The organism is uncultured Phocaeicola sp., from assembly GCF_948499155.1.
GTDB classification, from domain to species: domain Bacteria; phylum Bacteroidota; class Bacteroidia; order Bacteroidales; family Bacteroidaceae; genus Phocaeicola; species Phocaeicola faecalis.
On sequence record NZ_CAOOSE010000006.1, the window covers coordinates 57,672 to 173,014 of the forward strand.

Annotated in this window: 92 protein-coding genes and 2 tRNA genes (2 of these 94 cut by a window edge); 41 read left to right on the forward strand and 53 right to left on the reverse strand. The window is 43.5% G+C overall.

What is annotated here, in order from left to right; all coding sequences use genetic code 11:
* Positions 1 to 166, forward strand: partial view of a cardiolipin synthase gene (gene cls, locus QYT14_RS06550; protein WP_237040318.1) — the 3' end only. 1,271 nt of this gene lie to the left of the window's left edge; the window shows 166 of its 1,437 coding nt (coding positions 1,272-1,437); the start codon falls outside the window, past its left edge; it ends in the stop codon at positions 164 to 166.
* Here the strand turns inward: cls and QYT14_RS06555 are convergent.
* Genes QYT14_RS06555 through QYT14_RS06565 form a run of 3 tightly spaced genes read right to left on the reverse strand, consistent with a single transcriptional unit; the run spans position 138 to position 2,193 of the window.
* A complete protein-coding gene (locus QYT14_RS06555) occupies positions 138 to 695 on the reverse strand; it encodes an RsmD family RNA methyltransferase (protein WP_288324547.1) in 558 nt (185 codons plus the stop codon). The genes cls and QYT14_RS06555 overlap by 29 nt on opposite strands.
* A complete protein-coding gene (locus QYT14_RS06560) occupies positions 686 to 1,504 on the reverse strand; it encodes a DUF3822 family protein (protein WP_288324548.1) in 819 nt (272 codons plus the stop codon). Before QYT14_RS06560 ends, QYT14_RS06555 begins: the two co-directional genes overlap by 10 nt.
* Before the next feature lie 2 nt (positions 1,505 to 1,506).
* Positions 1,507 to 2,193, reverse strand: coding sequence for a hypothetical protein (locus tag QYT14_RS06565; RefSeq protein ID WP_237040315.1), 687 nt, complete (start codon positions 2,191 to 2,193; stop codon positions 1,507 to 1,509).
* Between the two features lie 97 nt (positions 2,194 to 2,290).
* Here QYT14_RS06565 and QYT14_RS06570 point away from each other — a divergent pair, with 97 nt between their 5' ends.
* Positions 2,291 to 3,709, forward strand: coding sequence for an AAA family ATPase (locus QYT14_RS06570; protein WP_288324549.1), 1,419 nt, complete (start codon positions 2,291 to 2,293; stop codon positions 3,707 to 3,709).
* Between the two features lie 212 nt (positions 3,710 to 3,921).
* Here QYT14_RS06570 and QYT14_RS06575 read toward each other — a convergent pair whose 3' ends face one another.
* Together QYT14_RS06575 and alaS are read right to left on the reverse strand one after the other, a co-directional pair.
* Complete coding sequence (locus QYT14_RS06575; protein ID WP_288324550.1) at positions 3,922 to 5,907, reverse strand: RagB/SusD family nutrient uptake outer membrane protein; 1,986 nt, start codon at positions 5,905 to 5,907, stop codon at positions 3,922 to 3,924.
* A gap of 174 nt (positions 5,908 to 6,081) precedes the next feature.
* On the reverse strand, positions 6,082 to 8,700 hold the full coding sequence (gene alaS, locus QYT14_RS06580) for an alanine--tRNA ligase (protein WP_288324551.1): 2,619 nt from the start codon (positions 8,698 to 8,700) through the stop codon (positions 6,082 to 6,084).
* 133 nt (positions 8,701 to 8,833) lie between these two features.
* Here alaS and QYT14_RS06585 point away from each other — a divergent pair, with 133 nt between their 5' ends.
* Together QYT14_RS06585 and QYT14_RS06590 are read left to right on the forward strand one after the other, a co-directional pair.
* Positions 8,834 to 9,802, forward strand: a complete 969-nt coding sequence (locus QYT14_RS06585) for a M23 family metallopeptidase (RefSeq protein ID WP_117462461.1) — start codon at positions 8,834 to 8,836, stop codon at positions 9,800 to 9,802.
* A 43-nt stretch (positions 9,803 to 9,845) separates the two neighbouring features.
* Positions 9,846 to 10,193 (forward strand): MerR family transcriptional regulator, encoded by a 348-nt coding sequence (locus QYT14_RS06590; RefSeq protein WP_237040309.1) that lies wholly within the window; start codon positions 9,846 to 9,848, stop codon positions 10,191 to 10,193.
* Between the two features lie 95 nt (positions 10,194 to 10,288).
* Here QYT14_RS06590 and QYT14_RS06595 read toward each other — a convergent pair whose 3' ends face one another.
* The 5 genes from QYT14_RS06595 to QYT14_RS06615 form a co-directional block, all read right to left on the reverse strand.
* On the reverse strand, positions 10,289 to 12,556 hold the full coding sequence (locus QYT14_RS06595) for a RelA/SpoT family protein (RefSeq protein WP_288324552.1): 2,268 nt from the start codon (positions 12,554 to 12,556) through the stop codon (positions 10,289 to 10,291).
* A gap of 101 nt (positions 12,557 to 12,657) precedes the next feature.
* Positions 12,658 to 13,917, reverse strand: a complete 1,260-nt coding sequence (locus tag QYT14_RS06600) for a lytic transglycosylase domain-containing protein (protein WP_237040307.1) — start codon at positions 13,915 to 13,917, stop codon at positions 12,658 to 12,660.
* Between the two features lie 5 nt (positions 13,918 to 13,922).
* Positions 13,923 to 14,720: a DUF5683 domain-containing protein gene (locus QYT14_RS06605; protein WP_237040306.1), complete on the reverse strand. Its 798-nt coding sequence runs from the start codon at positions 14,718 to 14,720 to the stop codon at positions 13,923 to 13,925.
* A gap of 15 nt (positions 14,721 to 14,735) precedes the next feature.
* Positions 14,736 to 15,632 carry a ParB/RepB/Spo0J family partition protein gene (locus QYT14_RS06610; protein WP_288324553.1) on the reverse strand — a complete coding sequence of 299 codons (897 nt, stop codon included), beginning with the start codon at positions 15,630 to 15,632 and terminating at the stop codon, positions 14,736 to 14,738.
* A 3-nt stretch (positions 15,633 to 15,635) separates the two neighbouring features.
* Positions 15,636 to 16,403, reverse strand: coding sequence for an AAA family ATPase (locus QYT14_RS06615; RefSeq protein ID WP_288324554.1), 768 nt, complete (start codon positions 16,401 to 16,403; stop codon positions 15,636 to 15,638).
* A 262-nt stretch (positions 16,404 to 16,665) separates the two neighbouring features.
* Here QYT14_RS06615 and surE point away from each other — a divergent pair, with 262 nt between their 5' ends.
* The 3 genes from surE to QYT14_RS06630 are packed head-to-tail and all read left to right on the forward strand — an operon-like array spanning position 16,666 to position 19,367.
* A complete protein-coding gene (gene surE, locus QYT14_RS06620) occupies positions 16,666 to 17,439 on the forward strand; it encodes a 5'/3'-nucleotidase SurE (protein ID WP_288324555.1) in 774 nt (257 codons plus the stop codon).
* On the forward strand, positions 17,436 to 18,575 hold the full coding sequence (gene lpxB / locus QYT14_RS06625; RefSeq protein WP_288324556.1) for a lipid-A-disaccharide synthase: 1,140 nt from the start codon (positions 17,436 to 17,438) through the stop codon (positions 18,573 to 18,575). The genes surE and lpxB overlap by 4 nt, the downstream gene beginning before the upstream one ends.
* A gap of 57 nt (positions 18,576 to 18,632) precedes the next feature.
* The gene (locus QYT14_RS06630; protein ID WP_288324557.1) at positions 18,633 to 19,367 is read left to right on the forward strand and encodes a NigD-like protein; all 735 of its coding nucleotides are present in this window, start codon (positions 18,633 to 18,635) and stop codon (positions 19,365 to 19,367) included.
* Here QYT14_RS06630 and QYT14_RS06635 read toward each other — a convergent pair.
* The 3 genes from QYT14_RS06635 to rsfS form a co-directional block, all read right to left on the reverse strand.
* A complete protein-coding gene (locus tag QYT14_RS06635) occupies positions 19,359 to 20,198 on the reverse strand; it encodes a phosphatidate cytidylyltransferase (protein WP_288324558.1) in 840 nt (279 codons plus the stop codon). The two genes, QYT14_RS06630 and QYT14_RS06635, sit on opposite strands and share 9 nt — an antisense overlap.
* A gap of 88 nt (positions 20,199 to 20,286) precedes the next feature.
* The gene (gene ftsH, locus QYT14_RS06640) at positions 20,287 to 22,278 is read right to left on the reverse strand and encodes an ATP-dependent zinc metalloprotease FtsH (protein ID WP_288324559.1); all 1,992 of its coding nucleotides are present in this window, start codon (positions 22,276 to 22,278) and stop codon (positions 20,287 to 20,289) included.
* A 17-nt stretch (positions 22,279 to 22,295) separates the two neighbouring features.
* Positions 22,296 to 22,655: a ribosome silencing factor gene (gene rsfS / locus QYT14_RS06645; RefSeq protein WP_237040298.1), complete on the reverse strand. Its 360-nt coding sequence runs from the start codon at positions 22,653 to 22,655 to the stop codon at positions 22,296 to 22,298.
* A 360-nt stretch (positions 22,656 to 23,015) separates the two neighbouring features.
* On the opposite strand from rsfS, the gene QYT14_RS06650 reads away from it, so the two are divergent.
* A tRNA-Gln gene (locus QYT14_RS06650) sits at positions 23,016 to 23,086 on the forward strand.
* Positions 23,087 to 23,808: 722 nt separating this feature from the next.
* Here QYT14_RS06650 and QYT14_RS06655 read toward each other — a convergent pair.
* From QYT14_RS06655 to rsmA, 3 genes are all read right to left on the reverse strand, one after another.
* A complete protein-coding gene (locus QYT14_RS06655) occupies positions 23,809 to 25,614 on the reverse strand; it encodes a DUF349 domain-containing protein (protein WP_288324560.1) in 1,806 nt (601 codons plus the stop codon).
* Between the two features lie 209 nt (positions 25,615 to 25,823).
* Positions 25,824 to 27,164: a magnesium transporter gene (gene mgtE / locus QYT14_RS06660; RefSeq protein ID WP_237040296.1), complete on the reverse strand. Its 1,341-nt coding sequence runs from the start codon at positions 27,162 to 27,164 to the stop codon at positions 25,824 to 25,826.
* Between the two features lie 34 nt (positions 27,165 to 27,198).
* Positions 27,199 to 28,044: a 16S rRNA (adenine(1518)-N(6)/adenine(1519)-N(6))-dimethyltransferase RsmA gene (gene rsmA, locus QYT14_RS06665; protein ID WP_288324561.1), complete on the reverse strand. Its 846-nt coding sequence runs from the start codon at positions 28,042 to 28,044 to the stop codon at positions 27,199 to 27,201.
* Between the two features lie 99 nt (positions 28,045 to 28,143).
* Here rsmA and QYT14_RS06670 point away from each other — a divergent pair, with 99 nt between their 5' ends.
* The 3 genes from QYT14_RS06670 (at position 28,144) to QYT14_RS06680 (ending at position 36,494) form a co-directional block, all read left to right on the forward strand.
* Entirely contained in the window at positions 28,144 to 29,148 is a 1,005-nt protein-coding gene (locus QYT14_RS06670) for a lysylphosphatidylglycerol synthase transmembrane domain-containing protein (protein WP_237040294.1), read from the forward strand.
* A complete protein-coding gene (locus tag QYT14_RS06675; protein ID WP_288324562.1) occupies positions 29,145 to 30,605 on the forward strand; it encodes an aminoacyl-histidine dipeptidase in 1,461 nt (486 codons plus the stop codon). The genes QYT14_RS06670 and QYT14_RS06675 overlap by 4 nt, the downstream gene beginning before the upstream one ends.
* Positions 30,606 to 30,836: 231 nt before the next feature.
* Complete coding sequence (locus QYT14_RS06680; protein ID WP_288324563.1) at positions 30,837 to 36,494, forward strand: alpha-2-macroglobulin family protein; 5,658 nt, start codon at positions 30,837 to 30,839, stop codon at positions 36,492 to 36,494.
* A 47-nt stretch (positions 36,495 to 36,541) separates the two neighbouring features.
* Here the strand turns inward: QYT14_RS06680 and QYT14_RS06685 are convergent, their stop codons facing one another.
* The gene (locus QYT14_RS06685; protein ID WP_288324564.1) at positions 36,542 to 36,991 is read right to left on the reverse strand and encodes a hypothetical protein; all 450 of its coding nucleotides are present in this window, start codon (positions 36,989 to 36,991) and stop codon (positions 36,542 to 36,544) included.
* Between the two features lie 107 nt (positions 36,992 to 37,098).
* Between QYT14_RS06685 and QYT14_RS06690 the strand changes: the two genes are divergently transcribed.
* Complete coding sequence (locus QYT14_RS06690) at positions 37,099 to 38,175, forward strand: DUF1573 domain-containing protein (RefSeq protein WP_288324565.1); 1,077 nt, start codon at positions 37,099 to 37,101, stop codon at positions 38,173 to 38,175.
* Positions 38,176 to 38,177: 2 nt separating this feature from the next.
* Entirely contained in the window at positions 38,178 to 39,275 is a 1,098-nt protein-coding gene (gene meaB, locus QYT14_RS06695; protein WP_288324566.1) for a methylmalonyl Co-A mutase-associated GTPase MeaB, read from the forward strand.
* A gap of 238 nt (positions 39,276 to 39,513) precedes the next feature.
* Here meaB and QYT14_RS06700 read toward each other — a convergent pair whose 3' ends face one another.
* From QYT14_RS06700 to cmk, 5 genes are all read right to left on the reverse strand, one after another.
* On the reverse strand, positions 39,514 to 39,723 hold the full coding sequence (locus QYT14_RS06700; RefSeq protein WP_237039623.1) for a hypothetical protein: 210 nt from the start codon (positions 39,721 to 39,723) through the stop codon (positions 39,514 to 39,516).
* Between the two features lie 389 nt (positions 39,724 to 40,112).
* The gene (locus QYT14_RS06705; RefSeq protein WP_288324567.1) at positions 40,113 to 40,526 is read right to left on the reverse strand and encodes a hypothetical protein; all 414 of its coding nucleotides are present in this window, start codon (positions 40,524 to 40,526) and stop codon (positions 40,113 to 40,115) included.
* A 1,032-nt stretch (positions 40,527 to 41,558) separates the two neighbouring features.
* Complete coding sequence (gene pfkA / locus QYT14_RS06710) at positions 41,559 to 42,539, reverse strand: 6-phosphofructokinase (RefSeq protein ID WP_005845845.1); 981 nt, start codon at positions 42,537 to 42,539, stop codon at positions 41,559 to 41,561.
* A gap of 81 nt (positions 42,540 to 42,620) precedes the next feature.
* Entirely contained in the window at positions 42,621 to 43,487 is an 867-nt protein-coding gene (locus QYT14_RS06715; protein WP_288324568.1) for a 4-hydroxy-3-methylbut-2-enyl diphosphate reductase, read from the reverse strand.
* The gene (gene cmk, locus QYT14_RS06720; protein ID WP_237039982.1) at positions 43,480 to 44,169 is read right to left on the reverse strand and encodes a (d)CMP kinase; all 690 of its coding nucleotides are present in this window, start codon (positions 44,167 to 44,169) and stop codon (positions 43,480 to 43,482) included. Before cmk ends, QYT14_RS06715 begins: the two co-directional genes overlap by 8 nt.
* A 189-nt stretch (positions 44,170 to 44,358) precedes the next feature.
* On the opposite strand from cmk, the gene QYT14_RS06725 reads away from it, so the two are divergent.
* From QYT14_RS06725 to QYT14_RS06760, 8 genes are all read left to right on the forward strand, one after another.
* Complete coding sequence (locus QYT14_RS06725; RefSeq protein ID WP_288324569.1) at positions 44,359 to 45,042, forward strand: energy transducer TonB; 684 nt, start codon at positions 44,359 to 44,361, stop codon at positions 45,040 to 45,042.
* Between the two features lie 76 nt (positions 45,043 to 45,118).
* Entirely contained in the window at positions 45,119 to 46,096 is a 978-nt protein-coding gene (locus QYT14_RS06730; protein ID WP_288324570.1) for a polyprenyl synthetase family protein, read from the forward strand.
* A complete protein-coding gene (locus QYT14_RS06735) occupies positions 46,096 to 46,869 on the forward strand; it encodes a TatD family hydrolase (protein ID WP_288324571.1) in 774 nt (257 codons plus the stop codon). Before QYT14_RS06730 ends, QYT14_RS06735 begins: the two co-directional genes overlap by 1 nt.
* 169 nt (positions 46,870 to 47,038) lie before the next feature.
* Positions 47,039 to 47,126, forward strand: a tRNA-Ser gene (locus tag QYT14_RS06740).
* A gap of 87 nt (positions 47,127 to 47,213) precedes the next feature.
* Entirely contained in the window at positions 47,214 to 47,978 is a 765-nt protein-coding gene (locus QYT14_RS06745) for a MotA/TolQ/ExbB proton channel family protein (protein ID WP_288324572.1), read from the forward strand.
* An 8-nt stretch (positions 47,979 to 47,986) separates the two neighbouring features.
* On the forward strand, positions 47,987 to 48,445 hold the full coding sequence (locus tag QYT14_RS06750) for a hypothetical protein (protein ID WP_288324573.1): 459 nt from the start codon (positions 47,987 to 47,989) through the stop codon (positions 48,443 to 48,445).
* A gap of 40 nt (positions 48,446 to 48,485) precedes the next feature.
* The gene (locus QYT14_RS06755) at positions 48,486 to 49,073 is read left to right on the forward strand and encodes a biopolymer transporter ExbD (protein WP_237039988.1); all 588 of its coding nucleotides are present in this window, start codon (positions 48,486 to 48,488) and stop codon (positions 49,071 to 49,073) included.
* Positions 49,073 to 49,537: a biopolymer transporter ExbD gene (locus QYT14_RS06760; protein WP_237039989.1), complete on the forward strand. Its 465-nt coding sequence runs from the start codon at positions 49,073 to 49,075 to the stop codon at positions 49,535 to 49,537. The genes QYT14_RS06755 and QYT14_RS06760 overlap by 1 nt, the downstream gene beginning before the upstream one ends.
* Positions 49,538 to 49,621: 84 nt before the next feature.
* Here QYT14_RS06760 and QYT14_RS06765 read toward each other — a convergent pair whose 3' ends face one another.
* Positions 49,622 to 50,158, reverse strand: coding sequence for a GNAT family N-acetyltransferase (locus QYT14_RS06765; protein WP_288324574.1), 537 nt, complete (start codon positions 50,156 to 50,158; stop codon positions 49,622 to 49,624).
* A gap of 32 nt (positions 50,159 to 50,190) precedes the next feature.
* Positions 50,191 to 51,477 carry an IgA Peptidase M64 gene (locus QYT14_RS06770; protein ID WP_288324576.1) on the reverse strand — a complete coding sequence of 429 codons (1,287 nt, stop codon included), beginning with the start codon at positions 51,475 to 51,477 and terminating at the stop codon, positions 50,191 to 50,193.
* A gap of 128 nt (positions 51,478 to 51,605) precedes the next feature.
* Between QYT14_RS06770 and QYT14_RS06775 the strand changes: the two genes are divergently transcribed.
* Positions 51,606 to 52,082, forward strand: a complete 477-nt coding sequence (locus tag QYT14_RS06775; RefSeq protein WP_237039992.1) for an Lrp/AsnC ligand binding domain-containing protein — start codon at positions 51,606 to 51,608, stop codon at positions 52,080 to 52,082.
* Between the two features lie 7 nt (positions 52,083 to 52,089).
* On the opposite strand, the gene QYT14_RS06780 is transcribed toward QYT14_RS06775, so the two are convergent.
* The 5 genes from QYT14_RS06780 to QYT14_RS06800 are packed head-to-tail and all read right to left on the reverse strand — an operon-like array spanning position 52,090 to position 54,929.
* A complete protein-coding gene (locus QYT14_RS06780; RefSeq protein WP_237039993.1) occupies positions 52,090 to 52,584 on the reverse strand; it encodes a dihydrofolate reductase in 495 nt (164 codons plus the stop codon).
* A 19-nt stretch (positions 52,585 to 52,603) separates the two neighbouring features.
* Positions 52,604 to 53,398: a thymidylate synthase gene (locus QYT14_RS06785; protein WP_237039994.1), complete on the reverse strand. Its 795-nt coding sequence runs from the start codon at positions 53,396 to 53,398 to the stop codon at positions 52,604 to 52,606.
* 39 nt (positions 53,399 to 53,437) lie between these two features.
* A complete protein-coding gene (locus tag QYT14_RS06790) occupies positions 53,438 to 53,764 on the reverse strand; it encodes a DUF5056 domain-containing protein (protein WP_237039995.1) in 327 nt (108 codons plus the stop codon).
* A complete protein-coding gene (locus QYT14_RS06795; protein WP_288324577.1) occupies positions 53,751 to 54,296 on the reverse strand; it encodes an RNA polymerase sigma factor in 546 nt (181 codons plus the stop codon). The genes QYT14_RS06790 and QYT14_RS06795 overlap by 14 nt, the downstream gene beginning before the upstream one ends.
* 3 nt (positions 54,297 to 54,299) lie before the next feature.
* Positions 54,300 to 54,929 (reverse strand): DUF6249 domain-containing protein, encoded by a 630-nt coding sequence (locus tag QYT14_RS06800; RefSeq protein WP_288324578.1) that lies wholly within the window; start codon positions 54,927 to 54,929, stop codon positions 54,300 to 54,302.
* 254 nt (positions 54,930 to 55,183) lie between these two features.
* Here QYT14_RS06800 and QYT14_RS06805 point away from each other — a divergent pair, with 254 nt between their 5' ends.
* Genes QYT14_RS06805 through QYT14_RS06815 form a run of 3 tightly spaced genes read left to right on the forward strand, consistent with a single transcriptional unit; the run spans position 55,184 to position 60,425 of the window.
* Positions 55,184 to 57,952, forward strand: a complete 2,769-nt coding sequence (locus QYT14_RS06805; protein WP_288324579.1) for a TonB-dependent receptor — start codon at positions 55,184 to 55,186, stop codon at positions 57,950 to 57,952.
* Positions 57,953 to 57,967: 15 nt separating this feature from the next.
* Complete coding sequence (locus QYT14_RS06810; RefSeq protein WP_288324613.1) at positions 57,968 to 58,939, forward strand: metallophosphoesterase; 972 nt, start codon at positions 57,968 to 57,970, stop codon at positions 58,937 to 58,939.
* A gap of 55 nt (positions 58,940 to 58,994) precedes the next feature.
* Entirely contained in the window at positions 58,995 to 60,425 is a 1,431-nt protein-coding gene (locus QYT14_RS06815; protein ID WP_288324580.1) for an rRNA cytosine-C5-methyltransferase, read from the forward strand.
* A gap of 16 nt (positions 60,426 to 60,441) precedes the next feature.
* On the opposite strand, the gene QYT14_RS06820 is transcribed toward QYT14_RS06815, so the two are convergent.
* The 4 genes from QYT14_RS06820 to mutA form a co-directional block, all read right to left on the reverse strand.
* The gene (locus tag QYT14_RS06820) at positions 60,442 to 62,580 is read right to left on the reverse strand and encodes a DNA topoisomerase 3 (protein WP_288324581.1); all 2,139 of its coding nucleotides are present in this window, start codon (positions 62,578 to 62,580) and stop codon (positions 60,442 to 60,444) included.
* Positions 62,581 to 62,732: 152 nt separating this feature from the next.
* Complete coding sequence (locus QYT14_RS06825; protein WP_288324582.1) at positions 62,733 to 64,667, reverse strand: LruC domain-containing protein; 1,935 nt, start codon at positions 64,665 to 64,667, stop codon at positions 62,733 to 62,735.
* A 197-nt stretch (positions 64,668 to 64,864) separates the two neighbouring features.
* Complete coding sequence (gene scpA, locus QYT14_RS06830) at positions 64,865 to 67,009, reverse strand: methylmalonyl-CoA mutase (RefSeq protein WP_288324583.1); 2,145 nt, start codon at positions 67,007 to 67,009, stop codon at positions 64,865 to 64,867.
* 8 nt (positions 67,010 to 67,017) lie between these two features.
* Positions 67,018 to 68,877: a methylmalonyl-CoA mutase small subunit gene (gene mutA / locus QYT14_RS06835; RefSeq protein ID WP_288324584.1), complete on the reverse strand. Its 1,860-nt coding sequence runs from the start codon at positions 68,875 to 68,877 to the stop codon at positions 67,018 to 67,020.
* A 279-nt stretch (positions 68,878 to 69,156) separates the two neighbouring features.
* Between mutA and QYT14_RS06840 the strand changes: the two genes are divergently transcribed.
* The 5 genes from QYT14_RS06840 (at position 69,157) to QYT14_RS06860 (ending at position 77,120) form a co-directional block, all read left to right on the forward strand.
* A complete protein-coding gene (locus QYT14_RS06840; protein WP_237040004.1) occupies positions 69,157 to 70,827 on the forward strand; it encodes a putative transporter in 1,671 nt (556 codons plus the stop codon).
* A gap of 135 nt (positions 70,828 to 70,962) precedes the next feature.
* Entirely contained in the window at positions 70,963 to 72,600 is a 1,638-nt protein-coding gene (locus QYT14_RS06845) for an ABC-F family ATP-binding cassette domain-containing protein (protein ID WP_237040005.1), read from the forward strand.
* Between the two features lie 439 nt (positions 72,601 to 73,039).
* Positions 73,040 to 73,540, forward strand: a complete 501-nt coding sequence (locus tag QYT14_RS06850; protein WP_288324585.1) for an energy transducer TonB — start codon at positions 73,040 to 73,042, stop codon at positions 73,538 to 73,540.
* A 251-nt stretch (positions 73,541 to 73,791) separates the two neighbouring features.
* Positions 73,792 to 75,303: a right-handed parallel beta-helix repeat-containing protein gene (locus QYT14_RS06855; RefSeq protein ID WP_288324586.1), complete on the forward strand. Its 1,512-nt coding sequence runs from the start codon at positions 73,792 to 73,794 to the stop codon at positions 75,301 to 75,303.
* 635 nt (positions 75,304 to 75,938) lie between these two features.
* On the forward strand, positions 75,939 to 77,120 hold the full coding sequence (locus QYT14_RS06860; RefSeq protein ID WP_289307180.1) for a hypothetical protein: 1,182 nt from the start codon (positions 75,939 to 75,941) through the stop codon (positions 77,118 to 77,120).
* A gap of 71 nt (positions 77,121 to 77,191) precedes the next feature.
* Here QYT14_RS06860 and rfbB read toward each other — a convergent pair whose 3' ends face one another.
* The gene (rfbB, locus tag QYT14_RS06865; RefSeq protein WP_288324588.1) at positions 77,192 to 78,331 is read right to left on the reverse strand and encodes a dTDP-glucose 4,6-dehydratase; all 1,140 of its coding nucleotides are present in this window, start codon (positions 78,329 to 78,331) and stop codon (positions 77,192 to 77,194) included.
* A gap of 61 nt (positions 78,332 to 78,392) precedes the next feature.
* Positions 78,393 to 78,884: a metallophosphoesterase family protein gene (locus QYT14_RS06870; protein ID WP_177797995.1), complete on the reverse strand. Its 492-nt coding sequence runs from the start codon at positions 78,882 to 78,884 to the stop codon at positions 78,393 to 78,395.
* Positions 78,885 to 78,941: 57 nt separating this feature from the next.
* Here QYT14_RS06870 and QYT14_RS06875 point away from each other — a divergent pair, with 57 nt between their 5' ends.
* The gene (locus QYT14_RS06875; RefSeq protein ID WP_177797996.1) at positions 78,942 to 81,011 is read left to right on the forward strand and encodes an RNA degradosome polyphosphate kinase; all 2,070 of its coding nucleotides are present in this window, start codon (positions 78,942 to 78,944) and stop codon (positions 81,009 to 81,011) included.
* Between the two features lie 120 nt (positions 81,012 to 81,131).
* Here the strand turns inward: QYT14_RS06875 and QYT14_RS06880 are convergent, their stop codons facing one another.
* Positions 81,132 to 81,767 (reverse strand): cytidylate kinase-like family protein, encoded by a 636-nt coding sequence (locus QYT14_RS06880; RefSeq protein ID WP_288324589.1) that lies wholly within the window; start codon positions 81,765 to 81,767, stop codon positions 81,132 to 81,134.
* A 43-nt stretch (positions 81,768 to 81,810) separates the two neighbouring features.
* Positions 81,811 to 83,178: an MATE family efflux transporter gene (locus QYT14_RS06885; protein WP_237040020.1), complete on the reverse strand. Its 1,368-nt coding sequence runs from the start codon at positions 83,176 to 83,178 to the stop codon at positions 81,811 to 81,813.
* A 119-nt stretch (positions 83,179 to 83,297) separates the two neighbouring features.
* Here QYT14_RS06885 and QYT14_RS06890 point away from each other — a divergent pair, with 119 nt between their 5' ends.
* The 6 genes from QYT14_RS06890 to QYT14_RS06915 all read left to right on the forward strand — a co-directional run bounded on the left by QYT14_RS06890 (position 83,298) and on the right by QYT14_RS06915 (position 89,325).
* Positions 83,298 to 84,674 (forward strand): S8 family serine peptidase, encoded by a 1,377-nt coding sequence (locus QYT14_RS06890; protein WP_288324590.1) that lies wholly within the window; start codon positions 83,298 to 83,300, stop codon positions 84,672 to 84,674.
* Between the two features lie 73 nt (positions 84,675 to 84,747).
* Positions 84,748 to 85,992, forward strand: a complete 1,245-nt coding sequence (gene xseA, locus QYT14_RS06895) for an exodeoxyribonuclease VII large subunit (protein WP_237040061.1) — start codon at positions 84,748 to 84,750, stop codon at positions 85,990 to 85,992.
* Between the two features lie 11 nt (positions 85,993 to 86,003).
* Positions 86,004 to 86,204 (forward strand): exodeoxyribonuclease VII small subunit, encoded by a 201-nt coding sequence (gene xseB / locus QYT14_RS06900; protein ID WP_237040022.1) that lies wholly within the window; start codon positions 86,004 to 86,006, stop codon positions 86,202 to 86,204.
* 89 nt (positions 86,205 to 86,293) lie between these two features.
* The gene (locus QYT14_RS06905) at positions 86,294 to 87,313 is read left to right on the forward strand and encodes a branched-chain amino acid aminotransferase (RefSeq protein WP_288324591.1); all 1,020 of its coding nucleotides are present in this window, start codon (positions 86,294 to 86,296) and stop codon (positions 87,311 to 87,313) included.
* A 137-nt stretch (positions 87,314 to 87,450) separates the two neighbouring features.
* The gene (gene trmB, locus QYT14_RS06910) at positions 87,451 to 88,209 is read left to right on the forward strand and encodes a tRNA (guanosine(46)-N7)-methyltransferase TrmB (RefSeq protein ID WP_288324592.1); all 759 of its coding nucleotides are present in this window, start codon (positions 87,451 to 87,453) and stop codon (positions 88,207 to 88,209) included.
* A 15-nt stretch (positions 88,210 to 88,224) separates the two neighbouring features.
* Positions 88,225 to 89,325: an Mrp/NBP35 family ATP-binding protein gene (locus QYT14_RS06915; protein ID WP_237040025.1), complete on the forward strand. Its 1,101-nt coding sequence runs from the start codon at positions 88,225 to 88,227 to the stop codon at positions 89,323 to 89,325.
* Positions 89,326 to 89,634: 309 nt separating this feature from the next.
* Here QYT14_RS06915 and QYT14_RS06920 read toward each other — a convergent pair whose 3' ends face one another.
* The 9 genes from QYT14_RS06920 to QYT14_RS06960 form a co-directional block, all read right to left on the reverse strand.
* Positions 89,635 to 91,269, reverse strand: a complete 1,635-nt coding sequence (locus QYT14_RS06920) for a 6-bladed beta-propeller (protein WP_288324593.1) — start codon at positions 91,267 to 91,269, stop codon at positions 89,635 to 89,637.
* Between the two features lie 71 nt (positions 91,270 to 91,340).
* Positions 91,341 to 93,056, reverse strand: a complete 1,716-nt coding sequence (locus QYT14_RS06925; protein ID WP_288324594.1) for a M56 family metallopeptidase — start codon at positions 93,054 to 93,056, stop codon at positions 91,341 to 91,343.
* 20 nt (positions 93,057 to 93,076) lie between these two features.
* Positions 93,077 to 93,442: a BlaI/MecI/CopY family transcriptional regulator gene (locus QYT14_RS06930; RefSeq protein WP_237040028.1), complete on the reverse strand. Its 366-nt coding sequence runs from the start codon at positions 93,440 to 93,442 to the stop codon at positions 93,077 to 93,079.
* 181 nt (positions 93,443 to 93,623) lie between these two features.
* On the reverse strand, positions 93,624 to 95,456 hold the full coding sequence (locus QYT14_RS06935; RefSeq protein WP_288324595.1) for an ABC transporter ATP-binding protein: 1,833 nt from the start codon (positions 95,454 to 95,456) through the stop codon (positions 93,624 to 93,626).
* Between the two features lie 320 nt (positions 95,457 to 95,776).
* Entirely contained in the window at positions 95,777 to 97,027 is a 1,251-nt protein-coding gene (locus QYT14_RS06940; RefSeq protein ID WP_288324596.1) for an ABC transporter permease, read from the reverse strand.
* A 12-nt stretch (positions 97,028 to 97,039) separates the two neighbouring features.
* Positions 97,040 to 98,209 (reverse strand): ABC transporter permease, encoded by a 1,170-nt coding sequence (locus QYT14_RS06945; RefSeq protein ID WP_288324597.1) that lies wholly within the window; start codon positions 98,207 to 98,209, stop codon positions 97,040 to 97,042.
* Positions 98,210 to 99,196, reverse strand: a complete 987-nt coding sequence (locus tag QYT14_RS06950; RefSeq protein ID WP_288324598.1) for an efflux RND transporter periplasmic adaptor subunit — start codon at positions 99,194 to 99,196, stop codon at positions 98,210 to 98,212.
* Positions 99,197 to 99,205: 9 nt separating this feature from the next.
* Entirely contained in the window at positions 99,206 to 100,672 is a 1,467-nt protein-coding gene (locus QYT14_RS06955; RefSeq protein WP_288324599.1) for a TolC family protein, read from the reverse strand.
* 157 nt (positions 100,673 to 100,829) lie between these two features.
* Complete coding sequence (locus QYT14_RS06960) at positions 100,830 to 101,702, reverse strand: hypothetical protein (RefSeq protein WP_237040035.1); 873 nt, start codon at positions 101,700 to 101,702, stop codon at positions 100,830 to 100,832.
* 156 nt (positions 101,703 to 101,858) lie between these two features.
* Here QYT14_RS06960 and mdh point away from each other — a divergent pair, with 156 nt between their 5' ends.
* A complete protein-coding gene (mdh, locus tag QYT14_RS06965) occupies positions 101,859 to 102,800 on the forward strand; it encodes a malate dehydrogenase (protein ID WP_237040036.1) in 942 nt (313 codons plus the stop codon).
* Between the two features lie 402 nt (positions 102,801 to 103,202).
* On the opposite strand, the gene QYT14_RS06970 is transcribed toward mdh, so the two are convergent.
* The 5 genes from QYT14_RS06970 to gdhA form a co-directional block, all read right to left on the reverse strand.
* Entirely contained in the window at positions 103,203 to 104,912 is a 1,710-nt protein-coding gene (locus QYT14_RS06970) for a fimbrillin family protein (protein WP_288324600.1), read from the reverse strand.
* Between the two features lie 28 nt (positions 104,913 to 104,940).
* A complete protein-coding gene (locus QYT14_RS06975; RefSeq protein WP_005935734.1) occupies positions 104,941 to 105,456 on the reverse strand; it encodes a ParB/RepB/Spo0J family partition protein in 516 nt (171 codons plus the stop codon).
* Complete coding sequence (locus QYT14_RS06980) at positions 105,453 to 106,754, reverse strand: DUF3440 domain-containing protein (RefSeq protein WP_288324601.1); 1,302 nt, start codon at positions 106,752 to 106,754, stop codon at positions 105,453 to 105,455. The genes QYT14_RS06975 and QYT14_RS06980 overlap by 4 nt, the downstream gene beginning before the upstream one ends.
* The gene (locus tag QYT14_RS06985; protein WP_237040039.1) at positions 106,735 to 107,145 is read right to left on the reverse strand and encodes a hypothetical protein; all 411 of its coding nucleotides are present in this window, start codon (positions 107,143 to 107,145) and stop codon (positions 106,735 to 106,737) included. The genes QYT14_RS06980 and QYT14_RS06985 overlap by 20 nt, the downstream gene beginning before the upstream one ends.
* Positions 107,146 to 107,308: 163 nt before the next feature.
* On the reverse strand, positions 107,309 to 108,646 hold the full coding sequence (gene gdhA / locus QYT14_RS06990; RefSeq protein WP_237040040.1) for an NADP-specific glutamate dehydrogenase: 1,338 nt from the start codon (positions 108,644 to 108,646) through the stop codon (positions 107,309 to 107,311).
* A gap of 233 nt (positions 108,647 to 108,879) precedes the next feature.
* On the opposite strand from gdhA, the gene QYT14_RS06995 reads away from it, so the two are divergent.
* The 3 genes from QYT14_RS06995 to QYT14_RS07005 all read left to right on the forward strand — a co-directional run bounded on the left by QYT14_RS06995 (position 108,880) and on the right by QYT14_RS07005 (position 113,650).
* A complete protein-coding gene (locus tag QYT14_RS06995; protein WP_288324602.1) occupies positions 108,880 to 111,837 on the forward strand; it encodes a PEP/pyruvate-binding domain-containing protein in 2,958 nt (985 codons plus the stop codon).
* Between the two features lie 109 nt (positions 111,838 to 111,946).
* Positions 111,947 to 113,116, forward strand: coding sequence for a DUF4925 domain-containing protein (locus QYT14_RS07000; protein WP_288324603.1), 1,170 nt, complete (start codon positions 111,947 to 111,949; stop codon positions 113,114 to 113,116).
* Positions 113,117 to 113,176: 60 nt separating this feature from the next.
* Positions 113,177 to 113,650 carry a calycin-like domain-containing protein gene (locus QYT14_RS07005; RefSeq protein WP_288324604.1) on the forward strand — a complete coding sequence of 158 codons (474 nt, stop codon included), beginning with the start codon at positions 113,177 to 113,179 and terminating at the stop codon, positions 113,648 to 113,650.
* Between the two features lie 525 nt (positions 113,651 to 114,175).
* On the opposite strand, the gene QYT14_RS07010 is transcribed toward QYT14_RS07005, so the two are convergent.
* Entirely contained in the window at positions 114,176 to 114,952 is a 777-nt protein-coding gene (locus tag QYT14_RS07010; protein WP_237040044.1) for a porin family protein, read from the reverse strand.
* Between the two features lie 17 nt (positions 114,953 to 114,969).
* On the reverse strand, positions 114,970 to 115,343 hold the 3' portion of the coding sequence (locus QYT14_RS07015; RefSeq protein WP_237040045.1) for a PCMD domain-containing protein. 754 nt of this gene lie beyond the right edge of the window; only the last 374 of its 1,128 coding nucleotides appear in the window; its start codon lies beyond the right edge, outside the window; it ends in the stop codon at positions 114,970 to 114,972.

Consider the following 115,343-nt stretch of genomic DNA (forward strand, 5'->3'; position numbering starts at 1 on the left):
GGTCAATGCTTTTATGTATGACCGTACTTCTGCATTCACCTTGAAAGAGATTTTCTTGAAAGACCAAAAGGACGCTTTCCTATTGCAGAGAAAACAATGGATGAAGCGTCCGTGGTATCAAAAGGTACAAGAATCTACTATTCGGCTTCTGGCACCGTTGCTCTAAAGAAGGAGAAATTGACACTGCCATATATGCGGCGTTCGATGAAATGAGGATTATCCTCAAAGTTTTGATCTTTTCCGTGTTCCAGTACCAGCAATCCGTCTTCCTTCAGCAGTCCGTTTTCGAAAATACGGCCGGGAATGCTTTGCAGATCTTTTAATGCATAGGGTGGATCAGCAAAAATGAAATCGAATTGTTCGCTGCATTTCTCAATGAATTTAAAGACATCGGCACGGACAGGAAAACACTTGTCGGTTTTTACTTCACGCATTACTTGAGATATGAAGGACAAGTGTTGAGGGTCTTTTTCTACCGAGATTACTTTGTCGCAACCGCGAGAGACTAACTCGATGCTGATACTTCCTGTTCCGGCAAAAAGATCGAGTGCGGTTACTCCGTCTTCAAAGTCGAAATAGTTATTACTTAGCACGTTAAACAGATTCTCTTTTGCAAAGTCTGTTGTCGGGCGTGCTTTGAAACTGTTGGGTACGTCAAATCGGCGCCGTTTGTATATTCCACTAATTACTCGCATAAGATTAGAGTTTGCATATCAAAAGGTATATCTTCAATTTTGCTTATCTCAGAACGGTTGAACTCAGCTTTCGGATTGATAACAAATACTTGGCGCAGATACTTGCGCAGGTCGGTCAGCAATTCTTCCTTATCTTTAAATTTTCCGGTCACTTGTAATTCATCTTTTTCTTGGTTGTAGCCCAGCTGTTGCCATATATATAATAGGTAATACACACGGTCGGCCGTTTGTTTGCAGGGGAATGAGTTTATTAATAATAATTTTCCCTTGTCATAGCAGTATACTTCTATCAGATGTTCGCGGACGTGGGCATAGAGCTTTTTACTGTTGCCTAGTCTGCTTTTTTGCGCAAAGTATTCTGTCAGCGGACTGACCGTCGAGAAGAAACGGGCGGTGGGAAAGTGTTCTGTCAATAATTGGTGGGCATGCTTGTCCATGGCAAACAGAATCACCACATTACTTTTGCCTAGCACATTGCCTAGCACAATCTCATTATTGGCCTTTGGAAAATTATGATAAAATAATGCATCCATCTGTTCGTCCTCGAATAAATCAAAAGGAACCGGAGTGGATCGGGGAGAGTCTACCAAAATGTTTATCCGTTTATAAGGATACTTTAATGCTTCTGTGCTTGCCAGCATTTCTTTGATATTGGCAGTCATGGAACAGAAGGTATTGACCGGATAGGAGTCGAAGCTGAAGTCGCTATCTCCTAACGGATTGTAGATAGAAAAAGAAAATCCATCCGCACTGAGGCGGATGGATAATGTATATTGTTCCGATTTAGTAAAATCGATACGTTCAGTCATTCTTATTCCCAGTTACCTGCGTTGTTGTTAGGCTGTTCGATATCACCAACTCTCAAACCACAGTATTTGCCAAGTTTGCTTTGAAGGTCTTTCAAGTTAGCCAATTCCTGTGCGTTCAAACCGCTCAGATATGTTTCGTATGGAGTCTGTGCCTGGAATAAGTGCAAAGGAGCACCTGATTTGGTTGTATCGTTACGGATAGCCATTTCAAACTGTGCACCGTTTCCGAAGGGTACATATCTCATAGAGTCTGGGTTGAAACCTGCACCATAAATAGTATCGGTTACAGCTACCCACATTGTATCACGTTTGAAGTTCATCAAACCTTCTTTTTCTACTTCTTTCCAGTTACCTGTCTTCTTGGCCTTATTGATAATAGCCATAGCCTTCTTTTCAGTCATACCGGCTTCCAACTGAGCATCAGATAAAACTCCTTCTTTCTTTACGAACGGAAGTTTTGCGGTTTTAACAAAATCAATCAAAGTATCAAAGCTGGCAGTATATGCACCTGAATGTAGGTTACGGTATTCCAACTGCGCTTTACGGATGTCAATCAAGCGAGCTTTTACTTCCTTCTCTCTAGCCTTTTTAGTGTTGTCAAAGTTAATCGGTCCCACGATGCTACCATAGCATACATATACCAAACCGATAACGCAGGCAGCCAATACAATATTAATAACTGTTTTCATGATAAATATGTGTTTTTTTTAGTTTATATTCGCATCGCAAAAATAAAATAAATAAATCTAATAACGCACAGTTCAGGGAACTTTTTATTACGCAATTATGATTAATAATTCTTTAGTGCAGCAAATTAAGGGAAATTTTCTATATAAACCAACTTTAGAGCAAGAAAAAGCTGTTAAATCTTTAGCAGATTTTCTTTTTTCCCGCCAACAGGATTCGGTTTTCCTCTTAAAGGGGTATGCCGGAACCGGAAAGACGTCTCTCATCGGGGCGTTGGTCAAAACTTTGGACCAGTTGCAACAGAAGTGTGTTTTGCTGGCTCCCACCGGTAGAGCTGCAAAAGTATTTTCACATTATGCCGGGCATTCCGCTTTCACGATTCATAAGAAGATTTACCGTCAGCGCAGCTACTCCAATGACATGGATAACTTTTCTTTGGATGACAATCTGCATCAGCAGACTTTGTTTATTGTCGATGAGGCATCCATGATAGCTAATGACGGTTTGTCGGGGGCGGCTTTCGGAACGGGACGTCTTTTGGATGACCTTATTCAGTATGTGTATGCCGGAACCGGTTGTAGGTTGATGTTGATTGGTGATACGGCGCAGCTTCCTCCGGTGGGTGAAGAACAGAGTCCGGCTCTTTCTCCCGATATCTTGAAGGGGTATGGGCTGGAAGTGTACGAGACACAACTCACCGAGGTGGTTCGCCAGACGCATGATTCGGGTATCCTGTGGAACGCTACGGAATTGCGCCGTTATATTTCGGAAGAAGAATTCTTCGCGCTTCCTCCCATTCATGTCGAAGGATTCCCGGATATTCGTATTGTTCCGGGGAATGAACTGATAGAGGCAATCAATGACAGCTATGATTATGCGGGAATGGATGAAACCATTGTGGTTTGCCGTTCCAACAAGCGGGCTAATGTTTATAACAGGGGGATTCGCAACACTATTCTTTATCGTGAGGATGAATTGAACAGTGGTGATTTACTGATGGTGGCAAAGAATAATTATTTCTGGACGGAGCAGTGCAAAGAGATAGACTTTATTGCGAATGGCGATATTGCTGTGGTACGCCGTGTGCGTCGGGTTCGTGAAGCGTATGGTTTTCGTTTTGCAGATGTAGTGTTGGCTTTTCCTGATTATGATGGTGTGGAATTGGAGGTTAAGTTATTGCTTGATACTCTTCATACCGATACTCCTGCTCTGCCTAAAGAACTGAATGATAAGTTATTCTATACAGTGTTGGAGGATTATGCCGATATCAGCATGAAGCGGGAGAGAATGAAGAAAATGAAGGCTGATCCTCATTATAATGCTTTGCAGGTGAAATATGCTTATGCGGTGACATGCCATAAAGCGCAAGGTGGCCAATGGAAGCGTGTTTTCCTTGACCAAGGCTATATGACGGAGGATATGCTTACGCCCGATTATTTTCGCTGGCTTTATACTGCTTTTACCCGTGCCACCGAAACTCTGTATCTGGTGAACTGGCCGAAGGAGCAAACCGAATAGAGGAATTACCGTACCACTAAAGGCAAATGTCACGTGAGGGTGTGTTAAGACTCCGGTATCGCTATCAATTAGCCTGTCATTCTGAGCAAAAGCGAAGAATCTGTATACACAAAGTAATTGCAAACAGATCCTTCACTGGTGCTCAGGATGACAAAATAATAGCCCGCTTTAGTTTTGACACACCTCCGTTGTGCCCTGTCTTTATGGTTTCATTAATATCCCGGGTTTTGTGTAATATTGGGTGTTTCAGCTACTTTTGAAGGAATCGGCAACAGAAGTTGGTAATCTTCTATTTTAAGAAACTCTTTTGCTGCTCCTAGGCGTTTGAGGAAAGAGAAGCACCCGAAAGTTTGTCCCATTATGTTAATTCCTTTATCCAATAAATGGGCTTTTATTTCGTCGGCTTTATCACTGCCTTCCCAGTTGCCATCAAATATCTTCAGGGCATTGGAAGCCTCAGCCACTTGGTTGTTTGCCAGCAATAATTCCACACGCAATGCATTTTGGTTCGCAATGCGATAGATGAGATGATAAGGTCCATTGAAATACATTCTGTAAAGCGGCTTGTTAAGCATCGAAGACTTGTTATTGTTGACTTTCCATAGATTGGCGCTAAGATACGTGTTGTCGTCTATTTTCTCAAAATGCTTGGACGCATTGCCATAGTCTTTTATCTCCGCATACATTGTTGCCATAAGCAATTGGGCGGCGGCAAAGGAAACCGGATTGCTTTCCGGCTGGGATTGTGTGGCAGTCTGTGGTAATGAATTTGCATATTTCTCTAAAGCTTCCAGTTGCTTGGCATAGATAAGTTTGACCGGAGTACGTGTTAAGTCGCTTTCATGATTGATATCATTAAAATTGTCGGGAGTGACGTAGGGTACGTCTCCAAACAGTTGCGTGAGGCTTTGATATACCAAAGACTGAATGGCATAGGCGGTCCCTACATAGGGTTCTACTTCATAACCATATGCTTTGCTTGTTAATACGTGAATCATATAGTTACATTGCCTGATTGTTGCATAGGCGGCAGTCCATATTTCGTACACTTCGTTATCATCGGGAACTAAAGTAGTGGGATAATCGGGAATAGGGCCGATGACGCCACAGAAGTTGGCTTCCCATACACACTCTGTTTGCAGAAAGTCACGGAGATATTTATTGACCTGTTCCAATAACTGGATGCATTGTTGCCGGGATGGAGTAAATCCTTCTTCGGTTATTTCAAAATCATCCGGTTTGTCTTGTTCATCAAGTCTTCCGTCTCCATTCCGGTCTACAAACCGCCAGAATTCCGGAAAATCGTTTTTGAAGTTATAAGCTTTGTAGAAAGAATCCAGTTGTTCATGTATGCTGGAATATTTCATATTCTGTTGTCCGTAACGGATGCTTTCTTTTATGTCTTCATTGTCAATGCGGCCGTCTGAAGCAAAGTCTTTATCCCATTCTTTAAAGAAATCATCTAGGAACTCTTCGTCTACCGATGTTAGGAGAATGTTAGAAACGGCAGCCATTATGGAGGACGGGTCATTGTATTGGCTGAAAGAAGTTTGCGTCGGGACAACGCTGAGCATAGACACATATATGTCGCTAATGCTGAAAGCGGTAAACATTTCTTTCAGAGCTTGTTCCGATGCCTTTTTATAGATTTCGAGTGACGTCGGAATCATTTTATCATAATCCGGATTCTTTTTTAGGAGGTTACAGATGCGGGCTGCCGTCAGTTGGGTGAATATATTGACATTGGTAGCCGGAAGTTTTATATATCGGTTGATACTTCTTTTTTCACTGTTGTGATTTTCCAAATGGTTGATGGCGCGCAATGTGGTTTTGTGTTCTGAATACCGCCCTTTGGTTCCGTTAAAAAAGTTGCCGGTCACTTGCACTTCAAAGTAAAGGCTTTCATTAAGCGACATATTGTCCACTACAGAGAAAAGACCATAGTCGGTCTTAGCTTCGTTGCTATATTGAAACTTTTCAATGTGTGCCAAACTTTTGTCTAATGGAAACACCGTTATCGTGCTGTTGTGGTTGAAAGCGCCCAATTCAGCATAGCCTTCCACATGATAAGTCATAGTGGGAGTGGGGTCTGGAGCCGGATCCGGTTCGGGAATGTCATCGTTTTTATTGTCACTGCATGCAGCGAAGATACAAAGCAAAAAGAATAGGGCTAAGTGTGAGTACTGCTTTTTCATCATATTATTTATATGTTTTGTGTTGTTAGTAAATGAATACTTTCAAAGATAATAAGTTTTGTGCATATAGCAAGAGAAATATCGGATTATCTTTCAATTAAAAAAGTCCCGGTATTGGCTTTTCAGCCAAATACCGGGATACTCATTATATTTAAATATGGACGGATTCCTGTTGGATTACAGTGCTGCCAATTCAATAACTTTATCAACCGCAGCATTCAAACCATCGGCATTCTTACCACCGGCAGTTGCAAAATGAGGCTGACCGCCGCCGCCGCCCTGAATCAATTTGGCAGCTTCGCGCACCAACTTGCCCGCATTCTGTCCGGCTTTCACCAAATCATCGCTAATCATCACTGTCAGCATCGGTTTGTTATTGTCTACGCTACCGATAACCACAAACAGGTTGGCGGGAATTTCACCTTTCAACTGGAATGCGATATCTTTCACTACATCGGCAGACATCGGGATAACGGCTTTTACTACTTTCACACCGTTCACTTCCTTGGCGTTGGCTACTAATTTGGCTTTCACCTCAGCAGCTTTTTCTTTCATGAACTCGTCTACCTGTTTCTTCAAACCGGCATTTTCGTCAATATACTTACGGATAGCGACTTTCAGGTCGGGAGCATTGTTGAACAAAGCTTTCAGGTCGTTCAGCGTATCTTGAACGGTATCCATCAACTCTTCTACTTTAGCACCGGTGATGGCTTCGATACGACGCACGCCGGCTGCAACAGAACTTTCGCTCACAATGCGAACCATACCAATCTTTCCGGTAGCCGATACGTGAGTACCTCCGCAGAACTCGATAGAGTTGCCGAACTGAACAACGCGTACTTCATCGCCATACTTTTCACCGAACAAGGCGATAGCACCCAGTTCTTTTGCTTTCTCGATGGGCAGGTTACGGTATTCGGTCAAAGGAACGTTTTCACGAATCTTGGCATTAACCAAATGTTCTACTTCGCGAAGTTGTTCGTCTGTCACTTTCTGGAAGTGAGAGAAGTCGAAACGCAAAGACTCCGGAGTCACCAAAGAACCTTTCTGTTCTACGTGAGTACCCAGAACTTGGCGCAATGCTTCGTCCAGCAAGTGAGTACAAGAGTGGTTGGCTGCTGAAGCGGCACGTTTCTCTGCATCTACACACGCCATCATCGGAGCTTCGATATGTTCGGGTAATTTCTTGGTTATATGGATAGGCAGATTGTTCTCTTTCTTGGTATCGATGATTTCGATTGTCTCGAATTCGCTTACAATAACACCGGTGTCGCCTACCTGACCACCACTTTCTGCATAGAACGGAGTATCGCTCAATACAATCTGGTAAAGTGTCTGGTTCTTCTGTTTTACCTGACGGTAACGCAGGATGCTGGTTTCGTATTCGGTAAAGTCGTAACCTACAAAGTTGGTTTCGCCTTCTTTTACAGTAATCCAGTCACCTGTTTCAATAGCGGCCGCGTTGCGTGCACGTTCTTTTTGTTTCTGCATCTCTGCATTGAACTCTTCTTCGTTTACGGTCATGCCGTTTTCGCGAAGGATCAATTCAGTCAAGTCGAGTGGGAAACCGAAAGTATCATAAAGGGTGAAAGCATCCACACCGCTGATTTCCTTCTTTCCGGCAGCCTTGGCGTCAGTCATGGTCTTGTCCAACAGGCGGATTCCGGTTTCCAGTGTGCGTAGGAATGATTCTTCTTCTTCTTTGATTACTTTCTCTATCAGTGTCTTTTGTGCGTTCAGTTCGGGATAAGCCTCGCCCATGTTCTCAATCAGTACGGGCAACAGCTTGTACATGAATGCCTGTTTCTGGCCTAAGAAAGTATAACCGTAGCGAACGGCACGGCGCAGAATACGGCGAATCACATAACCTGCCTTGGCATTGCTGGGCAACTGGCCGTCGGTGATAGAGAATGCAATGGTACGGATGTGGTCGGCAATAACACGCATAGCGATATCTGTCTGAGTATCTTTACCGTATGTAGTGCCTGCCATTTCAGCAATTGCTTTGATGATGGGCTGGAATACATCGGTATCGTAATTTGAAGTCTTGCCTTGGAGGGTACGAACCAGACGTTCGAATCCCATACCGGTATCAATCACCTTAGCGGGAAGTCCTTCCAATGAACCGTCAGCCTTGCGGTTGAACTGCATGAATACAAGGTTCCAGATTTCAATTACTTGCGGATGATCCTTGTTTACCAGTTGGCTGCCGGGGATTTGAGCCTTTTCTTCTTCCGAGCGTGAGTCGATATGGATTTCGGAACAGGGACCGCAAGGTCCTGTATCACCCATTTCCCAAAAGTTATCGTGCTTGTTTCCGTTCAGGATATGGTCTTTCGGTAAGAACTGTTCCCAATATCCGGCTGCCTCGTTATCGCGTTCCAAGCCTTCTTCGGGGCTTCCTTCGAATACGGTGGCATACAAGTCTTTAGGGTCTATCTTCAACACATCTACCAGATATTCCCATGCCCAACTGATGGCTTCTTTCTTGAAGTAATCTCCGAAAGACCAGTTGCCTAGCATTTCGAACATGGTGTGATGATAGGTGTCGTGTCCTACTTCCTCCAAATCATTGTGTTTTCCGCTTACGCGCAAACATTTCTGTGAGTCCGCCACTCTTTTGTTCTTGGCAGGGTGGTTGCCCAAAATAATGTCTTTGAACTGGTTCATACCTGCATTGGTGAACATCAATGTGGGGTCATCTTTAATGACCATTGGAGCCGACGGAACAATCTGGTGTCCTTTCGACTCGAAAAAGCTTTTGAAAGAATCTCTAATTTCTTTAGCTGTCATCATGTCGCTATATAGTCTTCTAGTTAATATTCTCAAAAAGGATTTGCAAAGATAATTGGTTTTATTATTTTTGTCGACAATAATTGTGCAAAATATTGATGTGTTGTGCATTAAAAACTTCAAAAAGCAGAAATAGATGCGTAAAGTCTACTATATTTATAATCCTAAAACCCGAACTTACGACCGCATTTACCCCACAGTGAGGCAACGCGCCATAAGCATCTTACGCCGTTTGTTTGTGGGCATGGGCCTGGGAGCAGGCAGTTTTATTATTTTATTGTTCATCTTCGGTTCACCTTCCGAAAAGGAACTTCGTATAGAGAATGCACGTTTGCTGGCGCAGTATAACGTATTGTCTCATCGTTTGGATGAGGCGTTGGGAGTGATGCAGGATATCCAGCAGCGTGATGACAACTTGTATCGGGTGGTGTTGCAAGCCGATCCTGTTTCGGATGCGATTCGCAAAGCAGGTTATGGAGGAACGAACCGTTACGAGCAGTTGATGGATATGGCAAATGCCGAACTGGTGATGAATACCACTCAAAAGATGGATATGCTGAATCGCCAACTTTATATTCAGTCGAAGTCTTTTGATGAGGTGGTGGACTTGTGCAAGGGACATGATGAAATGTTAAAGTGTATTCCGGCCATTATGCCGGTATCCAATAAGGATTTGAAGAAGACAGCTTCGGGATACGGAACACGTATCGACCCTATTTACAATACGCCTAAGTTTCACGCCGGAATGGACTTTTCTGCCAATATCGGTACGCCGGTATATGCCACCGGAGACGGTAAGGTGATAAAGGCAGGGTGGGAGACTGGTTATGGAAACTTAATTCAGGTTGATCACGGGTTTGGTTATGTGACTTGGTATGCACATCTGAGTAAATATAAGGTTCGTCCGGGTCAGAAAGTGGTGCGTGGCGAGGTGATTGGCGAAGTGGGGAATACAGGAAAGAGCACGGGGCCTCATTTGCATTATGAGGTGCATGTGAAGGGTAAAGTACAAAATCCGGTGAATTATTATTTCATGGATTTGAGTGCGGAAGATTATGATAAGATGGTTCAGATAGCTGCCAATCATGGTAAGGTCTTCGACTAATCTATATCTTCAGTATGTTTGCTCTAAATAAATAGTTGATAAAATGGCATATAATCCGAATAAGGAACTGAAGCTTTACTACTCAATAGGTGAGGTAGCAAAGATGTTTAATGTAAACGAATCGCTGTTGCGTTTTTGGGAGAAGGAATTTCCATTCATCACTCCTAAAAAGGCGGGGGGGAATGTACGTCAGTATCGTAAAGAGGATATTGAGAACATTCGTTTGGTGTATCATTTGGTGAAGGAGAAAGGACTTACGCTTCAGGGAGCTAAACAGAAATTGAAGGTAAGTAAGGATACGTCTATCCGTGCAACGGAGATTCTTGACCGTTTGTTGCTTGTGCGCGAGGAATTGGCAAGTATGCGGAAAGAATTGGATTATCTGACATAATGCCCCTGCATTTATCAAACTGTTGTTATTATCCATCACTGTAGGGACGTAGGCTTACGCCCCTACAGTGACGAAAATATGATATTACGCAACGCTTAATTAGGTAAGTCTTCAAACTTTTCGATGCGGGTTACTGTCTTCACTTCACTGATTCTCCGTAAGTTGGTAGAGATGGTTTTTACGTCATCCACATCATGTACAAACAATTGGATTCTTCCTTCAAAGATACCATCGTTTGTTTCTATATTCAACTTATGAATATTTACGTTCAGTTGCTGGGAGATTATTTCTGTGACTTTATTCAGCAGCCCTATGTGGTCTATTCCTTTGATATATAGATTAACAGGAAAATATAAAGATTTGCCTGTCTCCCATTGGACAGCCAGAAGTCTGTTGCCATAGCTGCTTTTCAGTTTGGTAGCTAAGGGACATTGACGTTTGTGAATGATGATTCGATTATCGTCATCAATATATCCCAATACATCATCTCCTGGAATGGGTTTACAGCATTCAGCTATCACATAGTTCTTTTGGATTGCTTCAGGAGTAAGTTTTAGAATTTTCTTACTGTCAATCTTCTGAATCGGCTCTTTTTCTTCGGTTTTTTCTTTATTGCTCTTGTTACCGCCGAAAGCAAAGGAGATGTATTTTTTCCAATTGCTGGTGGCAGGCTTGTCCTTCAATTCATTTTTATCACTCTCGCCTAGGGTAATGGTCTTGAAACCAATAGCGGAAAACAACTCTTCTTGTGTCCTTACATTGTGGAAAGTACAGAGTTTCTGTATATTGTCGGAGGTGAGTTCCAACCCTTCTTTATTGAAGAATTCATGTAGGATTTCTTCTCCGGTTTGTTGCATACCGCGTTGTTCACGCTTCAATATGGCTAGAATCTTGGCTTTTGCCTTGGCTGTAGTAGCAAAGTTAATCCATGACGGTTGGACGTGCTGTGATTTGGAAGTAAGAATTTCCACCTGGTCTCCACTTTGCAACTTGTGACTGAGAGGTACCAGTTTATGGTTCACCTTAGCACCGATACAGTGGCTTCCCAAGAAAGTGTGGATAGAGAATGCAAAGTCCAGGGCCGTGCAGTTTTGCGGCATTGTCTTTATTTCTCCTTTCGGGGTGAAAACAAAGATTTCGGATGCGAATAGGTTCAATTTGATGGTATCTAGAAAATCCATAGCGTCCGGTTGCGGATCATCCAGAATCTCCTTGATGGTACGCAGCCATTTTTCCAATTCTCCTTCGTCTTCACTGCCTCCTCCTTCTTTATATTTCCAATGTGCGGCAAAGCCTTGTTCGGCAACGTCGTTCATGCGTTCACTGCGTATCTGCACTTCAATCCACTGTCCTTTATTGCTCATCAGTGTGACATGCAGAGCCTGATATCCGTTGGATTTCGGATGGCTCACCCAATCACGTAGGCGGTCGGGATGTGGCTTATAAATCTTGGAGACTGATACATATATATTAAAACACTCGTTGAGTTCTTCTTCAGGATCTTTAGGGGTGAAGATAATGCGGACGGCAAGTATATCATAAATTTCTTCGAAAGTGATATGCTTGGTCTGCATCTTGTTCCAGATGGAGTAAGGAGACTTGACTCGCGCCATCAGTCGGTAACTGATGCCCATTTTGTCCAGTCGCGCGCGAATAGGAGCCGTAAATTCACGGAAAACTTCTTCGCGTTCTGCCTGTGTCTCTTGTAGTTTCGCTTCAATCTGAGCATATTCTTCGGGATGTTCATATCGGAAACTGAGATCTTCCAATTCGGTCTTTATCTTGTTAAGCCCAAGGCGATTGGCAAGCGGAGCATAGATATATAAGGTCTCACCGGCTATTTTATATTGCTTGTTGGGTAACATTGAGCCCAATGTGCGCATATTATGCAGTCGGTCAGCTATTTTGATAAGGATAACACGGATGTCATCACTCATGGTCAACAGCAGTTTTTTGAAGTTTTCTGCTTGTGCCGAAGCTCTGTCACCGAATATGCCACCGGAGATTTTGGTTAACCCATCTACGATTTGGGCAATCTTCGGACCGAACAGGTTTTCAATGTCTTCTACTGTGTAGTCGGTATCTTCAACTACATCGTGTAACAAGGCGGAACAAATAGAAGTAGAGCCTAATCCAATTTCGGTACACACAATTTTGGCAACTGCTATCGGGTGCATGATATAAGGCTCACCCGAGCGTCGTTTCACTCCTTTGTGTGCTTGCTTGGCAAAGTTGAATGCCTTTGTGATGATCTCTACCTTCTTTCTATGTTTGGTCGCGAGATAACTGTCCAAAAGTTCCTGAAACCCTTGGTTTATCATCTCTTCGTCAGCTTGTTCCTGAAGTTGTTTTTCATCCGTCATAATTGCCTCCTATATAATCTATAATGCAAAAATATACAAAAAACATCTTTATGCAAGCGATTTCGATAAATCTATCGTGTTAAATCTTTCTTTTTTACCAATTAGCGTATTCTCAATGATTTTCCGGCTCTGATATTATTACCTTTTATGTTGTTGAGGCGTCTCAATTGATTGACGGAAACATGATATTTGGCTGCAATTCCTCCCAATGTGTCACCGGATTTGATTTTATGATATACAGCTCCTTTGGATGAAGTAGGGATACCGGCATTGTCTTTGATAGCTACGGTTTTTCTTTTTTTCAGATATTCGTCTGTTTTGTACGCAAAGATACTGTCTTGGCGGTCGATAAAATTGCTGACTGTATTGTTGGGCAGACGCAGTACGCATAATTCGCTGTTGCCGGGAATGATATCCTTTTTATATTGTGGATTCAGGCTGCGTAATTGGTCTATGTTGAGGCTGCAGACTTCTGCCACTTGTTGCAAATGAAGGTCTTTATGGATATGGATAGTGTCGGTTGTCGAGGGAAGCTGAGTTTCCATCGGGCAAATACCGTGTTCACAATAGTAGGTCATAATATAGTTGGCTGCAATAAAAGCAGGTACATATCCTCTGGTTTCTTTGGGCAAGTAATTATAGATGGTCCAATAGTCTGTTGCACCGCCGGCACGTCGTATTGCTTTATTGATGGTGCCCGGACCACAATTGTAGGCAGCCAATACAAGGTTCCAGTCCTGATAGATGGCATAAAGGTCCTTTAAATAACGCGCGGCAGCCCAAGTCGATTTGATGGGGTCGCGTCTTTCGTCTATCAGGCTGTTGTTTTTCAGCCCATATATTTTTCCTGTTCCCAGCATGAACTGCCACAAGCCGGTAGCTCCCTGTCGGGAAACTGCTACGGGATTTAGTGCGGACTCAATGATAGGAAGATATTTTAATTCCATGGGTAGGTCATATAAATCAAGCGCTTCTTCAAAAATAGGCATATAGAAGTTTGTTGCTGCCAACATGAAAGACACCTTATTGCGCAAACGGTTGGCATACATATCTATAAACTTTCTAACAGCTTCATTGTAAGGCATTTCTATGATAGACGGGATACGTGACAAACGATCCATGTAGATAGAATCACTGACAATGGGGTTGGCTGAAGTCATTTTGCAGTTTTCACCCATACTGATGTAATTCTTTGATTGCCAGTCCCAAAATAGGCTGTCCATTTCAGACTGCATACTTTCAGGGATGTCAATAACTTCTTCTTTTCCTGTCGTTTGTGAGTGAACAGTGATGCTTTGTGTTTGTGCACTGATTCCTGTCGTTCCTATAAGTGCGAATAAGCCAATTAAAAAGTTTTTCATGCGATTTAAAATTTGAGGCTGCATTGTAAACCGATTGCGTTCCCACCGATTTTATTGCGGCCATCGTTAAAAATAACAGGCTCTATTTTGAGACCCAAGTCTTTTGAAATATCAAAGTCCGAAAGTTCGGCATCTACATAAGCGTCTATCACAGACAATAGGTATACACCAATAAACGCAAATATACTTAAATCGCGCTGGCGGCGATAGAGGTCTTTTCTTTTTCTGAAAATCTCCTTGTATCGTTCCTCCTGGCCGGAGATGTCCGCATTGGGCGGAAGAAAATCTTCATAGCTTTTTGTATTGGGGTCATCGTCCATGATATCAAGGTATGCTTGCGAGTAATCTTTGTACATCTTGCCGTTCCAACTCAGCGCGTAGGCACATCCCATAAATCCGCCGTATACGATAGGCAATTTCCAATATTTCCTATTGTAAATCTGTCCTCCTCCCGGGATTATCAAGGCCAGCCATGTAGCACGGTTCGAGTTGGGGATAAACCGTTTCTTTTCCGTCGGCAGGGCTTTTTGTATGGAGTCGTTTTTCTTTGCCAGCAGTGCAGTGTCAACCGGAGCTTCCAGCTTCTCTATCTCTTTTTTGTTCAGTATAGCCAGACTGTCGGTTGTTATACTGTCTGTAGTCAAACTGTCTGTGATTGCTTGCTGTCTGAGAGCCAGCGAATCTACGCGTATTCCCATTCGGCGTTGACGTGCTTTCTGGGCGTAAACATCCGTACTCCCGGCCCATAACAAGCACAAGAGCAAAAGAGACAGTAGTTTATATGTGGATATTCTTTTTTCCAATGTCGTAATAGCGCTTTATTCTTTTTTCTTTAGCGAATCAAATATTTCCATGATACGCTCAAGATCTTCTTCATTATTAAAAGGAATGCTGATTTTGCCTTTTCCTTTAGTTGTACATGATAGTTGTACTTTTGAGCCGAAGAAACCGCATAGATGGTTTTGCAAGATAGTATACTCCTCCGAAAGTTTGCTGCCTTTCGGTTTTATTTTCTTGCCGCCGCTGTCTATGGTTTCACCGCTTGTCAGTGCTTTTACTATCTCTTCCACTTTGCGTACGGAATAGCCCTGTGCCTGTATTTCATTAAATATTCGTATCTGGGTTTTAGGGTCATCCAATGCCAGCAATGCCCGGGCGTGTCCCATATCTATTTCACGGTTCTTTAAAGCTACCTGAATCTGCGCCGGTAGTTTTAACAGACGGAGATAGTTGGCTATCGTAGTGCGTTTCTTGCCGATACGTTCACTTAGGCGCTCCTGTGTCAGTTCGTATTGTTCCAACAAATGCTGATAAGCCAACGCTATTTCCAATGAATTCAAATCCTCCCGCTGAATGTTTTCAATCAATGCCATTTCCATCACATTTTCGTCATCGGCTGTGCGGATATAGGCAGGAATTGTTCTTAGTCCGGCTTGGACAGAGGCGCGATAACGACGCTCCCCGGCGATGATTTGATAAGAGTCTTCATTCAGTTGACGTAACGTTATAGGTTGGATAATACCGATTTCAGCGATAGAGTCAGCCAACTCCTGAAGCGCTATCGGGTCAAATTCGCGACGCGGCTGGTTCGGGTTGACGGAGATTTTGCTCAGTTCTATTTCATTAATAGAAGAAGAACCGGAGGTCTTTACTTCTTCGGTCGAAATCAGTGCGTCAAGTCCGCGTCCTAAAGCAAATTTCTTCTGTACTGCCATCGTTTACTTACTGTTACGTGTTATAATTTCTTGTGCTAACGCTAAATGGTTCTTGGCTCCGGTTGAGTCGGTATCATATAGAATGACAGGTATGCCGTGGCTGGGAGCTTCGCTCAGTTTAACGTTTCGCTGGATAATCGTTTTAAATACCAGTTCCTGAAAGTGTCTTTTCACTTCATCGTAAATCTGGTTGGCCAGACGGAGGCGTGAATCGAACATAGTCAGCAAGAAGCCTTCTATTTCCAGTGACGGGTTTAGCTTCGATTTAATAATCTTAATGGTGTTCAGCAATTTGCTGATACCTTCCAAGGCAAAATATTCACACTGCACGGGGATGATTACAGAATCTGCCGCAGTCAGTGCGTTTATAGTGATGAGTCCCAATGAAGGCGAGCAGTCTATCAGAATATAGTCATATTCGTTTTTCATTGGGCTAAGCACTCTTTTCATTATCTTTTCACGGTCTTCCAAGTTCAGCATTTCTATTTCCGCCCCTACCAGGTCGATGTGAGAAGAAACAATGTCGAGTCCGTCGATGTCGGTGGTATAAATTGCTTCCCGTATATCGGCTTTGTTGATAAGACATTCATAGATAGAGCATTCTACCTCTTTAATGTTCACACCCAATCCTGATGATGCATTGGCCTGAGGGTCAGCATCGATAACCAGTACTTTTTTCTCCAGTGTAGCCAGAGAAGCAGCCAGGTTAATAGTGGTGGTAGTTTTACCTACTCCACCCTTTTGATTGGCTAAAGCAATAATTTTTCCCATATTAATCAGTTTTTTCTCGCTGCGAAGTAACTAATAATAGATGAGCACACCTATTAAAATCGGCAGACATTAGCAAAACTGTTGATAACTCATTGGTTTTGTTAATAACTCAACGAGGGCAAAGATAATTATTTCCTGCCAATTCTATTTCAATTTTAGCACTGGGTTGTAGAAGATTAAGATAATTTTCTATTCTCAGGGGGGATAGTTCGGGTAAAGAGTTGTATCTTTACGCTCCAAGAAAAATAGAGATTTGATAAATATGAAGAAAGAGAAACCATTGATATTATTGTCTAATGATGACGGAGTGACTGCCAAGGGGTTGAATGAGTTGATTCGTGCGTTGCGCGGATTGGGGGAGATTATTGTAATGGCTCCCGACGGACCACGTTCCGGTGCATCCGGCTCAATTACTTCGGAGTATCCTGTCAGATATTATAAAGTGCGTGAAGAAGAAGACCTGACTGTATATAAATGTAGCGGTACTCCGGTTGATTGTGTGAAACTGGCTTTGCATACTGCAGTTCCCCGTCGTCCTGATGTGGTGATAGGTGGAATTAATCATGGTGATAACTCTGCTGTGAATGTACATTACTCCGGTACAATGGGAGTGGTAATCGAAGGTTGTTTGAAGGGTATTCCGTCCATAGGTTATTCTTTGTGTAATCATTTTGCCGATGCTGATTTTTCTGCATTATTGCCTTATATTCGCAGAATAACGGAAGAAGTGCTTGAACATGGTTTACCGGCCGGTATTTGTCTGAACGTGAACTTCCCGGATGTCGCAGCATTCAAGGGAGTCTGTATTTGCCGTCAGACGGCCGGTGTTTGGGATAAGGAATGGAAAGTTTGTCAGCATCCCAGAGGTGGAGAATATTATTGGTTGACAGGGCAGTTTGTGAATCATGAGCCTGATGCTGTTGATTCTGACCATTGGGCGTTGGAACACGGTTATGTTGCCGTCACGCCTACACAGATAGATGTTACGGCTTATAGTGTAATGAAGGAATTGAAAAACTGGAAGTTAGACGTATGAAATACTATTTAATAGTAGGCGAGGCATCAGGAGATTTGCATGCATCCAATTTGATGCGTGCTTTGCAGCAAGAAGATTCTCACGCAGATTTCCGTTTCTTTGGAGGGGACAAAATGAGTGCTGTTGGAGGAAGCCGAGTAAAGCATTATAAAGAGCTGGCTTATATGGGGTTTATTCCCGTATTATTGCATTTGCAAACTATTCTTCGTAATATGAAACAATGTCAGGAGGATATTGTAGCATGGCAGCCCGATGTTGTTATTTTGGTGGATTACCCCGGATTTAATTTGAAAATAGCTGAATATATCAAAAAGAACACTCAAATACCTGTTTACTATTATATTTCTCCCAAGATTTGGGCATGGAAAGAATATAGGATAAAGAACATCAAGCGAGATGTGGATGAACTGTTTTCTATTCTTCCGTTTGAAGTCGATTTTTTTGCAGGGCATCATTATCCTATTCATTATGTGGGGAATCCGTGTGTGGATGCGGTGGATGAATATTGCAAAGGTAATGTGGAAACTTTTGGCGCTTTTGCAGCCGAAAACGGTTTGGCAGACAAACCGGTTATTGCTCTGCTTGCCGGCAGCCGCAAACAGGAGATAAAGGATAATCTCCCTAAAATGTTGGAGGCGGCCGCACCCTTTACAAAGGATTATCAATTGGTGCTTGCCGGTGCGCCGGGTATGGAACCTTCTTATTATGAAGAATATCTGAATCCGAAAGTTCCTGTTAAAATAGTCTTTGGACAAACTTACCGATTGTTGCGGCAGGCACAGGCGGCATTGGTGACTTCGGGAACAGCCACATTGGAAACGGCATTGTTCCGGGTGCCACAGGTGGTATGTTATCATACTCCTCTTGGAAAGTTTATTGCATTTTTGCGCCGGCATATTCTGAAGGTGAAATATATTTCATTAGTCAATCTGGTTGCCGATAAAGAAGTTGTCCGTGAGCTGGTTGCTGATACGATGACTGTTGCGAATATCCGTTCAGAACTCGAGGCTATCTTATATAATAAGGTGTATAGAGAACAAATGTTGGGTGAGTACGAGCGTATTATCCAGATATTGGGACCGGCAGGAGCTTCCCGGCAAGCGGCACGACAAATGGTGGCTTTATTGAAGAAATAAACTTTTTAGGGGATAGTTTTGTTGTTTCGGGAATAATGAACCTAAATCCCGAAGTATATGAAATATAAATTGAAAAGTTTTTTGATGGCAGGACTTCTTATTGGTGTATCTGCTTTTTATGGTTGTGGAAATGATGACGATGATTATCCCAATGCTACAGTAGCGGTAGGAATGGCAACGGTAGAACGTCCGCCTCAGTATGACGCTCCTTATTTTGTCTTGGATAACGGCAAGAAGATGTGGGTGGTACAAACCCTTGTTCCTTACAAAGATCTTAAAGCAGACGAACGTGTGTTTGGCAGTTTTAGCTTGTTGCAACCCGGTGAAGATGGTTTCAGCTATAATATACGTTTGAATGATTATACGATGGTGCCTGTGCAAGAGGTCCTTTCACTGAATGTAGAGAATGTGGACAGTATTGGAAATCAGGTGGTGCAGGTTAGGGATATCTGGCCTTCCGACGATTATCTGAATGTACGCTTTATGCTGAACTATCCGAATCCGCAGAAACCGATTTTAAACTTGGTGTTTAATGAAATGATTCCTTTGGTGGATGACGGATATGCTCATTTGGAGCTTCGTTATAATAGTAATGGAAGTGCCGGAAGATTAGTTCCCGGCATGGTCTCATTTAAATTGGGCAAATACGGACCTTCCAATAGTAGTCTGAAAGGATTAAAAGTATTGGTTAAGACATCCGCCGGAAATGAGAAAACATATACTTTTTCTTATCCGCTGACGGATGAGGCTGTTCCCTCATTCACTCCGTTCGATTTATCGGAATTAAAATAGAGATATCACATATAAATAAACTACTGCTGCCGGGATAGCGAGGATGGCACTGTCAAAACGGTCAAGTATTCCACCATGTCCCGGCAGAATGTTTCCGGAGTCTTTCAATCCCAGATGACGCTTGAACAGTGACTCACTCAAGTCACCCCATGTACCGAATACGACGACAGTCAATCCCAGTCCTACCCATACTCCCATTGACATAAATGGGAAAAAATAAGCCATGACGAAAGCAGCGATAATGCTGAATACACCGCCGCCGATAGAACCTTCCCATGATTTCTTGGGTGAGATGCGTTCAAATAAACGGTGCTTCCCGAAAAGCATTCCGGTACAATAAGCACCCGTATCATTAACCCAATTAAAAATAAAGATGGAGAGAGGAAGAATAGGATTGTATTGTGAAATGCTGGTTGCTTCATCAGAATGGAATGCCAATACATTTAATAAAGCAAACGGCAATGCAAGATAAATTTGGCTGAACATGGCGTAAGCCCAATTATTCAACGGATTTTTCTTCTTGAGATACAGTTCGCTCGCCATCAGATAGATGATTAATGCCAGATAGGGAACGAATATACCTGTTTGGGCAGGATTGATGCCATAATAGAAAAAGCATAGAAATAAGAATATACCTCCTAAGATGCAGATACGCTTATTCATCTGCACGTCTTCTTGCTTGTTTACTAAATTGCCAAATTCATTGATGGCTGCTGCACTGATAATAGCAAACAGAATGCCGAATGAGATAGGACCTCCTAATATACAGCCGATTAATACTGCTACGAAAATAATCCCGGTAATGGCACGTTGCATGAAATTGTTTTTCATGGTAATTTGATTATGTAATAGACTAATGCCATCCCATACTTTCTTTGTCTGCCTTGAATTGAAAATATGGAATGGCAATACTTATTGTTTATGCTTTTTTCTTTTCTTCAGTTTCCTTTTCCTCAAAGTTTTCAGTTACTTTTATAGTTTTTGAAGTTCCTTCTTCAGCAGCCATAATTTCTTCTGAGCGTGAAGTCCAGGGACGTTTACCGAATATGCGCTCGACATCCTCGGCAAAAATAACTTCTTTTTCAACCAGAAGACGAGCCAACTCGTTGTGTCCGTCTTTGTGCTCGGACAAAATAGCTTTGGCACGATCATATTGTTCGTTAATCATGCGTTTGACTTCTTCGTCAATAAGTTCGGCTGTACGGTCGCTGTATGGTTTGCTAAAAGAATATTCGTCATTGCTGTAATAACATAAGTTAGGCAACTTGTCGCTCATTCCGGCGTATGCAATCATGCCGTAAGATTGTTTGGTCACTCTTTCCAGGTCGTTCATGGCCCCGGTTGAAATATGTCCGGTGAACAACTCTTCAGCGGCACGTCCGCCTAAAGTGGCACACATCTCGTCCAACATCTGTTCTTTAGTGGTGATTTGTCTTTCTTCCGGCAAATACCACGCAGCACCTAAAGCGCGGCCACGCGGAACGATAGTGACCTTAATCAATGGATTGGCATGTTCCAGAAACCATGAAAGGGTGGCATGACCGGCCTCGTGTAAAGCAATCGTATTCTTCTCTTCAGCGGTCATAATTTTGGTTTTCTTCTCCAAACCGCCGATAATACGGTCTACCGCATCCAGAAAATCTTGTTTCCCTACGGCAGGTCTTCCATGACGGGCGGCAATCAGGGCAGCCTCATTACATACATTGGCAATATCCGCACCGCTGAATCCCGGAGTCTGACGGGCCAATAAATCCACATCCACCGAATGGTCCAGTTTCAGGGGCTTTAAATGTACACCGAACACTTCTTTACGTTCATTCAAGTCGGGTAAGTCAACATGAATTTGACGGTCGAAACGTCCGGCGCGAAGCAATGCTTTATCGAGGATGTCTACACGGTTGGTAGCGGCCAAAATAATGACGCCACTGTTAGAACCGAAGCCGTCCATTTCGGTTAATAATTGGTTCAGTGTGTTTTCGCGCTCGTCATTTCCACCCATACTCGGGTTTTTGCCACGTGCACGTCCCACTGCATCAATTTCGTCGATGAAGATAATACAGGGAGCTTTTTCCTTGGCCTGACGGAAAAGGTCACGAACGCGTGAAGCACCTACACCGACAAACATTTCTACAAAGTCAGAACCAGACAATGAGAAGAACGGAACATCCGCTTCACCTGCCACGGCTTTTGCAAGCAGAGTCTTACCGGTTCCCGGAGGGCCTACAAGCAAGGCACCTTTAGGTATCTTACCTCCAAGTTCCGTATATTTCTGCGGTTGTTTCAGGAACTCTACAATTTCTTCCACCTCCTGCTTTGCTTCAGCTTGGCCGGCTACATCCTTAAATGTAATCCGGTTGGTCTTGTCTCCTTTCTCATATACCTGAGCTTTACTTTTACCCACGTTAAAAGGATTGGCGCCACCCGAACCCCCGCCTCCGCTCATACGGCGCATGGCAAACATCCAGATACCGATCAAGAGCAAGAAAGGAGCGATATTCCAAAATAGAGCACCGAAATAGTCACGTTTTTTCTCGTAACTGATTGAACCTGTGAAATGGCCTTCTTCCTGAGCTTTCTCCAAAAACTTGTCTAATGATTCCATCGAACCGATTTCTACGTTCAGAAAGGGGCTTCTTCCTACTTTCTTATAATCATTCTTGAATACATCTTTTATATATTCAGGCTTGATAAACATTTCAACTGTATTGTTATCATAAGCAATGATTTTATCCGCATATCCCTTGTTCACCATGTCTTTAAACTCGGTATAAGTGATTTGCTTGTCTACTCCCCCTTCTTGATTGGAAAAATAGAGGATACCAAAGCTCATTGCGATGATAACATATAACCAGCTTAAATTGAAGCGTGGCATATTTATTTTAGGCTTGTTGTTATTATTAGTTTCACTCATTTCTTTTCTATCATAGATTAATCTAAATCAGGTAAATAGGTAAGTTTGGCATCTGCCCATAGATGTTCCAAATTATAGAAATCTCTGACTTCGGGCAGGAATACATGCACTAAGACATCGCTATAGTCCATTGCTACCCATTGTGCATTGTGGAGTCCGTCTATGGCAGTCGGTTTATTATCTGTTGCGATACGCACATACTCTTTCACCGAGTCAACAATCGCTGTGACGTGGCTGGGAGAATTTCCTTGGCAGATAACAAAATAATTGCAAATCGTATCATCAATGTCACTAAGGTCTGCTACAACAATGTTTTTACCTTTCTTTTCTTGAATACCTTCTGTTATTTTTTTTACTAAGTTCTTTGCTTCATTCATTCTATTTAATGCTAATTTTACTCAATAGTCTACATTTACAACAAAGTACAAAGATACTTGGTTTTCTAATTCTAACGAAAAAATGTGCCTGAAATATGCACCCTTTTTGTTTTTTTTAGTTAGAGAGTCTTTTAATATTAGATTAATCCTTTGAGTGGCTTTCAATGTATCTTTGTTTTTACCCCAATATATTATGAAAGGCAAGGTGGTGATGTTGGATAAGCAGGAGTGGGGATTCGACCGTTTTACTAAAGCGGATGCATTTTTTTTAGAAAAAAGTTATGTAAAAGTTTGTAGGTTCCAGAAAAAGCGGTATCTTTGCACCGTCAAAAACGAAATAAGGCTTTTGGCAAAGGACATTGGGATATGGTGTAATGGTAACACTACAGATTCTGGTCCTGTCATTCCAGGTTCGAATCCTGGTATCCCAACAAACAAACTACTTATTAAAGACAAAGCCCCTCTGAAATTGAAGTTTTAGAGGGGCTTTTGTTTTTTCAGGCTCTATCTTAAAATTAGGGATTAGCGGATATTTCGGGTCAAGTCAAAAAATATGTGGGTATAATATTTGAGAAACATTGAAAGTCTGCAATGCTAAAAACATACATCCTTCCAAAGTATTATAAATCAAGTACATCAGACGAACACCTGATTGGACGTCAGCATTGTAACTCAGAGGTCATGCTTATCACCCACAGGGTTTTCAGATTAACCCGATATTTCGGGTCAAGTCAAATTAGTGGATATCAAAGGGAAGAGTAAGCCGTTTCATAGGGTCGGCCAAGGTCTTTTAAACGGAAGATTATTACAGACTACGGCAATGGACTGTACGGTCCACTGTAGCAGACTGTACGGTCTACTGTAGCAGACTATACAGTCCGCTGCCGAAGACTGTAGTAATCCGACTGACAGAAAGGCATAATCGAAAGGACGAAAACGCTTAGTCCGACTAATGAAACGACTTAGGGAGTTCAAAGCGTATGCAGCGTTTGAAAACCGGAGGAGACAACATCCTGTGGACAGGTGTTTGCTTGATATGTTACCCCTCCCCAAAAAGAATAATAACTAACCGAAAAACCGCCATCTCAATATAAAAGGAAACCCTTCTAATCAAGATGGCGGAATCAAGATATAAGAATAATTCTTTTATTCTTTATTTATTGACTGACTGGTCAATGACTTCGATTTTTTTCAGTATCAAATCCAAATCAGCTTTCAGCTTTTCAACTTTACGATTCATTTCTGTTACCAGATTACTGCCTTTCTTTGACGAACTGGACAGGAATCCCAAGTTGTTCTCGTACGTTTGAATTTCATTTTTCATATTTTCATACGCACGAACCAGCTTTTCACGTTCACGGTATATATTACCTTCTTTACCAATATTTGACTTGAAGTTACTCAACCTCTTCTGAGAAGCAGACAGGTTTAGTTTATCGAATAACTTATCGATTATTGCGTGATATTGCTTGTATAATTTATCTTTTTCCTTGAAGGGGACATGACCGATAGCATTCCATTCCTTCATTAGTTCGCGAATGGTATTACCGGCATCTTCATCAGGAGTCTCTTGAGCGTTGATTGCACTCAGCTTTTCGATAATTTCTTTCTTCTGTGCCATGTTTTCCTGCTCAACGGAACGCTGTGAAGAAGTAGCCTTGTTCTTTTGGTCAAAGAAATAGTCGCAAGCACCGATGAAACGCTTCCATATCATTTCCGAATATTTCTTTGGAACCGGGCCGATGGTTTTCCATTCCTTTTGCAATTTGCTCAATACTTCGGCAGTAGTCTTCCAGTCTGTGCTGTCTTTCAGTGCTTCAGCCTTTTCGCATAATTCTTTCTTCTTCTCCAAATTGCCGGACATATTTTCCTTGATAGACTTGAAGAATTCTGCTTTGCGTTTAAAGAATTCGTCGCATGCCGAACGGAAGCGTTCGAATATCTTCACATTCATTTTTTGCGGAGCATAGCCGATTGTTTTCCATTTGGCTTGCAGGGCAAGAACTTCCTGTGTCTTATTTTCCCAATCCTGGAAAGTGATGAATGTGTCATACTCCATTGTTTCCACAATTTCGCAAATGACGGTCTTTTCATCCAAGTTGCGTTGCTCTTTTTCTTTCAGTGCTTCGAAGTGCTGCTGGTGACGGCGGTTTACGGTTGTTGAAGCAGTCTTGAAGCGTGTCCAGATTTCTTCGCGCAATTCTTTGGCTACGGGGCCTGTATCACGGAATTCCTGATGCAGCTTTTGCAATTGGTGGAAAGCAGAAATGACGTCTTCTTCGTTGGCCAGTTTTTCGGCAGCTTCGCAAAGATGCAGCTTTATTTCGAGGTTTTTCTTGAAATCATATTCACGGAATTCATTGTTCAGCTTAATCAAATCGTAGAACTTTTCGGCGTAAAGTTGGTAACTCTTCCATAGTTCATTGATTTTGGCTGCCGGAACTTGCTTGATTTCATTCCATTCTTGCTGCAGTTTTTTGAATTCATTGTAGGCTTTGTTGGCGTCGTCGTGAGATTCGGACAGCTCTTTCAGTTTTTCAATGATGTTCAGTTTCTTCTGCAGGTTCTCTTCTCTTTCTTTTTCCTGCTCCGCAAGCATGGCACTTCTTTTCTCTTTGATGGAACTCATGGCTTCCTTGAAACGGCTTTCGGAGTCGTCTGAAGGCATTACAAATGTTTCGGGTGCTCCACCGGCTTCCATAAATGTTTTACGGGCCGCTTCCTGTTCTGCTTTGTGTAGCTTGTAGAAAGTTTGTTTCAGCAAGTCCAACTCTTGTTTGTCGGCATTGCAAGCATCCTCGTTGAGTTCTTTTAGACGTTCAATGACCTCTTCTTTGGTTTGTTTAGGTACATACATAGTGTCATTCTCTTCCGCTTGGGCGGGGGATGATACCAAAGTTTCGGGCGTCTTGTCCATCGGAACTTCGGTTAAAGGGCGATTAGTTTCATTCGAGTCCATCGTATAGATTTTTAAAGTGAGCTTTCTTGTTATAGCAACAATTTACAAATTAAAAGAAATAAATTAGAACTTCATACTATTTTGCCTGTTTTTTTTATTTTAGGCCGATAAATGTTGTATTTCGGGCACGAATCTCATTCTTTGTTACACTTAATATAATGATACAGAGTATGAAATCCGTGCCCGAAGCACATTATAAAGAAAGAGAATTACGATAGTAGTACCGTAATGCCCATATAAAGCATCATGCCTATGATGTCGTTGGTAATGGAGATAAACGGCCCCGTGGCGATGGCGGGATCTATTTTTAGTTTTTCGAGTGTCATGGGAACCAAGGTTCCGAAGATGGAGGCGAACATGACAACAGCAAATAAACTGACTGATACCGAGTAAGATACGGTGGCGGTTGCTCCGAAGCGGATGAAGTTATAAATATAAACCAACATGGAAATGATAGTGGCATTGATAACGGCTACTACTGATTCTTTAACAATCTGTTTCCATGTATTGTGGGCGTCCAGGGAGCTGTTGGCAAGTCCCTGAACCACTAGTGCGGAAGATTGTGTTCCCACATTTCCTCCCGTACCGCCGATTAGCGGGATATAGAGTGCCATTTCGGGGTGTGCTGCAAAGGTGCTGTCGAAGTTTCCCAAAATCATGGAGTTGCCGATGCCGCCAATCATTCCAATCAGCAGCCATGGAAGGCGTGCTGTGGTCTGGCGGAATACGCTGTCGTCCGTTTCTACGTCTTGGGACAAACCGGATGCCAACTGGTAATCGCGTTCTGCTTGTTCACGGACTTCGTCCATTACATCGTCTACGGTAATACGCCCCACTAGGCGGCCGATGCTGTCTACCACAGGAACTGCTACCAAGTCGTATTTTTCAATCAACTGAACCACTTCGTCTATCGGAGTGTCTACGTGCACCGAAAGCGGGTCTTTCTTCATTACATGCTTCACTTTGGAAACAGAAGGGCTGGTAATCATCTTTTTTAAGGGGAATACACCGCGTAGGCGTTCGTCGTCATCCACTACATATACATAATAGATTTCGTCCATGTCTTCTGCCTGAATACGCATTTCTTTCAGACATTCGGGCATACTCCAGTTTTCGTTAACGATGACCATTTCGGTACCCATCAAACCACCGGCAGTGTCTTCGTCGTATTTCAGCAAGTCGACGATGTCTCCTGCCTGTTCTATATCTTCGATGTGTGAAAGGACTTCTTCCTGTTTGTCTTCATCCATTTCACGGATGATGTCAACGGCGTCATCCGAGTCCATGTAGTCTACAAATCGCTTGGCGATTGTTTCGGAAGGAAGTATCTCCAGGAAATCCTTACGTGCGTCTTCGTCCATTTCGATGAGGACATCGGCAGCCGTTTCATTATCCAATAACAGATAAATGAACCGGGCTTCTTCGGCATCCAGTTCATTGCACAGTTCGGCAATGTCGGCAGGATGCAAGCCAGAGAGCAGTCCTTTCAGTTCCTCGGAGTTCTTTTGCTCGATAAGCTGTTCTACTTTTTCTAATTCCTCTTTATTCATCCTATTTTTCTTCCGTTAATATAAAATAAATAGGTTATTCCTTTTTGCTTGTTGCACCCTTGCGGGCGATGTCGTTGCCGCAATTTATGTCTGCTTTGTCTTTCAGGGCGGCTTCTACTCGGTTGGTCAGCTCGATAAATTCCTGTACCGATAACTGTTCCGGTCGTTTGTTGAATACCGAATCATTGCTTAGCGGATTTCCTTTTTCTAAAATTGAAGAGATGGAATTTCGCAAAGTTTTGCGCCGTTGGTTGAAAGTGGTCTTCACGATGAGTCTGAACAATTTTTCGTTGCATCCCAGTTCTTTCGTTTCGTTGCGTGTCATTCGGATAACGGCACTCTTTACTTTCGGGGGCGGATTGAATACATGTTCGTGCACGGTGAACAGGTATTCCACTTTATACCACGCTTGAATCAGGATACTCAGGATGCCATAAGTCTTGCTGCCCGGACCGGCGGCGATACGTTCGGCCACTTCTTTCTGAATCATTCCGGTGCAACAAGGAATCAGGTCTTTATAGTCCAACATCTTAAAAAAGATTTGACTGGATATATTATACGGATAGTTACCGGTGAGAACAAAGGGGTTGCCATTAAACACCTTCTCCAGTTTCAGCTTTAAAAAGTCATCTTCTATGATGTTCCCTTCCAAAGCGGGGAAGTTCTCACGCAGATAGGCAACTGACTCAAAATCAAGCTCTACCACTTTTACTTCACGTCCTTTTTCCATCAGGAATTGGGTTAATACTCCCATGCCCGGTCCCACTTCGAGAATAGGTAAACCGGGACATTCGTCCACCGTATCGGCTATATCTTTTGCAATACTCAGGTCTTTAAGAAAGTGCTGTCCCAGAAACTTTTTTGGTTTGACTAATCCCATTCCGTTATTTTTCTATCATTAATAAATAGGTTTATTTCGCTAAGATAGTATCTTTGCATCGTGCAAAGGTAAACATTATAAATTTAAAATACGTTGATTTTGGAAGGAACTCATATAAAAAAGATTGTAAAAAAGAGCCTGCAGATACTGCTTCCGTTGGTTTTGGGAGCTGCGATAATGATATGGATGTACCGTGGATTTAATTTCGGGCATGTGTGGGAGGTATTGGATGGCGGGATGAATTATAGTTGGATGCTGCTTTCACTGGTATTTGGCGTGTTCAGTCACATCTTCCGGGGGTGGAGATGGAAACTTACATTGGCTCCGTTGGACGAGCATCCCAAAACATCAGACTGTGTGTATGCTGTTTTTGTGTCGTATGCTGCCAATCTGATTGTTCCTCGTGTGGGTGAAATCTCTCGTTGCGGCATTTTGGCAAAGTATGACGGCACTTCTTTTTCCAAGTCTTTGGGGACGGTGGTAACAGAGCGTCTGATTGATACCCTCTGTGTAGCTTTGATAACGGGGGTGACATTGTTGCTGCAAGCCGGCGTGTTCGCTACTTTTTTCAAAGAGACAGGAACTGATACGCGGGCGCTGACCGATGTATTGACCTCTGCCCATTTCTACATTATTATAATATGTGTTTTGGCTGTCTGTGTGCTGGCCTTTTTTCTGATAAGGAATGTGGCGGTGTTTGCAAAGGTGAGAGGTATCCTGCATAATGTGTGGGTTGGTATCCTTTCGTTGAAAGATGTGAAGCAGATGCCACTTTTCATCTTCTATACCGTTGCCATTTGGGTTTGTTATTTCCTACAATTTTACGTGTCCTTCTTTTGTTTTGATTTCTCGGACAATCTGAGCATCATGGCTGCGCTGGTGATGTTTGTTGTCGGTAGCATTGCGGTCGTTGTTCCTACTCCTAACGGGGCAGGCCCGTGGCATTTTGCGGTCATAACCATGATGATGCTCTATGGAGTAGGTAAAGAAGATGCAGGAATTTTTGCACTATTAGTGCATGGAATACAAACCTTTTTATTAATTTTGTTGGGAATATATGGATTAGCGGCTTTGCCGTTCACTAATAAAACTAAGAAGTTATGAGTACAATTCTCTCTCTTGCTCCGCAGAACGTGTGGAAGCATTTCTATTCATTGACTCAGGTTCCCCGTCCTTCGGGCCATCTGAAGAAGATTCAAGAGTTCTTGCTGAACTTTGGAAAAAGTATCGGCGTAGAAACATTTCAAGACGAAGCAGGTAATATCATCTATCGTAAACCTGCTACTCCCGGTATGGAAAACCGTAAGAAAGTAATTCTTCAGTCACACATGGATATGGTGCCCCAGAAGAATAACGATACAGTACATGATTTTGAAAACGATCCCATCCAGACTTATATCGATGGCGATTGGGTGAAAGCCAAAGGTACTACATTGGGGGCCGACAATGGTATGGGTGTAGCTGCTATTATGGCTATTTTAGAGGACAAGACACTGACACACGGACCGTTGGAAGCATTGATTACCGCCGATGAAGAAACAGGAATGTTTGGTGCATTCGGTTTGAAACCGGGGACAGTGGATGGCGATATCTTGTTGAACCTTGATTCGGAAGAAGAAGGCGAATTATATATAGGTTGTGCAGGTGGTGAAGATTTGACAGCCACTTTGGAATACAAAGAGGTAGAAACCGATTCTAATGATATTGCTTTGAAAGTGACCTTGAAAGGACTTCGCGGCGGTCACTCCGGCCTTGAAATCAACGAAGGCCGTGCCAATGCCAATAAGTTGATGGCACGTTTTATGAATCAGGTGATTACTTATGATGAGGCATGTCTGGTATCATGGCAGGGCGGAAATATGCGTAATGCCATTCCCCGTGAGTGCGAAGTGGTGATTACTGTTCCGGCTGAAGAAGAAGCTGATGTGATGGAATATGTACAAGAGTGCGAGGCTTTGTGGAATGAAGAATACCACGTGCACGAAACTCCAATCAGCTTTAAGGCGGAGCGTGTCGAACTGCCTGCAATGATGGTTCCCGATGAAATCAGAGATAATCTGGTTGATGCTCTCTATGCTTGTCAGAACGGTGTATCACGCATGATTCCGACTATTCCTGATACCGTGGAAACATCTTCCAACCTGGCTATTGTCACTATCGGTGGCGGTAAAGCGGAAATAAAGATTTTGACCCGCAGCTCACGCGACTCTATGAAGGACTACCTGAATACTTCTTTGGAAAGCTGTTTCTCTATGGCTGGTATGGAAGTGACACGCACAGGCGGTTATTCCGGTTGGGAGCCGAATGTCGATTCTCCTATTTTGAAAGCAATGAAGGAGTCGTATAAGGCACAGTTTGGCAAGGAACCGGAAGTGAAAGTGATTCATGCCGGTTTGGAATGTGGTATTATCGGTGCTGTTGTTCCGGGTTTGGATATGATTTCATTCGGGCCTACCCTGCGTTCTCCTCATTCACCCGACGAACGTTGCTATATTCCTTCGGTTGCCAAGTTCTATGATTTCGTAGTGGCAACATTGGGCAATACGCCGGTCAAAGAATAAAGAATATCAATTCATTTAGATAGTTGCAGATGAGGCTGGATTCTTAGAATTCAGCCTCGTTTGATATTAAGTCCATGCTTATACCTTCATAGTCGGTTGATTCCGAAAGGATGGCTGCTGAATATTGCAGAAAATCCGTTCTCCCTTGTTTTGTTAATTTAACTATTAATTATGCAGTGCTGAACTACATAATGCGTTTCTTTGTTAAAGGAACAATTAAAGACGAAGCTTATGAATACTCGTTATTATTTTCTGATAGTGCTCTTGGCAATGAGTTTATTTGCTCCATTGCATGCACAAACTTATGATAAAATGTGGAAAGAGGTAGAACAACTTCAAAAGAAAGACCTTCCTAAGTCTGTAGTGTCCGCATCGATGAAAATTTATGATAAGGCGAAGGCTGAGCGTGATGTACCGCAAATGATGAAGGCTTATCTGACCGCCATGCAATATCGCGCTCTGGTCACTCCCGACAGTTTGGAGGCGGATATTAGAGAGCTGGAAAATTGGGCAAAACAAACAGAAAAGGTAGAGGACAGGGCTGTGCTTTATTCCATCTTAGGTGAGTTGACTATCTCGAAAGATATAAAGCGGGGTTTTAATTTCCTGCAGTCTTCACTGAAAGACCGAGACTTGTTGGCGGGTTGTTCGGTGGAAAAGCTGAAGCCGATGGCAAAAGTCGGAGAAATGAGCAGGCGCTATTTCCATGATAATCTGTATGATTTGCTGGCGCGTCGTGCCCTCTTGCTGATGAAGCAAAACAAATGGAAAGCTGCTTCTGTCGGGAATCAGACCAACACATTGCCGACACAGGTGAAGGATATAAAGAGCTTTATGGCATATACGGTAGTGCCGGTGTCCGATTGTGATTTTGTGGCGGCGATTCTGCAGAATTACCGTTCGCTCTTGACACTGTATGATACACCCAAGTATCGTTCGGCATGGATATTGACCGGAATCGGAACACTGGATTATCTGTTTGATACATTCAATCAGAATTTCTCTAATGAGGATTGCCAAAGGGAATTACGTTCTTGGATAGCCGGATATCCCGGTGAGGAGGCCGGAGCTGAAGTTTATCTGGCGCTGTCGGACTACTTGCAAAAGCAAAACAATCAGGTGGAGCGCCTGAAAGTGGTACGTGAGGGAATTTCCAAATACCCCCGTTATGTAGGTGTCAACCAACTGAAAAATATAGAAAAGGAAATTTTGAATCCTTTCCTGTCGCTGGAGGTGTCTTCGGCTTATCCGGGCAAAATGCAAGAGTTGAAAGTAAACTATAAGAATTTGAACGGCTTTACCTTGCAGCTGTATAAGATTGACTTGCCTGTCACTTCTGTGATGTGGGCTAGTAATATGAAAAATTTCGTTGCGAAGTATGGTAAGTTGCAAAAGGAGGAGTACTTTCCGTTGAAAGGGACTGCCGATTATTTGCTGGTTGATACTACGTTGCGGATTCAGGCTCCGCAGCCGGGTATATATTACTTGAAGGCTGTGCCAAAAGGAAAAGTCGGCGAATCAGGCGGAACATTGATGTATGTCACTGCCTTGAGAGTGATTTATCGTCCCTTGCCTGGCGATGATTTGGAATTGGTAGTGGTGGATGCCGAAAGCGGACATCCTGTGCCTGATGCCGAAGTGGTGGTTTATACCGGTACGGACGGACGTTTCATGCCATCGCAAACCTATCCGGCTGATAAAGAAGGTACACTGAAGCTCGGCTTCCCCGACAAGAAGAGGACTATTATGTATAATGCCCGTACGATGGGCGATACGGCTATGCCGATTACTGATTTGTGGAAGCAGATTTATTATGCTCCTTCGGAGGAATATGAACAGGAAATATTGAATCTGTTCACAGACCGTTCCATCTATCGTCCGGGACAAACGGTTTATGTTTCGGGCATTGCATATAAACAGCAGCAGGATGACACTCAGGTATTGGCCGATAAAAAATATACGGTGACGCTGTATGATGTCAATAATAATAAGGTGGGCGAGGTGAAGGTGACAACCAACTCGTTCGGGTCTTTCAGTGGTCAGTTCACACTGCCTTCTCCCTGTCTGACCGGTTACTTCAGGTTGCAGGCCGGTTCTGCTTCCGGCGGTTTCAGGGTGGAAGAGTATAAACGCCCTATGTTTGATGTGACTTTTGAACCGGTCAAGGCCGAATATCAAATAGGCGATTCTGTGCTCCTTACCGGTGTAGCAAGAACATTTGCGGGTGCTCCGGTGCAGAACGCGAAAGTGAATTATAGTATCAGCCGTTCTTTCTCTTGGGTCTGGCGGTCTATGGGGCCCCGGTCTGCCGTTTGGAACGGAGAAACGACAACAGATGCCGAAGGTAAATTTACAGTTCCGGTACATTTTGAGGTGGACTCTGATGTGAGAGACGGTGCGGCATGGTATTATACTTATCAGGTACAGGCGGATGTGACCGACGGTGCGGGTGAAACGCAACAGGCCAATCTGTCGTTGCCATTGGGTAAGACTTCTGTTGTGCTGGCTATCGAGGGCTTGTCTGCACAGACAGTGAAAGAGAAAGCCCGGGAATTGACCTTTTCTGCCACTAACTTATCGGGAGAACCGGTAGACACGGAGATTGTTTATCAGGTGTTTAAATCCAATGACAGGAATAATAAAACCGGTGAGAAGGTGTTGCAGGCTACGACCGCATCCAATAAAAAGTTTCTGCCCGAAGCATTGTACCGACTTCCTTCCGGCTCTTATGTCCTGAGGATTTCGGCTAAGGATGCGCAGGGCAGAGAATGTACGGCATCCCAAGACTTTCTGTTGTTCTCGCTCGACGACAAACGGCCGCTGATACCCACCGCTGATTGGTTCTATCAGGACGGAGAGGAATTTGAAGGAGATTCTCCGGCTACTATCTATGTTGGCAGCAGTGAAAAGAGTATCTATCTTCTTTATGATGTCTTTTCCGGCAATAAGCGGGTGGAAAGCAGACGCGTGCAGTTCTCCGATTCCATTGTCAGCTTCCCTCTTACTTACAAGCAGGAGTATGGAAATGGGGTAATGGTAAGTGTCGCTTTTGTGAAAGACGGACAACTTTATACGCACTATGCACAGATTACCAAACCTGAACCGGACAAGGAATTGCAGTTGAAGTGGAATACGTTCCGCGATAAACTCCGTCCCGGTCAGCAGGAAGAATGGAAACTGAGCGTGCTTTATCCCGATGGCCGTCCGGCTGATGCCGAATTGTTGGCTACGATGTACGATGCCTCTTTGGATCAGTTCTATAAGCATGACTTTTTCTTCCGTTTGAACTTCAACCGTCGCATGCCACATTCCCAATGGAACAGATGGTATGCACGGACTGAATATATCTATGTCAATTTCCCCTTCAAGAGTTTGAATACCTCTTCATTCTCTTATAGTGAATTGCTGGTTCCGGGCATCAGAAATGTTGTGCCTTATGCCATGAAGGGCTTGTCTGGTGCTGTTAATTATGCACGGCGAGCGAAGTTGATTACTACCCAATCGGAAGCTGCGGTTGCCCAAGATGTGGTGCTTGAAAATGTGGTATTTGAGGAAGAAGTGGTTCCTTTCGAGAACGCGAAGATGATGGATGCGGGTGCTTTGGAAGAAACAGGAAACGTGCAGGTGCGTCAGAACTTTGCCGAAACAGCGTTCTTCTACCCGCAGCTGCGTACCAATGGGCAGGGTGAGGTCAGCATCTCGTTTGTATTGCCCGAAAGCTTGACAAAATGGAAGTTTATGGGGCTGGCACATACCAAGGAGGTGGACTACGGCCGGATAGAGGCGACTGCTACTGCCGCCAAAGAGTTCATGATTCAACCCAATATGCCGCGTTTTGTCCGTGTGGGCGATAAGGCAAACATAGCAGCTTCACTGATTAATCTGTCGGATAAAGCTGTGAACGGTACAGTTAGAATGGAACTTTTTAATCCTGAAACAGAGAAGGTTCTCTATGCTCAAAAACAGAAGTTCGGAGTGAAAGCGGGAGAAACAGGCAATGTGAACTTTACTTTTGACGTCACTGATAAATATACCATATTGGCATGCCGCATGGTGGCCGACGGAGATACGTTCAGTGATGGCGAGCAGCGATATATCCCGGTGTTGACGGATAAACAATGGGTGACGGAAAGTGTGTCGTTGGATGTTAACGGCAAAGGAAGTTATACTTTCTCATTGGAACATCTGTTTAATAACCACAGTCGTACGGTATCCGGCCAGAAGATGACAGTGGAATTTACGAGCAATCCCGTATGGTATGCTGTCATGGCATTGCCGGTGGTTGCGGTTCCGCAGGGAGAGGATGCCTTGTCGTGGGCTTCTGCTTATTATGCGAATGCGTTGGCCGAGTTCATTGTGAGTTCAAATCCGCGTATCAAGCAGATATTTGACAGTTGGCTGGCACAGGGAGGCACAAAGGAAACCTTCATGAGCCGGTTGCAAAAGAATCAGGAGCTGAAGAACATATTGCTGGCAGAGACGCCGTGGCTGACCGAAGCTATGAATGAAGAAGAACAACGCCAACACATTGCCACCTTGTTTGATTTGAATACGATGAGTAATAAATTGTCTGTCTGCGTGGCGCGTTTGAACGAGTTGCAGAATGTTGATGGTGCGTGGAGCTGGTACAAGGGTATGCCGGGCAACCGCTATATGACTACTCAGATAGCGGAAATGTTGGCTCGCCTGCAGGTAATGACCGGTGGAAAACTGAACCAAGACCTCTCTGCCATGTATCAGAAAGCATTAAACTATCTTGCTGTGCAGGCCGAGAACGAATATAAGGCAATGAAAGAAGCCGAAAAGAAAGGCGTGACGAAGGTTAGTCCCTCAGAACAGACGCTTCAATATCTGTATATCTGTGCATTGAACGGTAAAGCCGGGGCAAAAGCCGGTGTGAACCGTTACTTCATCAGTAAGTTGAGTGCACAAGCGGCTGACCTGACCATTTATGGCAAGGCGCTCTCTGCCATTGTTTTACAACAGGCCGGAGAGACGGCAAAGGCGAAAGAGTTTATGCAGTCACTTATGGAGTATTCGGTGGTGACAGAAAAGATGGGACGTTATTTTGATACTCCCAAGGCGCATTATTCTTGGTTCAGTTACAAGATTCCGACCGAAGTCGCTGCAATGGAGGCAGTGCAATATATTACCAAAGATGTGCAGGTGTTGAATCAGATGAAACGCTGGCTTTTGAAAGAGAAGCAAACGCAGACTTGGGATACCCCCATTGCTACAGTGAATGCTGTATATGCCTTGCTGAATTCGGGTACGGACTTATTGGCAAACTCTGATGCCGTGAAAATTACTTTGGGAAAAGAAGTGATTCAGACATCGGCGGAAGAACCGATTGGCTATCTCAAGAAGGTGGTAGAAGGCAATGTGATGAATCTGAAGAAGGTGACAGTGGATTGTGAAGGCAACGGCATGGGCTGGGGAGCTGTGTATGCTCAATATCTGGAGAATATGAATCGGGTGGGTGAGCAAAGTAACGGCTTGTCCATCAGCCGCAGTCTTTATAAAGGAGAGACACTCATAAAGGAAGGTGCTTTGTTGGATGTAGGTGATAAGATTACCGTTCGTTTGACAGTAAAGGCAGACCGGGATATGGATTTCGTACAGATTAAAGATGAGCGTGCCGCCTGTATGGAACCGTTGACAACATTGTCCGGTTATCGTCTGGGCACAAACCTGGGGTATTATCAAGCGACGAAAGATGCTTCCATCTCTTTCTTTATCAATCAAATGCGTAAAGGAATGTATGTGATAGAGTATCAGGTGTATGTGACCCGTTCAGGAGAATATCAGTCTGGGATAGCGACGATTCAGTCGGCTTATGCACCCGAGTTCGGCGGGCATACAGGAGGATATAAAGTAGTAGTGAAATAACAAGGTAAGGGGCGGAATTTTAAAGTTTCTGCCCCTTATCACTATTCTTATTTTGAGATATCCGCTTGCTTTTTGATGCTACGGCCGCCATCATATTCCAATCGGAAATCAAAGTTTCCTATTGTTCCGTAGAAGTATCCGCCATTGATATGCGGATAATCGATAACGATAGACTGCCCGGTGTTGTAGTCTATGTATAACCGTCCGTTTTCAATAAACCAGTCGAATTTATAAGTGTCATAATATTCGAAGGGAGGAGTGGCATAATAGACATCTTCCGTTCCCACACCGTGGTCGGGACGAGAGCCGGATGTGAATGTGATATAGCTGTCAAGAGCATAACCGTCAAAGTCGCTGGCGCCCATATCGCCGAACCATGTTACTCCATACAATCCCGACAAATCAAAGCCGATATCTTCGTCGCTCTCACAGGAAGAAAAACCGAGCGTGACAACTAGTGCAGCCAGTATAAATAGATAATTCTTCAATGTTTTCATAATATTCCAGTTTGTGATTCTAATCTTTTTGTTTTAACACCTTGTAATGCAAAGATAATACTTTTTTTCCTTACCTTTGTTACTTTAAACGAAGAATTTAGATTGGTATGAAATACATAATGCTGATAATAAGTATGTTGCTGGGGGCGGGGCTCTCAGCCTTTGCGCAGCCAAAAGCCTCTTTTGATAAAACAACGCATGAATTTGGAACTATTTTATGGAAGAATCCGGCGACGGCAACTTTTAAAATAACAAATAAAGGCGATAAGCCGTTAGTGATATCCAATGTCACCACATCCTGCGGATGTACCGTTACCGACTGGACTAAATCTCCTATCCTGCCGGGTAAAACGGGCGAAGTCAGTTCTACGTTTGACGCCAAGGCGCTCGGCCGTTTCCAGAAGAGTATCGGCATTTATTGTAATGCATCAGACAAGCCTATTTATTTGGCTTTTCGCGGAGAAGTGACTGCCGACCCTAAGAATTATACCTTTACCCATCCTTATCAAATCGGTGCAATCCGTCTGAATAAGGAAGAAATAGAGTTCGACGATGCGAACAGGGGAGATAAACCGACCATGGAATTGCTGATAGCCAATACCTCGGACAAGGTCTATACGCCTGTGTTGATGCATCTTCCTCCTTATTTGAGTGCGGTGGCCACTCCCGACAAGCTGGGACGTAACCGCACCGGAAAGATAAAGGTGACCCTTGATACCGAAAAACTTCCCAAACTGGGACTGACTACCGCTTCGGTCTATCTGTCTCGTTTCCCCGGAGACAAGGTGGGTGAGGAAAATGAAATTCCGGTTTCGGCTGTACTGTTGCCTGATTTCTCTCATATCAGTCAGCAGGAACGCCTGAATCCTCCCGTTATTCATCTTTCTGTCAAAGAGCTGGTCATGGGAGAATTGGCCGCTGACGAGAAACGCTCGCAGACGATTATAGTGAAGAATGTGGGTAAGTCTAATTTGGAAATACGTGATTTGCAAGTGTTCAACTCTGCTTTGGGAGTGCAGTTGAAGAAACGTACCTTGAAGCCGGGAGCGACGACTAAGATGAAGATTACGGCTTATGGACATAACCTCAAGAAAGTGAAAGGCTCACCTCGTGTCTTGGTGATAACGAATGACCCGAACAGCCCGAAAATAATTATCAAAGTGAAAGTAACCTCAAAGAAATAGCTATGGAACATCCTGAGAATAGTGAAGAATACAAAGGGTTGGTTGTTAATGCGGGCATTGAACAACCGTCCATCGTGAATCCTTATTTGAAATTCCGCAAGAAACCGCGCCGTCGTGAGTTCTCTGTGGAAGAGTATGTAGAAGGTATTGTGAAAGGTGACGTGACTGTCTTGAGCCAGGCTGTGACTCTGGTCGAGAGTGTGAAACCCGAACATCAGGCTATCGCTCAGGAGGTGATAGAAAAATGTCTGCCTTATTCCGGTCAGTCGATTCGTATCGGAATCAGCGGAGTGCCGGGCGCCGGCAAGAGTACTTCCATCGATGTATTCGGGCTGCATGTGCTTCAGCAAGGAGGAAAGTTGGCTGTCTTGGCTATTGACCCCAGCAGTGAACGTTCCAAAGGCAGTATTTTGGGCGACAAAACCCGCATGGAAAAATTGGCAGTTCATCCCAATGCTTTTATTCGCCCCAGTCCGTCGGCAGGCTCATTGGGCGGTGTGGCACGAAAGACTCGTGAAACGATTATCCTGTGCGAAGCAGGAGGGTTTGATAAGATATTCGTCGAAACGGTGGGAGTCGGTCAGAGTGAAACAGCGGTACACTCGATGGTGGACTTCTTTTTACTGATTCAGTTGGCGGGTACGGGTGATGAATTGCAAGGCATCAAACGAGGTATCATGGAGATGGCGGATGGCATTGTCATCAACAAGGCCGACGGCAATAACATAGAGAAAGCGAAACTGGCAGCGAGCCATTTTCGGAATGCGCTGCACCTGTTCCCGGCACCTGATTCGGGATGGTCGCCCAAAGTCCTGACTTATTCGGGCTTTTATGGCTTGGGCATCAAGGAGATATGGGATATGGTTGATGAGTATTTTGCTTTTGTGAAAGCGAACGGCTATTTTGAACAGCGCCGTAACGAACAGGCAAAATACTGGATGTACGAGTCTATCAACGAGCACCTGCGCGACAGCTTTTATAATAATGAGACAATAGCTTCTATGCTGGCTGTGAAGGAAGAGGAAGTGTTGAACGGAAAGTTGACTTCTTTTGTTGCGGCAAAGAAGTTGCTGGACGCTTATTATGATACGTTGAAGTGATACAGTAAAGGGGATGTATCAAAACTTTTCTTTTATCGAAGGGAGTGTGTCAAAACTAAACCAGCCTATCCAATCGTCAGTTGTAGGGGCAGGGTTTGCCTGCCCGAAGACACAAAGTAAACTGTTTTCGGGCGAGCGAACCTCGCCCCTACGAACGAAACGACAGCATTATCCACGTTTTGACCCCTTTTGACTTATGAGAGTTTCGAGACACCTTCTTTATTGTGTTGGTATGTTTTTATGGAATCATTATTTTCTGATGCCGCACTTCCGTTCCGTTCGAAATGCTTAAGTGATAAACTCCCGAAGCCCATGAGTACGACATCAGGTTAGTAGGGTCCGGGTTATAATAGTCACCATTGGCATCTGTTCCTGTGGCTATGTATTCTCCAAAAATATTCCATTCACAAGGACCGGTGGGAGTATCGGTCAGAATCAATATAGTCACTTCCTAATAAATAGAAATTGATTTTTGCAGAAGCGTAATAACCATTTAAATTAGTTATGACTGTTTGCGCTACTTCCTCTTTATTAAATCCCACTCCGCTAGAACTTCTAATGACATGGATATAAATATTTAAGGTATAAAATGCTATTGTTATTAAAAACGCGAGGAGTATTGAAATACCATGCCGGTGGGTCTGTTTCTATCGTTCCACAAGAAAAACTTTCAGGGATTGAACGGCTGACAATGTTTGAAGGAGATTCTTCTGTAGAAGTCATTTCCTCTAGTTCTTCACTGCAACCATATAGACAAGTAGCCGTGCATAATGCAAGCAGATAAGTAAAAAGTTTGTTCATAGTATTATGCATTTAAAATTAATTGTTTCGTATCAATTAGTAGGGACTTTCTGCCGGTTCTCTTTTCTGAATGTCTTTTAGATGGAGAGAGTAAATGTCAGTACCACCATGGCAACCTGTTATAGGCAATCTCGCTTCATAATATAAATATAAAAGGGTGCCACTGAAGGTAACATCACCTTCATAAGCCTTGTATTCATCCTTCATGTTTTCAATTAAAAAAGATATACTATCTTCATCTCCTGTTCGGAATTCCGGTTCGTCAACAGGGTAGATTATCCATCTTTTAAGGGAATTATCATACCTTAAATATCCTTTCAAATTCTCTCTTTCAAAAGGTTCTTGTTTTTCCTCCGGATAAATCCGTTTTACATCTCTGTCATCATCGCTGCAACCGTATGCTCCAACGAGCAGGCATAACACGAATAAATAATTTAAAATCTTCTTCATAAAGGTGGTGATTAAAAGGTTAATAATGGTTTTCTTGTATTTTATATAATGCAGCAGAATGTAAAATACTGCGTCTGGTCGTATGATTTTTATTAAAATGCATTGATAATAAATGATTTATAAAGTAGTACCAAAATTAAAGAGCTTTCGAATGAAACTTGAACAGGCTCTAAAAGACTAAAGTGTTTTATCAAAAGATTAAGGAGTTTTTAGCAAAGACCTTAGTCTTTTTTTTAAACTCCAAGGTCTTTTTGGAGGGGCGTTATAGTGCTGAAAAACGGATTTAATGCGTTGATAAACAATGCTTTGAATGCTTGTTCCTGTCTAGTTGGAAAATGGTGCTGGGTTTGCAAAGTGGTGATGTAGTAAAAGTGTTGAATAACAGTGTGTTGACTGTCTTATTTAGGCTCACTAGGTCCAGGGACCACCTTTATGCTTTTGTGACCCCGAATTTGTGCTCTTGAAAGAGGTTATTTTGTTGTTTATCAGTGGTTTTTCTTCGTTAAAAGCGGACAAGCCATAGTCTTTATGAGAAATAAGTATACATTTCAATCATATTGTCACGTTTCTTGCATTTTGCTTGTAGGGGCAGACCCATGTGTCTGCCTGAATGTATTCCTTTATTGTATTTGTGGATGTATTCGGGCGGATACATGGGGCCGCTCCTACTTGTGTTATCGGACTCTTTTCTCCATAGATGATTAATTAATTTACTTTTTCAGTTTTTGGATATTCCATGTTTTCACCCTTCGTTTTCCCCTGTTTAAGCCTGTTTTCATCCTCCGGTGAGGCAAAAAATACGGTATGTAGGCTTTGTACGCTTTACAGCTCTGATAATCAGTACTTTGGTGTGTTTCCACGGGACCAGAAAAGCATAAAGGTGGTCCCTGGGCCTAGTGGACCTAAAAATGATACTTATTTGATTGATAATAAGCTGATTATGTAAAGACCAAACAATCCGCCTCGGAGTTCATTATCTCTGAGCCGGATTGTGTTGGAATATTTTAAATCCTGTCGGGACTTATATTTTCTTTAAATGGAGAGTTCGTGAAGCACGTTCACCAGTTCTCTGTCGATGGGTTTGTCGTTCTTGATAGCTTTGGCAAAAGGTACATAGACAATTTTGTCATCATCAATACCAATCATCACGTTACGCTGGCCTTCGAGCAGTGCCTGGATACTGGCTACTCCCATGCGGCTGGCAATGATGCGGTCGTGTGCGGTAGGACGTCCTCCACGCTGCAAGTGTCCCAAGATGGTAACACGCACATCGTATTGGGGATATTCGTTTTTCACACGTTCTGCGTAATGCATGGCTCCTCCGGTAAGTTCGCTCTCGGCCACCAACACGATACTACTGCTTTTTGACTTGCGGAATCCGTGCTCGATAAATTCTTCCAACTGGTCTACTTCCGTACTGAATTCGGGGATGATGGCTGCTTCTGCTCCTGCGGCAATAGCGCCGTTCAATGCCAGGAAGCCTGCGTCACGTCCCATTACTTCGACAAAGAAGAGACGTTCGTGAGAGGTGGCGGTATCGCGGATTTTATCCACTGCGTCGAGAATGGTATTCAGTGCAGTGTCATAGCCGATGGTGGTGTCGGTGCCGTACAAGTCATTGTCGATTGTTCCCGGCAGACCGATACATGGCACGTCAAACTCCTGTGCGAATATGCGTGCACCGGTCAATGAACCGTCACCGCCGATGATGACCAAAGCGTCAATCTCGTGCTTCTTCATGTTCTCGTATGCTTGTGCACGTCCTTCGGGGGTTGTGAATTCCTTGCAGCGGGCGGTTTTCAGGATAGTACCTCCCATTTGTATGATGTTGCTGACATTTTGGCTCTTGAATTCCTGAATCTCATCTGTTACCAAGCCCTTATATCCTCTATAAATACCATATACTTTCAGTCCGTTATAGATAGCAGAGCGTGTCACTGCGCGAATGGCAGCGTTCATTCCCGGAGCATCCCCTCCGGATGTTAAGATACCGATACTTTTAATCGTTCCCATAAATACCCATTTTAATGTTTTTATGATGCAAAGTTAGCAATTTATCAGTTGGACAACGATAAAATATTATTTTTTATTGGTCTATTTTTCGTTTAGGATAACCTTTTTACACTCTTCCATCAACCATTTGGGCGTGGAAGTGGCTCCGCAAATGCCGATGGAATGTACATTCTTCAGTAGGTTGCGGTCTATTTCTTCCGGCTGGTCGATGAGGTAGGAGTTGGGATTAACCTTTTTACATTCCTGAAACAAGATTTTTCCATTGGAACTTTTACGGCCGCAAACGAAGAAGATGAGGTCGTGTGCTGCTGCAAATTTGCGGATATTCGGCATGCGGTTGGCCACTTGCCGGCAAATGGTGTCGAAGTATTCGAACGAAGCTTCGGGCGATATGTGTTCCTTGATATATTCCACAATCTGCCAAAACTCTTCCAAAGATTTCGTGGTCTGTGAATACAGTCGGATATCTTTGTTGAAGTCCAGATGTACCACTTCCTCCGGCTTTTCTATGACAATCGCTTTCCCATGTGTCTGTCCCACCAGTCCGAGTACTTCGGCATGGCCGTTTTTCCCGTAAATCACAATTTGTGTGTCATGGCTGTCGGGGGTGTTGTCAAACTCCTGTTTGATACGTTTTTGCAGCCGCAATACTACAGGGCAGGTTGCATCGATGATTTCGATATTGTTGGCTTTTGCCAGTGCGTATGTTTCAGGCGGTTCTCCGTGAGCGCGGAGCAGCACCTTGGCGTTATGCAGCTGGGCAAATTCTTCGTGGTTGATGGTGATGAGGCCCATCTTTTTCAGACGTTCGCATTCTTGTCCGTTGTGCACAATGTCTCCCAAGCAATAGAGCGTGGTGCCCTTTGCCAATTCCTCTTCTGCCTTTTTGATGGCGGTGGTTACACCAAAGCAGAAGCCCGAACTTTCGTCTATCTCTACATTAACCATTGGTTGCTTTTTGGAATTGTTCTGCCAGCCATTGTTTTTGTTCGGCAATGGTCATGTGGCTGTTGTCCAACAAAATAGCATCTTCAGCTTTCCGCAAGGGCCCCACTTCGCGGTTTTGGTCAATATAATCACGCTCTTCCACGTTTTTCAATATTTCGTCGTAAGAGGCTGACTGGCCTTTTGCTTTCAGCTCGTCGTATCGGCGCTGGGCGCGGATGGCGGCAGAGGCGGTTACGAAAATCTTCAGTTCGGCATCAGGAAAAACCACGGTTCCGATATCGCGTCCGTCCATCACGATTCCTTTCTCTCTGCCCATTTCCTGTTGCTGCTTCACCAGTGCTTCCCGAACAAATCCGAGGGCTGCCACCGGGCTCACGTGCGAAGAGACTTCCATGGTGCGGATGCGTTCTTCCACCTCTTCGCCATTCAGCAAGGTGACAGGGCGCTGGGTCTTCGGGTTCAGCCGGAAAGAGATTTTAATGTCGGGCAAGCGGTTGCGAAGCACCTCCTCCCGGATGCCGTTGTCTGTAAACAAACCGTTGTCGAGGCAGTATAAAGTAACGGCACGATACATGGCACCGCTATCTATATATATGTATCCTATTTCACGTGCCAAATCTTTGGCCATTGTGCTTTTCCCACAAGACGAGTAACCGTCGATGGCTATTGTTATTTTTTTCATATATAATTATGTATAGATGAGTATATTGCTTTATGCGGTTCAAAGATAGGGAAAAGTTAGGTGCCCTTCCATGAAAAAGAACTAAAATATAATGAATTAGCAAATTTTTACGGTGAAAATACTTTTTGTTTAAAAGAAAAGTGCTACATTTGCCCTGAATGAGAAACACTTAATTTTAAACAACAATTTATGGAAGTTAAAAAATCGCCCAAAGCAGATCTTGAAGGTAAGAAAAGTACCTGGCTGCTAATCGGTTATGTGTTTATCTTGGCTCTTATGTTTGTCGCTTTCGAATGGACTGATCGTGATAAGCAGGTGAGTACAGATACTGGTATAGCCGCAGTTGTATTTGAAGAAGAAATGGTTCCTATCACAGAACAGGAAGAACAACAGCAGGCTCCTCCTCCCGAAATTCCTAAAGCGGAAGAAATTATTGAAATCGTAGATAATGATGCTAAAGTGGAAGAAACAGTTATTCAGGCATCAGATGAAACGGAAAAAGCTGTGGAAGTTAAATATACACCGGTTGTAGTAGAAGAGGAAGAACCGGAAGAACAACAGATTTTCCAGATTGTAGAAGAAATGCCCGAATTCCCCGGCGGTATGGGAGAATGTTTGAAGTTCTTGATGAAGAATGCAAAATATCCGACCATCTCTCAGGAAAACGGTGTACAGGGTAAAGTATCAGTGAAGTTCGTTATCGAAAAAGACGGTTCTGTTGCTGATCCGGTTGTCGTTCGCGGTGTAGACCCTTACTTGGATAAAGAGGCTCTGCGTGTAGTGAAGACAATGCCGAAATGGAAACCCGGTAAACAACGTGGTAAACCGGTACGTGTAAGTTACACCGTGCCCGTAATCTTTAAATTACAGTAATCTTTGGATAAAAATCATGAAGAGGCTGCTCATTGGGTAGCCTCTTTTTTTAGTAATATATTTAATTCTTTTTCTTATGGCTTTTTTAGCGACCGAATTGTTGGATAAGATCAATGGCTATCTTTCTGAAATGACTTATATGCGTGAACCGAAAGGGTTGTATGCTCCTATAGAATATGTATTGTCGTTGGGTGGAAAGCGGATTCGTCCTGTCTTGATGTTGCTTGCTTATAATCTGTATAAGGAAGATGTGGACTGTATTTTGCCGCAGGCGGCAGGCATCGAGACTTACCATAATTATACTTTATTGCATGACGACCTGATGGACAAGGCTGATATGCGCCGCAATAAACCTACTGTTCATAAAGTATGGGATGACAATACGGCTATCTTGTCGGGAGACGCTATGCTGGTACTGGCCTATCGGTTGATGGCTGATTGTCAGGAAAGCTATTTGAAGCGGGTAATGGATGTCTTTACACAAACGGCTCTCGAGATATGTGAAGGACAGCAATGGGATATGGAGTTTGAGACCCGTACCGATGTGACGGTTCCGGAATATATAGAGATGATTCGTCTGAAAACCTCTGTATTGTTGTCGGCGGCATTGAAAATCGGAGCCGTTTTAGGAGATGCTTCCGAAGAGGATGCCCGCAAACTTTATGATTTCGGCATTCAGATGGGACTGGCCTTCCAGTTGCAGGACGATTATCTGGATGTATATGGTGACCCCAAAGTGTTCGGGAAGAATATTGGTGGTGATATCTTATGCAATAAGAAAACTTTTATGCTGATAAACGCATTGAACTTGGGTAATCCACGTCAGAAGGAAGAACTGAACCGGTGGATTTCGTGTACGGAGTATTGCCCGGAGGAGAAGATTAAGGCTGTGACCGGACTTTATAACGAGATTGGCATTGATAAAATCTGCGAAGGTAAAATCAATGAGTATTATTCAAAAGGACTCGCCTTGCTGGATGGCGTGAGTCTGCCGGCAGAGCGGAAAGAAGAATTGAAATCATTTGTTTGTCATTTAATGGATAGAAAAGTGTGATGATTGATACCCATTCCCATCTTTTTGCAGAAGAGTTTGTCGCAGACTTGCCACAAGTGATAGAACGTGCCAAGGCTGCCGGTGTCATGAAGGTCTTTATGCCCAACATTGATGATACAACCATTCGTGAACTGTTGGAAGTGTGTGCGGCATATAAAGGCTTTTGCTATCCGATGCTGGGCTTTCATCCGACATCGGTGGATGGTGGTTATAAAGCCCGCCTGATGCCGATGAAAGAGTTGCTGGTCGAAGGACATCCTTATATTGCCATTGGCGAGGTGGGGATGGATTTGTATTGGGATAAAACATACCTCAAAGAGCAGCAGGCGGTACTGGACGAACAGATACAGTGGGCACTGGAATATGATTTGCCTTTGATTATTCATTGCCGTGACGCCTTCCCCGAATTGTTTGAAGTACTCTCTCCTTATAAGGACACGAATCTGAGCGGTATCTTTCACAGTTTTACGGGCAGTGCGGAAGAAGCAAATCAGTTGTTGGACTATCCTGATTTTAGAATTGGAATAAACGGAGTGGTCACCTTTAAGAAGAGTACGTTGCCCGAAACACTGAAGAATGTTCCTTTAAGTAAAATTGTGCTCGAAACCGATTCTCCCTATTTGGCTCCTGTGCCCCACAGAGGGAAAAGAAACGAGTCTTCCTATATAAAGGAAGTCGCATTAAAGCTGGCGGAAATTTATGGCATGAGTTTGGCAGAAGTAGATGCCATAACGACCGATAACGCTTTAAAAGTGTTCAAAATGGCTGAATAAGTTTTTAAAGTTTATTAAATTTGAGGTGATATACCAATATTGAGGCGTCGAATTCTGTGTAAGACGAAAAAAAAGGATACATTTGTGACTGAAATCGCTTGCAATTCCCAAATTTCTTTGTAATTTGCACCCGATTTCAAAATGAGGATGTAAATGTGTCCCCTAAAAAGGAGAGATGCTCGAGTGGTTGAAGAGGCACGCCTGGAAAGCGTGTATACGCCAAAAGTGTATCGCGGGTTCGAATCCCGCTCTCTCCGCATTGCTATGGAAAAGGCAAAAAAGTGGAAAACAATTAAAACAATAAAATAACAATTAATTAATTAATCTTAAAAATTAGACACACAATGAAAAAGTTATTTGCAATTCTTGCAGTGATGGGAGTCCTTACTTTGGGATCAGTTCAGCCTATTATGGCTCAGGATGAAGCTCCGGCTCAAACAGAACAGACAACAGTAGTTGAAGAAGGTGGTGGTCTCCACAAAGAACTCAAAACTAAATTTATCGAAGGTTCTGCAGACTTTATGTCTTTGGTAGCTATCGCATTGGTTTTAGGTTTGGCTTTCTGTATTGAACGTATCATTTATTTAAGCTTGGCTGAAGTGAACACAAAGAAGTTGATGGCTAACATCGAAGCTGCTTTGGAAAAAGGTGATGTAGAAGCTGCTAAGACAGTATGTCGTAACACTCGTGGTCCGGTTGCCTCTATCTGCTATCAGGGCTTGATGAGAATCGATGAAGGTGTTGACGTTGTTGAACGCTCAGTTGTTTCTTACGGTGGTGTTCAGGCAGGTTACCTTGAAAAAGGATGTTCTTGGATTACATTGTTCATCGCAATGGCTCCGTCTTTGGGATTCTTGGGTACTGTAATCGGTATGGTTATGGCGTTCGATAAAATCCAGCAGGCAGGTGATATTTCTCCGACAGTTGTTGCAGGTGGTATGAAAGTGGCCTTGATTACTACTGTCTTCGGTTTGGTTGTAGCATTGATTCTTCAAGTATTCTATAACTACATCCTTTCTAAGATTGAAGCTATCACAAGCCAGATGGAAGATTCTTCTATCACATTGCTTGATATGATTATGAAATATAACTTGAAATACAAAAAATAATTAGAACAATGGCTAAGTTATCATATAGAATGTCCTACTATGCATTATATGTCTGTTTTGCACTGATTTTAGTGGTGCTCGGCATGTTCTACTTTGTAGGATATAATAACCCGGTCGGCGAATATAATGAGCCGGCTCATACAGAAACATTGATTTACTTGATGTATGCTATGTTTGGTATTTGTGTAGCTGTAACTCTTGTAGGAGCCATTGCACAATTCGGAGCTGCATTGAAAGATAATCCAATGAGTGCTGTTAAATCTTTGTTAGGTATCGTATTATTGGTGGTTGTATTGGTAGTTTCTTACGGTATGGGTTCTGATGCTACTATCATGACCGGTGACGGTCTTTATACTGATACTTTCTGGTTGAAGATTACTGATATGTTGATTTACTCTATCTATTTCTTGTTTGGAGTAGCTGCTATCGGTACTATCGTTAACTTGAGCGGTATCTTCAAAAAATAATAAACATTGATATTAACAATTAAAAAACGAAATAAGTAAAATGGCAAGAAAGAAAAGAGGCGTACCTGGGATTAACTCCAGTTCAACAGCCGATATTGCCTTTATGTTGCTTATTTTCTTCTTGATTACAACATCTATGGATACTGACCGTGGTTTGGCGAGACGTCTGCCGCCTCCCCCCGAACAGAATCAAAAAGATGATAATATCTTAAAGAAAGAACGTAATGTGCTCCAAGTACGTCTGAACAAAGACGACCAACTGATGTGTGGTAAGGAGTATATTGATATAAAGCAATTAAGAGAAAAGGCAAAAGAATTTATCGCCAATCCGTACGATGATGAAAATCTCCCGGAAAAACATAGAAAGAATATTCCTTTGTTGGGTGATTGTATGGTTACGGAACAGCATGTAATTTCTGTTCAGAATGACGTTGGTACCAGCTATCAGGCATATATCAATGTTCAGAATGAATTGGTGGCTGCATATAATGAACTTCGTGACGAACTGGGTAAGGCTAAGTTTGGCAAGGTTTATAATGAGTGTAACGAAGACGAACAGAAAGCGATTCGTGAATATTATCAGCAGAAAATTTCTGAAGCTGAACCTAAAAAGTATGGAGGTAAATAATGGGAAAATTTAATAAAACAGGTAAACGTGGAATGCCTGAATTGAATACCTCTTCTTTGCCTGACCTTATCTTTACTATGTTGTTCTTCTTTATGATTGTAACAACAATGCGTGAGGTTACATTGAAGGTTCAATTTAGAGTTCCGCAGGCTACAGAACTTGAAAAATTGGAAAAGAAGTCTTTGGTTTCCTTTATCTATATCGGTAGACCATTGCCCGAATTCCAAAAGAAAATGGGTGCTGAAAGCCGTATTCAGCTGAATGATAAATTTGCTGAAGTTTCAGAAGTTCAGGATTATATTTATCAGGAACGTGAAAACATGAAAGAAGAAGATCAGCCGTTTATGACAGTATCTATGAAGGTGGATAGCGAAACTAAGATGGGTATTGTACAGGATGTAAAACAGGCTCTTCGTCAGGCTTATGCTTTGAATATTAACTATTCTGCTACTCAACGTCAGTAAAATAGTTGATACATGATATGAAAAAAGGAAGTTGTTTTTGAGCAACTTCCTTTTTTTGTCTCTGTCTTAAAAAGAAGTATACGGTCAGACTGACTGACCATATACTTCTTTATATAGCGTATTCTTTACTTTTTCAAAGTCTTTCTCCATGTCTATATCTCCATAAGTCATCAGCAACATGGGCAGACCTGAGTCGCCGATGCGGTAGGGAGGTTGCATATATGGCTTTTCGTGGAGTGTGAAATTCAACCGCTTGTAGAAGTTGATACGCCGCATGCTCATCTCTTCTGTCGGCTCTTCTACTTCCAGAACGATGGGACCGTTCAGCTTGGCCTGGATACTCTCTAATACGCGTTTGCCGTAACCGCCGTTGCGCAGGGAGGGATCGATGGCAAAATGTTCGATGTAGTAAAAGTCTCCCATATTCCAATAACTGATCATGCCGACGGTTTTTCCGTCTTCCATTATCACATTGTTGCAGAAAAGGGGGTTACTGTCCGAATATTCACGTTGTTGGGGAGTGTCACGGCGTTCTTGTGCAGGAAACGCCGTGTGCATCAACTCTTCTACAAAACCGTATAGTTCTTGGTTTTCTGTCTTAACCTGTTTAATTTCAATCATTTCTGTCTTGGTTTAGCCATTTAATATATAACTTATTTCTCTGTATAAAAGTTTATCAGTCGTTCAAGTGCACGCTGGCAAACGGGGCAGAAAGCGGGTGCTTCGTTAATTTTCATTCTACATTCGGTGACCGGACGATAAATGCCTTTCTTTGTATAACCGGCTCCCTCATAAACCCCTACTTTGTTGTATATATCCGGTTCTTTGGTTGTCACCGGGGTGGGGATGGGAGTATTGGCAGGAACCATATCTTTCCATTTGCTTTCAAAGTTGACGAGGCTAGTGATGTTTTGTTCCCATGGCTCTACCTCGTAAGGATATTGCGGACTGGGTGCTTCTGTATATGCATATTCGTCTGCCAACCCTCCGAAACTATGGCCGAATTCATGCACTACTACTGGTTTGAACATCGGATGGTGGGCAGTGGTCAGTGTATAAGAGTTATAAATGCCTCCTCCTCCATAAGTGTCTGTATTGGCTAATATGATAATGTGTTCGTATGGAATGCCTGCCAACCAGTTATGGATGCTTTTTACCCGGCTTGTAGTCAGATAGCGGTCAGAGTAGAACGTGTTGAAATGAGAGCTGACGGCCGTAGATTTCCATTCGCCTTTGCCCGGCACACTCACGCCGCTGTCCTGTGACGGACTGGCTACCGCTACCACATTGAATTTATTTTTCAACTTCTTGAAAGGTTCGTGGCTGAATAAGGCATCGCAAGCTGTCTGTGCATCCTTATAGAAAAGATCCATTTCCTGTTCAGTGTAGCCTTCCGCCATAATAGCTACGTCGATGCAGTCTTCCGGACTGCCGCTTTGTAATAAGTAATGATGGGGAGTGATACGCGCCAATCCTCTCTGATGGATGAGGATATCATTGGGGTTGACTTCGTGCGTCAGAGAAGTGCTTACCTTATGATATACGTTTTTAAGGGCAATGGTAACGATTGCCTCTTTCTTGGGATAAGGAAGCAGGAAAGAGTTTTCAAACCCCTTTCTCACGCGGGAGGCTTCTTCTTCAGTCACCCATTCTTGAAAAAGGCTGGAAAAGGAGGTGCGGTAAATAACTTCCCCCGTCGCCTTGTCTTTCATGGTTATTTCACCGTTTCCTCCCAAGGGAATTTCGGACAAATGGTGTCGACGGCCTGCCCAGTCGGGAAGACTGGAGAGTTCGTCCAGATAAATATCCAGATGCTTGGCATCTCCCGTAAAGATGTAATCCACCCGAAGAGTCTTGTCTTCAAAGAAATCATCAAAATTCTGTGCGAAAGCAGCGATGCTCATAATGCTGCATAAAAGAAAAATAAGTGTCTTTTTCATGTCTTTTCTAATTTTGAACAAAGATACGACTTTCTATTAATTTATAAATATTCGTGCAATAAAAGTTATGGATTGCACAAATATTGTCGGGAAAAGTCATATCTTTGCAGAAAATTAAACTAAAAAGAATGGGACATCATCAATTAGACAGTTTGGATGAGCAAATATTGAAGTTGATAGCTGATAATGCTCGTATTCCGTTTTTGGAAGTTGCCCGTGCGTGCAATGTGTCGGGGGCGGCTATTCACCAGCGCATTCAGAAACTGACCAACTTGGGTATTCTGAAAGGTTCGGAGTATGTTATTGACCCGGAGAAAATCGGGTATGAAACATGTGCCTACATTGGTCTTTATTTAAAGGATCCTGAACAGTTCGATTCTGTCACGGAAGCGTTGAAAAAGATTCCGGAAGTAGTGGAATGCCATTTCACTACCGGACAGTATGACATGTTTATCAAGATATATGCCAAGAACAATCATCATTTGCTTAGCATTATCCATGATAAACTGCAACCGCTCGGTTTGGCTCGTTCAGAGACGATTATTTCTTTCAACGAAGCTATTAAAAGACAAATGCCTATTTTGGATTTGGCAGACGAGGATTAATGCTGTCTTATCTTCGTTCGTAGTTGATAAAACTATAAGGGTAGAGATGTTTCTCATCGGTCTGATGGTCTTCTCTACCTGTTTCTTTCCACACTTTGCCGTCTATTTCGGGGAAAAAGACATCCGCCTGCTTACTGTCGTCGTGTATCAATGTGATGTATAGACGATGGGTCAGCGGTAATGCTTCCTGATATACACTGGCACCTCCCATGATAAAGATTTCCTCTTCGGCATTGCAATGAGCCAGAGCTTCTTCTAATGAAGTGAAACATTCGGCACCCGCACAAACCAGTCCGGCTTGACGTGATAAAACGATATTCCGGCGGTTGGGCAACGCGCCTTTGGGCAGTGAATCAAAGGTTTTTCGTCCCATGATAACAGTGTGTCCGGTGGTGAGCGCTTTAAAACGCTTCAAGTCGTTGGGCAACCAATATAATAATTGGTTGTCCATGCCGATGGCATTGTTTTTTGCGATGGCTACTATGATAGACAGGTTATTCATCCTCTTGGGTATTACAGTGTTAAACAGATACTTTCCCGGCAATGTGGGGCCATGGGTCGTAATTCACCAGCTCGAAGTCTTCATACTTGAAACTGAATATATCCTTTACGTCGGGATTAATCCTCATTTGGGGGAGTGGACGCGGCTCGCGGGTGAGCTGTAATTTTACTTGCTCCAAGTGGTTCATATAGATATGTGTATCTCCCAGTGTGTGGACAAAATCACCCGCTTTGAGTCCGGTGACTTGTGCCATCATCTGCAATAGCAGGGCGTATGAGGCAATATTGAAGGGCACTCCGAGGAACGTGTCGGCACTGCGTTGGTACAGTTGGAGACTTAAACGTCCGTTGGCAACATAGAACTGAAAGAAAGCATGACAGGGAGGAAGATTCATATTGTTCAGGTCGGCTACATTCCATGCGCTGACAATGATACGCCGTGAATCGGGATTATGTTTGATTGTTTCTACCGCTTCGCTGATTTGGTCGATGAATCCGCCTTTATAATCAGGCCACGAACGCCATTGGTAACCATAGATATGTCCCAAGTCACCGTTTTCGTCCGCCCATTCGTTCCAAATACGTACTCCGTTGTCTTGCAGGTATTTCACGTTGGTATCTCCTTGCAGGAACCAAAGCAGTTCGTGTATGATGGATTTGAGATGTAACTTCTTGGTGGTTATACAGGGGAATCCTTCTTCGAGGTTAAAGCGCATTTGATGGCCAAACACACTGATGGTTCCCGTACCGGTCCGGTCTTCTTTATGGACCCCTTCGGTAAGGATACGGTCTAACAGGTCTAAATATTGTTTCATGTTCGGATTTTCATTTTACAGATTGCAAAAGTACACAATTTATCGGAAACTGACTACTCGTTGGACGCCTATAATGATGACTACTATCGTAGCAATCGCCAATGAAATGAAGTTTGTGTTGCTCATCAGATTGTAAGATTGCGACGTGATGACTTCTACAATGACACCGAACAAGAAATTGAAACCGTCAAACACATAGAACAGTATGCAGCAAAGTACGGTGCAGACTGCAGTGAGTGCATCGGACATCCACTTGGCATGTTCGGGCAACTGCCGTATCACCCGGCGTGAGAATCCGTTGTCTTCTATTTCATGCTTGTTGGCTTGCATGAATTGGCTAATCAATTTATCATCATTTTCCATCATAACCATTTTGTTTTAAGAAGTTAGAAAGTTTTTCTTTTCCACGTGAGAGGTGGGATTTGACAGTTCCGGCAGGCATACCGGTTACTATCGCTATCTTTTCTATCGGGAGATCCTCCATAAAGAACAGAGTGATGCACGTTCGCTCTGCCTCTTTCAGTCGGCTCAATCCCCGATATATGTCCATTTGTTCGCCTACTTTGGCTTGTTCCACTTGGTAGGAGGCGTCTATTTCCCAGTCTTCCAGTCCCGAAGTTTCTTTCTTACTGCGAATATAGTCATAAAATACATTATAAGCAATACGATAAAGCCAAGTGGAGAAATTAGACAGGTTCTTGAACGAGCTCAGATGGGTGTATGCCTTCAAGAAAGTTTCCTGCGCCAAGTCATCGCTCAGCTCTTCGTCACCCAATGTCTGGTGGAGGAAGAAGCGGCGCACGGGCGATTGATACTTTTTGACCAAAGTATCAAACGCCCGGGTGTTTTTGAAGACCACCACTTGTGCTACCAACGATATGTCGTTGAGTTGCCCCATTCTTTATTGTTCGTTGTGTGGAGTGTCTTCGTGTTCATCCCCGTTCATCCGGATGGGAGAGGAATCGTCTTTTTTATGCTTGCGGGGAGCGGTGGTATAAGCAATCAGTACTTGTCCTATTCCCATACAGAAGATAAGGAAACCGATAGCGGCCAGTCCTTTGACACCAGTCATGACCCATAGGAAAACTCCCAGTCCGATACCTAAAAAGATATGGGTGATTCCCTTGGTCATAATTTCGTTGTTGCGGTTTCTCTCATTGAAGAGTTCTTGCGGAATGCTGTGCCCTGCAGCGAGCGCTTCGGCTGCCAGTTTGTATTTGGCTTGTTTGTTCTTATATCGGAACCATAGTGTGATAGCGACGATAAACAGTGGCAACCCGAATATCATAATGACGGAAATCAGTACAATAATTCCACCCATATCGTTCGACATATTTTCTTCAAAGAAACTAAAATCGGTATTTGAATGGGCGTCAGTTGGGTCGTAAGTATCCACATCGCTTAGTTCGCTTACCACTACAGTATCCATTCGTGTACTGTCATTAGCCGAAGGAACCAGTTTTATCTTTTCTGCAGAAGCCGTCAGGCTGTATCCAATCAGGAAGGCAAAGATTAAAAAGATCTGTTTCATACGTTTTATCTATTTATTATTATTTTCTATGAGTTAGACGGAAGATGACTTCCTTTTGGTTGCAAATAGACGAAATATTTTTCATAAAACAGAGAAAAAGATGGTATTTCCTTTGTCTGGGCGGCATAAGCCTGCCGTTTTACGTCTTGTAACGGAAATGAAACCTGATTGTTACAAAACCTTTAATGCAGTGTAATCCCCACGAAATCTGACTCATCTACTTTTGCGGCAGATTTATAACGCATAAAAAATATATGAAAAAGGTTATTAGACTAGTATCTTGTATGCTGCTCGCAGCAGGTATCTGTGGAGATGCTTTTGCCGGAGCCAATGAAACGGTTGTGAAACAGGGTGCCATCCGCGGACGTGTGATAGACAACGGCAAACAAACGCTCCCGGGAGCTTCTATCTTTATTGAGAATCTGAAAACAGGGGTGATTAGTGACGTGAACGGCTTTTATACCTTACCCAATCTGAAGCCCGGCACTTATACAGTGAAGGTAACGTATGTGGGCTATAGTCCTATCGAAATGAATATCACGGTTCCCGAAGGCAAGACATTGGAAAAGGACATTGTGATGAATGAGGGGCTGGAACTACAGGCTGTGCAGGTAAAAGGTGCTTTTCAAGGACAAAAGAAGGCTATCAATGCACAAAAAAATAATATAGGAATTACCAATGTGGTGTCAGCCGACCAAGTAGGCAAGTTTCCGGATTTTAATATCGGTGATGCATTGAAGCGTATCAGCGGTATCAATGTGCAATACGACCAGGGTGAAGCCCGTTTCGGACAAGTGCGCGGTACGAGTGCCGATTTGAGTTCCGTAACCATCAACGGCAATCGTGTTCCTTCGGCCGAAGGGGATACGCGTAACGTGCAGCTCGACCTGATTCCCGCGGATATGATTCAGACCATCGAGGTCAGTAAAGTAGTTACACCCGATATGGATGGTGATGCTATCGGTGGTTCTATCAACTTGGTGACTAAAAATTCTCCTTATAAACGTACTATCAATGCAACGGCAGGAAGCGGTTATAACTGGATTAGTGAGAAAGCCCAACTGAACTTAGGATTTACTTACGGTGACCGTTTCTTTAATGACAGACTGGGAATGTTGCTTTCGGCTTCTTATCAAAATGCTCCTTCGGGTTCTTACGATACCGAGTTTATGTGGGAGCAAAACGAAGCTGGAAAGGTATATGTCAATGATTACCAGATGCGTCAATACTTTGTTACACGTGAGCGCCAAAGTTATTCCGCTGCATTTGATTTCGATATCAACGAAAATCATAAACTGACTTTCAAAGGTATTTTCAATAACCGCAACGACTGGGAAAACCGTTATCGCACTACTATAAAGGATTTGGATGAAGAAGGAAAGGGAACCGTCCGTGTTCAGACGAAAGCCGGTACGCCCGATAATCGCAATGCTCGTTTGGAGCGTCAGCGCACTATGGACTTTTCTTTGGGCGGTGAACACTTGTGGGGGGCTATCGGCATGGACTGGAATGCCAGCTATGCCAAAGCCACGGAAGAGCGTCCGAATGAACGTTACCTCGATTTTCAGTTAAAGAAGCAGCAGTTCGATATGAATCTGAGTGATGAGCGCCAACCGTTTGCCACTCCTCAATCGGGGTCTACCCTGACATTGAGTGATAAATTCGGATTGAAGGAACTGACCGAACAACAGGAAGATATAAAAGAAGAAGACTTGAAATTCTCCGCCAACTTCAAGGCAAGTCTGAATAATGGCGCCAAACTGAAGTTCGGAGCGAAAGTAGTGCGTAAAACTAAGGAGAAAGAAATAGACTTTTATGAATATACGCCGATAGATGAGGATGGCTTTATGGAAAGCAGCCTGAGGAATATTGTTGACCAAAGTACCGATAAGTTTATGCCGGACAACAAATACCAAGTAGGTTTGTTTGCAAGTAAAGAGTATGTTGGCGGATTGAATCTGAATGACCCTTCGCAGTTTGAGAAAGAGCAGGTGCAGGCAGAATTGGCGGAAAACTTTGAAGCACGCGAAACTGTCAGCTCGGGCTATGTGCGTTTCGACCATCGGTTCAGCCCTGACATCAGTCTGATGGCAGGACTGCGTCTGGAACATACTTCTCTTCGATACACCGGACGCAACTATGACGATGAAACGGACATGACCACCAAGACTGGCCGGGTGACCAACAGTTACGTGAATTTCCTTCCTTCTCTTTTGGTAAAATGGGATGTAAATGATGATTTCAAGATTCGCGGTTCGTACACACAAACGTTGAGTCGTCCCAAATATTCGGCTTTGGTTCCGAGTGTGAATATTAGCCGTGGCGACAACGAGATAAAGATTGGTAACTCAAACTTGAAGCCGACTCTCTCTTACAACCTCGACTTAAGTGCAGATTATTACTTCAAGAGTATCGGTCTGGTGAGCGCAGGATTCTTTTATAAGAAGATAGACGATTTTATTGTCGATCAGGTATTGACCAACTATGAGTACCAAGGTACTGAATATACTCGTTTCACCCAGCCTAAAAATGCCGGAAACGCTAATCTGTGGGGAATGGAATTTTCTTATCAGCGTGATTTCGGTTTCATTGTTCCGGCATTGAAATGTATAGGTTTCTATGGAACATATACATATACGCACTCACGTGTGGAAGACTTTAACTTTGAAGGTCGCGAAAATGAAAGTAGATTGAGTCTGCCGGGATCTCCTGAACATACGGCCAATGCTTCTCTCTATTTTGAAAAAGGAGGGCTGAATGTACGTTTGAGTTATAATTATGCATCCAGTTTTATCGATGAAATGGGACCGAGTACATTTTATGACAGATTCTATGATGCTGTGAATTATATGGATGTGAATGCCAGTTATACTTTCGGCAGAAAGGTGAAAATGACGTTTTATGCCGAAGCAAACAATTTATTGAACCAGCCGCTTCGTTACTATCAGGGAACGAAAGACCGTACGATGCAGGCTGAATATTATGGAGTGAAAGTAAACGCAGGTTTTAAGGTAAGTTTTTAAATATAAATGGATAATATGAATATGTTGAAGATGATAGGAAGAATAAAGGAAGTATTGACATGGGTATGGATTGCCGTTATCGGTACGGCTATCTGTGTGAATGTGTGTGCCCAGACTCCGCAGGAGTGGAAGGGACTGGAAAGACAATTGAATTTCTATATGGCAAACGATTTGGGAAGAAACGGTTATTATGACCAGAAACCTATTGCTGAGTTGATGGGCGAAATGGCTGATGTAATTGGCCCCGAATGTGTGTTTGCTGCCGGTGATGTCCATCACTTTGAGGGAGTCCGCAGTGTGAATGATCCGCTTTGGATGACTAACTATGAACTGATTTATAGTCATCCCGAGCTGATGATAGACTGGTTTCCGGTCTTGGGTAATCACGAATACCGTGGGAACACACAGGCTGTATTGGATTATACGAATGTGAGCCGTCGTTGGACAATGCCTGACCGTTATTATACAAAAGTATTTGAAAAGAAGGGAACAAGCGTTCGCTTTGTGATGATAGATACAGCTCCGTTGATTGACAAATACCGCAACGAAAGCACAGTTTATCCGGATGCTTGTAAACAGGATATGGATAAGCAGCTTGCATGGATTGACTCTGTGCTGACTGTTGTCAAAGAAGATTGGATAGTGGTAATCGGTCATCATCCCATCTATGCGGAGACTCCGAAAGACGACAGTGAACGCAGTGATATGCAGAATCGTCTGGACCCTATATTGCGCAAACATAAAGTGGATATTTATGCCTGCGGACATATTCATAACTTTCAGCATATTCGTGTGCCGGGCAGTGATATTGACTACGTGGTGAATACGTCTGCTTCTTTGAGTCGGAAGGTGAAGGCTGTGGAAGGCACACAGTTCTGTAGTCCCGAACCAGGCTTTTCTATCTTCACGGTCGATAAAAAAGAGTTGGATATGCACATGGTCGATAAGGCGGGAAAAGTAGTTTATACGGTAAAACGTACGAAATAGACTTAGCAATATGGGGAAAAAGAGTATATTTGCAGCATAATGTATGCTGATAACAATGAATTTACCATCTGAATTTTCCCTGAGAACCCGTGAATTGCTGGGTGATAACGATTATAGACAATTGGAGGATGCCTTGCAGGGCGAAGCGCCTGTGAGCATCCGTGCCAATAGTGCTAAATGTGATAGAGAGGTTAAAGGAGAGCGAGTTCCCTGGTCTGCTAACGGAATGTATTTGGCGGAACGCCCGACTTTTACGTTCGACCCTTTGTTTCATGCCGGATGCTATTACGTGCAGGAAGCTTCTTCCATGTTTGTGGAACAGGTGTTGAAGACCTATGTCTCGTCTCCGGTAGTGATGCTCGACCTCTGTGCGGCGCCGGGGGGTAAGTCCACTGCTGCACGGGCGGTATTGCCTGAGGGCAGTTTGCTGGTAGCAAACGAAGTGATGCGCAACAGAGTGCAGATTTTAGCCGAGAATCTGATTAAATGGGGAAATGCAGAAGTGGTGGTCACTAATAACAATCCTTCGGATTTTGCTGCCTTGCCGGGGGTGTTTGATGTTGTTCTGACGGATGTGCCTTGTTCGGGTGAGGGGATGTTTCGCAAAGATGCTGTGGCGGTAGAGGAGTGGAGTGCAGATAATGTACAGATTTGCTGGCAGCGTCAACGCCGTATCTTGGCAGATGTGTGGACGGCATTGAAGCCGGGGGGACTGCTTATTTACAGTACCTGTACCTATAATAGGGAGGAAGATGAAGATAATGTAGCTTGGATAGTCCGCGAACTGGGAGCTGAGGTGCTGGAGGTACCTGTCCGCCCGGAATGGAATATTACCGGCAACTTGACCGAAGCGAATTTTCCGGTGTATCGCTTTTTACCTCATAAGACAAAAGGAGAAGGTTTCTTTTTGGCTGTACTTCGTAAGGATACCGAAGGGGGAGAAGAGGAAATGACCGGAGATTACCTGAAAGGGCATGCCAGTGGCAGAAAAGATAAAAAGAAGGGTGGAAGAGAGAAACAGCAGGTGATGCCCGTTCCTAAAGAAGTAAAAGACTGGTTGCAGCACCCTGAAGACTATCAGTTCGAGGTGAAAGGTACCGGTATTGTTGCTTTTCCCAAAAAACATAGTGAAACGTATGCGCTGTTGCAACAGGCTTTAAAGATTATCCATGCCGGAGTCACATTGGGTGAGTTGAAAGGAAAAGATGTTGTGCCCGACCATTCTTTGGCAATGACTACAGCCATGAGGAAAGGACAGTTTCCACAGGCTGAACTGAGTTATGAACAGGCTGTCGCTTATTTGCGTAAAGAGGCTGTGGCTTTGGCCCCTTCCGTTCCCCGCGGTTATGTATTGCTCACCTACAAAGAGATTCCATTAGGTTTTGCCAAGAATATAGGCAACCGTGCCAACAATCTGTATCCGCAGGAATGGCGTATCCGTAGCGGTTATTTGCCGGATGTGCTTAGTATGGTGTGGGGCGACTGACAATTTCCGATATTTATCAGAACGGTTTGCGAAAGGTGCAGCCGTTCTTCCATTCGGAACACCCATAAGCGGCTTTTCCTTTGATAATCGTTCCTTTTCCACATAGCGGACAAGGTTTACCGACCCATTCATCGGCAGGCGGATTTTCAGGCTTCACTTCCTTGGCGGCTGTTTTCGGTTTGCGGGGAGCACTTACTTTCTTTTTGGTGGCAGGCTTTTTGGCGGCTTCTTCTTTGACAGCTTCTTCCATGGTAGTGACACGGCGGTTGGTATTGTCGCTCAATACGCTGTGCACCACTTCTGCTACCATTTGCTTCAACTCGTCCAGAAAAGTGGAAGCATCATAACTCTTCCGTTCTATCTCGCGCAACTTCTTTTCCCAGATACCTGTCAGCTCTGCCGATTTCAGCAGTTCTTCACGAATCAGTCCGATAAGTTCCATTCCGGTGGGGGTGGCAATCAGGTTTTTGCGTTCTTTTCGGATATAATGACGTTTGAACAAGGTTTCGATAATGGCAGCTCGGGTAGACGGGCGTCCGATACCATTCTCTTTTAAGGCATCGCGCAATTCGTCATTATCCACCAGTTTACCGGCAGTTTCCATGGCACGCAGCAAAGTTGCTTCAGTGTAGGGCTTGGGCGGTTGTGTCCATTTCTCATTCAATGTGGGCAGATGAGGGCCGCTTTCACCTTTTACAAAGGTAGGCAGGGTGCGTTCTTCGTCTCCTTCACGCGGTTCGGCATCAGAATCGGTCATACCGTCGGGCAGATTGGTCTGTGGCTTGGCAAAGATGATACGCCAGCCCGGTTCCAATATTTGTTTTCCGGTTACTCTGAACTCTATTCCGTCTGTTTCGCCAATCACAGTGGTGGTAGAAAACTTACAATCGGGATAGAACACGGCAATGAAGCGGCGTGCCACAAGGTCGAACACACGTTTCTCCATATCCGTCAGGTTGACGGGAGGCTGTCCGGTAGGGATGATGGCATGGTGGTCGGTGACTTTCGAATTGTCGAACACCTTCTTTGACTTGTTCAGCTTGGTACCGGCCAGTGGAGCTGTCAGTGTTTCATAAGGTTTCAGCCCCGCCAGAATACCGGGACATTTAGGATAAATATCATCACTCAGGAAAGTAGTATCCACACGGGGGTAGGTAGTTACTTTCTTTTCGTAGAGTGACTGGATAAGTTTTAATGTCTCATCAGCCGAATATCCAAACTTTTTATTACATTCCACCTGTAAAGAAGTCAGGTCAAAGAGACGGGGAGGGGCTTCCGTCCCCGCTTTTTTAGTCACCTCCGTCACGGTAAAAGGAACGTTTTTGATACGTTCCATCAATGCTTCGCCTGTGGGAAGGTCAGTGATAGGAGGTATTCCCCTGTTTTCGACAGCTTTCTTGGTTTTCTTGGCAGATTCTTTTTGGTCACTTTCCTCCTGTGCCAATTCTTCATCGCTTTTTCGGATGATGGCAGTAAAGGTCGTATCACGGTATACAGTGGCAAGTACCCAATACTGTTGGGGAGTGAAGTTTTCAATTTCCTGTTGCCTTTTGACAATCAGAGCAAGGGTGGGTGTTTGCACACGGCCGATAGATAATACCTGTCTGTTTTGCCCATATTTTAAAGTATAGAGACGAGTGGCATTCATTCCTAATACCCAGTCGCCGATGGCACGGCTTAAACCGGCTTCGTACAACGGCTTGAAATCGGATTGGTCTTTCAGGTTTTGGAAACCTTCACGTATGGCCTCTTCGGTCAGTGATGAAATCCACAGACGTTTTACCGGGCAGCGGGCACCGGCTTTTTGCATCACCCATCGCTGAATCAGTTCTCCTTCCTGTCCGGCATCACCACAGTTTATAATTTCATCGGCTTTCTGCATTAAACTTTCGATGACACGGAACTGCTTTTCGATGCCCGGATCATTGATAAGCTTGATTCCGAAACGTGGAGGAATCATCGGAAGGCTGGACAGGCTCCATGCTTTCCATGAAGGAGTGTATTCATGCGGCTCCTTCAGGGTACAGAGATGTCCGAATGTCCAGGTCACCTGGTATCCATTTCCTTCTATGTATCCGTCTTTTTTATTTTTGGCTCCCAATACATCAGCGATATCGCGTGCAACGGAAGGTTTTTCGGCAATGCAAACTATCATAATTTTTCGTTCTGTCTAATAGGACTGCAAAGGTAACAAAAACGGCTGAAAGCAACTCTCTTTTCTCTTTAATTTATGAGAAATTAGAAACTGCTTTCAGCCGTTACCGGTACTTGATATGCTATTCTGTTATTCTTTTTGTAGGTTTCTCCTTATTCGTTTTTATGAAGATACCAGCCTTTGTTTTGTGCACCGGAAGATTTTACCCATTCTGCAAATCCGGGATATGCCGTAGTGATACGTACTTTTTCTGTCGGAATAGGGAAGTCTTTCACATCCGGTAAATGGATGGCAAAAGGCATATTGTCATTGGATACATAAAACAAATTGTTTTCAGGTTGAGAGGCGTCTTCTCCTGTTCCCCATAGACTGTTGTCGGCTTTATTGGTCGGCAGATAATTGACAAGGTGCACTTCTTTGCCTCTTCCTTGGTCTGTGCTGCAGATGATGAACGGATTATAGGGCGGAATTAGTTTATTATAGTCTGCATTTGCTATTTCTATGGTCACGGTATATGTTTTTCCTATCACATTTTTGATATTGTCAAAGAGGATGACGGTAGGATAGGTCTGTCCGCTTTCCATATTGTCGTTGCCGATGAATGTGGAACGTTCGGGACCCTCGATAGTGACACTTTTGACATCTGTATAGGTAATATTGGTCAATTGGTAGCCAAAGCCGTTATTATAGATGCCTCCGTTGTGGCGAGGAGTGAATTTATCGATAATCTTGGTGATTTTATTGTTTCCTAGTGTCTTGTAGATAGTCGATTCATAGTCTACCATAACATCATTCATGTCATAGTCACCTTCTTCCGGCCATTTATCTTCATAGGTAAGTGTACCGACAGTGGTTTGTGCATTATCATCGGGAGTTGGAGCGTTTCCATCCGGTAAATCGGGAATTGTATTTTTTTCCACTGCATCCTTTTGTTCAATGTCAAGATAGAATGTAGCATCGGAGAAATTGTTATCTGTACCATCTTCAAAACCGATAGTTACCATTTGTGTAGAAATGACGTCTAATAAAGCAATGGTTCGTTTTTCTCCTTGGTGGTTCAGATTGGAACTTGAATATTTAGTTGCATTCCAGGCATTGCCTTTTCCGGGATTTCCAATTGTACCGTCATTGGTGGAGAAACCATTGGGTTGCACAAACAAGCCAATAGCCACTCCTGCCGGAAATTCATCTTGGAATTGTGTTCCGTCCCAATATTTTAATGCTACTTGGTCACAAGAAAATATAGAAGCCTGACTTGTTTTGGTGATGTTGGGGAATGCAATGATTTTTGTTATTTTGTTTTCTTCGGGGACTTCGTTTTTCGGATAAGTATAATATCCGACTACATTTCTATGCCCGGCTCCACTATTCACAAATACCAATTTTATTTTGGTGGCCTTTGCCAAGATAATATCCGACTTTACATTGTTATCAAGGAATTCCGGGTGCACTACAGATATGTATTTACTTTTCACTGTAGAGTATGTTTCTTTTATATTATAGAGTATATAGTCAGGTGTATTTGCTTTGGGAAGCAAATAATCCGGTTTCCCAGTTTCATCCCAATCTCCTAATATCTTATATTCATCAGGGTATTTAAATTGGTTGTTGGGAGTCACAGCCCTCGCCTCGCCTCTGCGTGATGCGATATAGTCATTTTGATTGAAACTGATACTTTTGTCTTTGATTGTCAGTTCGATGGGGGACACCGTTCCCAGATAATCGGAATATAACCATACCTTGTCGGCTCTGGCCGGGATAGTAACACTGCCAGTGAATCGGCCTGAATTATCCGTTGAGGCTTTAAAAAGTCCTTTTATGTCCTCTCTTTTAATAATGGAACCATCCTCCAGCTCTTCTGTGGGATTTTCATCAAAGAGTTCGAAAAGTACGAGATAGTCATTGAAACCATAATCAATGTTCACTTTAATGGTTTGCATTGTGTTGAAGTCAAAGTAGTCCTCCACGGAAGGTTTTTCCGGTTCAGGAGTCGGTTCGGGTGTACCGTTTAGGCTGTTTTTGTCCATGCAACTATATAACACGAACAGCGTTGCTGTAATCAGCACGCATTTTGTAAAGTCCTTCATATCATTTAAAGATGTTAATTGGGCAAATATAATCAAAAAACATTGATAATGAAGAAAATATGACGATAAATGCTTAATAATGGGGATTATTTTATCTTGAAAGATGGTTATCGGGAAAAGAATGTGGTGTAGAGAGCATATAAAAGGCGAACCTGTTCAAAGTTCGCCTTTTATAAATTAATGTATAAAGAAGACTTTTATTCTTCCAGCAATATTTCCATAATCTGTACGGCTGCTTTGGCTACGGAAGTACCCGGGCCGAAGATAGCTGCCACACCTGCTTTATAGAGGAAGTCGTAGTCTTGGGCAGGAATTACACCTCCGGCAATGACCAGAATATCTTCACGACCCAATTTCTTCAACTCTTCCATCAGTTGCGGAATCAAAGTCTTGTGTCCGGCAGCCAGTGATGAAACGCCCACTGCATGAACGTCGTTTTCCACCGCTTCACGGGCAGCTTCGGCAGGAGCCTGGAACAACGGTCCCATATCTACGTCGAAACCACAGTCTGCATAACCTGTAGCCACTACTTTAGCACCGCGGTCGTGTCCATCCTGACCCATCTTGGCAACCATGATACGCGGACGGCGACCTTCTTTCTTAGCAAATTCTTCGGTCAGTTCGCAAGCTTTTGCGAAATCTGCATCTTTTTTACTTTCTGATGAATACACGCCTGATATAGTTCTAATTACTGCTTTATAACGTCCTACAATCTTTTCGCAAGCATCTGAAATTTCGCCTAAGGTAGCGCGGACGCGGGCTGCTTCTACTGCCAGTTCCAGCAAATTGCCTTCTTTGGTTTCGACGCAACGGGTAATAGCATCCAATGCTTTCTTCACTTCTTCTTCGTTGCGGCCCTCTTTCAGACGTTTCAAGTTCTCAATTTGTTCCAATCGAACAGCCGTATTATCTACTTCGAGGATATCGATAGGATCTTCTTTTTCCAGGCGATACTTGTTGGTGCCGACGATGGTCTGTGCACCGGAGTCGATACGGGCTTGAGTACGTGCGGCAGCTTCTTCGATACGCATCTTAGGCACGCCGGTTTCAATCGCTTTCGCCATACCGCCTAGGCTTTCGATTTCTTGAATATGTTCCCAAGCCTTATGAGCCAGTTCATTTGTCAGAGATTCTACATAATAAGAACCTCCCCATGGGTCGACGTTCTTGCATACGTAAGTCTCTTCCTGAATATAAATCTGAGTATTACGTGCAATACGTGCAGAGAAGTCTGTCGGAAGAGCGATGGCTTCGTCCAATGCGTTGGTGTGCAGTGACTGAGTGTGTCCCAATGCGGCTGCCATTGCTTCGATACAGGTACGGCCTACGTTGTTGAACGGATCTTGTTCGGTCAGTGACCAGCCCGAAGTCTGCGAGTGAGTACGCAATGCCAGTGATTTCGGGTTCTTCGGGTTGAACTGTTTTACAAGCTTTGCCCACAACATACGTGCGGCACGCATCTTGGCAATTTCCATAAAGTGATTCATACCGATAGCCCAGAAGAATGACAGACGCGGAGCAAAAGCATCGATGTCGATACCTGCTGCAACACCCGCACGGAGATATTCCAAACCGTCGGCCAAGGTATAAGCTAACTCGATATCTGCCGTTGCACCGGCTTCCTGCATGTGATAGCCGGAGATGGAGATTGAATTGAACTTAGGCATCTTTTGAGAGGTATATTCAAAGATGTCGGAGATAATCTTCATAGAGAAGGCAGGCGGGTAAATATAGGTGTTACGCACCATGAACTCTTTCAAAATATCGTTCTGGATAGTTCCTGCCATTTCTTCGAGTTTTGCTCCCTGCTCCAAACCGGCATTGATATAGAATGCCATGATAGGAAGTACGGCGCCATTCATTGTCATGGAGACAGACATTTTGTTCAAGGGGATACCGTCGAACAATACTTTCATGTTTTCCAGAGAACAGATGGATACACCTGCTTTACCTACATCGCCTACTACACGCTGGTGGTCGGGGTCATAGCCACGGTGGGTCGGAAGGTCGAATGCAACCGACAGACCTTTCTGACCTGAGGCCAGATTGCGGCGATAGAATGCATTACTTTCTTCTGCGGTAGAGAATCCGGCATACTGGCGGATTGTCCAAGGGCGGAACGTGTACATCATGGAGTATGGGCCACGGAGATAGGGAGGAATACCTGCGGTATAGTTCAAGTGTTCCATGCCTTCCAGGTCTTCTTTCGTATAAACAGGCTTCACACTGATGTGTTCCGGTGTCTTCCAGTCGGCGGTAATGCCGTTGGCTTTTTGCCATTCCATGCCGTTCTGCGGCTGGAATCCGGCATAAATATCTATGTTTTTAAAATTCGGTTTCATTGTCTTCCTTACTTAATTCCTAACTTAGCGTTGTATTCTTTCAAAGTTTCCAATACGTTTACACGTACATGGATAAAGTTTTCGATGCCTTCGGCTTTCAGGTCTTCCATGCAAGCCGGAGCACCTGCTACGATAAACATGGCGCGTCCGTTGAGTGCTTTGAATGCCGGAACAGCATATTCTGCATATTCGTCATCGCTCGAGCAAATCACGACGATATCGGCACCCGCCTTCATCGCAGCTTCTACACCTTCTTCTACAGTGGGGAAGCCCAAGTTGTCAATCACTTCATAGCCTGCACAAGCCAGGAAGTTACAAGAGAACTGTGCACGTGCCTGACGCATAGCCAGGTTGCCGATGGTGAGCATAAATGCTTTCGGACGTTTGCCTGAACGTTCGGTTTGCAGGCGAAGTGCTTCAAATTCGCTGGCGGCACGGTTGAAGTTCAGTGTTGCGACAGGTCTTTCGCAACTGTTTCCGGAGCAACAGCATTGTGCTTCGACCGGATTCTTTTCGCCTGCCTTTTCGTTGAAGTTAGGGAATTGGTTGGTGCCGAGCAATACTTCCTTGCGTTTGGAAACTGCATCATGGCGGGCCTTGTTGCTAGCATTGATAGCTTCCTGCACCTTGCCTGCTTTGACAGCTTCCAACATACCGCCTTCTTCTTCTACATTGAGGAACAAGTCCCATGCTTGCTTGGCAATGGAAACAGTCAGGTTTTCAATGAAATATGAGCCGGCAGCTGGGTCGACCACCTTATTAAAATGACATTCTTCTTTCAACAGTAACTGTTGGTTGCGTGCAATGCGTTCCGAGAAGTCATCAGGAGTCTTGTAAGTCTTGTCAAACGGAGTGACAGTAATAGAATCCACACCTGCCAAGGCTGCACTCATTGTTTCTGTCTGTGTGCGGAGCAAGTTTACATGAGCGTCAAACAGAGTGAGGTTGAATGTAGATGTCTCTGCATGGGCAATCATCTTGCAGGCACATTCGCATTCGGGTTTATATTCGTTCACGATGTTGGCCCATAACATACGTCCTGCGCGGAATTTGGCGATTTCGAGGAAGTAATTGGAGCTGATACCGAAATTGAACTTGATTCTTTTTGCAGCCGATGTAGCCGGAATTCCTGCCTCTACCAGTTTGTTTAGATATTCATTACCCCACGCTAATGCATATCCCAACTCTTGTGAAATATAAGATCCTGCATTGTTTAACTCTACTGCATTAACGCAGATGCAACGATACTTGGGCAATGGAGCCAGAACGTCGACCAATTCTTTGGCAGTGGCGGCGAAATTGCTCAGGTCTTTGCCTTTTGCCATCATCTTGCCCATCGGGTCATAGTTGACAGAACCTTGCAGCTGGGTCAGGTCATAACCTTTCTTCTGGAAATATTCCACCAACAATTTTGCCAGTTCCACGGTATGTCCCTGACAAGTAGAGAAGTTCAGTTCTACGCACTCGGCGCAAATATCGTTCAGCAATGTTTCAATGTATTCGGCATTCAAGTCTTTTGCATTAATCTTGAAACCAAGAGAGTCGACACCTTTATTCAGGATGTCAAGTGCTTTGGCATTTGCTTCTTTCGGGCATTCCACATGGATATCTTGACGCACTAACCAAGTGTTGTCGTCCTTCTTCGTACCTCTCACATAAGGGAACTGTCCGGGCAGTCCTTCTGTTGTTTTTAAACCTTCCAAGTCTTCCTGACGGTAGAAAGGTTTCACTTTAAAGCCTTCATTGGTTCTCCAAACCAGTTTCTTTTCAAAGTCAGCGCCTTTCAGGTCTGCTGTAATCTTTTCCATCCACGCCTCCGTAGAGACGCCGGGAAAATCTGAAAAGAGTTTCTCTTTACTATCTGCCATAGTTTATTTGGTATTAATATTTAAGTTAGTAATAATCCTGTTCAAGTGTTCGGGCAAATATACTAATTCCTTTTAAATAGATTCTCTTTTTTACTTATTTTCGCAGCAAGCAACTGTTTATTTCTGTCATTTTGTTAAGGAAAGAAGTAGGTAACTATGAGGTTTGCTATGTAGATATTGCAAAATAAACCATGCAAGTGAAATAATTATGCCCGGATTATTGGGCTGAGTGGAATGAATTTGCTAATTTTGCGGCAATTTTTAAAACACATGAATATTATGGATTGGTTACAAAATCTATTTACTGATGAAAACTCGATTGCACACATAGTGCTGCTGTATTCTTTTGTGATAGCAGTGGGTGTGTTACTCGGAAAGATTAAGATTTTCGGAGTGTCACTGGGTGTAACCTTCGTCTTGTTTACCGGCATTGTCTGTGGACACTTCGGTTTTACGGGAAACACGCAGATTTTGACATTCTTGCAAGACTTCGGACTTATTCTGTTCGTCTTTTGCATTGGTCTTCAGGTAGGACCGTCTTTTTTCTCTTCTTTCAAGAAGGGTGGTATCGCCATGAACTTGATAGCGATTGGCATTGTTTTTTTAAATGTAGCTGTTGCTCTCGGCTTGTATTACGGACTGAACGGACGTATCGAATTGCCTATGATGGTGGGTATTCTTTGCGGTGCGGTGACGAATACTCCCGGACTTGGTGCCGCCAACGAAGCTTTGTCGCAACTGAGTTATAACGGTCCGCAGATAGCGATGGGATATGCTTGTGCTTATCCGCTTGGTGTGCTGGGTATTATCGGCTCCATCATTGCCATTCGCTACATTTGCCGTGTCAATCTGAAGAAAGAAGAGGAGGCTATTGCCCAGGAAGAGGCGGCCAATCCTCATCTGACCCCCAGAATGATGCATCTTGAAGTGCATAATGAGGCATTGTCGGGAAAGACCTTGCTTCAGGTGAAAGACTTTATGGGACGTGACTTTGTATGTTCGCGTATTCTTCAAAACGGACATGTGAGCATTCCGAACCGTGATACTGTTTTCCACATCGGCGACCAGCTGTTTGTGGTTTGTGCCGAAGATGATGCCGAAGCTATCATTGCGTTCATTGGTCCGAAGATTGAAGTAGACTGGGAAAAGCAGGATACTCCGATGGTATCGCGCCGCATTTTGATTACACAGCCCAAAATGAATGGCAAGCAGCTTGGTGAGCTTCATTTCAGCAGTATGTATGGAGTGAATGTGACCCGTGTGAATCGTTCGGGTATGGATATCTTTGCTTCACGAAACCTGACGCTTCAGGTGGGCGACCGTGTCATGGTGGTAGGTGCACAGGATGCCGTAGAGCGCGTTGCCGGTCTGATGGGTAACTCGTTGAAACGTCTTGACCACCCTAATATCGTGACTATATTCGTAGGTATCTTCCTTGGAATCCTGTTCGGCAGTCTGCCCATTGCATTCCCCGGCATTCCTACTCCGGTGAAATTGGGTCTTGCCGGCGGTCCGTTGATTGTATCTATTTTGATTGGACGCTTCGGATATAAGATGAAGCTGGTCACTTACACCACGATGAGTGCCAATCTGATGTTGCGTGAAATCGGTATCGCCCTGTTCCTTGCCAGTGTAGGCATCAAGGCGGGAGCCAATTTTGTGAGCACGGTGGTAGACGGTGACGGATTATTGTATGTAGGTTGCGGATTTTTGATAACTGTCATACCTTTATTGATAATGGGTGCCGTAGCTCGTTTCCATTATAAGATGAACTATTTTATGCTGATGGGTCTTATTGCAGGTAGTAACACTGACCCCCCTGCATTGGCTTACTCCAATCAGACAGCAGGAAACAATGCTCCGGCAGTAGGATATTCTACCGTTTATCCGGTGTCTATGTTCCTTCGCATTCTGACAGCCCAGTTATTGATATTGATATTGGCTTCATAACTTTTAGTGAGTGAGAATTTAGTCGGGCACGGATTACGCGGAAAAACACGGTTCTTCTTTTTACGGACAGACTGTGGACTCCGTGTCATCCGTGCCTGATTTGCTTTATTATAATAACAAAGAAAAAGGATAAATATGATTTCAGTAGATGGATTGACCGTCGAGTTTGGCGGAACCACCTTATTTAGTGACATTTCTTTCCAGATAAACGAGAAAGACCGCATCGCCCTGATGGGAAAGAATGGTGCCGGCAAGTCTACCTTGTTGAAGATATTGGCGGGAGTCCGCCAGCCTTCCCGCGGAAAAGTGACTGCCCCCAAGGATTGTGTCGTCGCTTACCTTCCACAGCACTTGATGACGGAAGACGGCCGCACAGTATTCGAGGAGGCTTCTCAGGCCTTTGCCCATCTTCATGCCATGGAAGCGGAGATTGAAGCCATTAATAACGAATTGGCTGTGCGCACCGATTACGAGAGTGATTCTTATATGGAACTTATCGAGAAAGTTTCTACCATGAGCGAGAAGTTTTATGCCATCGACCTTACCCATTTTGAGGAAGATGTGGAAAAAGCGTTGCTCGGGTTGGGATTCACACGCGAAGACTTCAACCGTCAGACCAGTGATTTCAGTGGCGGATGGCGTATGCGTATCGAGCTGGCAAAACTGCTTCTGCAGAATCCTGATGTCCTTCTTCTTGACGAGCCGACCAATCATCTTGATATCGAGTCTATACAATGGTTGGAAGATTTTCTGATAACAAGTGCAAAGGCTGTCATTGTCATCAGCCACGACCGTAAGTTTGTGGATAACATCACTACACGCACCATCGAAGTGACCATGGGACGTATCTATGACTATAAAGTGAACTATTCGCAATATCTTGTCCTTCGTAAAGAGCGCCGCGAGCAGCAGATGAAACAATACGAAGAGCAGCAGAAAATGATTCAGGAGACAAAGGACTTTATCGAACGCTTCAAAGGAACTTATAGCAAGACATTGCAAGTGCAGAGCCGTGTCAAGATGCTCGAAAAGCTGGAGCTGGTGGAAGTGGATGAGGAAGACACTTCGGCACTTCGCCTTAAGTTTCCTCCATCGCCCCGAAGTGGAAATTATCCGGTTATCATGGACAGGGTGGGCAAGACGTATGGCGACCATGTGGTGTTCAGCAATGCTTCCCTCACCATCGAGCGTGGCGATAAAGTAGCTTTTGTGGGAAAGAACGGTGAGGGTAAATCTACGTTGGTGAAATGTATCATGAAGGAAATAGACCACGAGGGAACGCTCACGCTGGGGCATAATGTTCAGATTGGCTATTTTGCACAAAATCAGGCTTCGCTGCTGGATGAAAACCTGACCGTCTTCCAAACCATCGATGATGTGGCAAAAGGCGATATCCGTAATAAGATTCGTGACTTGCTGGGAGCTTTCATGTTTGGTGGTCCCGAGGCCTCGATGAAGAAAGTCAAGGTACTTTCGGGAGGTGAACGCACCCGTCTGGCGATGATAAAGTTACTTCTTGAACCGGTCAATCTGCTGATTCTCGATGAGCCTACCAATCACCTTGACATGAAGACAAAAGATATCTTGAAACAGGCTTTGCTTGATTTTGACGGTACGCTTATCGTGGTATCCCATGACCGTGACTTCCTTGACGGGCTGGTGAGCAAGGTGTATGAATTCGGCAATAAGAAAGTGAGAGAGCATCTTTGCGGTATCTATGAATTCCTGGAAACAAAGAAGATGGAAAGCTTGCAAGAGCTTGAAAAGAAATAATATAAAAGTCACATTGTATCGCCTCCTGCTGCTTAACCGCGGCCAAAGGGAAGATTAAGCCCTTTCTTGCTGTCGGCTAAGGGCTTTTAAACGGAAGATTACTACAGTCTTCGGCAGCGGACTGTACAGTCCACCGTAGCAGATTGTACAGTCTTCGGCAGTGGACTGTATAATCCACCGTAGCAGACTGTACAGTCCATTGCCGGATACTATAGTACTTCGACTGACAAAAAGGGTTAATCTAAAGGATGAGAATGCTTATAACGGCTAATGAAAGGTTTTATTCGTAAAAAAACGGCAGTCGTTTATTTGCACAACTATTCTACTGGTGCAATGGCGCTTTTTGCTTTCTTCTTTACAATAGTACCTTTTTTTATGGCGCCTGCTGAGTCTTACGGAATAGAACATAGTTTGGCTGGCTCTTATCTCCAAAATATAAGTGTTGTACCTTGTATTCTGGTTTTTCCTTTCGGACTATATTTTGTCTGATAATGCCGAAACGGAAACTTCCGAAGAACAGAGTAGTATACCGTATGTGGAGGAAGAAGACGATGCAACAGCGGGGAAAGCTCCTTCGCAAGCCGAACTTGAGACAGAACTGTATAAAGAGGTGGAAACCCCCGATAAAATATACGACAATGTAGAGGTGATGCCCGAATATCCCGGTGGATACATAGCAATGGTGCGTTATATCACACAAAATATGAAATATCCTATGGCTGCGCAGAAAAATGGTACACAAGGAAAAGTCGTTGTAGGATTTGTGGTGGATAGGGATGGCAGTATCATCAATGCACATGTGTTGATAGGGCTTGATTCTGTTTTGGATGAAGAAGCTCTTCGGATTATTAAGTCAATGCCCCGATGGACGCCGGGAAAATTGAATGGTAACCCTGTCAGGGTGAATTATAAGATTCCGATTACTTTCAAATTATCATAGAAAGATAGCTTTTTATCTATGAATTATGATTATTTTGGTTAACTTTGTCTGTTTCCATGCGGTCAATCGCTTTTCGAGAATAGCAAGAAACAGGGTCGACACGACTTTGTGCAGATAGCACAGGAACGTTTCACCACAGATTATCCATACCGAGCAGTAATGAATTAAAATTTCATTCCTGTAAATCTGTGGTGAATGCCAATCTGACCGGCCTCTAGAATAGAATGATTAACCTTTAAAATACGGAAGAAATGGGAAAAACAATATTCTTCTTTGTAATTTCTTTCCTGCTGGCAGCATGTAGCGGGGAGCCTGTGTGCTATTATTTGGATGCCACCGGAGGTAATGACAATAATAGCGGCCTGTCGCCGAATAAAGCATGGAAAAGTCTGGATAAATTGCGTGAAGTTACCTTGTTGCCCAATAATAAGGTATTATTGAAGCGTGGTGACGTTTTTATTGGCGAATTGGAAATATCTGCTCAAGGCTTGCCCGAAAACCGTATTTGGATAGATGCTTATGGTGACGGAGAGCGTAAACCCTGCATCGTAGGGCGCGACACTTCCCTGTATGCAGTCCGTATATATAATTCGGATTACGTGACCCTGCAAAATCTGGAAATAGTGAATACCGGGTCTCAACCTCTTCCTTACCGTTCGGGTTTGAAAATAGAGAGTATGGATTATGGAGTTTCTCGGCATATTGAGGTTCGTGACGTAACCGTGCGTGATGTCAACGGCTCATTGGTGAAAGGAAAAGGCGGCGGTTGTGGCATCTATATCGTGAACGGAGGTAAAAAGAAGGTTTCAACCTTCGACCATTTAATCATAGAAGGTTGCCATATCTTACGTTGCACCCGTAATGCCATGATTTGGTCGGCTTATAGTGACCGTCAGAATTGGCATCCTAATATGCACACCGTGATACGTGGAAACTTAATAGAAGAAGTGCCGGGTGACGGAATCGTGCCTATCGGTTGTGATAGTACTCTAATAGAATATAATGTGATGCGTAACTGTCCCGATATGCTTCCCGATACTGAAGCGGCTGCCGGCATCTGGCCTTGGAGTTGCGACAATACGTTGGTGCAGTTCAATGAAGTCAGCGACCATAAAGCCCCATGGGATGCGCAGGGCTTTGATTCGGACTGGAACTGTACGGGAACGGTTATTCAGTATAATTACAGCCATGATAACTATGGCGGTTTGGTGCTGATATGCAATGACGGCACAGCATCCAAATCTTTCAATGTTGGCAATTTGGGAACAATTGTCCGTTATAATGTAAGTATAGGGGATGGGGTGCGCCCCAAACCCACCCGTGCCGGTATGTTTTCACCGGCTATCCATCTTGCCGGGCCTGTAAAGAACAGTCGTATTACTCATAACATCATTCATGTGAACCGCAAGCCGATGGAAAATATAGACCGTACTATGGTTACATTGGATTCGTGGGGCGGCTATCCCGACAGCACTTTCTTTGATGGTAATATCTTCTATACTCCCGAAGTCAGCCGGTTTACAACTACCGAGTCCACTCATAATTTCTTCAGAGGGAATTACTATTTGGGGAAATTCAAGAATTTGCCCGAGGACAGTGAGATGCGTCAGGCCTCGGATATTTATCGTGATAAGGTGGTGAGCGTGGACGAGAATGGTTATCGGGGATTGGCTTTGCTGATGGATACTTTGGAGGTAGCCGGTACAAAAGGTGTTTTTGTGAACAAAGAAAAGGTGAAGACTTTTCTATTGTTGGGAAGGTGAAGAGGTGTAAAAAGGACAACGCTCTTGTCTGGTTTCTGAGGATGTGTCAAAACGTGGATAATGCTGTCGTTTCGTTCGTAGGGGCGAGGTGCGCTCGCCCGAAAACAGTTTATTTTGTGTCTTCGGGCAGGCAAACCCTGCCCCTACAACTGACGATTGGATAGACTGGTTTAGTTTTGACATACTCACTCGATTGAACAGAGTATTTTCCGCCCTCAAATAAAGTAGTTTCACACCGTATGAAACACACCGCACGTGTGCATGCGGGAGAAAGAAGCAAAGGACGCGTTTATCGATTTGTATAGGGGAAAATGCACAAAGTGATGCGCTTTTTGGCAAAAGCGAGAGATATGCTCTCACCCTTCGGCTCATCTCTCACCCCTATCTCTCACCCCTGAAAACCTTTATATATCGAACTTTTAGGGGTATGGGTGAGAGATAAAAATGAATAATTACTTTGAAAGCTGAAGAGATAGAATTTTTCTAATTATAAAAAGAAAGATTGTGTTTATGAAGCATGAATAGTTTTTTTGCTATCTTTGTCTGTCTCCATGCAGTCAATCGCTTTTCGAGATATCAAGGAATGAAGGAAAAACCTTAAATAGAATAAAATGAGGAAGCAATCTTTTTGTTGGATGGCAATAGCTGTACTATTGTGTTCATGCGGCGGTAAAACGACTCGCCAGGAAGTGGAGGATGAAATCATTTCGCCTCGTATGATTGATTTGTCAGAGGTGAGATATTCGGATACTCCGCAGTTGTTATCTGCCTTTGTCGACAGTATCGAGTATATTCGAATATCAGATACTCTGTTGATACCTGATTTGCGGAAAGTGCATCTGGCAGAAGATGCTAAAGGGAATGTGTACTTGGACTTCGATAAAATATATAAATATACTGCTGACGGGCGGTTCGTCCAGTCTTTATTCAAGATAGGAGAGGGGCCCGGTGAAGTGAATGTCAAATATGAACCCGGTATTTATAATATGTGTGAGCATACTGTTTGGGTGCAGAAATATGGAGAGCAATATAGTAAATATACGTTAGACGGTGAGTTTGTAGGAAGCATGAATCGTAAAACAGGGATAACTAATTTTAATCTGCTTGCCTGTTGGAATAATGGTGAACTCTTTCGTTATGAAAGCGATATGAATCCTCAGAAAGGAGATGTCGTAAACTTGGACAGCGCTTACTTTTTCAAGGTAAGAGATAAAAATGGGAAAATAGTTTATCAGCTTCCCAATTATCATTTTGATATAAAGGCTACCTCGCCGGGGCATGGTACTATCCTTACGTTGGGAGGGCCTATTGATTATGGGGAAATAAGTAAATCGCTTTTCTGGGTGAAGCCGATTCATGTAGATACCGTTTATTGTACAACGGATTGGACAGACGTCCGCCCTTATTATATCATACGGAAAAACGATAAGGCGGCAGATTATGAATGGTATGTGCGGATGCAGGTGGGGGACCTCACGCGGGAGGATGCCGGAAAGGAACAGCTGACGAGTGTCTGTGCATTTCAGTCGGGAATGTTGTTTGGATACTTATTTGACAGACAACAGTTCGGAGTGGGATTTTGTCAGGCAAACGGTAAGGCCGGAGCGGTCTCTAAAGTCTTTAAGAATGATGTCGACGGGTATTGTCCGTCGCTTGATATGTGGCAGGCTATGGGATATAAGATACTCTACCCCAGGAATGGCTATTTGTATCTGTTGGTTGATGCTTTCAAGTTCTTTGAAGAAGGAGCGAAGTCTCCTTTTGCCGACCTGACGGAAGATAGTAATCCGGTGTTGGTCAAGCTGAAGTTAAAATAATCAGAAAGCGGTGACTGCAGATATTCAATGTATCGTGTATCTGCTGTCACCGCTTCCGGTCTATTGGTGTATTATCTGTTTTTATACATCCTTTCGTAATACTTCTGATAGTCACCGCTGGTTACATCTTCCACCCAAGCTTGGTTCTCCAGATACCATTGGATGGTTTTCACGATGCCCACTTCAAATTTTGTTTCAGGATACCAGCCCAGTTCCTTTGTAATCTTTTCGGGGTCGATGGCATAACGCTGGTCATGTCCCAAACGGTCTTTGACGAACGTAATCAGTGATTCGTTTATCCAGTCAATGCTGATTTCGCCGTTCTCTTTCCGTTCCTTCTTTTTTAATACCTTGCGATATTCCGGATTTTCGGTCATCATTTGATGGATAGTGGCGATGGTAAGCTTGACTATTTCTATATTTTGCTTTTCATTGTGCCCGCCTACATTGTAAACTTCTCCGTTGCGTCCCTGGCGTACCACCAAATCGATGGCTTTGCAATGGTCTTCCACATACAGCCAGTCACGCACGTTGCTGCCGTCACCGTAAACGGGAAGCTTCTTGCCTTCCAGAATATTCTTGATGATAAGCGGAATCAGTTTCTCGGGAAAATGGTAAGGGCCGTAGTTGTTGGAACAACGGGTGACGGTGACAGGCATTTTGTATGTATCACGATATGCCATCACAATCATGTCGGCACTTGTCTTTGAGGCACTGTAAGGGCTGTGAGGGCAAAGAGGTGTCTCTTCTGTAAAGAAACCTTCGGCTCCCAGGCTGCCATATACTTCGTCGGTAGACACCTGATGATAGCGTACGTCTTTGCGCCAAGTGGGATAACCGTATTCGTCTTTACCGGTCACCCATGCACGGCGGGCGGCATCCAGCAGGTTTTGTGTGCCAAGGATGTTGGTCTGTAAAAACAGTTGCGGGTTCTCAATGCTGCGGTCCACGTGGCTCTCGGCGGCAAAGTTCACCACATAATCAAACTTATATTCAGCAAAGAGCTGGTCGGCAAGTGCTTGGTCGCAGATATCTCCTTTTACAAAGAAGCAACGTTCATTATCAATGTCAGATGCAATGGTTCCCAGATTTCCGGCGTAGGTCAGGGCGTCAAGGACAACGACCTTGATATCGTCATGCTTGGCCAAAATGTACTTTAAATAGTTGGCGCCGATGAATCCGGCAGCTCCTGTAACGAGATAAGTCTTCATATTTCTTAGTTTTTACTGTTTTAGTGGTGCAAAGTTCGGAAAGATTTTCTTACTATCCAACTTATTCTGCCAATTCTATTACTTCTAAATCTTTAAATTCTCCTTGGTCTATTACAAAACGCACTAATGTGCGAACGGTGTGGAAACCCGATTTGCCGGCTGCTCCCGGATTGATGTGCAGCAGGCCGAGGGTCTTGTCATATTTCACCTTCAGAATGTGGGAGTGTCCGCTGATGAATAACTTTGGCGGCCTTACAAACAGGCTGCCGCGGATGGATGGGTCGTAATTGCCCGGATAACCGCCGATGTGCTTCATCAGTACTTCTGCACCGTCGACAGTAAAACGATTTATCTGCGGATAAAGTTTACGGATTTCTTGTCCGTCGATATTGCCGTATACGGCACGAAAGGGTCGGAAGGCCGCTAAGCGTTCGGCAACTTCCACTGAGCCGATGTCGCCTGCATGCCAAATCTCGTCACATTCCTCAAAGTATTTTAAATATTTATCGTCCCAATATGAATGAGTATCCGATAATAATCCAATTCTAGTCATCGTTTGTTTGTTTATTATCAACAAAGGTACTATATTTGACACAAATCTTAGCATAATATGGAGAGCAAATATCATTATTTTAAACGTGATATCAGTTGGTTATCATTTAATCATCGGGTATTGCTGGAAGCCGATGATGATTCCCTTCCGTTGTATGAGCGAATAAATTTTGTTTCGATATATTCTTCCAATCTCGAAGAGTTCTATAAAATACGTGTGGCAGAGCATAAGGCAATTGCATCGGGCGGCCATAGTGATGATGTTACTCAGGAAGAGGCAAAACATCTTATTCATCAGATTACCGAGGTGGTGAATGAGCAGATGGAGGACCGTATTCGTATTTATGAACGTAAGTTGATTCCCGCTTTGCGTGAGCAGCAGCATGTGGTGTTTTATCAGAGTAAGCAGGAAGTGGAACCCGTGCATACGGAGTTTATCAGGAATTTCTTTAAGGAGGAGATTTTTCCTTATCTGCAACCTGTGCCTGTGTGCAAGAACCGTATCAAGACTTTTTTACGTGATAACCGCCTTTATCTTTCGGTGCGTGTCATCCGTCGTGACACCGGTGAGAAGGAATACTATATCATTAAATTGCCTTATAGTAAAGTGCCCCGTTTCATCGAGCTTCCCCGAGTGGGTGATTATTTCTATCTGATGTATATGGAGGATATCATCAAGGCAAATATCGACCGTATGTTTCCCGGCTATGAGTTGGACTGTAGTTATTGTTGCAAGATTTCGCGTGATGCCGATATTTTTGTCGACGATGCCGAAAGTGCTGAAAAGATGGTGGAGCAACTGAAAAAGAAGGTGAAGAAGCGCAAGATAGGGGCGGTATGTCGTTTTGTGTATGACCGCAAGATGCCTGCCGACTATCTGGAATTCCTTGTGGATGCGTTTGGCATCAACCGTGATGAGTTGGTTCCGGGTGACAAGCATCTTAACCTTGAAGACTTGTCGCATTTGCCCAATCCTAATCGTGACAGTGAGGCGCCGGTCAAGCCGGTACCTATGAAACTGAATTATCTGGATGAAAAAGAATCCATCTTCCGATATGTCAATAAGCGTGATTTGCTGTTGCATTTCCCCTATCATTCGTTCGACCATTTTATCCATTTCCTTTACGAAGCGGTGCATGACCCTTCCTGCAAGGAGATTATGATTACCCAATACCGGGTGGCAGAAAACTCGGAGGTCATCAATACGCTGATAGCTGCTGCACAGAACGGCAAGCAAGTGACTGTCTTTGTGGAGCTGAAGGCACGTTTTGATGAAGAAAACAATTTGGCTACGGCCGAGCTGATGGAGAAAGCGGGGATACACATTATATATAGTATCCCGGGATTGAAAGTGCATGCAAAGGTGGCATTGGTGCTCCGTCGCAACAAGGAAGGAAAGCAAGTGCGCAGCTATGCTTATATCAGTACGGGTAATTTCAATGAGAAAACGGCAACGGTATATGCCGATTCGGGCTTGTTTACTTCGAATGAAGTAATTGTCAATGACTTGCATACACTTTTCCGTGTGTTGCGTAAGGAGGTGACTGAACCGAAATTCAAACGTCTGCTGGTGGCACGGTTCAACCTGCTGCCGGAGTTGCGCAGACGGATTGGTTATGAAATAAATATGGCAAAAGCCGGGAAGGAGGCACATATCATTCTGAAAATGAACGCGCTGCAAGACCCGGCTATGATTGGTGAACTTTATAAGGCGAGTGAAGCGGGTGTAAAGATTGATTTGATAGTCCGCGGCATCTGTTGTTTGATACCCAATCAAGCATACAGCAAGAACATCCGCATCACCCGCATTGTAGACAGTTTCTTGGAACATGCCCGTATCTGGTACTTCCTGAACGGTGGAAAACCGCTTCTTTTCATGGGGTCGCCAGACTGGATGAGGCGTAATCTGTATCGACGGATAGAGGCGGTGACTCCTGTCATGGACGGAGGGTTGAAACAGGAGATGATTGATATGCTTCATATCCAGTTGAGGGATAACCAAAAGGCAGGATGGGTGGACGAGAACTTAAAGAATGTGCTGAAAAAGAATCCGAATGAAGAACCGGTGCGCGCCCAATATGCATTTTATGAGTATCTGAAGGAGAAGAATGAGCGTAATCAGTCATAACTTAATGTGTTTTTCATTAGTGGTGCATGCCGGCAGCGTGGGTCTGGAACAACAGAGACCATGCCAGAATGATAGGTCGCTTTCATTTTGACATAGCCTCTGTTGGTACGTCCATGCGTGTTATTCTTGGATTCCCAGTTTCAGCTTGACGAACTCTTTAATAAACTGCACAGTTCCGTCTATACCCAATACCGACGAGTCAATGCATAGATGATAAGTCTCTGCAGCTCCCCATGTCTTATAGCTATAATAATTATAATAGGAAGAGCGTTTTTTATCTGCTTTCTCCATCAGCTCTTCGGCAGCTTCCGACGGTATGTGGTGAATTCTCATCAGTCGCTCTATTCTCGCTTCCTTTGAGGCAGATACAAATATATTGACGCAACGAGGATGGTCGCGCAGGATATAGTCGGCACATCTTCCCACAAACAGACAAGATTGTCTTTCGGCCAGCTCGCGTATCACATCGCTCTGAATCTTGAACAGTGAATCATTGCTCAGACAGCTTCCGTAGGGGATGGCGCCATCACTGATAAAAGGAAAACGTGTTCCGAACAGACCACCGATGATGCTTTGCGAAGCCCGTTCGTCGGCCTTCTCGAAAAACTCCTTGCATAATCCGCTTTCGTCGGAAGCAAGTTTAATCAATTCTTTATCATAGAAGGCGATACCGAACGTTTTTGCCAGCTTCTCGCCTATTTCTTTACCACCACTGCCTAGCTGACGGCCTAGGTTTATAACATAATGCTCGTTCATAGTCGTAACAAATTAGTAAGTATATATCGGCAAATATAATTATTTAATTTGAAACTTGCTTATGTGCATGGGACTTAAAAATCTGGAATTGTCGATAAAGCATGACGGCTGCTACGATACTGGCCGCCAAATCGGAAATCGGCATACTCATCCAGATTCCTTTTGATCCCCAGAATATGGGCAGAATGATGATGCAAGGTAATAAGAAAAGCAGTTGGCGGGTAAGGGATAGGAAAATGGCCTTGGATGCCATTCCGATACTTTGGAAAAAGTTGGAAGTAACCATCTGAAAGCCGATAATGGGGAAAAACATGACCACGATACGCAGCCCGGTGGCCGAAAGATTGATTAATCCTTCATGGGTGGTAAAGGCGGATACAGCCAATTCGGGCATCAGTTCGCCTACAAGGAATCCGGTGGTGGTGACGATGGTTGCTCCGTAGATGGTCAGTTTCAGTACTTGGTTGACACGATGGTATTGCTGGGCGCCGAAATTGTATCCGGCAATGGGCTGCATGCCTTGGTTTAATCCCATGACAATCATGACAAACAGGAACACGATGCGGTTTACAATACCGAAAGCACCGATGGCCAGGTCACCGTCATACTCTTTCAATCCTTTGTTGATGAAGATGACAATGAAACAGGCTGCCAAATTCATCAGGAAAGGGGACATGCCGATGGCAATGGTGTTTTTTACGATACCGCTGCGTAGTTTGTAAATGCCGCGACGCAGGTGGAGCAGCTCGTTTTTGTTGGTGAAGGTCTTGAACTGCCATGTCAATGAAATGATTTGTGCCAAGATAGTGGCAATTGCCGCACCTTCAATGCCCCATTTGAATATATAAATGAAGATAGGGTCGAGCAGTGTATTGATAATAACGGTGGTGATAGTGGCTATCATTGCTTTTTGCGGATGTCCGGATGCCCGGAGCAAGGCGTTCAGCCCGAGATACATGTGTGTCACTACATTACCCAGAAGAATGATGTACATATAATCGCGGGCGTAGGAGATAGTGTCTGCGCTGGCCCCGAAAAAGTAGAGAATAGGGTCGAGAAAAAGAAGTGTGAGGATGGTGAAGCCAATACCGATAATGAGATTCAGGGTGATGACATTACCTAAAATATGCTGGGCGGTATCATAATCCTTTTGTCCCAATCTGACAGAAACAAGTGTGGAAGCACCTACGCCTACCAGCGAACCGAAGGCGGCTGCCAGATTCATAAGAGGGAAAGTAATGGCTAATCCTGAAATGGCTAACGGTCCTACCCCATGTCCGATAAAGATACTGTCTACCATGTTGTAAAGCGATGAGGCGGTCATTGCGATGATTGCGGGGATTGCGTATTGCATCAATAATTTTCCAATTCGTTCTGTGCCTAGTTCTGTTGCTGTTCCTGCTTTTGCCATACTTTTTCTTTTTACCTGTTTAATTCTGAAATTCGTTGCAAAGGTACGCAAAAATTGAGCTTGAGGAAAAAGATTATGTATCTTTGCGATGAAAAAAATAATAAGTAACAGTAGCTAAGATGAATTTTAAGAGTAGAATAGTGATGGGCTGCCTGCTTGGAGTATGTGTATTGCAAGTATCGGCGGAAAAGACTTATAAATATCGTATCAGTCTTCGTGATAAAGCGGAAACGGCTTACTCTGTCGGCAGTCCGCAAGCATATCTTTCAGAACGTGCCTTGGAACGCCGGGAGCGGCAGGGCTTGAAGGTGGATGAGACAGATTTGCCGGTGTGCCGTACTTATGTTGATGCTATCGTGGGTAAGGGTGCCTCTGTAGTGACAAAAAGTAAATGGAACAATACGGTGGTGGTAGAAGTGACCGACACTGCCTTGATAGAACAAATAGCGGAATTGCCCTTTGTTGTGAAAACAAAGAAAGTATGGACTGCTCCGGATAGTATTCCGGCCCGCAATGCGGAACGCAAGAAGGAGGTGACAAACAAGTTTTCGAAAACGGATAACTATTACGGTCAGGCTTATCGGCAGATTGCCGTTCACCGGGGAGACAGGCTTCATGCCGCAGGTTTCAAAGGGGAAGGAATGCAGATTGCGGTCATCGATGCAGGCTTTTATAATGCTGACGAGATAAAGTTTTTCAAGAAAATGCATCTCTTGGGGATTCGTGATTTTGTAAATCCGCAGTCGGATATCTATGCTGAGAACTATCACGGCATGAAAGTGTTATCATGTTTGGCGGCCAATCAGCCGGATGTGCTGGTGGGGACTGCGCCCGAGGCTTCTTATTGGTTGCTTCGCAGTGAAGATGATGATACGGAGCAGCCGGTAGAGGAGGATTACTGGGCGGCAGCTTTGGAATTTGCCGATAGTGTGGGGGTAGATGTGGTGAATACTTCGTTGGGATATTATGAGTTTGATGATAAAGCGTGTAATTATCGTTACCGTGACTTGGACGGACATTATTCTTTGATGTCAAATTCTGCTTCGATGGCGGTCGACAAAGGACTGGTGGTGGTATGCAGTGCAGGAAATTCCGGCCGTGGCACTTGGAAGAAGCTGACTCCTCCGGGAGATGCGGAGCATGTTATCACCGTGGGTGCCATAGATAAAAATCTGGTGAATGCAGACTTCTCTTCTATCGGCAATACGGCAGACGGTCGTGTGAAGCCTGATGTGATGGCAGTGGGAGTAAGTTCTGCGGTATCCGGCAATGACGGCACGGTGGCTCATGCCAATGGCACTTCGTTTGCATCGCCCACATTTTGCGGATTGGTGGCTTGTTTTTGGCAGGCCTGTCCGTGGCTGACTGCCAAACAAGTGGTGAAGGCCATGCAGGACGCCGGCGACCGTAAAGAGTATCCCGATAATATTTTCGGTTACGGAATACCCGATGTGTGGAAGGCTTATCAATCGGAATTGAAAAAGAAAAGGCCGTAACAAGCTGATTGCATCGGCAAGGGTGACTCTGAGTGAAATGAAGAATCAGGTATTATAAATGAATAAACGAAATATGGATGCACCTCCTCTGTCCTTATATGAATTGAATGCGCTGGTAAAACGCAGCATCACCTCTTGTATGCCCGATACTTATTGGCTGCAGGCGGAACTGAGTGATGTGCGTAGCAACTACTCCGGCCATTGTTACCTTGAGTTTGTGCAAAAAGAGCCGAGAGGAAATAATTTGATAGCCAAGGCCCGGGGAACTATTTGGAGTAATGTGTACCGGCTGCTGAAACCTTACTTTGAGGAAGAGACCGGACAGGCATTTGTGGCGGGCATTAAAGTGTTGGTGGAGGTGTCGGTGGAGTTTCACGAACTTTACGGATACTCATTGACTGTAGTCAATATTGACCCTACCTATACGTTGGGGGATATGGCACGCCGTCGGCGTGAAATATTGAGGCAGTTGGACGAAGAGGGTGTCCTCACTCTGAATAAAGAGTTGGAACTTCCTTTGCTCACTCAGCGGATTGCAGTCATTTCATCTGCCACGGCAGCCGGTTACGGAGACTTCTGTAATCAATTGGAGCATAATCCATACGGCTTTATTTTCTATCCTCGTCTTTTTCCTGCCGTCATGCAGGGCGACAGGGTGGAGGAAACCATCATTGCAGCCCTCGACACCATCAATGCGCAGCGTGACGACTGGGATGTAGTGGTCATTATTCGGGGAGGCGGTGCCACTTCCGACCTTTCGGGCTTCGATACCTACGAGCTGGCGGCAAACTGTGCACAATTTCCGTTGCCTATCATTACAGGCATCGGGCATGAACGTGACGATACCGTTCTCGACAGTGTTTCACACACGCGTGTGAAAACACCAACGGCTGCTGCCGAATTTCTCATTAACCATCTGCACGACACGGCTGAGACGCTGGAAGATTATGCGTCGTCCATTCTTTATGCCGTCACTGCCCGGATGGAGAAGGAAAAGACGAGGCTTACCCGCCTGGTGGAACGTATCCCGATGCAGACCCGTATGCGCATACAGGAGGAAAGGCATCGGCTGGAGTTAGTTGAGAAGCACGTGGAAACTCTTTCTCAGAAGAGGCTGGCGGAAGAGAATCATCGTCTCCGGCTCTTGGAGCAACAGATAAAAGCGGCTTCGCCCGAACATCTGCTGAAACGCGGTTACAGCATTACCCTGAAAGAGGGGAAAGCTGTTACAGATGCCTCTTGCCTGAAAGAGGGTGACAAACTCATCACCCGCTTCGCAAAAGGAGAAGTGAGAAGTATAGTAATAACCGATAAATAATATTCAAGAATATGGCAGCAAAGAAACAGACATACGAACAGGCCATGAAGCGCCTCGAAGAAATAGTTGCCCGCATCGATAGTAATGAACTCGACATTGACAGCTTGGGTGAAAGCCTTAAAGAAGCGCAGGAACTCATTAGGTTCTGCCGTGAGAAGCTTTATAAGGCTGACGGGGAAATCAAGAAAATATTGGAAGAGGAAGATAAATGATAAACAATTCTTCCTATTTGGTTGGAATTTGCAAATATAAACCTTAATTTTGCTCGCAATCGTAAATAATAATATTAAAAGCATACACAATGAAAGAGATTGATTGGGCGAATCTGTCCTTCGGCTATATGAAGACAGATTATAATGTACGTTGTTACTATCGCGACGGTGCATGGGGAGAATTGGAACTTTGTTCGGAAGAAACACTGAATATTCACATGGCGGCTACTTGTCTGCACTATGGACAGGAAGCATTTGAGGGTCTGAAAGCATATCGCGGTAAAGACGGTAAAGTTCGTATCTTCCGTCCGGAAGCCAACGCACAGCGTTTGCAGAGTACTTGTAATGGTATCCTAATGCCTGAACTGCCGACAGAGACATTCCTTGCAGCAGTGAAAAAGGTGGTGAAAGCCAACGAGCGTTTTATCCCTCCTTACGAAAGCGGCGCTTCTCTTTATATCCGCCCCTTGCTTATCGGAACCGGTGCACAGGTAGGTGTACATCCTGCCAACGAATATATGTTTGTCGTATTTGTAACTCCTGTCGGTCCTTACTTTAAGGGAGGTTTCTCTACTAATCCATACGTTATTATCCGTGAGTTCGACCGTGCGGCTCCTTACGGAACCGGCCGTTACAAGGTAGGCGGAAACTATGCAGCCAGTTTGCTTGCCAACAAGAAAGCACATGATTTGGGCTACTCTTGCGAGTTCTATCTGGATGCAAAAGAAAAGAAATACATCGACGAATGCGGTGCCGCCAATTTCTTCGGAATCAAAAACAATACGTATATCACCCCGAAATCATCTTCTATCCTGCCTTCCATCACTAACAAGAGCTTGATGCAATTGGCAGAAGATATGGGTATAAAAGTAGAATGCCGCCCTGTTCCTGAAGAAGAACTGAAAACATTCGAAGAAGCGGGTGCTTGTGGAACAGCAGCTGTTATCAGCCCCATTCAGCGAATTGATGATTTGGAAAACAATAAATCGTATGTCATCTCGAAAGATGGTAAGCCGGGACCGATTTGCACAAAACTGTACACAAAGTTACGTGCCATTCAGTATGGTGACGAACCTGATACTCATAATTGGGTCACCATTCTTGATTAATATTTGTGAGGGACATAAACTTCCTCTCAGTGAAAAGAATAATAAGGTTTGCAAGCGAATTGCAAGCCTTATTTTTTTTCTCTTTCTTAGATATTCCCTACCTTTGCCAGACAAAACAAATAATCATAAGAATTTGCATGGGAAAAGGAAAACTAGAGAAATTTGCAGATATGCGTGACTATCCGCACGTGTTTGAATACCCTTATTCGGTGGCCGATAATGTTCCTTTTGAGATGAAAGGGAACTGGAACCGTGACTTTTTTAAAAATGATAATCCAATCGTGCTTGAATTGGGGTGCGGACGTGGGGAGTATACGGTAGGACTGGGGCGTATGTATGCCGATAAGAACTTTATCGGGGTAGATATAAAAGGAGCCCGTATGTGGACTGGTGCTACAGATGCGCTGAAGGCAGACATGAAGAACGTGGCATTTCTGCGCACCAATATTGAAATTATCGAACGCTTCTTTGCTCCCGGCGAGGTAAGTGAAATCTGGCTCACCTTTTCAGACCCTCAGATGAAGAAGGCCACCAAGAGACTCACCTCTACCTATTTTATGAACCGTTATCGCAAGTTCTTGAAACCGGACGGATTAATCCATCTGAAGACTGACAGCAATTTTATGTTCACTTATACTCGTTATATGGTAGAGGAGAATCATTTTCCTGTCGAGTTCCTGACTGAAGACTTGTATCATTCAGGGCTTGTCGACGATATTTTGGGTATTCGCACTTATTATGAACAACAATGGCTCGACCGTGGTTTGAACATCAAATATATGAAGTTCCGCTTACCGCAAGAAGGGGAGTTGCGCGAACCCGATGTGGAAATCGAATTGGACGAATATCGCAGTTACAACCGTAGCAAGCGAAGCGGTTTGCAAACAAGTAAATAATAAATAATCTACATTATGACCTTATATCCAAAATTGATTCTAGACGCTCTGGCAACGGTGCGTTATCCCGGAACGGGAAAGAACTTGGTTGAAGCGGAGATGGTTGCCGATAATCTCCGTATTGATGGAATGTCTGTCAGTTTCTCTCTGATTTTTGAGAAACCCACCGATCCGTTTATGAAATCTATGTTGAAGGCTGCCGAAACAGCTATTCACACTTATGTATCTCCTGATGTTCAGGTTACTATCTCTACGGAGAGCCGTCAGGCGGCACGTCCTGAGCCGGGCAAGATGCTTCCTTTGGTGAAAAATGTCATAGCTGTTTCTTCAGGCAAAGGAGGGGTGGGTAAATCTACCGTAGCTGCCAACCTTGCAGTCGCATTGGCTAAGTTGGGCTATAAAGTGGGTTTGCTGGATGCTGATATATTCGGTCCTTCCATGCCGAAAATGTTTCAGGTGGAAGATGCCCGTCCATACGCTGAGCAGATTGACGGTCGCGATTTGATTGTCCCGATTGAGAAGTATGGCATCAAACTCCTTTCCATCGGTTTCTTTGTAGACCCCGACCAGGCAACCTTGTGGCGTGGCGGTATGGCGAGCAATGCCTTGAAGCAATTAATAGGAGATGCCAATTGGGGCGAATTGGACTATTTTATTCTCGATACTCCTCCGGGTACCAGTGATATCCATCTTACTTTGGTACAGACACTTGCCATTACGGGAGCCGTAATTGTCAGCACACCGCAACAAGTGGCATTGGCCGATGCGCGCAAGGGTATCAATATGTATACTAATGATAAGGTGAATGTGCCGATTCTCGGATTGATAGAGAACATGTCATGGTTTACTCCTGCCGAACTGCCCGAAAACAAATACTATCTGTTTGGTAAAGAAGGTGCGAAACAGTTGGCGGAAGAGATGAATGTTCCTTTGCTGGGACAGATTCCTATTGTGCAAAGTATCTGCGAGAATGGTGACAAGGGCACTCCTGCTGCTTTGGACGAAACGACTATTACAGGACGTGCTTTCTTGGAATTGGCGGAGAATGTGGTGAAGCAGACTGCGAAGCGCAATGCAGAACAGGCACCGACACATATTGTAGAGCTGAAAAAATAAGCTGATACTGGAGAAGGCTGTGTAAAAATAAAACCGGCCTGTCATGCTGTAAGGAGATGTATCAAAACTTTTCTTTTATCGAAGAGGATGTGTCAAAACAAAAATGACCCTTCCGAAAAGTTACAGATTGTAACTACCACACTTAAAAGAGCCGTATCAAACTCTGTTTCGAGTAATGATACGGCTCTTTCAGGTTCAGTAGAAATCTTATGGTGATGACTTTCGGGCTCTCTGCCAACACTATGGAAGTGATTTTCTATAGTAGAAAATACTGCTGTTGAAAGCAAAGGTATTTCATGGCTCTTCTTGTTATTTGGGTGGGAAATACACTGTGATAATGAAATTATTGGTTTTAATCGGTTCGTTCTCTTTATTTTTTGCCGGGTCTATTGGCTTGATGCTTTTAACAAGCCGAAGGGCTTCCTCATCCAACTTTTCTTCGCCGGATTTGCGGAAAAGCCGAATTTGGGATAGATGACCTTGTTCATCTACGGCGGCTCTAATCATTACTGCTTTTTCGTTCTTTGCATCCCAGTCTTTGTATTTGTTGTTCTCTCGGAAATAGTTTTTCCATTCATAGAAGAATGGAGTGGTAACAACTACTGTATCTTTGGAATCGGATGTATCGATATGAGTCAGGGATGAGGCGGTCTTTTCCATCTCTTGATAGCCGGACGGTGCAATCACTTGCACTCCGGGAGTTGTTTGAGCGGGAGTCAGTGTGTGGCTGTCTTTTATATCACCTATTAATATATAGTTGTTGTCGTCTTCCGAAAAACTATTGATTAATTGAGTCCATTTGCTCTGTTCATCTTCAGTCATGCCGGTAGCCGTAGACAATGTTGTTTCCATCTTTCCTTTCAGGTCGCCCGGGTCGAAGTTCTGCACGAAACGTCCTTCCATGAAAGCCAAGTCGGGGTATTCTATTTCGATATTTGCCAAATAATCATTGACGAACTTCACATAACTGCCTTTTAGGGTTGACTTGTCAATCAGAATGTAGCGGAATCCACTGGCTTTTGAGCCAAAGGCCCCTGTCGTCAGTTTTGTCATCAAACATACTATGTAGTAATCTTTCAATTCAGTAAAACTATGGCGGATGATTTCGCTGTTTTCAAAGTCTGTGGTGAAGACAGGATATAGTTTGTTTTCTTGGGCAGAATAATGATAGAGGGAGTCCTGGCGCGGCACCCATGAGAATTGCATAAAATCAAAAGACGTAGTGTTTTTCGTATTATATACTTCATTGCTATAATCATCGCCTACGTAGAACTGCTCACCGTTGACTTGTTGAAGTATATTTCCTTTAAAATCTTGTTGCCATACTGTCATATTGTTTTCCAACCATTTAAAAGGAATCATTCCCATGGTGAGTTGTCCTTTCTGCGTATCGATGTTGAATACTCCTTTGGGTATCCGGTTGGGAAGCGGAATGGGAGGGAGTGCATTTCCCTGCATGTCAAAAACCAGTATCTTGTTTGTTGTCCAAGGAAGCAGATAAATACGGTTGTTCTTTTCGTCTATTTGGTCGTCATACAGCACTTTATATTCGTTGGGGCCTTGTCCGAAGCTACCTATCTGATGGATATATTTCCCTTTTTGGTCGAATAGTTTATAGGGCACTTGACCGAAACCATGGATGCCGATATAGTGCTCTGAAACGGAGATTCCTCCTTGCCTGACCAATGCCGTTTCTGTGTTTTCCAACTTAATTAGCCGGAGGCTGTTTGTCAGTGCGCTGAGCGGTATAATTTGTTCTTTCTCTTTTACCTTGGAAAGGTGGAGAGTAGTCAGGGTATCGTGGTTATCAACTTGGCGAGAGGCCACAATGGGGCATTCATCAAGTAATCCGCCACCTGTTTGTTGGTTGTTTGAGGGATTGGAACAGGCAAATAAGCCGAACAATAATCCAATGTATAAAGAATAAATAGTGTATTTTCTCATCCGGATGTTATTAACAGGTTGAAAAGTGGCCGTAAGGAAGAGATACGGCCACTTATAGAGAGGTGTTCTGATTATAATTTGAATATAACCGGAACGGTATATCCTACGCGTACAACTTTACCCCTTTGCTTGCCGGGTTTCCATTTGGGCATAGAATTGACCACCCGTAATGCTTCGTCATTGAGCAATGGGTTGCCGCCTCTGATAATTTCGGGCGTACTGATAGAGCCGTCTTTTTCTATCACAAATTTAACTGATACCTTTCCCTCTACCTTTTTAGCTTTTGCTTCTTCAGGATATTTCATATTAGTCATGAGGAATTTCAAGCAAGCTGCCATACCGCCGGGGAACTCAGGCATTTCTTCTACAATCTGAAATAGTTGGTTATCATCGAAATCGGAGTTGGATTTGGCTTGCGTGCCATTGCTTTTGGTGTTGCCTTTAGCGGTATCCATTATTTTCTGATAGCCGGTGCCGTCTAATGAAAAGATGAGCGGAACAGTGTAGTATACTCTTACTTCTTTCCCTCTTTGTTTTCCCGGTTTCCATTTGGGCATAGAATTGACCACTCGCAATGCTTCTTCATTGAATATTGAGTTGTCACTTCGTACAACTTTGGCATTTGTAATGCTTCCGTCCTTTTCTATAACGAATCTCACCGATACTTTACCTGTTATTTTGTCTTTCTTGGCTTGCTCGGGATACTTGATGTTATTGCTCAGGAACTTTAAGCATCCCATCATGCCGCCGTCAACGTATTCGGGCATTACCTCAACGATGCTAAATATCGGGTCATCGTCTTGGTAAACTGCCGGTGTATCAATGGCCTTGGTTTCAGGCGCTTGAATGGCTGTCACCGTCTCGACCACCTCACTGGTGATGCGTTCGGTAGTCCGTGCCACCGTTTCAATGTTGCTGACCAAGAGTAGAGCAGCGGTCAGCGGTGCAAACAGGGCATATTTGATACGGCCTGCTGTGCGGGTTCTTCTTTTGTTCATCATAATAATGCGTTTCTTTAAATGTAATAAGTTGAAGTTATTATATAAACCGGTTTGTTTGTGTTGGTTGGCAAGCCCCAGCAGATGATACTGGTACTGCTGCCTGTTGGTTCCCGACTCCATAACGGTGTGGTCGGCAAGATATTCCAAGTTCAGTCTGATTTCACCTTTCAACAGCCACATGAAAGGATTCATCCAACAGATGATATTTACTATTTCACTGACAATGACATCAATGGAATGAAGCTGACGGGCATGTGTCAGTTCGTGTGTCAGGATGTCTTGTTTCTCATTTTCTTTCAGTTCCGGCAGATAGATAAAAATCCAGTGCCAGAATGAGAAAGGATTGTTCGGCGAAGGAAGGCTTTTTATCCGAATACCATTCACTGTTTCTTCTTTGCTTATCAAAGAGAGCCGGAAGATACTGAGCAATTGGATGATGAACCGGACGGAGAGCAGCACTACTCCGGTGAAATACACCCATGTAAACAGGGACATCAGTGTGGGAGTGGAGGCAGTAACCGTGGCGGTTGCTATTTCATTATTTGTGTTTGTGTCGTTGGTGATTAAAAGTGTATAATAGTCTGCCAGTTCGTATATGGCAGGCTGCTCTTTTACCCATGTCTGTATGTTGAGCAAGGGGTAAAGGAAAGAAAGCGTGAGAAAGCTAAGCAGAGCAATCCGGCGCCATTTAAAGAATGTGTCGCTGCCGCAAAACAGTTTGTAGAAAGCATAGAATAAGGCAATGCCTGCATTCACTTTCAGCATGTAGATAAGTTCGGGAGCCATAGTATTAACTGTTGATGAGGTTATTCTTCTTTTCCTTTTTCTATCAGGTCGATAATGTCTTTCAGGTCGTCTGTCGAAATCTTTTGTTCTTTGGCGAAGAAGGACACCATTTCCTTGTAAGAGTTGGCAAAGTAGTTTTGTACTACTCCTCCCATGAATGTACGCTTGTATTCGCTTTGCTTTATCAATGGAGTATATTGATAGGTGTTTCCAAAGCGCCGTGCGGCTACATATCCTTTACGCTTCAGATTATTGACAATGGAAGCGACGGTGGTGTAGGGCGGCTTTGGCTCCGGGAATTTTGAAACAATCTCTTTCACAAAGCAATCTCCTATGCTCCAGATGTAGAGCATGACTTCTTCTTCTTGTATTGTTAGTTTTTCCATAAGTATATGAGTTAATTACGATATTTTCGCAAACTTACGAAATTGTCGTAATTAAACAATGCAAGGAGGGTTAATTAATGCAAAGAGGGTGCATTAAATTAGTGATTGGCTATTTCCGTGCCGGTGAGACAGTCCGGCGGGATGTCCGGACAGCTATACTTATGGTTTGTTGTGCTGAGGGTTAGCTCATTTGTTGCATATCACACAGTTTCTTGTAATATCCGTCCATGGCCAACAAGTCTTCGTGCTTGCCGCGTTCCACGATGCGTCCTTCGTGCAGAACGCAAATCTCGTCTGCATTGCGGATAGTGGACAACCGGTGTGCGATGGCAATGGTTGTTCTGTTTTTCATTAATTTCTCCAAAGCATCCTGCACCATTCGTTCGCTTTCGGTGTCGAGTGCCGAAGTTGCTTCATCTAAAATCAGGATAGGAGGATTCTTCAGGATAGCTCGTGCAATGCTGATACGTTGGCGTTGGCCACCTGAAAGTTTACCGCCCCGATCGCCAATCATGGTGTCGTAACCGTTTTCGCTTGCTATGATGAAATCGTGTGCATTGGCTATCTTGGCAGCTTCAACCACTTGTTCCATGGTGGCGTTTTCTACACCGAAGGAGATATTATTATAAAAGGTATCATTAAACAGGATAGCTTCCTGGTTGACATTGCCCATAATGCTGCGCAGGTCGTGCAGGGTTGTATCTTTTACATTTATGCCGTCTATCAGGACTTCACCCTGTTGCACGTCATAGTAACGGGGAATAAGGTCTACCATGGTAGATTTTCCGGACCCCGACTGTCCGACGAGTGCCACCGTTTTTCCCTTTTTTATGGTGAGGTTGATATTTTGAAGCACCCATTGGTTCTCATATTTAAAGCATACGTCACGAAACTCTATCTTATCTTTCAGTGGACCGACGGGAATCGGAGTCGGGCTTATTTTCATCTTGTTTTCTGCCATTAGGATTTTGTCTACACGTTCCATGCTGGCAAGCCCTTTGGGTATGTTATATCCGGCCTTCGAGAAATCTTTCAATGGATTGATAACACTGTAGAGGATGGTCAGGTAAAAGATAAAGGAAGGAGCGGTGATGGTGTTGTTGTTGTGTAATATCAGTGTGCCTCCAAACCACAATACGATGACAATGAGTATTGTTCCCAAAAACTCACTCATCGGGTGTGCCATTTGCTGGCGGATATTAACGTGATTGATGGTATTGCGGTATAGATTGTTGGACTCAGTAAAGCGGGCATTCATCTTCTTTTCGGCATTGAAAGCCTTGATGATGCGCAGACCGCCAAGTGTCTCTTCCAGTTGTGACATTAAATCACTCCATTGTCCTTGGGCGATAAGCGAGCCGCGTTTCAGTTTCTTTCCTACTGTTCCCATTATCCAGCCCATGATGGGGACAATGGCGATGGTAAACAAGGTAAGTTGCCAACTGATGATGATAAGCGTCGTGAAATAAGAGATAATAAGAATGGGGTTTTTGAGTAACATATCCAATGAGGACATGATGGAGTTCTCTATTTCATTTACGTCACCGCTCATGCGGGCTATGATGTCGCCTTTTCTTTCTTCCGAGAAAAAGCCGAGAGGAAGACTGAGTAATTTTTTATAAAGTTGAACCCTGATATCGCGGACAATACCGGTACGGATGGGAATCATGGTGGCGGAAGAGAGGAAATAACATCCTGTCTTTAAGAAAGTCATACAAGCCATGAATAACCCCAGTAGCAAAAGGGTGGTGCTGGGGCCGTACTGGTTGATTAGTTCTGTGATGTAATATTGGAAATTGTTGATTACAATATCCTTGATGGAAGCGTCGGCATTCCACGGCATGAAAGTATAAGTGGCTTTCTCCATCTGAAACAGGATGCTCAGTATGGGCACGATGAGTGAGAAGGAGAAGATGTTTAAAACAGCTGATAATATATTGAATAGAGTACTTAAAGCTAGGTACTTCTTATAGGGAGGTACGAACCGACGGAGTATCTGTATAAATTCTTTCATGATTAATCTGTTGATTGATGGGCGCAAAGGTAGTAAAAAGCCATGAATAAAATGGAGGAAAGTGATAAAAGATGGGAGAGGGGGCGGAAAATTCTGTCTGAGGGTATATCAAAAATCTAAAGGAGCCGTTACGATTATGGGTATTAAGGAACTCCATGTCGATAGGAGAAATACTGGGTTACTGATGCGGGCGTGATGGGGATGTGTCAAAATTCCCCTTTTATTGAGAGTTTCGACACACTCTTATCATGTATACCTTTTGCAATTATTGTTTTTTATGCAATATATAATGGTCAGCCAATTCACCGGTTATTTCTTGTTTATACCTCTTTGGGCTTATGTCTGTTTTTTATCTCTTTCAGCCTTGCATATACGTGCATGCGGCTGAGGGTTATCTGTCGGCGATAAACAATACAAGTGGTGAGGAAATAAATGCCGGTTTGCAGCCACAGGGCATGATACTCTGTTGCAACATCGGGCAGTGTGGCCCCCATATTATTGATTCGCACAAAGCCGTTGATGCCGAAGGTGGAGGGAAATATCCATGAAATGATTCTCCAAAACTCGGGGATGGCAGAGCCGGGCCATGAGATGCCTGAAATGAATAATAAGGGCACGGATGTGAACACGTATATCATCATGCAGGCTTCGCGGTGGTGAATAAAGATGGAACAGGTCATTGCAAAGAAAATGCATGCCAATATATAGGGAAGCACGAAAGCGAAGAGTGTGCTTGGCTGTGCTATCTGTACCAAACTGAATATTTGGGGTACCAGACAAAGCATATAGACTGACATGATAATGTAAATCATGAAATAGGTGAGTGACTTGCCCAGAACGATGCGGAGTGTGCCGTGATAATGGCGGCTTAAAGGAACTAAGTCGCGGAAACGGTTGGTCTCACGGGCTGTTCCGGCAGACAAACCGATACCCAGTAGCAGTGTTTGCTGAATGATAAGTATCAATACGGCAGGAATCAGAAAACTGGCGAATCCGTTTTGCGGGTTGAAGATAGAGACGTCTTCATACTCGATGGGCGAGGCACTGACTTCATCCTGACGGTTGGTGGTATTACCGGAGCGTTCTATCTTTATTTGTTTGTTCATTGCCAGAGATGCATTGGTGTTGGCAGTCAACATGGCTTTGTAATACAACATTCCACTCATGTCACAGTAAAGTGTGACACGGGTTTGAATCCCTTTGGAAATGTCACGGCTGAAGTTTTCGGGAATATAAATGATTCCATAGGCTTTTCCGTCCTTCATCAATGTCTTGGCCTCTTCCATATCTGCACAATAAGAAATGATGTGGAGGTCGGGACCGGCATCAACCAACCGTAGATATTCCCGGCTGAGCGTAGAACGGTTGTTGTCTACTACCACTGCAGGTACTTCGCGAATGGTTTCGTTCGTATATATAAAGGTATAAAGTAATGGGTATCCCAGTGGAACCAAGATAAAGAAAATCAATACACCTTGGTCCTTTACCACCGCTTTCAGCTCTTGCCACCAAATATAGAACAGGTCTGAAATGCCTTCCGAAACGATCTCTTTGAATTTCTTTTCTTTCATGACAGATTTGTTTTAGGGGATATATACATAGTGCAGTAACACGGTGCGCAATCTTTTCAGGATGAAGAAGGGCAATAGCATGAACAGCATGAGTGCCACTACCGAATGCCATGCATAAATCAGAGGATAGCCGTTGAGTGCCAAATTGACGTAGATTAGGAAATAATGCCGTAAAGGAAACAGGTAGGCTAATCCTTGCAATACAGGATTCATAGCCATAACCGGAAAGCTCATTCCTGAGATGGAGAAAGAAATGACTCCCCATAGCGAAGCTGTGCTCAAGGCCAGTCGCATGGTAGTGAACAGTCCGAATAGGAAAATGCCAAAGGCTTGTGAGGACAATACCAGTAACAATCCTGCCAGAAGCATAGGGAGGATGCCGCTGTTGCATGGATAATGCAGGAAACCATACAGGTATACATTATAAAAGGTGGCCATGATAAAGAATACGATGGTCTGTGGCAACAGTTTGCCGGATAGAGCCAAAGTGACGGAATTATCGGCCATTTGCATCCATTCTTTCTGGGTATTGCCTTTTATTTCGCTTCCGATGGTATAGATTGTAGTCATGAATATCAGTAACATCAAGATACCCGGTATAATGGTATTGCTCAGGTAAACGGAATAGTTCAACCAAGGGTTGTTCAGGATGTGAGAATCAATGACAATAGGTTGTAGGAAAGCCACCGCTTGGTCGTCGGTAGCACCTTTGGCACGTAAAGTGGCGCGACCGATGGCACCGCCTGCCAGTTCGGACATGGTGCGCTGGTCTTTATAAAGCAGTGACCCGGCTACCAAGTATGAGTAGTTGGTGTAAAACGAGACTTTGGGCTGACGACTGGCTAGCGCTTTTTCCGTCGTACCTTCGGGAATAAAATAAAAAGCATAAATCTTTCCTTCCTGCATGGCTTTGCGTGCATCGGCAAAGTCGGCATAATGCGCCACAATCTTGGTTTGCTGAAAAGCATCCAGATTGCGGATAATGCTGCGGGTGGTTGCCGTGTTGTCCAAATCGACAACACCTGCCGGCATATCTGTGGGAAGTCCGTTCCACATCAGCGTTGTGAAGAAGATGTAGCAGAACAAAGGAGCTATGACCATGCAAAACAGGTATAGCGGCCTTGTGGCAATGCGGAACACTTCGCGTTTGGCTATCTGAAAGATAATATGCGTTGTTTTCATTTATTTCTCTATAATGGCGCTCATCCCGGGACGTAAACCTTCTACCTTCTCCACAGGAACAGCTTTGACTTCGAATGTCTTTAAATCAAATTGTCCGGTTGTTTTTGTTGCTTTCCATGCAGCGTATGTGCCGAGGTCTTTCATATAGGTTACTCTGAACTTCACTTCTTTATCGAATGCAGGGATAAAAGCGTTGATTTCTTCTCCTACAGTGAAGTCTTTCAAGAAATCTTCGCGCACATTGAAAGTTACCCACATATCATCCAGTCGGGCAATATTCATAATCGGAGCACCGGTTCCGACCAGTTCGCCTACTTTGGGAAAGATTTCAGTCACCTCACCGTCTGCGGCGGCTGTGAGAATTGTTTCGTCTATATAAGAAGACACTTCGGCTACTGCTCCTTTGGCACGTTCCACTTGTGCGGCGGCAGCTGCTTTGTCTTCTTGTTGAGCACCGTTTTTAGCCATTTCGTATTGTGAACGGGCAGCTTTCTCGGTGGCTGTCATCGCGTCAAACTGTGCTTTGGCTTCATCGCGTTTTTGTGCGGACATTACACCTTGCTGGAAAAGGCTGTTTACACGCTTGTACGATACTTCGGCAATCTCTACTCCGGCTTTGGCTTTCTGCCACATTTCGAAGGCAGCCTGCAACTGTTCCCGGCGAGTTCCGCGCTGTGCTTTCTCGCTGATGGCCCGGGCTGCTTGTTCGGCGGCTTGTGCCTGTGATAACTTAGCCATTACATCGGGAGCTTCGAGGATAACCAGTGTATCGCCGGCTTTAACCTTGTCTCCTTCTTTTACACGGAATTCAAGAATACGTGCCGGAACTTTACCGGATACACGGTATTCGTCTGCTTCTGCTTGTCCCTGAATGATTTCGGGGTCTTTGCCCAATGTGAAGAAACCTATCAGAGACACGACTACAATGACTGCCGTCAGTGAAATGAATGCCAGCAAAATGTTGCTGCGTTGTGTTCTTTCTGCCATATCTTGTTCTTATTTTAATGTTCCCATTGATTTGCGTAAATATACTTGAGTCAATTTCACGTCTATCTGTGCGTCTATCTTGTCCGATTGAGCCGACAGCCATGCTGTTTGTGCTTCCAGCACATTGCTGGTGGGGATGACACCTTCGCTGAAACCTAATTTGGCGTAACGGAGGTTTTCTTCCGCTTTTTCCATATTCTTGGTAGCCATTGCCAGTTTCTTTCCGGCTTCGTTTACTTTGAAAGTGGCTTGATTGACTTGCAGTTCTACCTTTTCTTTTACGTCTGACAACTGATAGCGGGCAATATTAGCTTCGGCTTTGGCTGCTTTTACTTTATACATTCCTTCGCCCCAGTTCCAAATGGGTATTTTTACCAATGCACCTACCGCCCACATACCACGGAATTTGTTTTCGAAGCCGTTGACTAACGAAGGGTTTGTCACCATATAATTGGCTGTTAGGGCCACAGTCGGCAAGAAGTCAGCGCGGGTGACATTGACTTTCTGTGCATATATTTTAGTAGCCAGATCGAGACTCCGCAATTCCTCGCGGTTGGCGAGGGCAGTGGCAACATTGTCGGCAACCTGTATTTCATCGGCAACCAAGAGATTTTCTACATTCTCGTCCGCCAATCGAATCTCCTCATCCAAAGGGATACCGCAGAGCTGGCACAATACCATTTTAGAAAGACTCAGTCCGTCTTCCACTTGTGTCAGTTTCATTTCAGCTTCGTTTACTTTCACCTTTACGCTGAGGCCGTCAGCTTTGGTAGCCACTCCTTCGGTAATCATTTTGTCTACGTCACCATCCAGTTGTTGTACGAGCTTGAGATAACTTTCAGCCAGCTTTTTTTTGTTTATCAGCGATATGACCTGCCAATAGGCTTGGTCGGTACTAAGAATGATATCTTGCATGCCGGTGGCATGTTGTGATTTGGCCAGTTGTTCGGCATATTGGGTTATCTTGTTGTAGGCCACTATTTTCCCTCCCATAAAGATAGGTTGGGTGAGGGTGACGGCACCTGCATACATATTGCGAGTGTCGGTGTGTAAAGCATCAACCAGCCCTTGTCCTACGCCATTCAGTTTGCTCCCTATGCCTGGAATGAGTGGAGCCAACGGTTGTAGCAGGGCACCCAGTTCGGGACTGGAAGCGGCCAGTTGTTGAAATGTTTCTTGGAGAGAGCCTTGAGCAACAGTCCCGATATTGCTGAGTGCTCCTTTTTGATCGTTACTTAATAAGGAGATTTCTTTTTGGGTACGCATATACGTTCCCATAGCAGCAATCTTGGGTAAATAGTTAGTAAAGGCAGCTTTCTTTTCATAATGCGCCACATTTATTTTCTCAGCGGATATGCGTAACTCTTTATTGTTTTTTAGTGCCATAGCACGACAACTATCCAGCGTCAGCATGTTTTGGGCTGAACCCCCGACTGATACCCCTATAAATAGGATGAAACCGAAAATTCTCTTCATTTTGGTGTTGTTGCTTATGTGTTTAAAGTTGCTTATGCAACGATGCAAAGATACGACTAAAATGTGAATAGGCAATATCAGCCGAATAAAAAGATATAAAAAAAGAGAAACCGGATAATCGGCTTCTCTTTTTTTATGATATGACGGGTAAAGGAATTTATTTCATGGTAAATGCCTGCTGGCCTATCATAGTGCCTTCGGCAAAGATATATACATGGTAAGTACCTGCCGGAAGGTATTCTTCCACATCCCAATAAACGGTCACGTTTTGTTCTTCTCCTGTATATTCGATATACTTCTTGATGGAATAAGTCAGTTCACGGTTTTCATAAGGGAATGTATTGGATGCATTCTTGGTCAATACATCGTTATCCGGTTTGGCAATGCGTATATATAATGTACGCTCGCCTGTCTTTGCAGTGATGTTCTTGACGATTGTAAAGGAAACAGCTATCTTCTTCACATCTTTCACCTTTTTGGCTTCTCTTCCCCGCTTGTTTTTGGGAAGGACAGTGATGGCGGTTGCATCCAGTTGTGATGCCAAGGTCACCTTTTCATTCAGATTCTTCTTTTCTTGAGACAGGTTGCTGATTTGGCGGGTTGCCTGCGTATATTTCTGTTTTACTTCATGGTTCTCTTCTGCCAAAGCCTGATTGAGCTTGTTCAGTGAATCGATTTGGATAACATAGGTGCGCAGTACGGCACGGACAGTTTTCAGTTCCTTTTTCAGTCGCATGATTTCAGCAGCATTGCTTGTTTTTACCTGGCGCAACTCTTCTAACAGTCGTTGAGTCTTCAATTTCTCACTTTCCAACCTTTCGCGCAGGGAGTCATTGCTGATTTGTACCTGAAGTTCATCATATTGAGTTGCAAAAGTGGTGTACTCATTCTCCATCTCCAGTTTCTCAACAGCAAAGAGTTCACTCATTTCTTTATTTTCCTTTGCCTGACGGAAAGCATAGAAAGAAACTCCGCCGATGATAACAATCAGCAGAATAATGACAATAATCAGTTTTTTGCTCTTATCCATAGTGTTACATTGATTTTTTGACAAAAGTACAATATTTTGCGCATACTGCCCGAAAATAATTACGGAAATTTTTCTCTAATTCGGAATATCATTGTAACTTTGCAGTGCCTTTAAGAAGACGATTTTATTATCAACTTTAAACAAAATATAGAGATTATGTCAAAAGTAACCGTAGTAGGCGCAGGTAACGTAGGTGCTACATGTGCAAATGTTCTTGCTTTTAACGAAGTAGCAGACGAAGTAGTAATGCTGGACGTTAAAGAAGGTGTATCGGAAGGTAAAGCAATGGATATGATGCAGACAGCTCAGTTGTTGGGCTTCGACACAAACATTGTTGGTTGCACTAACGATTATGAAAAAACAGCTAACTCTGACGTTGTTGTTATCACTTCAGGTATTCCTCGTAAACCGGGTATGACTCGTGAAGAACTGATTGGTGTTAATGCAGGTATCGTTAAATCTGTAGCTCAGAACATTCTGAAATATTCTCCTAACGCTATCATCGTAGTTATCTCTAACCCGATGGATACTATGACTTATTTGTCATTGAAAGCTTTGGGCTTGCCGAAGAACAGAATCATCGGTATGGGTGGTGCTTTGGATAGCTCACGTTTCAAATACTTCTTGTCTCAGGCTTTGGGTTGCAATGCAAACGAAGTAGAAGGTATGGTAATCGGCGGTCACGGTGATACTACTATGATTCCTTTGACTCGTTTCGCTACTTACAAAGGCATGCCTGTTTCTAACTTCTTGTCTGAAGAAAAGTTGCAGGAAGTTGCTGCCGCTACTATGGTAGGTGGTGCTACTCTGACTAAATTGCTGGGTACTTCTGCATGGTATGCTCCGGGTGCAGCTGGTGCATTCGTTGTTGAATCTATCATCCACAATCAGGGTAAGATGGTTCCTTGTTCAGTTTACTTGGAAGGCGAATACGGTGAATCGGATATTTGCTGTGGTGTTCCTGTAATCTTGGGTAAGAATGGTATTGAAAAGATCGTTGAATTGCCTTTGAACGAAGACGAAAAAGCTAAATTCGCTGCAAGTGCTGCTGCTGTTCGTAAGACTAATGCTGCTTTGCACGAAGTTGGTGCTCTTTAATCCAAACAATAAATATTAGTAAAAGGGACTGTCTGATAAAATGGACAGTCCCTTTTTGATAGTATTCTATCTCTGGGTCAGTTATTATTCCTGGGGATTTAACATATCAACCAAACACCTGTCCCCGGATGTTGTCTCCTCCGGTTTTTCAACCTCTGCATACGTTTTGAGTGCCCTAAGTCGTTTCATTAGTCGGACTAAGCGTTTTCGTCCTTTCGATTATGCCTGTCTGTCGGTCGAATTACTACAGTCTTCGGCAGCAGACTGTATAGTCCGTTGCAGTGGACCGTACATGTACAGTCCATTACCGGAGACTGTAATAATCTGTCGCTCAAGAAGCCTTGGTTGTCCGTAAAAAATGGCTTAATCTTACTCTTGTTTGAGGTAAGTACCTCCTTCCCTTTATTTGATATCAATGAAGATAGCGGGAATCTCCTCGTTTCCACTTGTCCAATGCTTGAGTTTGTATTCGGGGTGGAGGAGAGAGTTTGTGTCTACCCATTCATTGAGAGAGGATAAAACGGATTTGCCATTGGTGTCGATGAAGTTTACATCATATTTTGTTAGATTTGTACCGTTGGTAACTCCGGTGGATAATCCTTCGTAATACCTGTAAAAGCAGTTTTCAATATAGCTTGAGGCATCTTGTCCGGTAATTATACCAAATGAGGTTTTATTAGAAGTATAGCAATCTACATAGCAATTAGAGACGGTTAGTGAACCGCTGCTGGAAGCTAGTATTCCTTTGCCATAAATTCCTCCTCTAGGGCCTCCGGATTTTGGTCTGACAAGTGTATTCTTAACGAAGAAACTATTTATTATTTTTCCACTTGCTTCTCCCGCTGCCCCTCCAATACATTGCGACTCTAGATGACAAGACACAACAGAACAGTTTACTATCGTCCCAGTTGAAAAAGCAGCTATACCACCTGCACGGTTACTAGATGTTCCTGCTGAGTTTAGAACTGAACAATTTATGATATACCCTTTATTATAACCTGCTAATATTCCGACATCTGATTTAGTTGTAGTATTGTTGTTTTTTGCTCCATTTATGCAAAGATTCTTAATGATTGCGTCTTCTGAGGTATATCCAAAGAGAGCACTTTTTTTATAATCGACTTGTGGTGTTAGATTATAGATAGTAAATCCTTGTCCATCAAATGTGTCATTAAAAGCATTACCATTTATTCCTATAGGCTTCATCCGTTTACAATCTTCGTCCGTCAATTCAATATCGTTCAGAAGTCTATAAGTGGTAATGCCATCTTTTGTGATGCCGAAGTCGCTCAGCGATTTACCATTGTATTCCTTATTGTTGATTAACAAACTGAATGCAATCAAATTTTCAGCAGAAGAGATTCCGATATTCGATTGTTCATCAAGAACTTTGATATTACATGCGTATTCGTAATTGCTTAAGAAGGCTTGTGGTTTTAGTTCTTTGATGAAACTTTTATGATTGGTGATAAGCTCGACTCTCAAACCGGTATTTTCACTTGGAGGAATGATAAAGGAATAGCTTTCGGAAGAATCTCCGGCACTGATGGTCGTATGGCTTTGCTCTGCATTGAGTTTCAGGTCTGCTGTGGCAGGAATAATCTTGTCAACAATGACAGGTGCCGTCAGTCTGATTTCTTTTATTTCTCCTTGTAATTCTTCGCTGATGTGAAAAGTGAGCCGGGAAAAGAGATGTTTAAACTGAAATTTGATTTCTTGGCCAGCCTCAAATTTGTCTTTTATGTAAAGGATATCCTCCAACTGCCCTTTCGAGTATAGGTCATCATACAGGTTGTCTGTATAAGTCGGGTATAGAGCAACAATATCGGTTGTTCCTGATAAATCAGTCCATACAATGGGCAAGTCGCTTTCCCATGTATTTCCCGAATAGGTGAAAATGCGGTTCTCTAATTGTAGACTTCCCGTGGCATTCAGCAGTGTCCGGCTGCCTGAAGGCAATGAAGTGGGAGGATTGTCTGTCAGGCTGTTAGTAAACCGGCAGCAGTTGCCTGTAATGATGCTTCTATCGCTTTGGATAAAATCGGTAAGGTTATCGGAACAGGCGCATACGACTGATACCGATAACCCTAATAGTAAATGAGTATATTTCAATTTGTTCGTTTATTTAGTCTGATTGTTGTCATGCTTCCTCCGGGATAGAAAACTCCTTGTCGGCAAACAGTTCCATTAATCCTGATATCTGTTTCAGACGTAATAGTTCGTCGGCATCCATTCCGATATATTTCTTAATCCATTCATCGCTCATTCCGGCTTTAGTGAGCTCTGCTACAATGTCGACCATAAGTTCGACACTGTGGGTGCCGCGGGCACGGTTGTGGCGGATGGTACTTGCCATTCGGTTGGATAAGTCTTTCTCAATAACCACCACCGGCAATAACCCTTTTTCGCGTTCAAATACTCGTTTGGAAGTTCTGAGAACGCAGTAGCGGTGATAACCGTCTACGAGTTCGTAAACATCTTCATCCGGAATATAATAACAAACGCAAGGCATGGTGTATCCGTCTTCCCAAATACTAAGTTCGAGCAGTTTCATTTCGGGGGGCGCTACATGGTTGGGATTATAACTGTTGGCACGTACCTTTTCTACCGGTACACGGCGTACATGATATACAGGACTTTCGTATTCTTTTTTCATCTCATTATATTTTTGTATTTTTTCATCACTTTATCTCTTCTCTGTTTTTCCTTTTTGGTCAAGGCAAATCCCATGTATTTGCAAACGTGGTCATTCTTCAGAATACATATACACATACGTTTGTAAGTTGGAATTTCTTTGAATTCAGGGATGTCTATATCGTCCAGATAGTCCATTTGTACAGGCAGCTTGTCTGTCTTATAGTTGGTCGTTTTCTGCACATGTATATTTACGCCTAATTCATTTAATTTGCGTATGGTTTCCAGGCTGAGGCATCCTCCCCGATACTTCCAGAATTCTCTGCTGACTTTTAGTTTTTCAAGATAAGCGTTTTTCATATCTTCGGGGAGTGTCTCCAAAAGAAAATACATATACTCTTTCCATGTATAGCCTTTGGGCAGTTTTATGGTTTGCCACCCCATGGCACGGGTTCCTCCGTAGATGCCTGTAAAGTTCACGCCATTTACCCGGCCCAACATTCTTCCCCATGTGTTAGGGTCGATGGCTTTGTAAAGTTTCAGAGTTTCCTGAGCTGTACTTAAAAAAGGACTGGCAACACGTTGCTTGTCCAAGGGGACTCCTGCTTTATAATATAGTTCATAAAGTTGATTAAAGGGCCATTTGAAGCGTGCATAGGCCACCCATATATCCTCGGTGCGCCAATCATAGATGGGGTAAAGGTTAAAGAGGTCGTAGCCTATTCTGCGTGACCATTTTAAATTATGATATGTAAACAGGCGATTGTTGCTGTAAATCGTTCTCCAGCGGTCGAGGCTTTCTTGTGTCCGGATACCTACTAGACAGGCGGTGCGTACAGCATCCTTCTTTTTGTGATACCATCTTCCGAATTCCACTTGAAAATTATAATCCCACATTTCATCGTTATAAAAAGGGAAGTCTTCCTTCTTATAGCAATTCTTTGGCATCGGACGCACCCAGTTGGCGTGCATCTCTTCATCCCAAGGGCGCCAGAACTGTTGATACATGGATGCACAGGTAACTACCTTGAATGGCACACATACATGGTAAATCTCCAGAATATCCAGATTCTGTCTGAATGTTTCTTCTACATAATCTGTTGTCATTTGGTATTGTGCCTCATAATCCATATGGAAGACACCAATTTTTCTATTCAGATTATGTTCTCTGATGTAATCAATGCATAGGTTAAGCAAGACTCCGCTATCCTTGCCTCCTGAAAAGGAGACGTAAATATTATCAAACTCAGCAAAAATAAATTTTAGTCGTTTCTGTATCAGCTCGTAAACATTCTCTGTGTTAGTTCCCTTTTTCTTCATTTTTATTTGTGTTGGTGTATATCATTTTAATATAATTGGTCCATTGGTGTTCCAGTTTGAACCCTAATTTCTTGAATATGTCCAGGTGTTTGGATAATACAATCGCAGTTATATCTTTTTCTACATCGATTTGGCTAAAAAGAAGTTTCAGTAATTCTCCGTCGTCTTCTTTGAGATAGTAGTTATTAATGACTGAAGTATTTTTTTTGTCTTCCACAGGCAGAAAGCCCACTACTTCTTCTTGGTCGTCTACTGCAATATACCATTGATAATTTTCCGTAGTCTTGAATGGATAGTTGTTATTGGCCTTCAGTACTTTCGGATTCATTACTAGCGGACCTATTAATGGGTATAAATCGGCGTCCAAACCTTTTAGTTGTATTACTTTCATAGAATAATCAATTTATGAGCTTTTCAAATTGGTACAAATTTATAAATAAACTTTGGAATTTTCAATAAAAAACGCTGCCATACCTTCACAGGCGGGCAGCGCAAGCTACAATACAAAATACAAATACAACTAAACGAGATATTTTTTATGCTAATAGAATGCTTTATACAATTCCTTGAGCCATCATTGCGTGAGCCACTTTCATAAAGCCGGCAATGTTTGCTCCTTTCACATAGTTGATGTATCCGTCGGGTTCTGTTCCGTACTTCACGCATTGTTCATGGATGCCATACATAATCTGATGCAATTTATCATCCACTTCTTTTGCGCTCCAACTCATGTGCATTGCATTTTGACTCATTTCCAAACCTGATGTTGCTACGCCACCTGCATTGACTGCCTTACCCGGTGCATAAAGCATCTTGTGTTCGATAAATGCATCAATAGCTTCGGGGGTACAACCCATGTTTGATATTTCTCCAATGCAAAGAACGGAATTTTTTATTAAATTGCAAGCATCTTCGCCATTTAATTCATTTTGAGTTGCACAGGGCAGTGCAATATCTACTTTTACTTCCCATGGACGACGTCCTGCAACGAATTTGGCGTTCGGATATTTTTCTGCATACGGAGCTACGATATCATTTCCTGATGCACGTAATTCCAGCATATAGTCTATTTTATCACCGCTGATGCCGTCCGGGTCATAAATATATCCGTCCGGGCCGGAGATGGTTACCACTTTTGCTCCTAATTCTGTTGCTTTAGTCACAGCACCCCATGCCACGTTGCCGAAACCGGAAACGGCTACAGTTTTACCTTTAATGTCGATACCTTTATTTTTAAGCATTTGGTTTACAAAGTACAGGCCACCGAATCCGGTTGCTTCGGGACGGATTAATGAACCACCGAACTCCAATCCTTTACCGGTAAATGTACCCGTAAATTCGCGGGTGAGTTTTTTGTACATACCGAACATATAGCCGACTTCACGACCACCTACACCGATATCTCCGGCCGGTACGTCCATATCGGGACCTACATGACGCCATAATTCAAGCATGAATGCCTGACAGAAACGCATAACTTCAGCATCGCTCTTACCACGAGGTGAGAAGTCAGAGCCGCCCTTACCTCCGCCCATAGGCAGTGTGGTCAGTGCATTCTTAAATGTTTGTTCGAATCCTAAGAATTTCAGGATAGAGAGATTTACTGATGCATGGAAACGAATACCGCCTTTGTACGGACCAATGGCGTTGTTGAACTGCACGCGGTAACCTAAGTTTACCTGCACTTTGCCTTTGTCGTCCACCCAAGGCACCTTAAATGTAAAGATACGATCCGGTTCCACTAATCTTTCGATAAGTGATGCCTTTTCAAACTCCGGGTGTTGATTGTATATGTCTTGAATGGAGAGCAGCACCTCTTTAACTGCTTGCAAGTACTCTGATTCACCAGGGTGTTTGGCCTCAAGAGAAGCCATGATTTGATTGATATCCATAATAGTTTGCATTTAAGGTTTTGACAAAATGAAATTCATTTCTGATGCAAAGGTATGTTTTTATCCGACTTGGCAAAATATTTTTGCGAAAAAATTAGGGTTGCTATAATAAAAAGTTAATAGGAGGGTCTTTCCCTTAATTCCCAAAAGTTCTTTTTTCTTGCGAATAAGTTGCATAAGACAATATTATTAACGTATTTTGCTATTACATTATCTGTGTAAATCTAAGAATTATGCTCAGCAAGTTAAAATTAAATCAGCTGTATTTCAAGGATACTTCGTTTGTAAACCTTATGACCAAACGAATATTTAATGTCCTTTTGGTTGCCAATCCGTACGACGCTTTTATGTTGGAAGATGATGGGCGAATTGATGAAAAGATATTTAATGAATACATGAATCTCAGTCTTCGTTATCCACCTCGTTTTACACAGGTGTCTACCGAAGAGGAAACTTGGAAGCAGTTGGCGAATACCACATTCGACCTTGTAATCTGTATGCCTGGTTCCGACAACAGTGATACATTTGAAATTGCACGCAGCATTAAAAACAAGTATTCCCATATTCCATTGGTTGTGTTAACTCCGTTTTCTCATGGCATTACCGCACGTATGGAACACGAAGATTTGAGCATCTTTGAATATGTATTTTGTTGGTTGGGGAATACTGACTTGTTGGTCTCTATCATTAAACTGATAGAAGACAAGATGAATTTGGAACATGACGTAAAAGAGGTTGGTGTGCAGATGATTATGCTGGTAGAAGACTCCATCCGTTTTTATTCTTCCGTGTTGCCTAATTTATATAAGTTTGTTCTGAAGCAGAGTCAAGAATTTGCTACTGAAGCATTGAATGCTCACCAACGTACACTTCGTATGCGGGGACGTCCCAAAATCGTTTTAACACGTACATACGAAGAGGCGATGGAATTATATAATAAATATGAGAAAAATGTATTGGGCATCATTACCGATGCGCGTTATCCCCGTGGTGGAGTGGTAGACCCGATGGCAGGTATAAAGCTGCTTGCCGAAATTCGTTCTCGTGATCCTTTTATTCCTTTGATTCTCCAATCAGCAGAAGTCAATAATAAGGTATACGCCGGCAGATACGACGCGAGTTTTGTGGATAAGAACTCTAAAAAAATGAATATAGACTTGCGTGAAATCATTTCCGAGCATTTTGGTTTTGGAGATTTTATATTCCGCAATCCTGATACATTTGAAGAGGTGGCGCGTGTGCGCAATCTGAAAGAGTTGCAGAATATAATCTTTGCCATTCCGAAGGAGTCTTTGCTCTATCACATCAGTCGCAATCATGTCTCTCGTTGGCTCTACTCCCGTGCCATGTTTCCGCCTGCCGAGTTCCTGAAGCAGATTACTTGGAAGTCTTTGCAGGACATAGATGCGCATCGTCGGATTATCTTCGAAGCGATTGTAAAATATCGTAAGATGAAGAATCAAGGTGTAGTGGCGGTATTCCAGCGTGACCGTTTTGACCGCTATTCCAACTTTGCCCGCATCGGCGAAGGCTCTTTGGGAGGAAAAGGGCGCGGACTTGCCTTTATAGACAATATGGTAAAGCGTCATATAGAATTCGAAGAGTTTGAAAATGCCACTGTCGTTATCCCTAAAACGGTGGTGCTCTGTACCGATATCTTTGACGAGTTCATGGATACCAACGGACTGTATCAGGTGGCTCTGAGTGATGCGGATGACGACACGATATTGAAAGCTTTTCTTCGTGCCAAGCTGCCCGACCGTTTAGTAGAGGACTTTTTCGCATTCTTTGATGTGGTGAAGTCTCCGATAGCCATCCGTTCTTCCAGTTTGTTGGAAGACTCCCATTATCAACCTTTTGCAGGTATTTATTCCACCTATATGATTCCATACTTGGAGGACAAGTATGAGATGTTGCGTATGTTGAGTGATGCCATAAAAGGTGTCTATGCCTCGGTTTATTATAGAGACAGTAAGGCTTATATGCAGGCCACCAGCAATGTCATTGATCAGGAAAAGATGGCTGTCATCTTGCAAGAAGTGGTGGGAACACAATATGGCGACCGTTTCTATCCGTCTATTTCCGGTGTGGCCCGTTCGCTCAACTATTATCCTATTGGCGACGAGAGGGCGGAAGAAGGTACGGTGAGTCTGGCATTAGGCTTGGGTAAATATATTGTAGATGGAGGATTGACTTTGCGTATCTGTCCGTATCATCCGAATCAAGTTTTGCAAACCAGTGAAATGGAGATAGCCCTTCGCGAAACCCAAACACAGTTCTATGCACTTGATTTGAAGAATGCAGGTCACAATTTTTCTTTGGATGACGGTTTCAACTTGTTGAAACTTCCGGTGAAAGAAGCCGATAATGACGGAGCTTTGAACTTTATAGCGTCCACTTACGATCCTTATGATATGGTGATTCGTGACGGTATTTATCCGGGAGGCAGAAAACTGATTACTTTTGCCAATGTATTGCAGCACGATGTTTTCCCATTGCCCCGCATATTGCAACTGGCTCAGGAATATGGGCAGAGTGAGATGCGTCGTCCTGTCGAGATAGAGTTTGCCGTAACGCTGAATGCGCAGAAGAAAACAGGTGTGTTTTATCTGCTGCAAATTCGTCCGATGGTAGATATCAAGGCTGTTCTGGATGAGGATTTGAACCTTATTAAGGATGAGAATGTTTTATTAAGGAGTAATAATTCATTGGGGCATGGCATTATGGAGGATATTTATGATATAATCTATGTGAAAACGGAAGGCTATACAGCTTCAAACAATCCTACCATTGCGTATGAAATAGAAAAAATGAACCGTAAATTCCTGGATGAAGGCAAACATTATATACTGGTCGGACCGGGACGCTGGGGAAGCAGTGATTCTTGGTTGGGTATTCCTGTGAAGTGGCCTCATATTTCGGCTGCCCGCATTATAGTGGAAGCCGGTTTGACCAATTATCGTGTAGATCCGAGTCAGGGAACACATTTCTTTCAGAATCTGACTTCTTTTGGAGTGGGTTATTTCACTATTAATTCGTACATGAATGATGGCATATATAATCAGGACATACTCAACGCACAACCGGCGGTAGAGGAAACTCAGTTTATCAGGCACGTCCGTTTTGATAATCCTCTGATAGTGAAGATGGACGGAAAGAAGAAACAGGGAGTGGTGATGTTGCCCGAATAGTGTTCCAAATTGCACAAAATGTGTTCTAAATATCGATAAGGGTAGTAGGACGTTTAACTTTTTACTATATTTGCACGATTTTTCGAGTATAAATTTAATTAACTAGACAATGAAAAAGAATCTTTTTTATTATTTGTTTGCTGTGATATGCACGGTAGGATTATTTACCTCTTGTAGTGATGATGACGAAAAGGTGCTCTGTCCTATTGGAGAAACAACATTTACAGATTCAAAAGGTTTACAATTGACTTATAGTGGGGAAATGATGCTGGGGAAGAGTGTTATTTTTACTCCTAATTCATCTGATGCAACAAAAGCGACTTTGACTTTAACAGGGAATGGAGAGTTGGCTATGACAGACGGTAGAGAAACCCCTATGCCTCCTGTCTCTGGTGTTATTCCCGGACAATCAACTACAACGTTGAATATTGAAAATATGGTAATCGATGGCAATAAGGTGATATTTGAGGGAGTGGAAGAGTCTAACGGTTGCATTATAAAATATAAGGGTGATGCAATTTCAGGAGAAATGAATTTGGCGTTGGAAGTAACCATGCCGTCGAATCCTTTAACTAATACTTCTTGGAATATGGCTCCTACAGGCAGTATGTGGGAAGGTGACCCGATGGCTCCTATTCATGTGAAATGGGATGCAGATGAATTTCCTTTTAATAGTGGTACTTGGGATATTAATTCTGCTATTACCTTGATATTCAGTATGGCTCAAATAGAAGGTAAGCGTATACCGGAATTGCTGTCAGGTGTATTAAATAAGGTGACTTTCCTTCCTGATGGAAACATTCAGGCAGAATATAAGGATGCTCTTACGGATACAGAGTGGAAGACTTCGGGTTTAAACATTGCTATGTATACCGTAAAAGACGGTAAAGTGTTTTTGTTTTTGAATTTGGCTCAGATATTAGCTACGGTAAATGAACGTGCAAATGATGGTATGAATGATATTGTCGCAAGTCTGTTACCTCAGCTTCTGCAAATGGTAAATATAGGTATACCTTTGTCGTATATTGTTGGAGAAGATGGAAAGATGACTGTGTATTTGGGTACAGAAGTATTGTTGCCTATACTTAAAACAGTAGCCCCATTGTTTGAGGATGAAGAATTTGTAGCTCGGTTGGTGGATATGCTGAAAGAACAAGCTGGAGGAATGGCAGGATTAATAGAACCGTTTTTGAAACCTATTTTGGTGGCAATGCCTCAAATCGTTTCTACCACAAAAGATATTCAGATTGGATTGAAATTAGTTCAGGCAGAGAAATAATGAGTTTTTTTGAATGACTTAATGATATATATTCTAAGTATAAATTTTAATAACAAAACAATGAAAAAGAGCATTTTGTATTATTTGTTTGCTGTAGTATGCACAGTGTGCTTGTTTACAGCTTGTAGTGATGATGACGATGATAACAACAACAAGGCGTTAACTGTAGATAATATTGTGGGTACTTATCCTGGAAAAATGGATATTAAGTTAGCGGGCAATTCTGTTGCTAGTGATATGGAAACTTCTATTACTGTTGGAAAAGTGAGTGACAGTAAAGTAAAGATATCATTGTCTAATTTTACAATACCTGTTGTATTGCCTGCTCCTGTTAATATCGAAGCAGAATGTGCTGTTACTCCTTCAACTGATGAACTGAAATTGAACGGAACAACGACCATTGATTTATCAGCTATGAACTTGGGTAATTTAGACGTAGTGGTTGCTGGTGATGCTGATGGTAAGGAACTTGATTTAGACATTACAGTGACTAAGATGGGGGTTGTTGTTGAATTCGACGGTCAGAAGAAATAATATTTCATTCTATCAATAAAGAAAAAGGGAAGTCTCGCTTAAGTGACTTCCCTTTTTTATAATTAAATATTCTGTTCTAAACTCTTGAGAGATTTCCTCAAACCATGGAGACTGTTTGGGCTTATATTAAAGTAGTATCATATACTCTTCACATATATCATTAGTCTAAAGCATTGTGTTATAACTGTTTATGGTGAAACCTTCTCTTTGTGTCATCTGCCTGTCATATCTAATACTCCAAAAAAGAGATGGTAAAACACTTACTTCTTTCAAAAAAACACCTAATTCTTTTCCAAAAACTCCTAAGTCTTGTGAAAAAAGCTGGGAGTGTTTTGTTTAAAGATCTAAGTCTTTTTTTTTAAAGACTTAGATCTTTTCGCCAAACTCTTAGGTCTTTTCAGAAAAACACTTAGGAGTTTTTCTATGCTGGGTGTATCACGATATGAAGGGTATAAGTTCATCTCGATAAAATGACTTTTAAACAGAGGCCATGATATGTATGGCACATAAAGAAAAACACTACTTTTAGAATGCATATCCGAATCCCACGTTCAGATAGACTGCATACATATCGAAAGTGATTGTTTTGAAATCTTTTTTAAAGATATCATTCATTCCCCAATTCAGGTCTGCATATACTTTCAAATGTTTGAACGCTTTCCAGTCTACTCCTAATTGTGCTCCCCATTGAAAATTGCGTAAATCAGAAGAAAAATCGTAAGAAGCAATTGCTCCGTTATTAAAGTTTACTTTTTCTCCTGTCGGATCATCTTTACGCAGATAACCTTCGTATACGTGGCCGCTGAAATCACCGTCCATCAGATAAGAAAAGTAAGCACCGGCTTTCAGGTTCACACGATGGTTCAATTTATAAGCAGCTAAGATTGGAATAGTGAGGTATGAGTTTTGCACTTTGGTGCGCACACCTCCTGTCCAGTTGCCTTTTAAACGATTACCATCCTCACCGATAATCTCCATGCCATAGTTCTTTACTCCAGCTTTTGTACGCATACCTTTATTTTCCAGGCGGAGTCCGGTGACGATACCCCAACGCTTTTGTTCCCCAAACCATTTAGTCATGTTTCCTTCGATGGTAATCGAAAGGGTAGGATTGTAGTTTTTGATGTCGCGTATCTCTTCGGGAAAAGGCAAAGGCAATGTTCCTCCAATGTTGAAACCGGCTTTCAATTCATATTCCCAACCGTGTAATGCGGCGTTTATCAAGGTCTTTGTTCTGTTTTCTTGAGCCCATGTGTGGAAGCTCACCAATGTGATAGCCAGAAGCAATATATATTTTTTCATATCGAAAATCTTTTAAGTTATTTGTACTCTATTTCCAAATCGTCAATAAGTAATGTGCTGCCGGGAGCACCTTTGAATTCATCTCCATTTTTGCTGGCAGACAGGATAATGCTGATGTTGTATTGTCCTTTGGCCAGTTTCTCCAAGTCGACGGTTTTGCCAAATCGTTCGTAGTCGAAAGGCAATTCAAAACGTTTCCATTGTTCTGTTTCCACGGCATCTGTCTGGTTTATTATTGCCAAAGCTACCATGTTCGGGTGTTCGTAATTGTTCGCTACGATATGTCCGTCTAAGGTTTGTACTTTAGCATCCTTTTCATAAAATAATGCATATATATTGAACACATCCTTTCGGTCAGTATATTCTCCGTTTTCATAGAATTTAGGCCCTG

What these genes read in the sequence shown, in the direction of transcription:
- QYT14_RS06765 (WP_288324574.1), bottom strand. Translation starts at nt 50,158, where the DNA reads ATGATTGAAATTAAACAGGTTAAGACAGAAAACCAAGAACTATACGGT.
- QYT14_RS06675 (WP_288324562.1), top strand. Translation starts at nt 29,145, where the DNA reads ATGAGTACAATTCTCTCTCTTGCTCCGCAGAACGTGTGGAAGCATTTC.
- mdh (WP_237040036.1), top strand. Translation starts at nt 101,859, where the DNA reads ATGTCAAAAGTAACCGTAGTAGGCGCAGGTAACGTAGGTGCTACATGT.
- QYT14_RS06600 (WP_237040307.1), bottom strand. Translation starts at nt 13,917, where the DNA reads ATGAAAAACTTTTTAATTGGCTTATTCGCACTTATAGGAACGACAGGA.
- QYT14_RS06585 (WP_117462461.1), top strand. Translation starts at nt 8,834, where the DNA reads ATGCGTAAAGTCTACTATATTTATAATCCTAAAACCCGAACTTACGAC.
- ftsH (WP_288324559.1), bottom strand. Translation starts at nt 22,278, where the DNA reads ATGAGTGAAACTAATAATAACAACAAGCCTAAAATAAATATGCCACGC.
- mutA (WP_288324584.1), bottom strand. Translation starts at nt 68,877, where the DNA reads ATGGCAGATAGTAAAGAGAAACTCTTTTCAGATTTTCCCGGCGTCTCT.
- gdhA (WP_237040040.1), bottom strand. Translation starts at nt 108,646, where the DNA reads ATGGATATCAATCAAATCATGGCTTCTCTTGAGGCCAAACACCCTGGT.
- QYT14_RS06610 (WP_288324553.1), bottom strand. Translation starts at nt 15,632, where the DNA reads ATGGCAGTACAGAAGAAATTTGCTTTAGGACGCGGACTTGACGCACTG.
- QYT14_RS06940 (WP_288324596.1), bottom strand. Translation starts at nt 97,027, where the DNA reads ATGAAAGAAAAGAAATTCAAAGAGATCGTTTCGGAAGGCATTTCAGAC.
- QYT14_RS06870 (WP_177797995.1), bottom strand. Translation starts at nt 78,884, where the DNA reads ATGACTAGAATTGGATTATTATCGGATACTCATTCATATTGGGACGAT.
- meaB (WP_288324566.1), top strand. Translation starts at nt 38,178, where the DNA reads ATGGAACATCCTGAGAATAGTGAAGAATACAAAGGGTTGGTTGTTAAT.
- QYT14_RS06565 (WP_237040315.1), bottom strand. Translation starts at nt 2,193, where the DNA reads ATGAAAACAGTTATTAATATTGTATTGGCTGCCTGCGTTATCGGTTTG.
- QYT14_RS06875 (WP_177797996.1), top strand. Translation starts at nt 78,942, where the DNA reads ATGGAGAGCAAATATCATTATTTTAAACGTGATATCAGTTGGTTATCA.
- QYT14_RS06775 (WP_237039992.1), top strand. Translation starts at nt 51,606, where the DNA reads ATGGGACATCATCAATTAGACAGTTTGGATGAGCAAATATTGAAGTTG.
- QYT14_RS06750 (WP_288324573.1), top strand. Translation starts at nt 47,987, where the DNA reads ATGGCTAAGTTATCATATAGAATGTCCTACTATGCATTATATGTCTGT.
- QYT14_RS06615 (WP_288324554.1), bottom strand. Translation starts at nt 16,403, where the DNA reads ATGGGAAAAATTATTGCTTTAGCCAATCAAAAGGGTGGAGTAGGTAAA.
- QYT14_RS06840 (WP_237040004.1), top strand. Translation starts at nt 69,157, where the DNA reads ATGGATTGGTTACAAAATCTATTTACTGATGAAAACTCGATTGCACAC.
- QYT14_RS06815 (WP_288324580.1), top strand. Translation starts at nt 58,995, where the DNA reads ATGAATTTACCATCTGAATTTTCCCTGAGAACCCGTGAATTGCTGGGT.
- QYT14_RS06915 (WP_237040025.1), top strand. Translation starts at nt 88,225, where the DNA reads ATGACCTTATATCCAAAATTGATTCTAGACGCTCTGGCAACGGTGCGT.
- QYT14_RS06925 (WP_288324594.1), bottom strand. Translation starts at nt 93,056, where the DNA reads ATGGCTCCCGAACTTATCTACATGCTGAAAGTGAATGCAGGCATTGCC.
- QYT14_RS06590 (WP_237040309.1), top strand. Translation starts at nt 9,846, where the DNA reads ATGGCATATAATCCGAATAAGGAACTGAAGCTTTACTACTCAATAGGT.
- QYT14_RS06755 (WP_237039988.1), top strand. Translation starts at nt 48,486, where the DNA reads ATGGCAAGAAAGAAAAGAGGCGTACCTGGGATTAACTCCAGTTCAACA.
- QYT14_RS06715 (WP_288324568.1), bottom strand. Translation starts at nt 43,487, where the DNA reads ATGGTTAATGTAGAGATAGACGAAAGTTCGGGCTTCTGCTTTGGTGTA.
- QYT14_RS06685 (WP_288324564.1), bottom strand. Translation starts at nt 36,991, where the DNA reads ATGAAAACATTGAAGAATTATCTATTTATACTGGCTGCACTAGTTGTC.
- QYT14_RS06890 (WP_288324590.1), top strand. Translation starts at nt 83,298, where the DNA reads ATGAATTTTAAGAGTAGAATAGTGATGGGCTGCCTGCTTGGAGTATGT.
- QYT14_RS06950 (WP_288324598.1), bottom strand. Translation starts at nt 99,196, where the DNA reads ATGGCAGAAAGAACACAACGCAGCAACATTTTGCTGGCATTCATTTCA.
- rsfS (WP_237040298.1), bottom strand. Translation starts at nt 22,655, where the DNA reads ATGAATGAAGCAAAGAACTTAGTAAAAAAAATAACAGAAGGTATTCAA.
- QYT14_RS06725 (WP_288324569.1), top strand. Translation starts at nt 44,359, where the DNA reads ATGGAAGTTAAAAAATCGCCCAAAGCAGATCTTGAAGGTAAGAAAAGT.
- alaS (WP_288324551.1), bottom strand. Translation starts at nt 8,700, where the DNA reads ATGATGACAGCTAAAGAAATTAGAGATTCTTTCAAAAGCTTTTTCGAG.
- QYT14_RS06995 (WP_288324602.1), top strand. Translation starts at nt 108,880, where the DNA reads ATGCTCAGCAAGTTAAAATTAAATCAGCTGTATTTCAAGGATACTTCG.
- xseA (WP_237040061.1), top strand. Translation starts at nt 84,748, where the DNA reads ATGGATGCACCTCCTCTGTCCTTATATGAATTGAATGCGCTGGTAAAA.
- mgtE (WP_237040296.1), bottom strand. Translation starts at nt 27,164, where the DNA reads ATGAATAAAGAGGAATTAGAAAAAGTAGAACAGCTTATCGAGCAAAAG.
- QYT14_RS06935 (WP_288324595.1), bottom strand. Translation starts at nt 95,456, where the DNA reads ATGAAAGAATTTATACAGATACTCCGTCGGTTCGTACCTCCCTATAAG.
- scpA (WP_288324583.1), bottom strand. Translation starts at nt 67,009, where the DNA reads ATGAAACCGAATTTTAAAAACATAGATATTTATGCCGGATTCCAGCCG.
- QYT14_RS06985 (WP_237040039.1), bottom strand. Translation starts at nt 107,145, where the DNA reads ATGAAAGTAATACAACTAAAAGGTTTGGACGCCGATTTATACCCATTA.
- xseB (WP_237040022.1), top strand. Translation starts at nt 86,004, where the DNA reads ATGGCAGCAAAGAAACAGACATACGAACAGGCCATGAAGCGCCTCGAA.
- QYT14_RS06855 (WP_288324586.1), top strand. Translation starts at nt 73,792, where the DNA reads ATGGGAAAAACAATATTCTTCTTTGTAATTTCTTTCCTGCTGGCAGCA.
- QYT14_RS06825 (WP_288324582.1), bottom strand. Translation starts at nt 64,667, where the DNA reads ATGAAGGACTTTACAAAATGCGTGCTGATTACAGCAACGCTGTTCGTG.
- QYT14_RS06780 (WP_237039993.1), bottom strand. Translation starts at nt 52,584, where the DNA reads ATGAATAACCTGTCTATCATAGTAGCCATCGCAAAAAACAATGCCATC.
- QYT14_RS06575 (WP_288324550.1), bottom strand. Translation starts at nt 5,907, where the DNA reads ATGATGAAAAAGCAGTACTCACACTTAGCCCTATTCTTTTTGCTTTGT.
- QYT14_RS06560 (WP_288324548.1), bottom strand. Translation starts at nt 1,504, where the DNA reads ATGACTGAACGTATCGATTTTACTAAATCGGAACAATATACATTATCC.
- lpxB (WP_288324556.1), top strand. Translation starts at nt 17,436, where the DNA reads ATGAAATACTATTTAATAGTAGGCGAGGCATCAGGAGATTTGCATGCA.
- rfbB (WP_288324588.1), bottom strand. Translation starts at nt 78,331, where the DNA reads ATGAAGACTTATCTCGTTACAGGAGCTGCCGGATTCATCGGCGCCAAC.
- QYT14_RS06735 (WP_288324571.1), top strand. Translation starts at nt 46,096, where the DNA reads ATGATTGATACCCATTCCCATCTTTTTGCAGAAGAGTTTGTCGCAGAC.
- QYT14_RS06630 (WP_288324557.1), top strand. Translation starts at nt 18,633, where the DNA reads ATGAAATATAAATTGAAAAGTTTTTTGATGGCAGGACTTCTTATTGGT.
- QYT14_RS06810 (WP_288324613.1), top strand. Translation starts at nt 57,968, where the DNA reads ATGAATATGTTGAAGATGATAGGAAGAATAAAGGAAGTATTGACATGG.
- QYT14_RS07000 (WP_288324603.1), top strand. Translation starts at nt 111,947, where the DNA reads ATGAAAAAGAATCTTTTTTATTATTTGTTTGCTGTGATATGCACGGTA.
- trmB (WP_288324592.1), top strand. Translation starts at nt 87,451, where the DNA reads ATGGGAAAAGGAAAACTAGAGAAATTTGCAGATATGCGTGACTATCCG.
- QYT14_RS06960 (WP_237040035.1), bottom strand. Translation starts at nt 101,702, where the DNA reads ATGGATAAGAGCAAAAAACTGATTATTGTCATTATTCTGCTGATTGTT.
- QYT14_RS07010 (WP_237040044.1), bottom strand. Translation starts at nt 114,952, where the DNA reads ATGAAAAAATATATATTGCTTCTGGCTATCACATTGGTGAGCTTCCAC.
- QYT14_RS06705 (WP_288324567.1), bottom strand. Translation starts at nt 40,526, where the DNA reads ATGAAGAAGATTTTAAATTATTTATTCGTGTTATGCCTGCTCGTTGGA.
- QYT14_RS06795 (WP_288324577.1), bottom strand. Translation starts at nt 54,296, where the DNA reads ATGGGGCAACTCAACGACATATCGTTGGTAGCACAAGTGGTGGTCTTC.
- QYT14_RS06975 (WP_005935734.1), bottom strand. Translation starts at nt 105,456, where the DNA reads ATGAAAAAAGAATACGAAAGTCCTGTATATCATGTACGCCGTGTACCG.
- QYT14_RS06745 (WP_288324572.1), top strand. Translation starts at nt 47,214, where the DNA reads ATGAAAAAGTTATTTGCAATTCTTGCAGTGATGGGAGTCCTTACTTTG.
- QYT14_RS06760 (WP_237039989.1), top strand. Translation starts at nt 49,073, where the DNA reads ATGGGAAAATTTAATAAAACAGGTAAACGTGGAATGCCTGAATTGAAT.
- pfkA (WP_005845845.1), bottom strand. Translation starts at nt 42,539, where the DNA reads ATGGGAACGATTAAAAGTATCGGTATCTTAACATCCGGAGGGGATGCT.
- QYT14_RS06805 (WP_288324579.1), top strand. Translation starts at nt 55,184, where the DNA reads ATGAAAAAGGTTATTAGACTAGTATCTTGTATGCTGCTCGCAGCAGGT.
- QYT14_RS06905 (WP_288324591.1), top strand. Translation starts at nt 86,294, where the DNA reads ATGAAAGAGATTGATTGGGCGAATCTGTCCTTCGGCTATATGAAGACA.
- QYT14_RS06955 (WP_288324599.1), bottom strand. Translation starts at nt 100,672, where the DNA reads ATGAAGAGAATTTTCGGTTTCATCCTATTTATAGGGGTATCAGTCGGG.
- QYT14_RS06930 (WP_237040028.1), bottom strand. Translation starts at nt 93,442, where the DNA reads ATGGAAAAACTAACAATACAAGAAGAAGAAGTCATGCTCTACATCTGG.
- surE (WP_288324555.1), top strand. Translation starts at nt 16,666, where the DNA reads ATGAAGAAAGAGAAACCATTGATATTATTGTCTAATGATGACGGAGTG.
- QYT14_RS06785 (WP_237039994.1), bottom strand. Translation starts at nt 53,398, where the DNA reads ATGAAACAATATTTAGACCTGTTAGACCGTATCCTTACCGAAGGGGTC.
- QYT14_RS06885 (WP_237040020.1), bottom strand. Translation starts at nt 83,178, where the DNA reads ATGGCAAAAGCAGGAACAGCAACAGAACTAGGCACAGAACGAATTGGA.
- QYT14_RS06880 (WP_288324589.1), bottom strand. Translation starts at nt 81,767, where the DNA reads ATGAACGAGCATTATGTTATAAACCTAGGCCGTCAGCTAGGCAGTGGT.
- QYT14_RS06790 (WP_237039995.1), bottom strand. Translation starts at nt 53,764, where the DNA reads ATGATGGAAAATGATGATAAATTGATTAGCCAATTCATGCAAGCCAAC.
- QYT14_RS06570 (WP_288324549.1), top strand. Translation starts at nt 2,291, where the DNA reads ATGATTAATAATTCTTTAGTGCAGCAAATTAAGGGAAATTTTCTATAT.
- QYT14_RS06635 (WP_288324558.1), bottom strand. Translation starts at nt 20,198, where the DNA reads ATGAAAAACAATTTCATGCAACGTGCCATTACCGGGATTATTTTCGTA.
- QYT14_RS07005 (WP_288324604.1), top strand. Translation starts at nt 113,177, where the DNA reads ATGAAAAAGAGCATTTTGTATTATTTGTTTGCTGTAGTATGCACAGTG.
- QYT14_RS06820 (WP_288324581.1), bottom strand. Translation starts at nt 62,580, where the DNA reads ATGATAGTTTGCATTGCCGAAAAACCTTCCGTTGCACGCGATATCGCT.
- QYT14_RS06860 (WP_289307180.1), top strand. Translation starts at nt 75,939, where the DNA reads ATGGCAATAGCTGTACTATTGTGTTCATGCGGCGGTAAAACGACTCGC.
- rsmA (WP_288324561.1), bottom strand. Translation starts at nt 28,044, where the DNA reads ATGGGATTAGTCAAACCAAAAAAGTTTCTGGGACAGCACTTTCTTAAA.
- QYT14_RS06800 (WP_288324578.1), bottom strand. Translation starts at nt 54,929, where the DNA reads ATGAAACAGATCTTTTTAATCTTTGCCTTCCTGATTGGATACAGCCTG.
- QYT14_RS06595 (WP_288324552.1), bottom strand. Translation starts at nt 12,556, where the DNA reads ATGACGGATGAAAAACAACTTCAGGAACAAGCTGACGAAGAGATGATA.
- QYT14_RS06655 (WP_288324560.1), bottom strand. Translation starts at nt 25,614, where the DNA reads ATGGACTCGAATGAAACTAATCGCCCTTTAACCGAAGTTCCGATGGAC.
- QYT14_RS06730 (WP_288324570.1), top strand. Translation starts at nt 45,119, where the DNA reads ATGGCTTTTTTAGCGACCGAATTGTTGGATAAGATCAATGGCTATCTT.
- QYT14_RS06980 (WP_288324601.1), bottom strand. Translation starts at nt 106,754, where the DNA reads ATGAAGAAAAAGGGAACTAACACAGAGAATGTTTACGAGCTGATACAG.
- QYT14_RS06690 (WP_288324565.1), top strand. Translation starts at nt 37,099, where the DNA reads ATGAAATACATAATGCTGATAATAAGTATGTTGCTGGGGGCGGGGCTC.
- QYT14_RS06920 (WP_288324593.1), bottom strand. Translation starts at nt 91,269, where the DNA reads ATGAGAAAATACACTATTTATTCTTTATACATTGGATTATTGTTCGGC.
- QYT14_RS06945 (WP_288324597.1), bottom strand. Translation starts at nt 98,209, where the DNA reads ATGAAAACAACGCATATTATCTTTCAGATAGCCAAACGCGAAGTGTTC.
- QYT14_RS06555 (WP_288324547.1), bottom strand. Translation starts at nt 695, where the DNA reads ATGCGAGTAATTAGTGGAATATACAAACGGCGCCGATTTGACGTACCC.
- QYT14_RS06770 (WP_288324576.1), bottom strand. Translation starts at nt 51,477, where the DNA reads ATGAAAAAGACACTTATTTTTCTTTTATGCAGCATTATGAGCATCGCT.
- cmk (WP_237039982.1), bottom strand. Translation starts at nt 44,169, where the DNA reads ATGAAAAAAATAACAATAGCCATCGACGGTTACTCGTCTTGTGGGAAA.
- QYT14_RS06680 (WP_288324563.1), top strand. Translation starts at nt 30,837, where the DNA reads ATGAATACTCGTTATTATTTTCTGATAGTGCTCTTGGCAATGAGTTTA.
- QYT14_RS06845 (WP_237040005.1), top strand. Translation starts at nt 70,963, where the DNA reads ATGATTTCAGTAGATGGATTGACCGTCGAGTTTGGCGGAACCACCTTA.